Source organism: Bacillus sp. AK25 (assembly GCF_048270685.1).
Taxonomy (GTDB): Bacteria; Bacillota; Bacilli; order Bacillales; family Bacillaceae; genus Bacillus; species Bacillus altitudinis.
In genome coordinates, this window is record NZ_JBLUWC010000001.1 from 371,507 (window position 1) to 486,849 (window position 115,343).

Sequence of the window (115,343 nt, forward strand, 5' to 3'; positions counted from 1 at the left end):
TTCTATCCAGTCTCTTCCGCACAAAAGCGAATGTACGTATTACAGCAGCTGCATCCAGAATCCGTCACCTACCATATGCCAGCCGTTTTCATGATGGAAGGAAACCTTGATCTGAAGCAGCTAGAAGGAGCGATTCAAGCTTTAATTGATAGGCATGAGTCATTGCGGACAGCCTTTGTTGAAATTGACGGCAGTCCCGTCCAAAAAATTTATCGCCGTGTGCCGTTTACGTTACAGATGGTTGAAGTAGAAAGCGATCAGGTACAATCCGTCGTAGACAACTTCATGACACCATTCTCATTACATCAAGCACCTCTAATGAGAGCGAAAGTGGCAAAGCTGTCTGATGACAAATATGTGTTTATGATGGATATGCACCATATCATCGCAGACGGAGTGACACGCAGTCTACTTATTCAAGAATTAGCGGAGTTGTATGAGCATAAGACGTTACCGCCAGTTCAGTTGCACTACAAGGATTATGCGGTATGGCAGCAAGAGGAAGAGCAGCAAGCAGCACTTGAAAAACAGCGGCAGTATTGGCTGGAGCAATATGCACAGCCGCCAGAAGACTTAGCACTTCCGCTTGATTTCCCGCGGCCTAGCGTGCAGTCATTTGCAGGAGACCGGGTGGATAGATGGCTGTCTGCTGAAAAGGCGCAGCATGTCAAAGCGCTCATGGCTGAAAAAAATGTGAGCTTGAACATGGTGATGCAAACGGCCTTTGCCATTCTCCTTCATAAATTGACTGGGCAGCATGACATCGTCATAGGTGCTGTAACGGCTGGCCGTACACATGCGTCAATCGAACGGATTCCGGGCATGTTTGTGAATACACTGGCCCTTCGACATGACGTTCAGTTAGAAGAAACTGCAGAGCATCTGCTAGAAAAAATAAAAGATCACAATCTATCAGCTTATGAACATCAAGGATTCCCGTTTGAGGATTTGGTCGCGCAGTTAGACCTTCCGAAAGACACGAGCCGCAACCCGTTGTTTAGTGTCATGATGACAACGGATGACCGTGATCTGACGTTACCGAATTTGAATGGACTTACGCTTTCACACAAACAGCAAGAAGCCGTTCAGGCAAAGTTTGATTTAACGCTCGGCATCTTTGAGGAACAAGATCAAGTGGGCTTGCGCTTTGAATATGCAGCGGCACTATTTAAAAAGAGTACCATTCAGCGATGGAGTCAATATGTTGAGCGAATCATAGACGAAATGATCGCGAAATTGAATCAGCCGATCTCAACCATCTCAATCTTAACAAAAGAAGAAGAGCGACATCTGCTTGATGATTGGTCAGGAACTGTCCTAAATGTCCCGACAGATCAAACGGTTCATGCATTGATTGAGGCGAAGTCACAGGAAGTACCTGATCAAAAAGCCGCAACTTTCTGCGGCACAAGCTGGACGTATGAAGAATTGAACAACCGGGCGAATACAGTCGCCGCAAGACTCATTTCCAGCGGCACAAAACCGGGAGACCGCATCGGCATTCTCACGCGTCCATCGCTCGAGGTGACAGCCGCTGTTCTCGGGGTTCTCAAGGCAGGTGCGGCATTTGTGCCGATTGATGCCGATTATCCAGCGCAGCGCATTGCCTACATGCTGGAAGATGGCGGGGCAGAGGTCCTTCTGATTCAGAAAGGGCTCACTGCACCACCATCTTTCACAGGTCATACCCTCTCAATAGAAGAGGCGGTAGAAGGAGAAGCACACGAGATTCAGGTTCCTATCAAGCCAACGGATCTCGCCTATATGATTTACACATCTGGAACGACTGGACAGCCGAAGGGTGTCATGGTCGAGCACCAGTCCCTTGTCAATCTCGCCTACTGGCACAATGATGCTTTCCAGGTGACGAAACAAGACCGAACCGCCAAATATGCCGGCTTTGGCTTTGATGCCTCCATTTGGGAGATGTTCCCGACGTGGATCGCCGGCGCAGAGCTCCATATCATCGACGAAGCGATTCGCCTCGATATGATCAAGCTCAATTCGTATTTTAATCACGAAGGCATCACCATTGCATTCCTGCCAACACAGCTATGTGAGCAGTTTATGTCGATGGACAATCATTCTCTCCGTTACTTACTGACAGGCGGGGACAAGCTGAAACAGGTGAAGCCCGTTCCATACAAACTCGTCAATAACTACGGCCCAACAGAAAATACGGTCGTGGCGACAAGCGGGATCATTGATCCAGATCAAGGCACGCTTCCTATCGGAACAGCGATTGCCAATACTCGTTTTTACATTATGGGTTCGTTATATGACCTCTCGCCGCAAGGCGTACCGGGTGAGCTCGTGATTGCAGGGAAAGGACTGGCAAGAGGCTACTGGAATCTACCAGAGGAAACGGACAAACGGTTTGTCCCAGATCCATTTTATCCAGGAGAGCGCATGTACCGTACAGGTGACTTGGTGAAGTGGACAGAGAATGGCGAACTGATCTATCTCGGCAGAAAAGACCATCAAGTGAGCATCCGCGGATTCCGTATTGAGCTGTCAGAAATTGAAGCGCAGCTCCTTGCGCTGGATTTAGTCCAAGAAGCCGTCGTGACAACGGTCAAAGACGCAAGTGATCAAGACGCTCTTGTCGCTTACGTCATCACAGATAAAGAAACGGATACGTTGAAAGAAAACTTAAAGCGCATCTTGCCAGAATATATGGTGCCATCATGGATCATCAAGCTAGACCAACTGCCGATGACGGTAAATGGCAAAGTGGATCTCAAAGCACTGCCAGCACCTGATATGGAAGCGAATCAAACAGCATACGAAGCGCCAAGAGATGAAGTGGAAGCACTGCTTTGCGGCATTTGGGAAGATGTGCTTGGCGTCAGCCAAGTTGGTATTCACGACCAATTCTTCTTCCTTGGCGGAGATTCGATTAAAGGCATCCAAATGGCCAGCAGACTCACGCAAGAGGGCTGGAAGCTCGATATGAAACTGCTTTTCCAATATCCAACGATTGCGGAGCTCCGCCCATATATCGAAGAAGCGGACCTTCTCACAGCTGATCAGTCAGTTGTGGAAGGAGAGGTCATTTTAACACCGATTCAGCGCTGGTTCTTTGAACGGAACTTTGATCACCAGCACCACTGGAATCTCTCAATGATGCTTCATGCACCAAAAGGGTTTGACTTGGCTGTCACAGAACAAGTTCTGCAAAAACTGCTCTCACATCATGATGCACTGCGCATGGTGTTCAGACAGGAGCATGATGACATGCTGCAATACAATCAGCGGGAGTTGACAGAACCATTTTCAATTATTTCTTGTGATGTTTCAAAAGCGCAAGATGTGAAACAGGCGATTTCCACATACGCCAATGAGTATCAGCGTCAACTGAATCTTGAAAAGGGTCCATTGATGAAAGTGATTTGTTTCCATACAGAAAACGGTGATCACTTACTCATCATCACACATCATCTTGTGATTGACGGCGTTTCTTGCCGGATTTTACTAGAAGACTTTATGTCTCTTTATCATCAGGCAGAAAAAGGAGAAACGATGGTTCTGCCGCCAAAAACGCACTCTTTCAAAGAATGGGCAGAAGCGATTGAACGATATGCGCAGTCACAGCTGCTAAAAAACCAGAAGGAGTATTGGGCAGCGATTGAAAATAGACCGTTTACGACTTTACCTGTTGACCATGAAGTAAAAGAAAGAAAAGTTGCGGATACGAAAGCTGTCAAAATGCAGCTGACAGAAGCAGAAACTGAGCATCTGTTAACGAATATCCATCTTCCGTACACAACAGAAATGAATGACATTCTTCTATGTGCGCTCGGGCTGGCCATTCGGGAATGGACAGGTCAATCTCATGTACATGTACAGCTTGAAGGTCATGGAAGAGAGGATATTTTATCAGGATTAGATATATCTCGCACAGTTGGCTGGTTTACGAGCATGTATCCAGTCGTTCTTGAAGCGAAACCGAATCAGACCATTGCAGACGCTATCAAAGGAACGAAAGAGATGCTACGGCGTGTACCGAATAAAGGGATTGGTTACGGTATTTTAAGATACATGACACCATCCGAACCGTCAGTCAAACACGTGCAGCCTGAAATCAGCTTGAACTATCTCGGGCAGATTGATCAGGAAGTGACGACAGAACTCTTTGGGCCCTCAACCTATGATATGGGCCGTCAAGCAAGCCTTGAATCCGAAGCTGTTTATAAGCTGAACCTCAGCGGTCTTGTTCAGCACAATCAATTCATTCTGTCGTGCTCATATTGTGCAAGTGAATATGAAGAACAAACGATACAGCAGTTCATCGCATTGTTGAAGGAGAAAATCAGATCCATCATCACCCATTGCTTAGCGCATCAAGAGCGAGAATTTACGCCAAGTGACTTCTCGGCTGCAGACCTTGAAATGGATGAAATGGACGATATCTTTGACATGCTTGAGGAGAAATTGACCTAACACCACTAGATCAGTCATGAAAAAGGGGAAGGAGGAATGAAATAGATGAGTCAATTTAAAAGGGATCAAGTTCAAGATATGTACTATCTGTCACCGATGCAAGAAGGAATGCTGTTTCATACCCTCCATCATCAAGAAAAAGGTTTTTATGTAGAACAAATGGATATGAACGTGAAAGGCACACTTCGGTCTGATCTGCTTGAGAAAAGCATGAATATCATTGTGGAACGGTACGATATTTTTCGTACCGTGTTCCTCCACGAAAAAGTGAAGCGTCCTGTCCAAGTTGTATTAAAGAATCGACCTTTCCAGCTTGATGTTGTGGACATACAGGATCTTTCTGAAAGTGAACAGCTTGAACGTATTGATCGTTTTAAACAAAAGGATCAGCTGAGAGGATTTGATCTCTCAAAGGATCTGCTCATGCGGGCCTCCGTTTTTCAAACGGGTCCTTCAAGCTATCGCTGGATATGGAGCTATCACCATATCCTTCTAGATGGCTGGTGTTTTGGCCTAGTTGTACAGGAATTGTTTGCGATTTATCATGCACTTTTGCATGACATCCCTTACAGGCTGGAGCCAGTCAAGCCGTATAAAGAATATATTCAATGGCTGGAAAAACAAGATAAACAAGCCTCACTTGAATATTGGACGCAATCTTTGGCTGGCTTTGAGGGGCAGTCGACTTTTAAAGAACAGCGAAAGCAAACAAATGAGCATGAATTAGGCGAAATCGAATGGGCCATGAGTAAAGAAGAAACAGCTGCTTTATCAGAGTTAGCCTTGCAGCAGAATGCCACGTTAAGCAGTGCGCTTCAATCGGCTTGGTCCATTTTACTAAGCAGGTATCAGCGGTCAAACGATGTGTTGTTTGGAACGGTTGTGTCAGGACGTCCGGCAGATTTAGCTGGTGTGGACCGGATGGTGGGGTTGTTCATCAATGTCATTCCAAGACGAATCCAGCTGACAGACCAAATGACGTTCCGTTCTCTATTATCAGAAACGCAGCAGCAGTCTTTAGCGGCTGAACCGCACCAATATATCCCGATTTATGATATTCAGGCTAAGGCAGGTCAGCAGCAGCTCATTGATCATATTGTGGTGTTTGAGAATGTCCCTGCTGCAAAGAAAGACGAGCAGGAGTCACTGCTTGGCTTTACAGTAGAAGACATGAATGTCTATGAAAAATCGAACTATGATCTCAATTTACTGGCGTCGCCCGGGGAACAATTGCAGCTGAAGCTGGCCTTTAATCAGCGTGCATTTGACCCTGCATTTGTCCGTAAATTAAAGGATCAGCTGACCCTTTTGATCAAAGGGGCCATCAAACATCCAGATCAGTCAGTTCATACACTGACACTTGTGACAAAGCAGGAAAAACAGCGAATGTTAGAGGAATGGAATGCTCCTGAGCTGGAGCATGATCAGCTATATTTGACAAAGTGGTTTGAGCATAATGTCCGAAAACAGCCGAATGCAGTGGCATTATCAGTAGGTGATCACACGATGACATATGCGGAGCTGAACGAACAAGCCAATCGACTGGCAAGGCATTTGCAAAAAAATGGGGTGGGTCATCAAACGGTGACCGCCATTTTAGCAGAGCGGACACCTGAACTCATTGTCAGCTTACTCGCTGTCTTAAAAGCAGGTGCCACCTATGTGCCGATTGATCCAGATTATCCAGAAAGCCGTATCCAATATATGCTGAAAGACAGCGGAGCGACGCATCTACTGACTCATTCATCCTTTATCAGTCAGACGAGGTCACTCGCATTTGATGGCACGTATCTTTTTGCAGATGATCAAGAAATTTTACTGATGAGCTCAGAGAATCTGTCACTTGAAGCTGGTTTAGATGATACGGCATACATCATGTATACATCTGGAACAACCGGACAGCCAAAAGGCATCATGACGACCCATTCCAATATTGCCCGGGTGGTCAAAAATACGAATTACTTAACCATTTTAGAAACAGATACATTGCTGTCGTTATCAAATAGCGTATTTGATGGCTTTACATTTGATGTATATGGTGCGCTTTTAAACGGAGCAAAGCTTGTCCTGCCGCAAAAAGAAACCATTTTAGATATGGGGAAGCTCACTGAGCTGATAAAAGGAGAGCATATTTCTGTCATGTTTGTCCCAACCGCTTTATTCCATCTTCTCGTTGATGAAGGAACAGACTGGATGCGCGGTGTGCGTAAGGTGCTGTTTGGGGGAGAGAGGGCATCAGTTCAGCATGTGAGAAAAGCCTTTGATGTGATGGGAAAAGGCAGATTGTTGAATGTATACGGACCAACCGAATCAACGGTTTTTGCCACGTATTATCCAATAGATGAAGCAATCCCTTTAGAGGCACATTCTATTCCAATTGGGAAGCCGCTCAACCAGACGGGCGCTTATATATTGAGTGAGCACAGGCAGCTTCAGCCGATTGGAATGGTTGGAGAGCTTTGTCTGAGCGGCAAAGGACTGGCAAAAGGATATTTGAATCGTCCTGATCTGACAAAACAAGTGTTTATTCCTCATCCTTTCGCTTCGGGTGAGCGCCTGTATCGCACAGGGGATTTAGCCTATTTTCGAGAAGACGGTCTGATTGAGTATGCAGGCAGAGTCGATGATCAGGTGAAAATTCGCGGGCACCGAATTGAATTGACAGAAATTGAAGCCAACCTTCTCATGCATCAAGGTGTAAAACAAGCTGTACTCCTAGCGGATCATGATGAAACAAATCATACAAGAATGCTTGCCTACATCACGTGTGATGATGCATGGAAAGGCAAACTCGATGACATCAAATCAAGGCTGAAAGAGCGTCTTCCAGCTTATATGCTGCCTCATGAGCTGATTGAACTGGAGAACCTCCCACTTACGCCAAACGGGAAGGTTGATAAACGCCAGCTACCAAAACCAGAGGCACCGCAAGGAAACCGCCGTGTGAAACTGCCCGCAAATGAAGTGGAACAAAAGCTGCTTGTGATGTGGCGGGAAGTACTTGAACGAGAGGATATTAGCACAGATGACCATTTCTTTGAGCTTGGCGGACATTCTTTAAAAGCGATGTCTCTTTTGTCCAAAGTATCAAAAGAGTTTGAGGTTCAGGTGCCGATCCATTTGTTGTTTGAGACCCCGACGATTGAAGCGCTTAGTCATTATATTCAGCATCAGGACGGGGAAACCGCTGGCTATCTTGTATTCAATGAATCTCAAACATCAACAGTCTTTGCTCTTCCGCCATTACCAGGCTACGGCTTTATCTATCAGGAAGCAGCAAAAACGCTTGATGATGTTCGGTTGATTGCCTTTGATTTTATTGAAACGAATAACCGAATGGCGCAGTACGTTCAGCATATTCAGCACCTTCAACCAAAAGGGCCGCTGACGTTGATGGGGTACTCAGGCGGATGTTACCTCGCCTTTGAGCTTGTTCAAGCGCTTGAACAAGTAGGACGGACAGTCGAGAAGGTCATCATGATCGATTCCTATAAGAAAATTGGAGAAAGTGATTTAGAAGGACGATCCATTGATGATGATATTGAAGCGATTGTTCATCAAACGAAACAAAGCGAGCTTGCTCAAGGGGAGATCGTTCAAGAAGCGCTTGCCCAAAAGACGCGCGCCTACTATGAAACGTTTGTTAAGGGGGTGAATCAAGGCAAAATACAGGCAGATATTACGTTCATCCAATCTGAAGAACAAATAGCGATCCCGGACTGGATGGAAGAGTGGACACAGGCAACGGCCGGATCTTTTACCCAATACCAAGGCTATGGCCGGCATGCTGATATGTTCAAACAGAAAGAATGTGCAGCTCAAAATGCAAAGCTGATCAAACATATTGTCAATCAAACAAATAGAGAACGAGTCTTGTAAACTTTAGATTAGGCAGGATGCAGCCTTGCAGTCCTGCCTAACAAAAAAGGAAAGGAACTCATATGAAACCATCAACCATTAACCAAACGAGTAGACATGAATCAATGGATGCGATTTTACAAGATGTAAAGACAACCATTTTACAAACCAATGAAATCGAACGCTTCGCTGTTTTTTCACGTGAAAAAACCATTCGACCGCGGCCGTATCACCTCTCTCATTTATTTCTCGACAAGCACATTGAGCAGGAGGCCGCAGTGGAAGCGATACAGACGCAAACGGCTGTACCTGCTTTGGCCGATATGCCGCCCGCTCTTTCCTATGGAGGGGATCTCGACGTCACACAAGGCGCACAGACCTTACAGGAAGTCTTAACAGAGGCTGCAAAAACGACAAATGGGCTTACGTATATCGTGAATAGCAAGAACGAACTCACACAATCTTATGCGCAGTTACAAGGAGACGCCGAGAGGGTTCTGACTGCTTTAAGGGCACTGGGGCTTAAGGCAGGCGATCCTGTTTTCTTTCAATTCTCATCGAATCATGCCATGGTCACTGCCTTTTGGGCATGTGTATTAGGCGGATTTGTTCCAACGCTTGTGTCGGCTGCCCCAACCTATCGGGAGATGAATGCTGCAGTGAAGAAGCTTCATCATGCTTGGAAGCTGCTCGAGCATCCGCTCATCCTAACAGATGACTCACTGATCGAGGAGGTGCAAGGGTTAGCCTTACTGTGGCATACAGATCAATTACGTGTCGCAGCAGTTGAGCCGATGCTGACATTAGAAAGAGATACAGCCGCTCACCCTGTCGCGCCGGATGATTCCGTCTTCTTTATCTTAACGTCTGGAAGTACAGGGATGCCAAAGTGTGTAGAGCATTCCCATAGAAGTGTGCTGGCGAACGTCAAAGGAACAGTGGCAGCAAATCAATTTACACAAGAGGATGTCTCGTTAGACTGGATGCCTTTAGATCATATTGGTGGCATCGTGATGTTCCACCTTGTCAATGTGTACACAGGCTGCGAGCAGATTCGGGCAAGAACAGATGACTTTATCGCTCAGCCGCTGCGGTGGCTTGACTGGATGGACCGCTACCGTGCAACGAAGACGTGGGCACCTAACTTTGCATTTGCGATGATCAATGATTATGAGAAAGAGATTTCATCAGGATCTTGGGATCTGTCGGCGATGACCTGCATGATCAATGGGGCAGAGGCGGTCGTGCCAAAAACCATCCACCGATTTCTACACCTGCTTGCTCCGCACGGCTTAAAGGGAGATGTGATCAGACCGGCTTTCGGCATGTCTGAAATCTCATCAGCGGTTGTGTTTTCCTTTGCGATTGAGCGTGGAGATGAAAACAGCGGGGTTCTGACCTTTGAGGAAACGTCGCTGACAGAGCAGCTAAGACCAGCAGAAGCACGTGAGACAGGAACCGTCAGCTTTACAGAGTTGGGCAAACCGATTCCAGGTATCACGATACGCATCGTCAATCATCAGCATGAGCTTCTTCCAGAAGATCATATTGGCCGTGTGCAAATAAAAGGTCCAACCACCATGAAGGGCTATTACCGGAATGACGAAGCGAATCAAGAAGTATTTCAAGCGGATGGCTGGTTTCACACGGGTGATTTAGGTTTCCTGCACGAAGGAAGGCTGACACTAACCGGTAGAGAAAAAGATATGATTATCATCAACGGGAAAAACTATCACAACTATGAAATTGAAGCCATAGCAGAGGAAGTACCGGGAGTAGAAACGAGCTTTGTGGCTGCTTGTTCTGTCCGAATGGAGGCTTCTGCATCCGATGAACTGATTCTCTTTTTTACACCGAAGCTGTATGAGCCGGCTTATATTATGAGGGCAAGTCAGCACATTAAATCCCATATTGCAACAAAAATGGGCTTGTCTGCATCTCGCATCATTCCTGTCCAGAAGCATGCATTTCCCAAAACAAGCTCTGGAAAAATAGAAAGGGCACAGCTCAAGACAAGATGGCAAGAAGGCGAATTTGATGAAATGATCATGGAAATGGACATGAGACTTGAAAATGAACATACCTTGCCTGATTGGAGTTATCAAAAGAAGTGGATACCTGCTCCACTTGATGCAGCTGACAAGCAGATCATAGGGGACGTTGTGATCTTTGCAGATCCATTAGGACTGGCAGATCAATTGAAATCTTTTGCAAACAGTGAACAAACATACATTACGGTTGAACCGGGTCAAGCGTTCAAACAACTCACACACACTCACTTCATCATCCACCCGAATCGGCCGTCTGACTACGAACAACTCTTTGAGACGCTCCGTTCGTATGGCGTTTCGGTGAAACACATCATTCACCTTTGGAACTATACAAACCAAGAAGACAAGCTTTATGTGGCCAAGGCGAAACAAGCGCAGAAAACGGGCAGCATGAGTGCATTATTTTTAACAAAAGCCATTTCCGTCTATGAGGAGCAGGTGGCTATCACTTTTGTCTCAGCCCATGCGATGAATATGCCGGAGGATCACATCCACGATGTAGAAAAAGCAACGACAGCCGGACTGATGACAGCAGTTCAGCATGAATGGCCGTTTATCAAGGTGCAATGTCTTGATTTTTCTCTAGCAGAATCGGTATCTAGTCATTCTCATGCAATGGCGATTATGGCAGAACTCACACATGACCAAGACCGTCATGTTGCTGCTTATCGTCAAGGTGTTCGTTATATTCCCTTTTTAGCACCTCTTCATTTGGAAAAGGAACAGAAAAGGAAAGAGCCGCCATTTGAATCATCTGGACTTTATGTCATAACAGGCGGGCTAGGCGGAATTGGCCGTTTAGTCAGTGAACACCTACTGACATCTTATCAAGCACATCTCGTGTTGCTTGGAAGGAAAGAGAGAGAGGCACTTTCTAGTGACCAGCAAGAGACATTGGCTTTCCTAGAGAAGCAGGCAAAAGTGCATGGCGGCACGGTTCTTTATGAGAAAGCGGATATCACAGCTGAAAAAGAGGTGGAAGCGATCATCTCTAGACATGAGGTCGCTGGAAATCGAAGGCTGGATGGGATCATTCATTTCGCAGGTATCATTCAAGAAGAACTGCTTGCTGATATGACATCTGTGTCTCTGAATGACATGTACGAAGCGAAGGTATATGGAACGATTGCGCTTCATGAAGCTGCCTCCAAACGCAGGAATGTTTTATTTCTTTCCAGCTCGTCAGCCCGAACGCTAAAGGGCGGTATGACTGTCGGCGCCTATTGTGCTGCCAATGAGTTCGTGGAACAATTTGCTCATTATCAGAAGCTGACATCTACAGTGAAGCCATATTGCTTTAGTTTCAGCATGTGGGACGAGATTGGCATGAGTGAAGGCTCCATGATAAAAGGCATTTTAAAAGAAAGAGGTTATCTTCCAATTTCAAAGCAGGCAGGCTTCCAAACGATGCTCGCATGTCTGATGACAGATGCTCCGCTCATTTATGCGGGATTGGATCGATCGAAGAAAGAGATTCACGAGATGGTCCATGCGGATGCGAAGATGCAAACAGAGCAGACCTTTTACGTCTTTTTCAAAACTGATCAAACAAAGGCGGTGGAAGAGCGGCTGTATCAATCGATTCATACGTGTTTACAGTCCCGTCTATCTGGTGAATATGCCGTACATTTGTTTCCTGAGGAATATTGGAAAGAAACAGAAGATGGAACGCCAGACGAGGCATATTTTCATGAATTAATAGAGGGAAGCGGAATGGATTCAGACAACAGAGCACCTCACACAGAAACGGAGAAACTGCTCGCACACATTTGGTCAGAGTTGCTCGATGTCTCGGATGTCAGCTGCGGCGATCATTTCTTTTTACTAGGAGGCCATTCGCTGAAGGCGACGCAAATGCTGTCTGCGGTTAGACAAAAAACAGGGTTTGACGTGCCGCTTGCTGTGTTGTTTGAACATACGAGACTCGGAGAATTAGCAGACTGGATCGATTCAAATGCCAAAGCAGATGAAGTGATTCCGATGAGAAAAATGGAGAAGGGTCAGGAGATTCCGATGTCTTATGCCCAGCAAAGACAGTGGTTCCTCTATCAATTAGAGCCGGATTTGCCATTATACAATAATACGATTTCGTTTCGGATGAATGGGCCTTTAGATATCAAGGTGCTTCAGGAAAGTCTGCATCATATGGTGGAAAGACATGAATCGCTCAGAACGTCCTTTACGATGAGCGGGGATGAACCGGTACAGGTCATTCATGAACAGATGGCCCCTCCAGAGCTTGAGGTGATGGACCTTTCAGGCATAGCGTCACAGGAAGAGAAAGAACAAAAAGCGTCTGAATGGGCGAAAGAAGAGGCATCCACACCTTTTCAATTAGAACACGAAGCGCTCTTTCGAGTGAAGCTGATTCGACTTTCATCCGCAGAGCATATCTTGCTGATGTCCATTCACCACATCGTGTCAGATGGCTGGTCGATTGGCATTGTTGCAAGAGAATTATCTGAGTGGTATACAGCGGCGATCGAAGGGCGGGAGCCTCACTTGCCGGCACTGCCAATTCAATATGCGGATTACGCACTGTGGCAGAAGGAGTATTTGACAGGAGAGCCACTAGATAAGCAGCTTACCTATTGGAAGGAGCAATTTGCGGCACCTGTTGAAGATTTGGTATTGCCGTATGATCATCCGCGGCCGGCCGTTCAATCCTACAAAGGGAAGACGAAAACATATCAGCTGTCGAAGTCACTGTCTGAAAAGATTGATGAGCTATCTAAGAAAACAGACAGCACACTTTATATGACCTTGCTGTCGGCTTTCTCTACTCTATTACATCGATTGTCTTCACAGGATGAGTTTGTCATTGGCTCGGTCATTGCTGGGAGAAATCGAACGGAAATGGAGCATTTAATCGGCTTTTTCGTGAATACATTGGCGCTTCGGATCGACCATAGCGGGAATCCAGCCTTTACGGAATTATTAGAGCGAGTGAAGGAGACAACCGTCGGTGCTTATGCACATCAGGATGTGCCGTTTGAGATGGTGGTCGATGAATTGAATATTGTCCGTGATGCCAGTAAGCAGCCGCTGTTTCAGGTCATGTTTGTTCTGCAAAACCTACCGCTTGAAGCTTCTCCAATGGGAGAGGCGACGTCGGTTTTAGCCATTGAAGATAATGATACAGCGAAATTTGATCTCTCTCTGTTTGTGTTTGAAGGAGCTGAAGGTCTTCAGTTAAAACTTGAGTATCATGCGGATTTATTTTCTGATGACACGATGGAGCGATTCCTCGCATACTACGAGCACCTGCTTGAAGGAATTTGTGAAAATTCAGCGCAGCCGATCAGACAAGTGAATTTCCTGCCAGAGAAAGAAAAGCATCAATTGCTCTATGAATGGAGCGGAAAGACTGATCAACCAAAAGGTCCGCTACTCATGACGGAACGATTTGAAGCGCAAGTGAAAAAGACACCTCATGCAGTGGCGCTTGAGTTTCAAGGAGATGAGTGGACGTACCAGGAGTTACACGAGAAAGTCGATCGTCTAGCAGCCTATTTGCAGCAGCGAGGCGTGACGCCGCATGAACCAGTTGGACTGCTCATCGACAGATCGCCTGAAATGATTCTTGGGGTGCTGGCCATTGTGAAAGCAGGAGGGGCTTATGTGCCAATTGATCCTGAATATCCAGATGCCCGCATTGACTATATGCTGAGAGATACAGGGATTCAGCTTTTACTGACAAAAAATGAATGGCTGAAAAAAGTATCCATCCATCAAACGGAACTTATTTGTCTTGATCAAGGGTATGAAGAATTTTTACCAGAAGCAGAGGTCATGCCCGCTGCACTAAGACCTGATGGACTTGCTTATATCAATTACACATCGGGGTCAACTGGACAGCCAAAAGGAGTACTGATCCCGCATCAAGCGGTCGTCCGGCTTGTGTGTGAAACAGACTATGTCACCCTTAATGAACAAACGCGCATTTTACAAATCGCTAGCTTCTCTTTTGATGCATTTACGTATGAAATATGGGGTGCCCTTTTAAACGGGGGAAGGCTCATACTGACGGATCGAAATACCATTTTATCAATGGATACATTAGCGGAAGCACTAAAAACTTATCAGATTACTACAGGGTTCCTGACTGTGCCGCTGTTCAACCGTTTAACAGAAGAGCATCCAGAAGCTTTATCTGGACTTCATGCATTATTGATCGGCGGAGATGCCTTATCAGCCGCTCATATCCGAAAAGCACTACCATATTTGCCTGAAGGGCTTTTAAATGGTTATGGACCAACAGAGAATACAACATTCTCCTGTGTGCATCACATTCGGGCACTGGAAGAAGATCAGGCGACGGTCCCGATTGGACAGCCTATTGCTTATTCACAAGCTTATGTATTAGATGACCAAATGCAGCCAGTTCCGCAAGGCGTCATCGGCGAAATTTACGTTGGCGGCACAGGGCTAGCACTTGGTTACCTTGGAGATGAAGACAAAACAGCATCATCATTTATCCCGCATCCTTTCCAAGAAGGAGCGCGTTTATATAAAACAGGCGATATGGGCCGCTGGCTGTCAAATGGCATCATTGACTGTCTTGGAAGAATCGATCATCAAGTGAAAATTCGTGGACACCGCGTGGAATGTGGAGAAATTGAAGCCGCTATGCTGACATTTGATGACATCACAGAATGTGCCGTTATCCCGCATCAGCATGAGAGTGGTCATAAGCGATTGATCGGTTATTTTGTCCAAAAAGGCGGCATGACCACGCAAGACATTCGCCATAACTTAAAAGACATTCTGCCAGATTATATGGTACCAAGCCTATTAATAGAGCTGGATGAATTACCGCTCACGCCAAATGGCAAGGTAGACCAAAAGCGTCTTCCACCGCCAGAGTGGAGACAAGAAGAAGTAGAAACAGCCATTGACAAAGCAGCTACTGAGGAAGAACGTGTGTTAGAAAAAGTGTGGTCTCAGCTGCTAGGCGTTCCTTCTATTGGCGTCCATGATAACTACTTTGAGCTTGGCGGAGATTCCATTATTGTCATACAAATGGTGGCACGCTTAGCACAGGAAGGCTACGTCATCCAGCCGAGAGATGTATTTGAAAAACAGACCATCTCACAACTCGCACAAGTGATGAGAAAGTCAGAGGTCTCTACGGTCTATGATCAATCACCTGTGACAGGAGAGGTTCGTCTTCTCCCGATTCAATCTTGGTTCTTTGAGCAATCGATGACCAATCAAGATTATTGGAATCTCTCGGCGCATATTGAAATGAAGCGATCTGTTCCACATGAACAGTTAACACAGGTTCTTTCAAAACTGGTCGATCATCACGATATGCTGAGAGCTATATATACAAAAGAGGCAGATGGCACATGGATTCAAACCATTCGTGAGCCTGGTGTCACACCTTGTGTCACATTCTTTGATGTGACAGATGTGTCTCAAGAGGAAGCACGGGAACAAATCCGCTTGGAGACAAATGCCTGTCAAGGAACATTGTCATTAGAGCGCGGAGAAGTGATCAAAGCGATTCTTTTTCATACAGGTGAAGACACGTCTGAGCTCTTTATTGCTGCACACCATCTCGTCATGGATGGCATATCATGGCGCATGATACAAGAAGATGTACTAAATGGATTGAAACAGCTTGCTACGGGGCAGGACATCCTATTTGCGAAAAAAACCGCCTCCTATAAGCAGTGGGCAGATGCCTTATACGAATATGCACAAACAGATCAATTACAAGCGCAGGCCTCTTTTTGGCAAAAAATCAAGGATCAAGAGGAAGAAGGTTCTCCTTTCCAACTGCCTGCGCTTTCTAATATAGAAGAACATGCAGAGATCCTGTCGGTTCAGCTCACAAAGGAACAAACAGATATGTTACTTAGACAGGCCTCACAAGCATACCGAACAGAGATTAACGATTTACTGTTAGCAGGACTCACGCAAGCCATTGGAAAGCCAATGCTCATCACGTTAGAAGGGCATGGACGCGAGGATTTATTTGAACAGATGGATTTGTCACGGACAGTCGGCTGGTTTACAAGCTCTTATCCTATTTTTATTCCTTTTATACAAACCGATGTTGCAAGACAAATCAAAGACGTCAAAGAAACCTTACGAGCTGTGCCGCAAAAGGGAATCGGCTACGGTTTGCTTCAATATATGACAGAACCTCGTTTACTCAAAACGGTAACGCCGCAGATGAGCTTTAATTACCTCGGTCAGTTAGATCAGGCAGATGGCGAAGCCAAGCTTTATATAGCAGACGAACGAAATGGACATGTTCACGATCCGAAAGCAGAAAGACAGCATTTGATCGATGTGTATGGATATGTGACAGATGGTCAGTTGCAGATGAACTTTATGATCAATCGTGAACTGCTGCAAGATCAAGAGGTGCGGTTGTTACCTGAACGTTTTAAAGAAAAAATGGAGATCATCTTGACGCATTGTGTTGAAACGAGCGGCGGCTTTACACCATCTGATTTTCCGATGGTTCAGCTCACGCAAAAGCAAATAGATGAACTTCCAGACAATGTAGTCGATGTGTATCCGCTGTCTCCAATGCAGCAAGGAATGCTGTTTCATGCACTGCTAGATCAAGCCTCACAAGCTTATTTTGGTCAGGTGCATATGACGCTCCAAGGCTTAACAAATGGCAATGCCTATGAACAAGCTTGGAACCTTCTTGTAGAACGTCATTCGATTTTGAGAACAAAATTCGCTTGGGAAGGGCTGAAGGAGCCTGTTCAGTTCATTCAATCAGAAGGAAGCATCCATCTCACTCAGCACGATGTGCGCCACCTGAGTGACGAGGAGCAAGAAGAGACAATCGAACACTTTTTAGTATCTGATCGTTCAAAGGATTTCCATTTAGACCATATAGATGAACCGCTGATTCGGATTGCTTTATTCCGTTGTGATGAGGAAAGATGCACGTTTGTCTTTAGTTTTCATCACATTTTAATCGATGGCTGGAGTTTGTTCAGTTTTATTCAGGAATCCTTTGCGCTGTATCGCTCTCTTGTGGACGACCGAGAGATCAGTCTTTCTACAGTCCGTCCATATAAAGATTTTATCGAATGGCTACAAAAGCAGGATCAAGAGAAGGCGCAAGAGTTCTGGCAGCGTTATATGTCAGGCGTAGGGGAAGCGACACCGCTTCCAGGAGACGGCGAAGAACATGTTTTAGACCAAGAAGCAAGCATGGCGCAGTCCAGCGTCAAATTGACGCCAGAGATGCAGCAGAAGCTGGAGAAGATGACTGGCAAGCAGAAGGTCACGATGAGCACACTGATTCAATCAGCGTGGGGACTGCTCTTGCACCTTCATTCGGGCGCAGAGGATGTCATATTTGGGGTGACCGTATCTGGCCGGCCAGCCGACTTACCAGAAGTGGAAAGCATGACAGGGCTCTTTATTAACACATTGCCGCTTCGTCTACCGATCCATTCGGACTGGACGATAGCGCGATTGCTCGCTTATACACAGGAAACCGTTTTTCAGATGAGAGAATACGAGTATACCGTATTGCCAGATATTCAGCAGATGACGGAAATTCCAAATGGTGAGGCATTGTTTCACAGCATTGTCGTGTTTGAAAACTATCCGATTGAATCCATTGAGCCGTATGGCGTACGCATTTTAGACATTGCCAGTCATGAAGAAACAAATTATGACTTAACCCTTGTCGCAGTGCCGGGAGATACGCTGGAGCTTCGGATCACATACAACTTGAATCAATATTCAGAAAAGCAAATACAAACGCTGATGCAGCAGCTGATTCACACACTTGAAGCCATGACAGAACAAGTGGATACGCCGCTATCTTCCTTCACCATTGTGACAAGTGAGGAAAAAGAGCGGATGATCAGTGATTGGGCGAAAAACGCACATGTCAGCGTGCTATACCCAGACCAAGAAGAAGTTTATGCAGGCGTACATGATCCTGCCTATGAAACGGAAATATATGTCCTGAATGAAGAACATCAGCTCATGCCGATTGGATTTCCTGGAGATATTTTTATCGGCGCCAAAGAGATCAAAGCACTTTTTGGAGAGCTAGCCGATTGGATGGAGGCGCATAAAATTCCGCATCCATTCAAACATCAAACAGGCGAATACCTTTATCCGACAGGGGATGTCGGCGTTTGGACGGAAGAAAGCAAGATTCAGATTTTGGATTGGATGTAGGAGGAGAAGAAGAATGCTAGTTAGTAGACGAAAAGGAAATGCAGCAAATCATATTGTCAGGATCAATGGAAAACGAATCGATCTCAAAGCATTAGAGAAAGTCTTCATGCTTCACTTTCCACTAAAGGAATGTGCGCTCATCCCGAAGAAAAATCAAGAAGGAGGCCTATCGCTTGTGCTGTTTGCACAGGCGAAGGACCCTTCGCTGACAAGAGAGGATTTGATGAAAGGACCACTTCATCCTGATGAAGTGCCAGCCGCACTCGTCCTCGTCCCTTCCTTGCCGCGAAAAGAAAATGGAGCGGTCGATACCGAGGCGCTGCTTGCCATTGACGTACTAGATGAAGAGGAACGGAGAAAGATAGAAGAGCGCACGAAAGCCATAGATGGAGTAGAGGAAGCAGCCGTTTTGATAGAGAGTCAGACAGAAAAACAAACACCCTATCATTTAGATGACCTCTTCCCAGATAGACAGCGTACAAATGGAAACGAATCGTTTTCAAAAGATGAAGTCAGCCAAACCATACAATCCTCCGCACAAGAAAAACCACCAGCCCTTGTTTATGGCGGTGATGTGATCAGAAAACCAGGTACACCAGTCACATTGACAGAGGTACTGATCCGAGCCGCCTTTATGTCACCAAATCGCGGAGTCACGTATCTCAAAGAAGGCGGTCATGAGGTGATCCAGACTTACCCGGAATTGCTCACAGGAGCGGAACGTGTCCTATCTGGATTAAGGGCAGCCGGACTTTCAAACGGCGATCAAGTGCTGCTTCAATTGAAAGACCATCAAGATTTTATCACAGTATTCTGGGGCTGTATTCTCGGTGGAATCATTCCAACCCCAGTTTCTGTACCGCCTGTGTATGATGAAATGAATCAAGGCGTGAACAAGCTCAAGGGCGTGTTTCAGCTGCAAAATGAGCCATTCATTATTACAAACGAAGCGAGTGCTGAGGACATTGCAGGGCTGCGTGAAACATTTGAATCAAAAGCGATTCCGATTTTAACAATCGAAACATTACTTGCCTGTGACCCAGATGAACAGCATTATGAGCCAGAGCCGGATGAGCCTGTGCTTCAGCTGCTGTCCTCAGGAAGTACGGGTGTGCCAAAGTGTATCCGGCACAACCATCAAAGCATTTTATCTAGAATCATTTCCTTTGAGCAGGCAAATGGTTTCACGCATGAGGATGTATCAATGAACTGGATGCCGCTTGATCATGTAGGGGGCATTGTCATGTTTCATGTCCATGATGTGTACCTCGGCTGCCAGCAAATTAGTCCATCCATTGATCAATTTATCGAACGGCCGATGGTGTGGCTGGATTGGGTAGAAAGATACGGTGTCACAAGAACGTGGGCACCAAACTTTGCCTTTGCGATGATGAATGAATATGAAGACGACATTCGCAAAGGGAGCTGGGATCTCTCCACCTTGACCTATATCATGAACGCCGCCGAAGCAGTTGTTCCTAAAGTGACGCAGCGTTTCATGCACATCATGGGTGAGCACGGATTAAGCCGCCATGCGATGGTGCCGGCTTATGGCATGTCAGAAACATCATCAGCCATTGTCCAGTCAAAAGAATTCATGCGTCATGATGATCAGGGTGGACAATTGACCATTGATCAGACCTCATTAACAAGTGAGATTCAATATGTGACGCACGATCATCCGCACAAGATGACTTTTACAGAAGTCGGTGCACCAATCCCTTCTGTATGGATTCGGATTGTAGACGAGCATCACCAAGTGCTGCCAGAAGATCAAGTCGGCCGCTTGCAGGTGAAGAGTCCAACGATTATGATGGGCTACTATCAAAATGAGGAAGCGAATGAAGAAGTATTTGCAGAAAACGGCTGGTTTCATACAGGAGATTTAGGATTTATTCATGAAGGGCGCCTAGTCCTCACAGGGCGGGAAAAGGACATCATCGTCATCAACGGAGCGAACTATTTGAATTACGAAATTGAAGCCGTTGTGGAAGAGGTTGAGGGGGTTGAAGTCACCTTTGCCGCTGCGTATGGCATTTACAATCCCGAATCAAGTAATGACACACTCGCCGTCTTTTTTGTCACGCAGAAGGATTCGATAGAGGATCAAATCACAATGATTCAGCAGATTAGAGAGAGCATCATTCGCAAAATGGGAATCGAACCTGACCATATCATTCCGGTGAAAAAAGACCAATTTCCGAAAACAGAAAGCGGAAAAATCCAACGTGCTCAACTAGGTGCGGCACTGAAAGATGGGGTGTTTCATGACATTGAACGTGCACTTGATCTTGCTTCGGAAAATGAACAAACCCTCCCAGATTGGTTCTTTAAACGTATTTGGGTAAAAGAGAATATCGGTCCATCTCAGCCGGTATCCACTGATCATGTACTCGTATTTGAGGATGAAAAAGGGCTTTATCCATCGCTTTATGCCCAATTTGAACAAATGAACCTGCCTTATGTTTCTGTGAAAAAGGGTTATGAATTTTTACGCCTGTCAAAAGGGATGTATCAGATGAACCCTCGAATCAAAGGGGATTACGTCAGGCTTGTGGCGGCGCTTGAAGCCGATGAATTAAAAATTGACCGTATGCTCCACTTGTGGAATGTGTCAGACAAGGAGATGATTGCGAGCCCTGCGCAGTTCAAAGAACTGAATGCAAGCACCAGCCAATCCATTTTATATTTGTATCAAGCATTGAGACAAGAAAATAAAGAGCCGATGCGTCTCGTTGTTGTCACAAAAGGTGGTCAATTGGTCAAACCGCAAGATGAGCTTCATGTGGAGAAAACGTCTCTTGCCGGATTATTAAAAACCATCCCGCAAGAATGGGAAGGGGCAGAAGTGTCTCACCTTGATATTGAAGCGGAGAATGTGGAACAGGATGCCAAGCATATTGCGGACGAACTAGGTGCGATTCATTTGAAAGCAGAAGTGTCTTACCGGCATGGCCAGCGCCTCGTACCAAAGCTGGAAAAAGTGAATATGATGACGGCACCTCAGACAGAAGGGTTTTTAGAATATGAAGGCTTGTACTTGCTGACTGGCGGGCTTGGCGGTATTGGATTTGAACTGTCTAAGCAAATGCTCCAATTTGGCTTGAAGCTCGTGTTAATTGGACGGACATCCCTTGAAGAAGACAGAGAAAAAGAGGCGTCATTCTCACAACTTAAAGATCTGGGAGACGTCCTTTATGTACAAGCCGATGTGACGAATTTATGTGACGTCGAGCAGGCGATTTATGAAGCAGAAAAGCATTTCGGACAGTCGATCCGAGGAGCGCTTCATTTAGCCGGTGCTGGCAATGTATCTGAGCACTTTCAGCATGTGGATACGTACACATTGGCTCATACAACAGAAGAAGATTTCGTCAAAGAACTTTCAGGGAAGGCAGATGGCGCTTGGGTGCTGCAAGAAGCCTTCAAGCATGACCCGTCAGTTCCACTCGTCTTTTTTGGATCAGTGAATGGCTATTTTGGCGGCACAACATTTGGTGCATATTCTGCGGCAAACAGCTTTTTAGATGGACTCGCACATGCCCTTACCTATCATGAGGGAAGAAGAGCGATTTCCTTGAATTTCAGCATGTGGGATAATCTTGGTTTGTCTAAGGGGCATACTGGGGCCGCGCTAACCGTTCGCAAGGGCTTTCAATTGATTGGAAAAAAACAAGGACTCCATTCATTATGTCTAGGTGTTCGGCTGAATGAAGCGCATCTATTTATCGGCCTAGATGGGGCGAATCAAGAAATCGCTGAACATCTTCAACCAGCACCAATACCATTTTTTGAAAAGAAACTGTACTATACGGTGCAATCAGGCAAAGAAGTGGATGCTGACAAGATCACAGACATCATAGAGGGGAACTGGGACATCAGGCAAGTGGAAGATATACCGAAAAAACAAGATGGCTCTATTGATCACGAAGCCCTCAAACAGTTCCATCACAAACACGCACAGCCGTTTGAAAAGCAATTGCCAGAAACGAAGACAGAGCAGGTGCTTGCGGCCATATGGGAGGATATTTTAGAAGTCGATCGTGTGTACAAAGAGGATCAATTCTTTGACCTTGGTGGACATTCATTAAAGGCCACTCAAACGATTTCTCGTATTAATCATGAGTTTTCAATAAAGGCACCGCTAAAAATCTTATTTGAAAGCAAGAATCTGGCACACTTGGCACAAATGGTCGATGACATCAATGGAGCACCAGCCATTCAGGAAGCCAGCATTCCAAAGCTGGAAAAACGAACAAGCTATGAGCTGTCACATGCTCAAAAGCGAATTTGGTTCTTATCTACATTAGAAAAGAGCCATCATTACAATATATTAGGTGCTTGGAAACTGATGGGCCAAGTACACATCCAAACGTTAACAAAGGCGATCGGTCTCTTAACAAAACGTCATGAAGCACTTCGCGCAACATTTCAAACCATTGGCGGCAAGCCGGTTCAAGTCATCCGTGAAGATCTTCCGCCATCAGTAACCGTTGCGAATTTCTCATTATTTAATGAAAAAACAAGAGCGAGAAGATTGGAACAGCTGATTCAGCAAGAGGCGAACCGCATCTATGACTTAGAACGGGGACCGCTTGCGCAGTGGACAATTGTTGATATGGGGAAAGAGGAATATTACTTGCTTTGTGCGCAACATCATATCATTTCCGATGCATGGTCGCTCAGCCTGCTTATTCAAGAATTAGAAGTCGTGTATGGTGCGCTATTATCAGAGAAAACGCCTGAGTTACCTGCACTTGAGATTGAATGGACCGATTATGTTCATTGGGAGAATGAGCAATTAAAGAACCACCATGAGGCTCAGAGCTATTGGCTAGAAACGTTACAAGGAGAGTTGCCGGTATTAGAGCTCCCGTTTGACCGTCCTCGTCCGCCGGTTCAAACATTTAATGGAGCTACAGAGCAAATCGTGATAGATGAACCGCTTGTTCGGCGTTTACATGCCTTGTCGAGGCAGCAGGGGACAACACTATTTATGACGATGTTGTCAGCCTATTATGTCCTGCTTCACAAGTTGTCTGGACAAACAGATGTCATTGTTGGATCGCCAATCGCTGGTCGTGATGTCGAACAATCAGAGAAGCTCGTCGGCATGTTTGTCAATACATTGGCGCTGAGACAGGACGTTTCAAAAGCCGATACCTTTGTCGATTTACTGGCAAAGGTGAAAGAAATGACGTTAAAAGCCTTTGAGCATCAGCATTATCCATTCGACAAGCTTGTGGATGACCTTTCAATGGATAGAGACCTAAGTCGTTCACCAATCTTCCAAGTCGCCATGGGGTATGTCACTGATTCGCTGGATATCAACCTAAAAGGACTGACATCGGAACAAGTGATGGTCCATCATACCGTCTCTAAATTTGATCTCACCTTGCATGTATTTGAGCAGGAGGACAAGCTGTCTATCCATGTGGAATATAATACGGATTTATTTGAGCAAGAAACGATCCACCGTATGATGAATTATTATCTCAACCTGTTAGATGGCATGACGGCTCAGCCTGAACGGACATTTGCTGACTTTTGCGTCATGGACAAAACAGAACAGAATGCCATGATCATAGGAAAAAATCAAACCGACACGCCGTATCCAAAGCGTACGCTGCAAGAATTATTTGAAGAACAAGTGCAGCGTGACCCGCACCGGATTGCTGTATCTTATATGGAAGAGCATATGACGTATCAAGATTTAGATGAGAAGGCGACAAAACTGGCTGCCTATTTACAGTCAAAAGGCGTTGGACCAGGTTCACTTGTCCCGATGCTGTTTGATCGTTCGTTTGATATGATGGTCTCAGTTCTAGGGATCGTCAAGTCGGGTGCTGCTTATGTACCGATGTCACCTGAGTATCCAGATGCCCGCATCGGTCTGATCGTTCGCGATACACAAAGCGATATCATCTTAACCCAGTCGCATCTGATCAATCGTTTAGACGATCTGAGCGGCACAAAGATTGAAATGGACAAGCCGTTACCAGAAACAGGCGCAGTGTATCAAAGGGAAAAATCGATTGTAGGAGAAGACCAGCTTGCCTATGTGAACTACACTTCAGGCTCAACAGGCACACCAAAAGGCGTGATGCTTCCTCATGCAGGTGTGGTCCGCTTAGTGAAAGAAACAAACTATATTGAGCTTGGTTCAGAAGATAAAATGCTTCAGCTGTCTAACTATGCATTTGATGCCTTTACCTTTGAATTATGGGGAATGCTGCTAAGTGGCGGTCAGCTGGTTCTGATCCCGAAATATGCTGCTCTGAATATGGACGAATTAACTCGGTTAATCAAAACGCATCAAGTCACAGCCAACTGTTTGCCAACTGCATTATTCAACCGGCTGATTGAGCACGATCCAAAAAGTGTGGCTGGATATCGTACATTACTTGTTGGCGGAGAAGCCATGTCTAGTGAGCATGCACGAAAGGCATTGCCACATATGAAGGGTGTGCTGATCAATGCTTACGGTCCAACAGAAAACACAACATTAGCGACCACTTATCAAGTCACACACGTACCGGAGGATGCAAGATCAGTGCCAATCGGTGTGCCAGTCGCCAACTCAACGGTTGTCATACTAGATGATCATCTCAATCCAGTACCAACAGGCGTCAAAGGAGAAATTTATATCGGCGGAACAGGGCTGGCGAAAGGATATTTGCATGACCCAGAGCGCACGGAGGAGCGGTTTATTGACAATCCATTCCCGGCATTAAAAGGGGACAAACTGTATCGTTCCGGTGACCTAGGGAAATGGCGGTCTGATGGCAGTATTGAATACCTTGGCCGAAAAGACAACTTGGTCAAAATTAGAGGCTACCGAATTGAATGTGGAGAAATTGAGACAGCCCTGCTCAAACATCCACAAGTAAAAGAATGTACCGTCATTGCTAAAACGTACGGCAGCTCAAAACGGCTGGCAGCCTACCTTGTCACAGATGGGGGAGAGCCTGTTCCCGGATGGAAAGCATTTTTACAGGAAAGCCTGCCAGGCTATATGATTCCAAGTTACTTTATCGTACTTGAAGCAATTCCCGTCACAACGAATGGGAAGGTCGATCAAAAAGCTTTGCCGGAGCCGACAGACGCAGTCTCATCCTCACATGAAGACGATCAACCGGCAACAGAAACACAGCAGCTGATTGAGACAGCTTTCAGTGAAGTGCTTGGTGTCAAACGAGTAGGAATTCATGATTCATTCTTTGATTTAGGTGGAGATTCCATTATGAGTATTCAAGCCGTTGCCAAATTAAAAGAAAAAGGTGTCCGTGTTGATCCGAAATGGATTTTTATGCACCCAGCGCCAGCACAGTTAGCGGCATATTTGGACACAGTGCCAGAAACAGGCGAGCCTGTCGAAAGAGCGCCGAAAGACTATGTAATCGAGTTGAAAAAAGGGGATCCGGCTGAACCGAGAATTTTCTTTGCACCGCCTGCTGGTGGAACGGTGATGGGGTATATCGATGTGGCCAAGCTCATGACACATGAAGGAGCTGTTTACGCCTTGCAGTCTCCAGGCTTATATGAGGATGAAGAACCACAATTCCTTCATTATACAGAGCTTGTCACCATTTTTATTGAAGCCATTGAGACATTCTATCGACCAGGCATTGATTATTTGGCAGGGCATTCTATGGGCGGACATCTTGCTTACGGAATGAATCAGAGACTCTGTCATGCAGGAAAAGCGCCAAAAGGATTGATCATTTTAGATACGGTTCCGGTATTAAGAGATGAGGCAGATCAAGCGCTTCATGCCGATATGAACGAAGAAGAAGTGAAAATGCTCGCCCTCGTCCTAGGTATGGGGAACCTCGTCGGCATCAAACCAGAAGCATTACAAGGGCTCAGCTTCCAAGAAGTGAAGCAGAAAATCCTCAAAGAAGCAGAAAAGGATGGAGTCGTTCATCAATTTATGAATGATCACTATTTAGATAAATACTTGCAAATGCAGACTCATAATACCATCATGTCACAAGCCATTGAATTAGAAAAAGACCCATTCTCTGTGCCGTTTTATATTATACAAAGCAGCGATCACGCCACAGATTTCCAGAAGAAATTTGCCGATTGGGAAGCTTACACGAGAGAAACGTGCTCGTATTATCAAATAAAAGGCGACCATGTGACCATGATGAAAAGACCGCAGGCAGATCAACTTGCGCAGATTCTTGAAACGATCGTAAAGGGGTAAGGACGTATGAACCAATTATTTAAAACCTTTGAAAAAAAATCAGATCTCATTCAGCTTATTTGTTTTCCTTTTGCAGGCGGATATTCCGCCTCTTACCGTCCGCTCTTTGAACAGCTGAAGGACATGGCCGAAGTGACAGCAGCAGAGCCTCCGGGTCATGGAACGAACCTCATGCCGCTTGAAACAAGCATTGACCGGCTGGCTGAATTGTATAAAGAAGGACTGACAGGCAAATTAAACCGTCCATTTATTTTGTTCGGACATTCCATGGGCGGACTTGTGGTGTACAGGCTGACTCAGTTGCTAGAAAGGGAAGGCATCGATCCGGCAGCGGTTGTCATTTCTGCCATTCAGCCACCGCAAACAAAAAGACAAATATTGACCCATTTATCGAATGAAGCATTTGTTCAGCATATCGCTGAAATGGGCGGGATTCCAAAAGAATTGTTAGAGAACAAGCCAATGATGGATTACTTTACACCATCCTTACGTGCCGACTATCAAGCATTAGAATCCTTCCAGCACACAGACAAAACAATCATTAAATCACCCGTTTATTTATTGAACGGAAAGCAAGATAAGAAATGCATGGAAGACGCAGACGGCTGGCTAACATGGGCAAACGCCATCGAACGTACTGATTTCGAAGGAGGGCACATGTATATCAACACACACCTCGAGCAGTTCGCAGAACATATGAGGCATGTCATTGAGCAGACAATAGAAGATCGAGTGATAAAGATTTAAAAAAAGGCCCAATATGGGCCTTTTTTTATTGTGGAATGAAACTGGCAAACGCTGATATAGCTAGAGAAAATAAGAATAATAATACAAACGGTATGTAAAATTTATAATTTCTGTTTTCTGTGTCCTTTACGTAGGAGTAGCACCATAAGCTAAAAGAGACTAGAACAAAAATATTTAAATTCCACAAAATTGGAAGTGTGATCATTTGCTCGGCATTAGATACATTCAATAGGTATAAAATAATAACAATAATATTACCCATTAAAATGCAGTAATAAGTGAGTATCCCTCTTTTAAATATGTTCTTATATGGTTGATTTATTCCGAGTGTAACAAAACCTAGAAACAATACTAATGAAAAAAGTAATACTTCTATTATTGGTTTAAATGTTTCTCCAATAACTGCAAGTGATATGCCTATCCATTTACTCACTTCAATTATATCTTGATTACCATCAAGTTGAAGATCTAGTAAATTTTTATTAATTTCATCCATTTTTAATATAGAAAGGATAAAGGCTATAATACCAGAGAGTAGACTTACTAATATAATGTGTTTTTTCATATTAACATCCTTTTCAATATCAAATTTTTATAAAATAAAATTCAATAATCGAAGCAATAAACAACAAAAACAACCCTGTTAAAAGCTGTTTTAAATATGTTTTTCCTTTTGTTTTAAAAGGAATTCTATCTTTGGCAAGTATGTACTGTAAAATATGTTTTGATATATCGAACGATACAAAATAAAAAAGAAACAAACCAACAATTTCTAGAGGTGAATGGAAAATAATATAATATAAGGCTATATCAATTCCATATATATAAGTATATGATATAAAAAAAGCCCCAAGGAAAAATCCATTTAAAAATATGATAATGCTAGACAGCAAACCTAAACTAACTATTCCGGATATTAAAATGATGAGGGATACAGATAGATTATTAATGAAAATTTCTTGATAGCTGTCAATCTGTACGTTGTTTTTAAAATCTATACTATTTATAAACTTTGAAGCAAAAACACTTAGACTAAAACCTCCTAGAAATAGGATTAAAAAAATAGAGAAATTTTTAAGATAATATTTCAAAAAACTTCTTTTCGATTTGATCTTCATGAAACGTCACTCCTGAAGATTTTTTTTCTGAGTGTACGATACTCCCATTGTCAATAAAAAGAATTTCATCGCATAAGTCTGCTGCAAACTGAATGATATGTGTGGAGAGCAGAATGATTTTGTTGTCGTCTCTGAAATCTCTTAAATGTTTTTTCATGTCGGCCATGTTTGTAGGATCAAGGCCTGTAAAAGGCTCATCTAATAGAATGATGTTTGGATTATGAAGTATGGTTAAAATAAAAGATATTCTTTGTCTCATTCCTCGTGAAAGAGCAGATGAACGACGATGAGCTTGTTCTTCTAAACCATATTCACGCAACAGACTATTGATTTGATGAATTTCTAAGGGTTGTTCTATAAGCATGGATTGGTATTTTATCAATTCAAAACAAGTTAAGTTTTCAAATAAAATTGGATCGTCCTCCATGTATCCGATCGAAGAGAAGTTTTGCTTACTATCATTTATTAATATTAGACCTTTATCAGGGTTTATTAATCCAGCTATCATTTCTAAAATAGTAGTTTTTCCAGCACCGTTTTTCCCTAGTAGTCCAATAATGGAACCTTCTTTGAAATGCATTTCAGGAATCACTACTTTAAAGTTAGATTCTTTGTATTCTTTGGTTAGATCATGAATTGATAACATACTATCCCTCACTCAGATAATGTTTTAAATGACTTATAGTTTTTATTTATAGTTCTATGCCAATAAGTGAATATTAAAGATATAATTATAATTGAACTAGCAGCCATAATTGCATTTGTCACAATGAAATATATTGTGCTATATGAGGAGATAACTGCTAAACCTAAAATGAAACTATAGCAAATATTCAAGGTCAATTTACTGAGGGAACTTGGAATTTGATATACATATTCCCATTTGAAATAAGGAAATAAAACAGTAGAACTGACAGTACATATAGCTATTAAAATGCTACAGTTGATTAAAGAAATGATCACGAACATAGGTTTATCTAAATATATTGTAAAACTAGAGAAAAGAGCATATATAATACAAAAAAACAAATGTATTATGATAGATAATACCATCTTGGTTTTAATTTTATTTTTTGTGAAATTAGGTAATTTTTGTTTCAAAGGGAGAATTGGACCATCAATATCAAACGAGACATAACTTTGAATTGCGTTTGATAAAATAATCATAGGAAAAATAACACAAAAAATAAATAAAAAATCATTATCTATATTGAGTGTTTCAAGTTGCCTTGTATTAACACCGTAAAGTATTAAACCTAATAAACCTCCAGATAATGTTAAGATAAATAGTGAAACAGACCATTGGATAGGGGGATTTCTCATTAAAAGTGTAAGCTCATAAAACAAGAGATGATTAAAATTTCTAGATGTTTCTTTTTGCTTAGCTTTAGTTTTTTTCTGAAAATGAAAAATAGGTATATTATGAATATTCTTTCTCCAATTAATCACTAACAGTAAACTAATAAATGAGAAGATGAAAATAATATATATTGAATAACTGGATAAAGAAGTTGTTAATAAATTAAATTTGAATACAGTAAATACCCAAAGTAAAATGAGTCCTGTAGTTATATATCCAATAGATGATGAAATTGTAAAAAATCTAGGATTAGAAAGTAAAAATAATAAATGTAGTCTAAGTAGGTATCCTAAAACAAACGAAGTAATTCCCAAAGCTGCTAATGTAAAAGGTTGGTTGTACACATTTATACTTAAATTTGTTAAGTAAGAGCCTAAAAAAAAGAATAGTAAACCAACAATAATACTAAAAAACTTGCTCATATCTTTGCCGAAAATGTACTGATCTAGATGTATTTTTAAAATAGCCATCTGTTTTTTATCAGAAGAGAAAAGAATTCGCATCAAACTTTTATCAATATTTACTGTTAACATTAAAATTAAAAAAGATAAGTAGATGGTTGGTAAACCTTTAATGAAATAAGTAGCTAGTACACCTAGAAATAGAGGGGATATTATGTATAAAAAAGAAAACAATACAAAAATGAGAGCATTATTACGTTGATGTCTTCTAAAATCATTGATTAACAAGATTTTTGTGTATGTTAAATATTTATGCATTTACAACACTTCCATTTTAAATTTGTTATAGAGAAGGTATTAACACCTTCTCTATTAAAAAATTAGAAAGAAATAGCGTATTTTATTCCATATTTTTTAGCGTAATTAACCACTAGAGAAGCAATAACACCAAGTCCGAAAGTACCTAGTACAGCAGCGATAGCACCAACTGTTCCAGCTGCATTTAGAATTGCACTAATAGAAGTTATTGCCCAACCAGGTATTTGAGGATAGTTTGCTACTAGATTTGCAAAAGGCGTAACTGGTTCAAGAGTCAATAAAATCATAGTTGTTAAAGTTAGAGTGAAAATAAGACTCAAGCCTGAAATAGCAAATAATCTATTTTTTACTCCTAATTCCATATTTGACACCCCATCCCTTGATTATATACCCATATTATACATTATAAGGAATTACAATAAATGGTTTTTTATACTGTATTTAATTTAATTAGGGGATGTAATTTAGATTTGTTTTGATAATGGATTGTTATAATTAATTAGGAAATTATTCTGAAATTCGTACATGATTAACTGTCGTAACACAAGGTATGTAGAAGATGAACAATTAAAACGTGCGTTAAATTAATTAGAGATATCGCTTTAGTAAATGACTATTGAATGAAGGGACAGCTCCTCTTAACTGGTTATTTCCCACTGTATATTCAACCAATAGGATTTTTTATACATTACAGTATGATAGATAGAATCAAGTAAGTAATATTAGGTAACATAAGGCTCAATGATTAAGTAATGTTATAGTAATCTGTCCATGTATATCAACACACACCTCGAGCAGTTCGGAGAACATATGAGGCATGTCATTGAGCAGGCAACAAAAAGGCAATTCATCAGCCAATAAAAGAAAACAACGGCCCCGTCAAACGAGGGCCGTTTTCTTTATGAATTCCCCTTCCTCACCACATTCCCGCCAATCACTCCGCCAATGACGAGGACAGCCCCGATGAGGTGAACCATATCAATCGTTTCATGTAAAATAAGCACGCCAGCGGAAATGGTAATGAAAGCAGAAAGATTGTTAAAGATACTCACCTTTGCTGCTTCAAGGTGGGAAAGAGCATAGTTTGATAAATACGCTGTGAGCAGTGATGAGAGAATGCCTAAAAAGAGCATAGACCATACAAAGGATGGCTGCGTAAACGGACTGAAAAACTGCGGTAGTGTAGCATGTACCGAGTGCCGAATGAGAGCAGCAGCATTAAAGAAAACAAATCCAAAGAAGGTCATCACGAAAGTCAGTTCAATGGCATGGAACCGCCGTGTCATCACCCTGGCAAATACGCTATAGGCACTGGATGATAAGGCTGAAAGTAAGATCAGCACATAACCAATGAGATGAGAATGTTTCACATCAATTCCCTTCACCACAAAGAGGAGCATCACCCCGGACACAGAAAGAATGGTAAACAGCACCTGGATCGAGGTAGGACGTTCCTTTAAACACCATGCTGCAAGCACCATTGTCAAAATAGGGATGGTCGCCTGAATAATGCCGGCCTCTGATGAAGAGGTAAACATCAGCCCCCACACTTGAAATGCAAAAAACAACACAGGATAAAGCAAGGAAAATGGCACAATGTAAATGAGATCACGCCATTGAATGGAAAAACGATACTTTTTTCGCAAAAATGGAAATAACAAAAGAGCCGCTGCGAAAGAAACAGTAAATCGGTGTCCCAATACATCAATTGGATTCGCTGATGCTAAGGCTACTTTGACAAACAAGAATGAAAAACCAATAATACAGGCGTATGCGATCGAGGCAGCATACGCTTTTTGTTTTGACATATCCATCAGAATTCTCCTTACACGAGCATGCATGCTTCAGTTGAATTGACCGGTTCTGTCTTTTTATCGTAAACGGATTAAGTAAAGTGTACAATAAGAGTTATTGATATCTGTACCGGTACAAGGAGGCTAGTGCTGTGAGGAAATATGATCAGCTTGTGTTGAATATAAAAAACAAAATCGAGAGCGGTGAATACAATGCTGGAATGAAAATTCCATCCATTCGTCACTTAGCGGCTCAATATGCTGTGAGCAAAAGCACTGTCATAAAAGCACTAGACACGTTAGAGCGTGAACACTTGCTGTACTCTGTAGAAAGAAGTGGCTATTTTGTCGTGAAAACCAATCAGTCAGCCGTTAAGAAGGGCAGCACATGGATTGATTTTGCTTCCTCTGCGCCTGATCCCATTGTGTTTCCGTATGTCGATTTTCAGCACTGCATCAATCAAGCGATTGATCTGTATCAAAATGATTTATTTATCTATGGCACCACCAATGGATTACCATCTTTACTGCCAATCATTTCAAAGCGTTTAACGGATTATCAAGTGTTTGCCTCTTCAGAACAGATCGTCATGACTTCTGGTATTCAGCTGGCCTTATCGATTTTAAGCACCATCCCGTTTCCAAATGGAAAACAGACCATATTGGTCGAACAGCCAGGCTATCACCTATTCCTCCAATACTTAGAGAAAAACCAGCTGCCTGTCCGGGGGATTCAGCGGACGGAAAAAGGACTCGACCTTCAGGAATTGGAGCGTATCTTCCGAGAGGAGGATATTCGCTTTTTCTATACGATGCCAAGATTTCAAAACCCGCTTGGAACGAGTCTGTCGAAACAAGAAAAAATAGCGATTGCAGCCCTTGCCAAAGCATATGATGTCTACATCGTTGAAGACGATTATTTGGCTGATTTAGAATTCGATACAAAAAGAGACCCGATCTATTCATATGATCAGGCGGGGAAGGTCATTTATTTAAAAAGCTTCTCAAAAATCATTTTTCCGGGGCTTAGAACAGGTGCTGTCGTCTTACCAAACGAGCTGATTGTCCCCTTTAGTGAACATAAACGGCTGATTGATATCGACAGCTCGATGCTCTCGCAGGCTGCTTTAGAAATTTATTTGAAAAGCGGGATGTTTGAGCGTCATAGAGAAAGGATGCAGGCGACCTATAGAGCTCGATCCAAACAACTTGTGGCCTGTTTGAAAAATGATCAAGGCGCTTATGAGCTGGGAGAAGAGGAGCCAGCTACCCATACCCACGTTCGTGTCGACCGGTCCATTCCGATGAATCAGCTCATTCAGCACCTAAAAAAGGCTTCTGTGATGGTTCAGCCAATCGACCGCCATTTCATTTCTACTTATCATAAGGAGCCTATACTTCAACTGAACATTTGGCATGTAAAAGAAGAGGATATCGCACGAGGCGTCGATTTGCTAAAGTCATCACTTCAACAAATCACACGTTATTAAGGCGAGACAGCATGTTCTCACAAGTGAGTATCTCGACGTGCTCAGCCGCAGCGGGTTTTCTTGTACAAACCGCCATTTGGTAGGCAGGATCAAGTGAATATGTTTGGACAACGCAAGGGGCTTCGTGATCAGGTAATCTCAAAGTAGCCTGTCCATCCTCTGACAAGCGAGCGGTAAAGGATGAAAGACCATAGGATATTCCCTTCCCTGTCAGCTTGATAAAAGCCTCCTTCATGGACCATAAATGAAAGAAATAGGCTTCCTGCCGTTCTGCCGGCTGTGAGAGTAAATCTTGATATTCGTCAGCTGAAAAAAATCGTTTGGCAATGGCTAAATCAATCGGTTTAATCTCTTCAATATCAATGCCAACAGGCGCATCATCTACTGCGCCCACGACCCAATCACCAGAGTGAGAAAGATTAAAATGAAAAGAAGGAATTTGCCGGACAACAGGCTTTCCATTCCCTTCTGTTTCAAAAATGATCTGTTCCATAGGCAGTGCGTACATCTCATGAATGATGTAACGAATCAGTACCTCACCTAAAAGCGTTCTTCTTGCATCGATCAAAAAACGAAAGCGCTCAGCGGCGGCGCGTTTTTCAAGTGACACAAAAGGCTTCAGCTGTTCTATTTGTTTTCGTGCATTTTTATCATCTAAAGGTTGTAATTGAATAGCGAAAATCTTCATAACGGACCTCAATTTTTTACATTTATTGTACCATTGGATGAACACATGCAAAAGAGAAACAGACATCCTGTTCAATGAAAGCACAAAATGACAGGAAGGTGCGGGCGGTTCTCGATATAGTGGAAAAGGAAGGAGAGGGAAAAATGATTCACTTGATCATGGATAGTATCAATTATATGGAAGAGAGGCTGGATCAGCCTTTGCAGATCGAAGAAGTGGCAGAGGCCGCCTGTATGTCTAAATTTCATTATCAGCGGCTATTCCATATGCTGACGGGAATTGCAGTAGCAGAATATATTCGCAAAAGACGATTAACCCTTGCGGCAGAAGAATTCATGACCAAGCAAGTGAAAGTCATTGATGCGGCGGTGAAGTATGGCTATGAAACCCCAGAGTCGTTTGCGAAAGCCTTCAAGCGGCATCATGGATATACACCGGCAGCAGTGAAAACAGGCGAGTATACAGTGAAAGCCTACCCCCGTCTCTCCTTCGAACTTCAAATAAAAGGAGTCGAACCGATGCATTATCGAATTGTGGAAAAGGATTCATTTTCAATCATGGGCAGAAGACTAAAGACAACAACAAAGAATAGCCAAAACAAACAGGATATCCCCGCCTTTTGGAAGCGTGTCAATCAAGAAGGATGGACGGATTCACTGGCTCATGCAGCTGGAGAACTCGGATATATCGGTGTATGTGCGCATTTTGATGAAACGCTTGAAACATTTGACTATATCATTGGGATTGAGCAAGGTGAGGAACAACCAGATTCGACCATGACAGTCGAGCAGATTCCGGCCAGTACGTGGGCTGTATTTCAGGCAAAGGGGCCTGTCGAAACCGCTGTGCATTCAACATGGACACGTATTTTCACAGAATGGTTTCCTGCCTCAGGATATGAGCATGCTGGGGGAATGGAGATGGAAACGTATCCTTTAGATGGAGAGATAAATTCTCCAGATCATGTGACATTGATTTGGATTCCAATCCGTAAACAATCATAAAAAAGGCAGCGTATCTCGCTGCTTTTTATCCTTGTGTGAGGACGTGAACACCGTTTGGATCGGTCGTATTCATCCCATGAGAATCTATCATCTTCACTTCAAGTAAAGAGAGACGTTCTCCCTTTTTCCAATGAATAGGTTGTGTCAAACCGTCCAGCAACTGATCGACCGTAGGTGTATGAGTCAAATCAGGTACTGCGATCGTCATCTCGGCAATTGCTTCTTCACCAGTTTCAATCACATCTGTCCGCCGCTGCAATTCAAGCCTTAAGCGCATCGGTGTAGAAAGAAACGTTCTTCGCTCCCCAGTCTGGATTGCCCAGTTTCTCTTTTGCGCTTGTACCAGCAGCTGATCATATTCATCATCAGTCACTAGAAAGCCGATGTGATCAAAAAGGACTTTTTTACTATAACCAAATGTGATATTGATCTGTCCCTTTCTCATCTCAATGATTCGGAAAGAGGGCTTCTTCTCTCTAAAATCATCCCATGTAAGCGGAGGGGGAAAGGAACCTTCCTTTGCGAAACGCCCCTTTACTTCAAAGCCTAATGAGGTGTACGCCTTCTCCATCTCCTCAACAAATGGTGTCCAGTAATGATAATGGAAAAGCTGCATCAGAGGATCATCTCCTGTTTTTAGAATATTTCGTCTATTTAGTTTAGCACAAAATAAGCCATTCTTTTAGTAGAATGGCTTGTTCTTATCGGGTAAGGGTTTGAACAGGTTTCTCCGCTGTTTTTGTAATGAGCAGCTGCAAGAGCCGTGTCGATTGTGGCAATGAAAAGCGAAGGACGAGACCAGTAAAGATGGCCGTCAGAATCGTTCCAATGCCAATCGGGCCGCCGAGCATCCATGCAAATAGAAGCACGGTTAACTCAATACCATTTCGAACCCACTGCACGTTCAGCCCCGTTTTTGCTGAGATGAGCAGCATTAATGAATCTCTTGGCCCAGCGCCAAGATTAGCTGAGACATAAATGCCAACGCCATACCCAGACACAATCACGCCCGTAATAAACACATATAAAGCAGGTAAATACCCATGTGGTGCAGGTAATACTGCATTAAAGAAATCAATAAACACGCCGATCAGCACCATATTGAGCAGGGCGCCGATCTTTGGAAAAGATTTCGTGAAAACAGATGTCAGTGTCACAATCAGTGCACCAATAATGATCGACCATTGTCCAATGGTTAAACCAAAATGCTGAAACAGTCCATAATGAAAAGCGTCCCACGGACCAATGCCAAGGATCTTTCCCTTCACTGTCAGCGATAGTCCAAAAGCAAGTACAATCAATCCAACAAAATAAAAAAACCAACGTAAAAGATGTTCCCGCTTCAAAAGCTTTCCCTTCTTTCTTAAACACTCGATTTTAATCGTAACATACTCGAACGCCCCTTTAAATGGCTTTGCTCAATTGTAATCGCTTACTCGATAAAAAGAATTTTTTCCATAAAAAGAGCAGAAAACATCAAATTTTGGAGCAAGACTTTTGAATTGTTTTTTTTAACAAAGTGAACCAATAATTAACAATTTTTATGAAAATAAGAAAAAAATTCAATATAAAATGACAAAAAAACAACCTTTATCCAATTAAAGAATATTCAAGATAAAATAGAATAGATTGTATGTAAATTGCGTCGTTAGGCCTGTTTTTATTGGTAGATAAAATATTTAATACACGATAAAAAAACTTGTTTTATTGGAAAAAACATAGATGGATCAGATGTCGGAAGCTGTATATGACCAAAGGGCTATTTTTGTCGAAAATAGTCTTTTAGTCATGTTGAGGGTTCTGAAATGTTACTGATATTCTTTACCAAAGTGTGGGAGGTGAACTGGTACATACCATTATGATGTAAAGCAGGGAAAAGGGGATGTCAAAAAATGAACATATTAAAAAGAACGAGTCAATTATTTCTTATATTGGTGCTGATCGCTGGAAATTTATTAACGGTCTCACCACCTGTTACAAAAGCTGCTGGAACAGTGGTCGTGAACAATACGGATTCCTATATGATTGGGACTAGGCCACTAGTTCTTCAGCAACTCGATGGAAATGATCCAACAAATGTTAAAGCTAGTGTAGAGGTGAAAGGAATCGATATAGGCGCAGTGAATGGTGTTGCTGTTAGCGATCGAGAAAATGTAGTGTATGCAACTGCAAATGGCACTAGCCTTACTCTATATAAAATAAATGCGACATCAGGGCAAGCACAAGTCGTAACGAAACTACCTGAAGGCGCTACTAATGCCGTTGTGCATCAAGATAAATATATTTATTCTTATTTTTCTAATGGTGATTCTTTCCTTGGAACGTACGATTTAGTTACGGGTCAAAAAACGTCCAAAAAAATCGTCGGTTATGACGCTGGCTCTGGCATTGGTGGTGACATTGGCGGAGATCTTGTAGTCGATAAGGATGGCTATCTTTGGTTTGCATCTAATAACAGTGGAGCCGTTGCGCAAATGAATCCTGAAACAGCTGAAGTCATTCGTGTCATTCCGATTACAAATGCGGATGGTAAAACGATTGACGGAGGCGTGCGGGGAATTAGCTTCTTGCCAAATGGGCAGATGCTATTACAGTCAGGATTAAATGAATCCATTGGTCATTCCACTCTTTTTACACTTGATGCGAAAACATTAAGTACAACATATATGGGCACTGCAGGTGATTCATTATCTTACGACTTAGCTTCAAGGGTGAAGCCTGAATTCGATCCATATCCACCTAACCTTGAATCAGAAAAATCGGTTGCTTTACAGAAAAAAGCAGAAGGCAACACAGATGAAAAGCATCCAGAAGTAGGCGACACTTTGCTTTATACAATTAGAGCAAAAAATACGGTGCAATTCGGCATTCTTAAAAATCTGATCATATCAGATAACCTTCCGAGCAGCTTAACCTATGTTTCTGGTTCTCTTAAGGTAGATGGCACAAGCGTAACAGATGCAAAGGATCAAGACAAAGGTGACTTTACAAACGGTACTGTGACAGGTCAAATAGGTGATGTGAAAGACACCGATTGGCACACCGTGACATTTGAAGCGAAAGTAGCAAAAGGGCAAGCGGGTAAAGATATTCAAAATACAGCGAATGTCAAAGGGGAAAATACACCGCCAGACAATCCAACAACAAACATAGAAATTTATCCTCGTGATCCGAAGCTTGAATCAGAAAAATCAGCGGTCTTACAGAAAAAAGCAGATGGGAATACAGATGAGAAGCACCCAGAAGTAGGGGACACATTGCTGTATACCATTCAAGCCCGTAACGCTGTTGAAGATAGTGTAATAGAAGACCTTGTGATTTCTGACAAGTTACCTCAAGGATTATCTTATGTACCAAATTCTCTACAGGTAGATGGAAATCCAGTCACAGATGTAAAAGATGACGACAACGGTGATATGACAGATGGAACTGTCACTGGAACGTTCGGTGAAGTGAAAGATACGAAATGGCATACCGTGACGTTTGAAGTCAAAGTTGAAAAAGGCCAGGCAGGCAAAGATATTCAAAATACAGCGAGTGTCACAACCGGCAACACACCGCCAGACGAGCCGACAACGAATGTAGAGATCTATCCTCGTGACCCAAAGCTGACTTCTGAAAAATCAGCGGTCTTGCAGAAAAAAGCAGATGGGAATACAGATGAGAAGCATCCAGAGGTAGGTGATACACTTCTTTATACGATTAAAACAAAGAATACGATAGAAGACAGTCTCGTTGAAAATTTAGTGATCTCAGACGAACTGCCGGAAGGATTAGCGTATGTGCCGGATTCACTTCAAGTGGATGGCGAGGCAGTCACTGACGCAAAGGATGACGATAACGGAGACTTCACAGATGGTACCATTTCAGGACAATTTGGTGACGTTCAAGATACAGATTGGCATACCGTGACATTTGAAGTGACGGTTGAAAAAGGTCAATCTGGCAAAGACATTCAAAATACAGCGAGTGTCACAGGTGAAAACACACCACCAGACGATCCGACAACAAAAACAGAAATCTATCCTCGTGATCCAAAGCTGGAATCAGAAAAATCAGCGGTCTTGCAGAAAAAAGCTGAAGGTAACAAAGATGAGAAGCATCCAGAAGTAGGAGATACCCTGCTTTATACAATTAAAACAAAGAACACGATAGAAGACAGCCTTGTGGAAAATCTAGTGATCTCAGATCAATTACCAAAAGGGCTGAAGTATGTCGCTGGGTCTCTTGAAATTGATGGAGAATCTGTCACAGATGTGAAAGACGACGATAGCGGAGACTACACAGATGGAAAGGTCACAGGTTATTTTGGTGATGTGAAGGACACGGACTGGCATACCGTGACGTTTGAAGTGACAGTTGAAAAGGGACAGGCTGGTCAAGACATTCAAAACACTGCCGAAGTAACAGGTGAAAACACACCGCCAGATGATCCAACAACGAATACAGAAATTTATCCTCGTGAACCAAAACTATCATCAGAAAAGACAGCGAGCATTCAGAAAAAAGCAGAAGGGAACACAGATGAAAAAACACCACAGGTAGGCGATACCCTTCTGTATACGATCAAAACAAAGAACCTTGAAGAGGACAGCATCGTCGAAAATCTCGTGATTTCAGATCAACTGCCAGAAGGTCTTGAATATGTCGAAGGGTCATTAAAAGTAGATGACCAAGCCGTCACAGATGCAAAAGATGACGACAACGGAGATTACACTAAAGGCACAGTCACCGGTCAATTTGGTGATATCAAAGACACGGACTGGCATACTGTGACGTTTGAGGCGAAAGTAGCCAAAGGACAAGCAGGTAAAACCATTCAAAACACAGCAAAAGTAACAGGCGAAAACACGCCGCCAGATGAGCCGACAACCGAAACAAACATTGATCCAAGAGATCCAAAGCTTGAATCAGAAAAAACATCTGAGATCTCTCAAAAAGCAGAAGGCAATACAAATGAAAAACAAGTTCAGGTAGGCGACACTCTCCTTTACACGATCAAAACAAAAAATAGTGTAGAAGACAGTGTCATCAAAGATCTAGTCATCACAGATCAATTACCAGAAGGTCTTGAATACGTCGAAGGATCATTAAAAGTAGATGACCAAGCTGTCACAGATGCAAAAGATGATGACAATGGAGACTACACAAAAGGCACAGTCACCGGTCAATTTGGTGATATCAAAGACACAGACTGGCATACGGTGACGTTTGAAGCGAAGGTCGCTAAAGGCCAAGCGGATAAAACCATTCAAAACACAGCAAAAGTAACAGGCGAAAACACGCCGCCAGATGAGCCGACAACCGAAACAAACATTGATCCAAGAGATCCAAAGCTTGAATCAGAAAAAACATCTGAGATTGCTCAAAAAGCAGAAGGCAATACAAATGAAAAACAAGTCCAAGTAGGCGACACCCTTCTTTACACGATCAAAACAAAAAATAGTGTAGAAGACAGTGTCATCAAAGACTTAGTGATCGCAGATCAACTGCCAGAAGGTCTTCAATATGTTGAAGGTTCACTAAAAGTAGATGGACAAGCTGTCACAGATGCAAAAGATGACGACAACGGAGACTACACAAAAGGCACAGTCACCGGTCAATTTGGAGATATCAAAGACACGGACTGGCATACGGTGACTTTTGAAGCGAAGGTCGCGAAAGGATCTGAAGGTAAAACCATTCAAAATATCGCAGTTGTGAAGGGTAATAATGTTGACGAACCAGACAAACCTGAAAACTCAACAACGGTAGTACCGCCGCATGTGCCAGAGGTGCCAGCAAATCCAGAGCAGCCTTCTCATTCAGAACCGGATACACCTGGTCATCATCTTCCGAACACTGCAACAGAGATGTACAACCTTTTACTAGCAGGATCTGCACTTGTACTAATAGGTGCATCCCTTATTGTATGGAAAAGAAGAAAAAGAAACGGATAATCGTCCATGTTTCAAAAAATCATCTCAGCTCTATTGATTACAGCAGGTGTTTGTCTTGTGATTGTAGGATATATGAAAATCGTTGATGGACAAAGACAAGTAGATCAATCATTCCAGTCTGCACAAGTAGCCATCCAGCAAAAGGGGAAAGCGGATTCCCCTTTTGTGCCGGAGGCTGGTGAAACCATTGGGCTCTTGCACATTCCAAAGTTAAACGCTGAGTTACCAATTGTAGAAGGAACAGCGGCGGAGGATTTGGCAAAGGGAGTGGGTCATTATCACGAGAGCTATTTTCCTAACGAACAGGGACAAATCGTTTTATCTGGTCATCGTGATACCGTGTTTAGACGAACAGGAGAACTTGTGAAAGGGGATCAACTTGTCATAGAGCTTTCATACGGTCGGTTTACCTATGAAATTGAGAAAACAAAGATTGTGAAAAAAGATGATCAAAGTATTATTACACTACAACAGGAAAAGGAAGAACTTATCCTCACCACATGTTATCCTTTTTCTTTCATTGGTCCTGCACCAAACAGATATATCATATATGGGAAGCGTGTTTAGCCATTGGATCAGCCTGCAGCTCCTTCTTTCATTAACCGATTAGAGCGCTTAATCCCTGGATAAACAGGGAATCGTCTATATCATATCTAGAGATGCAGGGGGGGTCAATTTGTTAAATAAAGAAGATGTAAAGTATATAGATAACGTTGGAAGAATTGTCCTGCCGACAGATATAAGAAAACGATTAAAAATTCGACCGCAAGACTTTATAGAAATCTATCAAGAAGAAAGTCACATTGTGATAAAACCTTATTGGCAGGATAAGCCTTGTATCGTTACAGGGCAAGTCACCTGTTCCAATAAGGCCCTGTCAGGCGGTGTAGTTGTCAGCCCAGAGGGAGCGAGACTGCTCCTGCAAGATTTACTAGCGCTGCGGCTGCAAAAAGAGATATAAAAAAAGGCTGTTCTCACATGATGAGAACAGCCTTTTTGATCATACTGGATTCAAAATCCGATTTAAGAATTGTTTTGTTCGTTCTTCCTTTGGTCGTTTGAAGATTTCTTCAGGAGGACCTTGTTCGACGATGACGCCACCATCAATAAAAATCACTTCGTCCGCCACTTCTTGGGCAAACTTGATTTCATGTGTGACAACCGCCATCGTCCAGCCTTCTTTCGCTAAATCCTTCATGACCTTTAAGACTTCTCCGACAAGTTCAGGGTCAAGCGCAGAGGTTGGTTCATCAAAAAGCATAAGCTCTGGCTGAATGGCAAGTGCACGGGCAATGCCGACACGCTGCTTTTGACCGCCTGACAGCTGGAAGGGATACAAATCTTTTTTATCCTCAAGTCCTACCTTTTGCAGGAGCTGAATCGCTTCTTTTCGCACCGCTTCTTTCGGACGGCGTTGGACTTGGACTGGACCTTCCATCACGTTCTCAAGAACAGTACGATGCGGGAACAGATGATAATCTTGAAACACCATGCCTGACTTCCGGCGAAGCTTGAGCAAATCAGCTTGTTTATTTTTTTTAGAAAAATCAATCGAGAAATCATCGAAGGTAAAGGAGCCTGCATTTGGAATTTCAAGTGCATTTAAACAGCGAAGCATCGTTGTTTTTCCTGAACCTGATGGACCAAGAATCGCCACAACCTGCCCTTTGTTGATCGTAAAATCAATCGACTTTAAAATCTCATTTTCACCAAAGGATTTGTTTAAGCCTTTGACTGTTAGCATGTCGTTCCCTCCTTACCTTGCGACATATCGATCAAGTCGTTTTTCAATTTGGTGTTGAACGAGCGATAGAATGAAGCAGAATACCCAATAGATCAGGGCTGCTTCCATATAAATAAATAAAATTTGATCCAAGTTCGCCGCAGCTATTTCCTGTGATTTACGGAACATCTCAGCCACAAGGATTTGGGAGGCAAGTGATGTATCTTTCACCAAACTAATGAATGAATTAGACAGCGGCGGAATCGATACACGCACTGCCTGCGGTAAAATCACGCGGACGAGCGTTTTGCGATGGGTCATCCCAATCGAATACCCCGCTTCCCATTGTCCTTTTGGAACAGATAGGACGGATGCACGGATAATTTCCGAAGCATACGCACCTACGTTTAAAGAAAAAGCGATGATAGCACTTGGATATGGATCCAGTGTGATATTAAATGTCGGAAAGAAATAGAAAATAATAAACAATTGCACAAAAAGCGGCGTTCCGCGAACGGCCGACACATAGATGGAGAAAATCCATCTGAGGGCTTTAATTTTAGACATTCTAGCAAGAGCTGTCACAAGCGCGATAAAAAGACCAATAATGAAGGCAATGATGGCAAGGGGGATTGTATAATAAATCCCCTGCATCACCATTGGCCAAAAAGATTGCTGAAGAAGATCCCACGGAATGACGACTCCTAGGGTATTACTTTGTAACATCTTCACCAAACCATTTCTTAGAAATCTTAGCAAGTGTACCGTCTTTTTTCATTTCTTTTAATGCGCCATTCACTTTGTCAACGACTTCGCCGCTGCCTTTTCTGAAGGCAAAATACGTTTCTTGTGGATCTCCTGTTTCAAATGCAACTTTTAGGTTTTTGTTACCGCTTGTTTTCAAGTAATTCAAGACAGCTAATTTGTCATTGAACGTCAAATCAGCACGCCCTTGCTGAATCAATTGAATGGATTGTGCAAGACCTTCAACCCCTTCAATTTTAGCGCCAGCATCTGTAGCTAATTTGTTATAGTTACTTGTTAATGATTGTGCTGCTTTTTTGCCTTTCACATCAGAAAGTTTCTTGATGTCATTGTTATCTGATTTTGTCACAACAATGGCTTGAGACGTTGTGTATTTATCAGAGAAATCATATTGATTTTCACGTCCAGTTTTACCAACTTGGTTCGCTACCACATCAAAACGTTTTGAATTCAGACCAGCAAACATGCTGTCCCATTGTGTTTCTTTGAATTCTGGTTTTAAGTCAAGACGTTTTGCGACTTCTGTGATGACCTCGACATCATAGCCAGTTAATTTATCTGTCTTTTTGTCATGGAAGGTGAAAGGAGCATATGTACCTTCTGTACCGATGGTTAATACGCCTTTATCCTGAATGGACTTCCAAAGGTCACCTGATTCCTTAGACCCAGATTGTTTATTTGCGCTGTCGTTTGCAGCTGATCCACATGCTGTGATCAATGCAACACAAGCGCCTAAAATAATGGCAAAGAACATTTTTTTCATTTTATTCCCCACTTTTCTTGTTGGTATTTACAACATATGATCTTACAGAGAAGCAACCTAAAAGTAAAGCATTTGAAACTAGCTTGAGCGAATCTCACCAACTTTATGCCTTGAACTGGTTGAACGGATAAACGATAGAACTATACCCAAAACAAAAGGTGGATAAAACCAAACGCATTCTCAAACGATGATGAAGAGAGTTCGATTGATGAGAATGTGAGATAGACTACTTAATGGTAAAATATGCTATGATTTTCACATCGAAAGAAGTTTATGTGGGTGTTGATCAGTCGACTTAAATGACTTTTTAAAGTACACGATCCTCCAGCGAACAAACGAAATAAAAGGGAAGTGTGATCATTTGCATACATCGAAACAAAAACCTGTCATGATTTTAGTACACGAAATATACGGAATAAATGATCATATGAAGAGTATGATCGATCATTTTGACAAAGCCGGTTTTGAGGTTTATTGTCCTCATTTATTAGGACAGGCTAAACACTTCCCTTATGCCAGTGAGAATGAGGCATATGACTACTTTATGAATAAAGTTGGTTTTGATGAATCGGTAAAGATCGTATTGAATGTGGCAAAAGAGTTAAAAACGAAAAATGCAGAGAGAGACATATGTCTGATAGGTTTTAGTGTGGGGGCAACAATTGCTTGGCAATGCAGCCAATATGATCAGTTGTTTACCGGAGTCATTGGATTTTATGGTTCAAGGATAAGAGATTTTCTCGATATGAAGCCTGCCTGCAATACGTTGTTATTTTTCTCGGAAGTTGAAGCATCTTTTAACCCACGGGAGGTTGCGAATGTTTTGGAGAAAAAGGAAAAGCTTTGCGTGAAAATAGTAAAGGGGCAGCATGGGTTCGCCAATCCAGATTCTACGACTTTTCACGCTGAATCTAAAAATCGCTGCTTTCAAGAAATCGATGGTTTTATCAAAGAGTGTCTACAAAAGAAAAATGACTCATGACTGTTTGAAATGAGACTCGAATAGAGGGAAATGAAACCAGTGTGTCATGTAAGTTTGCATGCTGGTTTTTTCGTGCAATTCTTTTGGATATAAGGCATCCTATCAAATGATCAGAATCACCGTATAGTTGTGCGAACATTACTAAAATAAAGACTTTGTAACAGTGACGATAGAAGGAAGCATATTTATTATAAAAGATGTATAATTAGTAGGTTGTTTTGAAAATGGAATAATCACATGGAGACATGTTTTGATAACAGAACATCTTAGAAGAAGGAGGGCATCATTGTGGATGTTGGACAAAATCAGCCCGAACAATTGAAAAGGGCGATGACCTCCCGCCATTTATTTATGATTTCTCTTGGCGGTGTCATTGGGACAGGCTTTTTCCTTGGAACAGGCTATACGATTGGACAAGCAGGGCCAGTTGGAGCTGTTCTTTCCTATATTGTGGGCGGATTGATTATGTATTTAACCATGCTGTGTCTTGGAGAGCTGTCAGTCGCGCTTCCTGTGTCGGGGTCGTTTCATACGTATGCGACGAAATTTGTGAGTCCTGCAGCAGGATTTGCTGTTGGCTGGATTTATTGGCTTGGCTGGGCAGCCACCGTGGCGCTGGAATTTTTATCAGCAGGGCAGCTGATGAGACGCTGGCTTCCACAAGTGGATGTGTGGATTTGGTGTCTCATATTTGGGCTGTGTTTGTTCTTATTAAATGCCAGGTCAGCGAAAGCGTTCGGGGAGTCGGAGTTTTTCTTTTCAACCATTAAGATTGTTGCCATCTTACTATTTATTGGCGTAGGCGGAGCGGCGATGTTTGGTTTTATTCAAACGACGAGCGGGGAACCGGCTCCTTACTTTAGTCATTTTGTGAGTGACGGTCTGTTTCCGAATGGCTTGCTCGCAGTAGTCGTCACGATGATCACGGTGAATTTTTCGTTTCAAGGGACGGAGCTGATCGGGATTGCGGCAGGAGAAAGTGAAAATCCAGAGAAAACCGTGCCTCGTTCGATTCATCAGACGGTTTGGCGCACCCTTGTCTTTTTCGTTTTATCTATTTTTGTCTTAGCGGGTATGGTGCCTTGGAAAGAAGCGAGTGTGCTGCAAAGCCCATTTGTCACTGTGTTTGAGAGAACGGGCATTCCTTATGCGGCAGATATCATGAACTTTGTCATTATCATTGCTTTATTATCTGTGGCGAACTCGGGCCTATACGCCTCTACGAGAATGCTGTACTCTTTGTCGAAGGAAGGAATGGCAGGGAAGGCGTTTAGACGAGTCAATCAGCGGGGCATCCCGATGAATGCCTTACTGCTCACTTTCCTGTTTACAGGTATTTCGTTATTATCAGGATTCTTTGCAGAGAAAACCGTTTTTGCTTGGATCGTGTCTATTGCGGGCATGAGTGCCCAAACCGGCTGGATTACGATTACATTATCACAGCTGCTTTTCCGCAGAAGATATTTGAAAGCAGGCGGAAAGCTGGAAAACCTAAAATTTAAAACCCCTCTTTATCCGGTACTGCCGATCATTGCGATCACGCTGAACTCGATTGTGCTAATCAGTCTTGCCTTTGATGCCGAGCAGCGGATTGGGCTGTATGTCGGCGTACCGCTCATGATCATTGGATATGTTGTCTATCACCGCTATGTGAAAAAACATCAGGTGAAAAGTGAACCGCTCCAGTTGCAAATTCACGGAGATGATGAGATTCGGTTTTAATTCAAAAAAAGAAGCCTTCCCATTGAGGAGGCTTCTTTTTCAATTTAATGCACGCCTTTCATCGCTTTCTTAATCACCGGTGTAAGCAGAAGCATAGCGCCACATAAAACAATAGCGAGCATGCCGATGATCCCGAAATAGACGGTTTCTGGTACTTTATCAAACAGTTTGACCACTTGTGCATTGATCGCCTGTGCCATTGCATTTGAAAGGAACCAAAGGCTCATCGTTTGCGCTGAGAAGGCAGCAGGTGCCAGTTTTGTTGTCGCTGACAGCCCAACTGGTGATAAGCAAAGTTCTCCGATGACGACAAGGAAGAAGCTGAGAACGAGCCATAATGGACTAACAAGTGTATTCGGTCCAGACATGTAAGCAGGAATGATCATGATGATAAAGGATAATCCTGCGAACAGAAGCCCAAGTGAAAATTTAATCGGGGTAGACGGCTGTTTCTTACCGAGTCTGACCCATAACCAAGCAAATACTGGTGACAGGAGCACAATAAAGATTGGGTTCAATGATTGGAACCAAGAAGAGGCTAATGTCATGCCAAGGAAATTCAAGTTTGTTCGCTGATCTGCATATGTGGCTAAAATATTTGAGCCTTGTTCTTGAATGGCCCAGAACATCACCGCAGCTAGAAACAATGGAATATAAGCGAGTACCCTCGACTGCTCCACTGCACTCGTTTTTTGACTAAAATACATCACAATAAAATAAACAATTGGAATCAGCACACCAAGGACACTGACAAACCAAGTGAATAGATTAATCGTGAGCGCTCCTGTTTGAATGCCGATGACAGCAAAAACAGCAAGTACAATCACGATCAATGTACCGAAAATTTTGAAGTTCTTGCGTTCAGTAGCTGATAGTGGATTTGTGACATAAGTGCCGGCAAGTCCAAGATTCGGCTTTTTCGTGATGACAAACGTAATCAGTCCAACAAGCATACCAACGGCAGCGAGTGAGAAACCAAGGTGGAAATTCACTTTTTGACCGAGTGTTCCGACAATTAATGGGGCAATAAAACCACCCATATTGATCCCCATATAGAAAATACTGAATCCAGAATCCCTGCGAGGGTCTGTTTTTGTATACAGGTCACCGACTATGTTTGATACGTTCGGCTTTAGGAGACCTGTCCCAATAATAATCAGCCCCATACTAATAAAGAGCGCTGTTGCACCGCTAGGTAGTGCCAAAATGACATGACCAAGCATAATGAATACCCCGCCATAAAAGACCGTACTGGACGAACCAAATACTCGGTCGGCAAGCCATCCGCCAATAATGCCTGACATATAGACAAGCGCACCATAGACAGACATGATCGAATTAGCGGTTGTCTGGTCGAAGCCAAGACCGCCTTTTGTCACCTCTGTGTACATATAATAAATAAGCAGTGCACGCATGCCATAATAAGAAAAACGCTCCCAAAATTCAGTGAAAAACAGTGTGTAAAGTCCTTTAGGATGTCCAAAAAACCCTTTTTGAGGAACACTTTTAACAATTTTATCGTGGTCAATTGTAGACATGGCATAGATCCTTTCTTAAAAAAAGAGATATGAGAAAAATGATATTCTTGTATAGTTCTTGTGTCAATATAAAACTATTCTAAAACAGGAAAATGTTAGTTCAATAGGCGTAAAGACTCAAAAAAATGAAAAATTCGCTCAAGTGAAAATCATCGGAAAGTTATTCCAGAAGAATTTATATAAAATTTGAAATATCGTACAAGCAAACCTTTTCCACATGCATAGGATGACAAGAGGACATGTGTAAAAAGGAGGGGTTTTCATTGGGGGATGTAAATAAATCTGATCTGAAGAAACCCGTTGTCAATGTAATAGACTTTGGCGTGATTGCTGACGGGAAAACGGACTGTACAGCGAAACTGAACGAATGCCTGGAATGGACAAAAGCACAGGGCTACTCCCACGTCTGGTTGCCGAGTGGAACGTATCTAATAGATGCGGTGTACAGGGGGGATCAATTTTTTCCTTTTCGTCATGCCGGCATACGAGTGCCAAGTCATATTTGTATTGAGATGGCATCAGATGCCGTTATCAAAGTGAAACCAAATGATTCGTGGGGATATGCAGCCTTCTATATTGGAGAGGTAGAGCATGTGACCATTCGGGGCGGGCGGATTGAAGGCGACCGTGATGAGCATGTGTACAAGGCACTCCCGCCAGAAAGAAAAACACATGAATGGGGCTTCGGGGTGTGTATTGAAGGTGCTTCCCATGTGAATATCGATCGTGTTCAAATCAACAATTGTACGGGAGACGGCATCATTGTCAGTCCGCACGGTTTATTGACCCATATCGAATCGTACTCGCCAGCTTCGTCTATTCATATTTCTGGTTGCACCATCACTGACTCAAGGCGAAACAATATTTCTATTACAGGCTGTGATGGTGTCATTGTGGAAGACTGTTTGCTTGAAAGGGCAGGGGTAAACGGGGTCGAGCCAAAAATGGGCATTGATATTGAAGGATACGGAGAAAATGCGACCAACTTGGAGGAACCGCTGAATATTCAAATTCGAAACAACATAGTCAGAGGCGGCGCAGCCAGCTCTATCTATAATTTCAACGGCTATGGTGTGATCATTGAAGGCAATCAAACGGACAGCAGTATCTCCTATGGCTTCGCCACTGAAATGATCATTGCGAATAATTTGATTCGTGCAGTGGGAGGGGGCGTGACAAAAGCAGGGATTACGAGCTTAGGCGTGCCGCTTGATCAATCGGAAAACAATGTGATCATTATTGGCAATATGATTGAAGGGTTTGAAAAGGGGATTGATGTGAGGGGAGACAGCGTGCACATCACAGGTAATAAAATTAGTCTTTTTGAAGATGCGGCTGTGTCTGTCTATATGGCCAATCGTATTTTAATAGAAGGAAATCATATTGAGTCAGGGACAAACACACGGCTTAGAAGTACATCGCTGCGTATTTATCAATCAGACAGCATTGTCTTTTCAAACAATACCGTCTACTCTGTCATCGATGCGGCGATGGTCAGAGGAACGAATATCTTAATTCAGCATAATCAATTCAAGGAATTCAGCCGAGGGATATGGGTGCAGGAGGGAGAAGCGGGGATCAACGGCAATCACTTTATTCAAGAAGGACATTCACAGCTCGCATCTTCATATACGATCAGCGTGACAGGAAATGCAAAGGCTTTCATATGGCAGAATCGTTTTAAGCACTATCAAAACTATGCCGTCTACAGCAATACGACCGCTCCTTTAGAGATTAAAGACAATTCCTTTGAAGAAACGTCCTTATATGTGGTGATGTATATTAAAAATGGCTCACCCCAAATTGGAGATAACCGCTTTTATTTAAATCGTTCGATCGGACAGCCGACAGCCGTTTTTCTTGATGAGGTTGTCTCAGCACGTGTGCTACGGAATAACATCATTAATCTCTCTCCTCAAAAAGCGATTGCCGTCCGCACCGTATCTTCCACTCATTCGGTGATTGCCCATAACGTACTAGAGCGCAGTCAATTGATGACGCACTCCACGGACCGGCTCATCGGAAATATTGAAATTGATCCGCCGTAAACGCCTGTAAATCCCTTTTTTTGGAGGTTCAGAAGGCGGTTGACAATCATGTAAAAAGGGCATATAGTAATAATTATTTTTCATTTTTCACAACATTTGCCCTTTTTTTATGGATAAAACCGATTAATTCAATCAGAAAAATGTATCTTGTAAAATAATCACTTGATACAAGGAAGATATAGAAAGGATGAAGAACAAGTGTCACAGCCGAAACGGAAGCTCAAGCTAGGCGTATTCATCGCAGGAACTGGACATCATGTCGCCTCTTGGAGACATCCGAAAGCAGTACCAGACGCAGCCATGAATCTTGATTACTTTAAACAATTAGCGAAAAAGGCCGAGGAAGGGAAGCTGGATTTGCTCTTTTTAGCCGACAGCTTATCAATTAATCATACATCTCATCCAAATGTATTAACGAGATTTGAACCGCTCACCCTGCTTTCTTCGATTGCAGAGTCTACCTCAACAATTGGTTTAGCAGCAACAGCATCAACTACATACAGTGAGCCGTTCCATATTGCGAGACAGTTTGCCTCACTCGATCATTTATCAGGCGGACGAGCAGCATGGAATGTGGTCACATCTTCTATTGAAGAAACAGCGAAAAATTTTAGCGGAGAAGAGCATTTAGCGCACCACAAACGATACGAGCGAGCTGAAGAATTCGTCGATGTCGTCAAAGGTCTGTGGGATTCTTGGGAAGAGGACGCACTTATCAGAAACCAAGAAACAGGAGAATTCTTTGAGTCTAGTAAGCTTCATGAGCTGCAGCACAAAGGTGAATTTTTCTCCGTACGGGGTCCGCTTAACGTATCACGCACCCCTCAAGGACAGCCGGTGATCATTCAAGCAGGGTCTTCTGAAGATGGTCAAAAGCTTGCGGCTAAAACGGCTGAGCTCATTTTCACGGCACAAAACGATCTCGACAAAGCGAAGGAATTTTACCAAAGCTTGAAGGGGAAAGTAGAGGCTGCTGGACGAGCGAGAGAAGATGTCAGCATCATGCCGGGCATCTTCCCAATCATTGCCGATACAGTAGAAGAGGCAAAAGCGAAGTATGAAGAATTACAAGAGCTGATTGTTCCAGAGATCGGCCTTAGCATTTTACAAAACTACTTAGGGGGTATTGATCTTTCGCAGTATCCACTAGACGGACCGCTTCCAGAGATTGATCCAAGCGCGTCAAATGCCGTGAAAAGCCGCTTTGACCTTGTGATGAATATGGCGAGAAAGGACAACCTGACCATTCGCCAGCTTTACCAATCTGTTGCAGGGTCCCGTGGGCACCATATCTTCATTGGAACACCAGAGCAGCTAGCAGATGTGATGGAGACATGGCTCGTTGAGGAAGCAGCCGACGGTTTTAACGTGATGCCGCCATTATTGCCAGAAGGACTTGATGCCTTCGTAGATCGCGTCGTTCCGATCCTTCAGGAAAGAGGCCTGTTCAAAACAGAATACACAGGACAAACTTTACGAGAAAATCTCGGATTAAAACAGCCAAAAAATCGCTACACGACATAAAGGTGAGGTGACTAACGTTGGGATATACGTTTCGTCTGGCAACTGAGGATGATATAGAAGCGCTGCTTGAACTGACAACAAGAGCCTATGAGCCGATTCGTGAGCTCGGCATCCAGTTCCAAGCAGCACATGCAGATATCGCCCTCGTTCAGAAAAATGTACAAAAGAACCTTTGCTATGTAATGGAAGAAAACGGAGAGCTTCTCTCCACCTTATCACTCCGTATGCCTTGGGGAGAACAGCCAGGACCATTCGGCGTTCCGCATATATGGTGGTTTGCTTCAGAACCAGCGGCAAAAAAAGGCACAGGCTCAGCCTTGCTTGAGTGGGTTGAAACGGAAGTGCTAAGGGACACACTAAAGGTACCATATGTCTCTCTCGGTACAGCTGATAAGCATCCGTGGCTCATGGACATGTATGAGCGTAAAGGCTATGTCAGAGCAGGTGAAAAGGATCTAGGCAAAGGCCATATCACCATTTATTTTAAAAAACAATTACGATCAGATATTACACAACCATAAGAGGAAAGAAGGGTGTACGAACATGAAAAACAAAAAGTGGCTAGTTGTTTTATTTGCGGCAATGCTTGCGGTGTTAGCGGCATGCGGCGGGGGCAATCAGAGTGAAGGAAAAGACGAGAAAGTGCTTAAAGTGGGCGCTACAGGCCAAAGCTATCCATTTGCTTATAAAGAAAACGGCAAACTAGTAGGATTTGATGTCGAGGTCACAGAAGCCATTGCGAAAAAGCTAGGCTACAAACTAGACTGGCAGCTGAGTGAATTCAGCGGACTGATGGGCCAGCTGACATCTGGTAAGCTGGATACCGTATCAAACCAAGTTGCGATTACAGATGAGCGTAAACAAACGTTCAACTTTACAGATACGTATGCATACGCAGGAACACAAATCATTGTCAAGAAGGACAACAAGGACATTAAAGGACTTGACGACTTAAAAGGAAAAACGGTGGCGGCTGTTCTTGGCTCAAACCATGCCAAAAACCTAGAGAGCAAAGACCCAGACAAGAAAATCAACATCAAAACATATGAAACACAAGACGGTGTCTTAAATGAAGTTGCAAATGGCCGTGTAGATGCTTACGTCAACGGACGCAGTGTCTTGTTAGCTCAAATTGAAAAAACAGGACTTCCACTCAAAATCGTCGGCAACCCAATCGTATATGAAGAAGTCGGCTACCCATTTGCCAAAGATGAAAAGCACGACAAGCTAAGAGAAGAATTCAATAAAGCGATCAAAGAATTAAGAGAAGACGGAACACTGAAGAAATTGTCTGAGAAATATTTCAAAGACGATGTCACAGTGCCGATTAAAAAATAACAACAGCGGCGGTGAAAAGCAGACATGAATCACATTGATTGGCAGTATATGGTGACGGTTTTTCCAACCTTGATTCAATACTTGCCGATAACGATCTTCATGGCGATTGTCTCCATGGTATTTGCCATTATCATTGGTGTGGTATTCGCGCTTATAACGAAAAACCGGATACCTGTCTTATACCAATTTGCCAAGCTGTATATTTCTTTTTTCAGAGCGGTTCCAACTTTGGTTCAGCTCTTTCTCATTTATTTTGGTCTTCCGCAGCTATTCCCTGCGATGACCTCAATGGATGCCTTAACAGCGGTCATTATCGGTTTAAGTATTAAAAACTCAGCGTACTTAGCAGAAATTTTTAGAGCGGCTCTTAATTCAGTGGATGAAGGGCAGCTTGAGGCCTGTTTATCTGTCGGCATGACAAGATGGCAGTCTTACGTCAGAATTATTTTCCCACAGGCCGTCAGAAATGCCATTCCAGCGACGGGGAATACCTTTATTGGTCTTTTAAAAGAAACATCGCTTGCTTTTACCATTGGGGTGGCAGAAATGTTTGCGCAAGGGAAAATGATTGCATCGGCCAACTATAAGTACTTTGAAACGTATTTAGCGGTTGGCATTGTGTATTGGGTGCTCACTATCATTTATAGTTTCCTGCAAGACCTATTTGAACGAAAAATCAGCAAACCTTACCGGAATTAAGGAGGTGTGGACATGATCAAGCTCACCAATTTGAAAAAATCATTCGGCGACCTTGTCGTCTTAGACGGAATTAATCTTGACGTGCAAAAAGGGCAGGTTGTGGCCATTATCGGACCTTCTGGCTCCGGTAAATCAACATTGCTGCGCTGTCTAAATCTATTAGAAACGCCAGATGAAGGTACGATTGAAATTGGCGATGCGAAGCTGAATGCGTCTAAATATACACGTAAAGAAGCCCATCACCTGCGTCAGCAAACGGCCATGGTGTTTCAAAACTATAATTTATTCAAAAACAAAACAGCCTTGCAAAACATTACAGAGTCACTGCTTGTGACGAAAAAAATGACAAAACAGCAAGCAAATGAAATTGGTATGAAGCTATTGAAACAAGTAGGGCTAGAACAAAAAGCTGACAGCTACCCGGTTACACTATCCGGCGGTCAGCAGCAGCGAATCGGGATTGCCCGAGCCTTAGCAGTTGATCCACATGCGATTCTGCTGGATGAACCAACGTCAGCACTAGATCCAGAGCTTGTTTCAGGTGTGCTTCAAGTGATTAAATCTATTGCCATCCAAGAAACAACGATGATCATCGTGACACATGAAATGGCGTTTGCAAGAGAAGTAGCAGATCATGTCATTTTTATGGCAGATGGTCATATCATTGAGCAGGGAACGCCAACCGAACTATTTGACGAAACGCAGAATGAACGAACAAAACGATTTATCCAAAAAGAAGCAGCGGCTGAAGAAGCATAAGCTGCTTTTTACTCTTTAGAGGGGTGAGTATCAGTGAAATCATTAGGAAATCAAGCTTTAAACAAACGTTTAATTAACATACGCCGAGCGCTTCATGAGCATCCAGAGCTGGCATTTGAAGAATATGAAACGACAAAAAAACTACGAGGCTGGTTAGAAGAGGAAGGGATCACTGTACTCGATTTTCCAGATCTTCAAACAGGGGTCGTTTGTGAAATCAAAGGAGAACAAGAGGGACCAACGATTGCTCTGAGAGCCGATATTGACGCACTTCCAATTGAAGAAGCATCTGGCGAACCATTTTCTTCAAAGATACAAGGAAAAATGCATGCATGCGGTCATGATTTCCATACCGCTTCGATTTTTGGTGCGGCCGTCCTATTAAACGAACGGAAACATGAGCTCAAGGGAACAGTGCGCATTTTGTTCCAGCCGGCTGAGGAAGTGGCGCAAGGAGCGAAACACGTCATAGAGGCAGGCGTCTTAAATGGAATGGATGCGATATTTGGTATGCACAATAAACCTAACCTGCCAGTTGGCACCATCGGGATAAGAGAAAAAGCATTAATGGCGAGCGTCGATCGCTTTGAAATTGACATTCAAGGAACGGGTGGTCATGCTGGAATTCCAAATCACACAATTGATCCGATTGCCATCAGCGGTCAGATCACAAGCGCCCTACAGCAAATTGTCAGCCGCCGCATTAGTTCTTTGCATCATGCGGTTGTCAGCATCACACGTATTCAAGGCGGCACATCATGGAATGTGATACCTGATCGCGTCGAGATGGAAGGGACCGTTCGGACGTTTGAACCTGAAGTGAGAGCGATGATTCCAGATCTCATGAAACAAATCGTGAGCGGTATCGCAGAAGGGTTTGGCGCAAAGGCAGATGTGAAATGGCATCCGTATTTGCCTTCTGTGATGAATGACGAGCGTTTGACAAAGGTTGTGGAAGAAACGGCAGGAGCGCTTGATCTCGCAGTAGTAGAGGCAGAGCAGTCACCAGGCGGAGAAGACTTTGCCCTTTACCAAGAACGCATTCCAGGCTTTTTCGTCTGGATGGGGACAAGCGGTACCGAGGAATGGCATCACCCTGCCTTTACGTTAAATGAAGACGCACTTCCAGTCGCTGCTGCCTTCTTTGCAGAGCTTGCGGTTCGGGCATTGGAGTCACGATCATGGAACTAACGAAACAGCTCGCAGAGGCAGTGCTCTCTGCTGATCCGCTGCAAGATCAACGAGCCGTTCAAATGGCTCGAAACGGTCTATTAGATGCTGCGGCGGCAGCGCTTGCCGCGAAAGAGGATGAAGGAATTCAAAAGCTCATAGCACTTGTGGAACAAGAAGGCGGAGCAGCTCAAATTCCCGTCATTGGACAAGGGAAGAAGGTCAGCCGCCAAGCAGCAGCCATGCTAAATGGCTACTTGATTCACGCCCTTGATTATGATGATGTGCATTCAGATGTGAGAGGACATCCAAGTGCGGTGATCATTCCGGCCTTGCTTTCCCAGCTGACAGACGGTGAGGCAAATGGTGATCGATTTTTAGCAGCCTACATTACTGGCGTCGAAGTGATGGCAAGGCTAGGTGAATCCATCGGTAAGTCGCATTATGAGCGGGGCTGGCATAATACCGGAACGCTCGGAGCCATTGCAGCGGTCTGTGCGATTGGTTATTTGAAACAAGTTTCACAGAAAGAGCTGGCGAAAGCGATCGGCTTTGCTGGTGCGCAATCAGCTGGAATGCGAAAGCAGTTTGGGACTGATATGAAACCATTACAAGCTGGACTCGCCGCTCAAACCGCCGTATGGTCCATGGGTTTAGCTTGCTCAGGTTTTGGCGGGAGTGAATCGCTTCTAGATGGGGAGCTGGGCTTCTTTTCTCTCTATGGGGATCAGAAACTGGCGGAAAGACGTCTGCTAGAGGACTATGGCACTGCGTGGCGTATCGTGTCGCCAGGTCTATGGTTTAAAGTGTATCCGTTCTGTTCAGCGGCGCATCATGCAGCCGATGCGATCGAGTCATTAGTACAAGAACACTCTTCCTTACAGGAGAAGATCGTACAGGTCGACGTCATGTTTCCGCCTGGCGGAGATGCCGCACTTACGGAGCGGACACCTTTGACGGGAGAAGAGGGACGATTTAGTGTCGAGTATGTCATCGCACTAGCAGTGTTTGGACAACCTTTATCACTGGATGCTTTTACGAAAAAAACCATTTCACCAGAGCTGCGGGTATGGATGAAGCGGGTAAATAGAGTGTATGTTCAAACGATAGAGCCCCATCCAGACGCAGTGCCAAAAGGACGATTTACGATTGTAAAGCTCACCTTATCTGACGGCACCACCATCAGCAAACGAGTCGATATTCCTCGGGGAGCACCAGGCTGTGCGTTATCGACAGAAGACATCATACAAAAGTTAAGCAGCGTCACCAGCACATCACAGGCAAAGCAGCTTTTACAGGCGGTTGAAGAGGGGAATGACACTGCCTATCTGAAGTTGCTCGTGTGATATGAAAAAAGCTCATCTTTGGAGATGAGCTTTTTAAATGTCCTTATTTTTATAAGAGTGAATATACTCTATGACGTCAAAGAAGATATTCCTTCGTCAGGTGAACAATTGATCTTGATCTACAACAATCACATTTAAAAATGACCCTATTCTATGACAGAGGCAAAACGAGTTTTATCTTTTAGGTTTATTTTTAAAGGTATCAAATCGCAAATCGACGAATTTAGTAGTACGTTCAAAGATTTAAATCATTGAAATGAAGGGAGTATGAAATGTTAACTATTCGTCGTATCTATCAAAAAAATTATCCTAAAGGAAAACAAGTATATTATCAATATACATCTGAAAAATACTATGAAATTCATATGGAAACCAGTCACAATGGTTGGAACATCTCCCTTACAGAAGAAGTATTTGAAGCGCCAGTTAAAAAAAATCTAAAAGAGGAGATTTTCGATCCATATAAAGAGGGTTCAGAGGTTTACGTGTCAGAGATGAATTGTGAAGAAACTGGAATTATAGTCATTCAACACATGAAATGGAATAATACATTACTCATTCATGATTTATATGTGGATAAACAATTTAAAAGAAAAGGTATTGGCAGCACTTTCATTAAAATGGCACAAAAACGAGCTCGTGAATTGGGAGTTAGAATGATTGTATTAGAAACCCAATCATCCAATTTTCCAGCTATCCAGTTTTATTTGAAAAATGGCTTTCAACTGATTGGATTAAATGTCAACTCTTATTCAAATGAAGATATAAAGAAAAAGGAAATTCGCATCGAAATGGGGTGCCTTATAGAAAATCACAATTAGCTTCGTTAGGGCACACCGCCCTCGATATGCATGTCCAGTTCCAAACTGTTTTATATAGACCATTTATAACGATCAGGAAGCGTGTCATTTCATTCTTTTACTACAGGGGAGACTTCTTCATCTGAAAGAACGTAAATGACACTGTCCTCATCTAGACTATCCTCTGCAATTCCTTCATTTTTCCATTCTACTATATTAAAAAGAACAATGTGTTTCTCCAAAATTTCAGCTCCATCAAAAAGTATGAATAAAAGATGACCAAAGCATGATAAGTTCATGAAATCGTATCAATCCAATTGAGATTTGAGAAGGAACATGTAAAATAAAGCTACATAAAGAAAAACAAAGGCAACAGCGGAGGCTGATGATGAAAATATTAATGATTGAAGATAACCAGAGTGTTTGTACAATGACGGATATGTTTTTTCAACGAGAAGGATTTCAAGCGGAATTCGTCCATGATGGATTAGAAGGATTGAATCGATTTAAGCAAGAAGAGGATTGGGATCTGCTCATCTTAGATGTCATGCTTCCTTCAATGGATGGTCTGACTATTTGTCAAAAAGTCCGCCAGATTAGTGATGTTCCGATTATTATGCTGACAGCAAAGGAAACGGAATCTGATCAGGTGCTGGGCTTCGATCTTGGGGCTGATGATTATGTGACAAAACCCTTTAGTCCGCTCACCTTAATGGCAAGAATCAAAGCAGTGAAACGACGTTTTGCTCAAACAACATCTACTCAAGAAGGAGCGAAAGAGGGTGAACGGCTAGAGACCGAACATTTTCAGTTAGATAAAAAAACGAGAGAAGTGTTTCTAGAGGGGAAACGGATCGAAAATTTAACACCAAAGGAATACGATTTGCTGTGCTTTTTTATACAGCATCCTCGGCAAGTATTTTCACGAGAACAATTGCTTGAGCAAATTTGGGGATATCAATTTTATGGTGATGAACGAACAGTTGATGTTCATATTAAACGATTGCGTCAAAAAATTGGAGACGGACCTAAGCCCTTTCTGTATACGGTATGGGGCGTAGGGTATAAGTTCGATGAAGATTAAATATTTTTACCAGTTGCTGATTAGTCACCTTGGGTTATTGCTCATTGCCATCATTATTATCAGCACCTTGATGTCTCATTTTGTGAAAGATATTGCTTATCAAAATAGGGTAGACGAAATGAGTTCGTATGGGAATGAAATTTTGGAGAATTTTAAACAATTGTCGAAAGCCGAGATGAACTTCCGTTTGCGTCCATTTGAAGACATTCTTTCGACGAGACAAATCCGTTTTTTCGTCTTTGATGAAAAAGGGACTGTGCTATCTCAGCAGCAAGAGATGCCGCCGCATGAAGCGTTACTCACAAAAGATTTGTGGGCCAAGCTCGCAAAAGGAGAAGAAATTATTGTCAAGCGGAGTGATTCACGCCGGCTTGATCAAGAAGCATCACTTGTGGCACTCCCTGTCATGGAAGACGGAAAGCTGAAGGGCGGGGTGGTGCTCATTGCTCCTATTCAAGGAGCAGAAGAGCTGATTGCTCAAATGAATCGGTATTTATATATCATCGTGTTTGTGGCATTGACGATTACCTTTATTCTCAGTCTGTTTCTGTCGAAGTTCCATGTGAATCGTATCAAAAAACTGAGAGAGGCAACTGAGAAAATTGCGCATGGTGACTACAACATTCATCTTGAAAACAAACACCTTGATGAAATTGGCACACTAGGTGAGGATTTTAATATGATGGCCAATCGTCTTCAACGATCAAGAGAGGAAATTGACCGGCTTGAAAAACGGAGACGCCAATTCATCGCAGATGTGTCTCACGAATTGAAAACACCGCTGACGACCATTCGAGGATTGGTCGAATGGCTGAATACTGCGGATGTGCCGGCAGAAGAGAAAGAGAAATGCTATGCGCTCATCACTGATGAGACAAAACGAATGCTTCGTCTCGTCAATGAAAATATGGATTATGAGAAAATCAGGTCGAATCAAATCACCCTTCAAAAATTTCACTATCCACTCATTGATACGTTTGAAGTGATTAAGGAGCAGCTGAGCCGAATGGCTGAAGAGAAAAACAATCAGCTCATGGTAGAGGTTCACCCTGAACAAAAGGTATACGCAGATTATGACCGGCTCATTCAAATTCTCGTCAACATCACAAAGAACGCCATTCAATTTACAGAAGGCGGCCGTATTTCTTTGAGAGGGAAAGAAGAGAATGGGGAAACGATCATTGAAGTAGAAGACACGGGAATCGGCATTGCACCTGAAGAAGTCAAACACATTTGGGAACGTTTTTATAAAGCGGATATTTCGAGAACGAATACACCATATGGAGAATACGGACTTGGATTGTCGATTGTCAAGCAGCTTGTGGACTTGCATGACGGACAGATTGATTTAAAAAGCGAAAAACATAAGGGAACAACATTTATCATTCGTTTACCGCTACCACAAGAAAAGGGCTAAACTCCGTTTAGCCTCAGCGTGTAGACAAACCCTCGCATTCGGTGTCAGTCCTGCGTGCCGGTGCTCACGAATGTGAAATTCGCTCCGCGCCGGTACTCGTCTTTCCTAGGGCTGCAAAGGTTTTCTATCACGCTGAAAAGAAGAAAAGGGCTAAACTCGGTTTAGCCCTTTTTGGTGTATCATCACTTATTCTGTTTTGGAGAACGTTAGGCCGATATGAGCAAGTGCCTGCGGTAAATCCTTACGAATGGTGATGTCTTTAAATGAAATATTCGATTGAATCGCATTTAGCGCAAGGTCTTGCTTTATTCCTGTTAAAACAGCTGAAATGCCTAAAAGTCTTAACGTTTGCGCATAGCTGACCAAGTATTGAATGCTTTGTTCATTGAGTCGTTTTGTCCCTGAAACATCAATGACCAAATGAGAGAGCGACAGCCTGTAGCTTTCCTGTAAAATGGTTTCTAAAATATGCTGCGCACGTGTCTCTTCGATATCACCAAGAAGAGGGAGCACGGCGACACCGTCAACAACAGGTACGATCGGTACAGATAATTGCTGAATCTGCCGATTGGCCTGGTCGAGTTCTAAGACGTAACTCAACAAAGATGCCATCGTTTCAAACATATGAACATGCTCTTCTGTAAATTGCTGCGGCCTTAGATCAAGTCCACAAATGGTTCCATAGTTCGTACCATCAGTAAAATCGATGGGAACCCCAATAAATGATCCGCCTTGCAGCTGTTTCGTGACGTCTAAGTTTTTTGAACGCTCGTCCAAGCGGATATCAGGGATCAACAGCGTATCGCGATGATCGACCGCCAGCTTGCAAAATGTCTTCTCGTAAGGATTTTCTTCCCCTTCTTCAAGAAGCTGCTCGTCTTGATTTAGCACTTTCACAATCTGATTGGTGTTTTGATCATTTTTAGCAATAAACAGTGTATTCACATGAATGAATTGACTCATCATGTTTAAAATACTTGTAGAAGCATCATGAAAATTGCGAAACTGTTTTAATAGTTGTTGACGAGGCATGGATTAGGACTCCTTGTAGCTCCGATCAATGGCCGGAACAATAGTTGATTTGTCTCTATCATACAAAATCAAACGAGAAATAGATATACTTTAATGCGCAAATCGTGCGAGATCAAAAAGACTGCCGATCCGGAGATCTGACAGTCTGCTGATTAAATGGAGACAGGCACCGTGGACATAGAGAAAAATTCCTCATATAAGGCTTGAACGGCTTCTTTTTCTTGAGCCGCTTTGACGCCAAACATCATGCTCACCTCTGAAGAGCCTTGGTTGATCATTTCAATATTCACTTTGGCTTTTGACAGCGCTTTTGCCGCTCTTGCTGTTGTACCAACATTATGACGCATCGCTTCTCCTACGACCATAATAAGCGAGAGGTTCCGCTCTAAAACCACTTCATCTGCATCAAGTACAAGCTTTAATCGGTCTAAAAGCTCTTGTTCAATCTGCTGCTCCTCCAGCTGATCCTGCCTTAAAATAATGGTCATATCATCAATGCCAGAAGGCACGTGTTCATACGTAAGTCCATATTCCTCTAACGTTTGCAGCACCTTACGTCCAAAGCCCACTTCTCGGTTCATCAAATACTTACTGATATAAATACTGCTAAATCCATTGTCTGATGCGATTCCCACAACAGGGCCATTCGTATGATCCCGTTGATTCACAATTTTCGTGCCTTTGGCCGCTGGATTATTGGTGTTCTTAATCTGAACAGGAATGCCTGCCCGAAAGGCTGGAATAAGTGCCTCATCATGAAATACAGAAAAACCCGCATAGGACAATTCACGCATTTCACGATATGTCAGCTCTGTGATTTCCTTTGGTTCATGAACGATCGTTGGATTGACGGCGTACACTGCATCCACATCCGTAAAGTTTTCATACACATCTGCCTTCAGTCCATTTGCCAAAATGGAACCGGTAATGTCTGATCCACTGCGGGAAAAAGTGACGATATCACCCGCTAGACTAAAACCGAAAAAGCCAGGGAACACAATGATGCCAGAGCGTTCTCTTAATTTGTACAAATGATCATACGATTCTGGAAGGACTTGCGCTTGACCAGGCTCGTCGCTGACAAATAGACCGGCTTCTTTTGGATTCACATAGTGCGCTTCGACGCCTTGATGCTGAAAGTAGGCTGCAATCAGCTTTGCGTTATTATCTTCACCGCTTGCTTTAATCGCATCAAGATAACGCTCAGGATGAGAAGAATCAGCCTGTAATAACGTGTTTACATCTTGCCGGATGGTGTCAATAATGTCATGACCTAACCCCAGCTCATCCGCAATCGATGCATATCGCTCGATGACAGCTTCTTGTAAATCGTGTGCTTCACCTAAACGTAAATATTGTTCACCGCAGCTAATTAATAGATCGGTGACCTTCGTATCCGTTGAATGCCGTTTTCCTGGTGCGGAAACAACGACTGCTTTTCGAGCTGGATCTGCTGTGACAATGTCAAATACCTTTTGCAGCTGCTTGCCAGAAGCAAGAGAACTGCCACCAAATTTAACGACCTTCAATGCATACATCTCCTATAGTAAAAATTTTCTCACAAATTGAATAGTTTCTATTATCAACTCTTTTCTTCAAATTATCAAGGTTTTTCTTCTCTGAATGAACAAATGTATTTTTGGAGAGGACGTTATGTATGAATAGATGAAAAAAGAGCCGGCGATATGCCGAGCTCTTTGTCTTTATGAAGAAGAGGACGAAGAAGATAGCTCCTGCTTCATCACTTTGTTTTCACGTTTTTCTTTTAAGAAGAACGAGAGAACGAGTCCAATGACCGCAATAGCACCAGACACGATAAATGACGTATTCATGCCATGAACGGCTGACTTCATTGGATCGGATAATGCTGCATTGGCAGCAGAGCTGCTCATAATGGAGACAAGCACAGCCGTCCCGATAGAGCCGCCCATTTGTCTCATCGTATTATTCATTGCTGTCCCGTGCGGAATCAAATGCGGTGGTAACGAGTTAATACCGGCTGTTGTCAGCGGCATCATGATCATCCCAACCCCGATTAAGCGAAGCGTGTAGGCCACTGTAATGAGGGCAATCGATGAATCAAGGTTCAGCATCATAAATGGCAGGGAAGTGACAGCTAATATCGTAAACCCGCCTAGAGCCAGCCCTTTACCGCCTACTTTGTCAAAAATTCGTCCGATAATCGGTGATAGGAATCCCATAAAGAGAGCCCCTGGCAATAAGATCAGCCCTGTATCAAGGGCAGATAACCCTCTGACATTCTGCGTATAGAGCGGCAGAATCGTCTCTGTTCCAATCAGTAAAGCAAAGACGAGCATACCGAGGAAGGTCGTTAAGCTAAAGATCGCAAACTTAAAGACGCCAAACTCAAGCATCGGTCTTTTCAAATTCGACTGACGCAGGATAAAGAAGAACAAGCTCACAGCGCCGACAATGAGTGAAATCAGAACGGTCGCACTCGTCCAACCATACGTTCCGACACTTGAAAATCCGTACAGCAGTCCGCCAAATCCGAAGGAAGACAGGATCACCGATAAGACATCGATACGAGTGTCTCTTTGCTGTGTGACATTTTTCATTAAGAAGAAAGCAAGAATGAGATCAATAATACCGATTGGAAGAACAATATAGAATAAGAACTTCCAGCTAAAGGAATCGACAATCCAGCCGCCAAGTGTTGGTCCAAGCGCCGGTGCGAATGAAATCACTAGTCCGACCATACCCATGGCTTGCCCGCGTTTTTCTTTTGGGAAAATGGTTAAAAAGATCGTTTGCATGAGCGGCATTAAAATCCCTGCGCCAGCTGCCTGCACGATACGTGCTGCAAGTAGCACCGGAAAATTCGTGGCGAACGAAGCAAGAATGGTACCTGCTGTAAAAATGCTAAGAGCCGTTAAGACTAAGGAACGGCTTGAAAATTTCTCAATTAAAAAGGCCGTAATTGGGATGAGAATCCCGTTTGTCAGCATAAAGGCTGTGGTCAGCCATTGACCTTTACTGACATCAATATTGAACTCTTCCATGATATGCGGGATCGCTGGAATGAGAAGCGTTTGGTTTAAGATCGCAACGAACGCCCCAACGAGGAAAATCCCAACAATCACAGACCGGTTATACGATGTTGTTGATTGGTTCATATTATCCCTTCTTTATCTATAAAATAATGCTTTTCAGCTGTGACACGTTTTGAGATAAAACGCTGTGTTTGCCTAAATAATCAAGCAATGAGCTAATTAAAAAGGTTCTCGGTTGGTCCTTTGACAGTTCTTGACTCAGCAGTTCAAACGCAGAGAGGAGATCGTCCTTTTCTTCTCCGTTTGATAGTGTGTGAAGCTCTTGTTTCATCTTTGTTAAGTACGAGATGACAAGCTTTTCTTCATCATATTCTTCCTGTGTGGAAAGCAAATAAGAGTCCATCAGCTGATCTGTTAGCACAGGCTCAATGGAGCAAGGCTTTATTGATACACGGTCCATCACACCGATGATCATTTCGGCGGCATTTTCTAATTGGATGTTCTTGTGCTCAATCGCCAACATCAAGATGAATTCTCTCATTAATCCGTTGAGGACAATCACAAGATCCCACACATAAGGCGCAACAGATTCACCATATGTGCTTAAAATGATGTCTCTGTGTCGCTGCATGATAATGGAGCGTGTCTCACGTAAATGCTTAATGACGATGGGCGAATGCTGTGAAAAAGCTTCAAAGGACAGCATATTCAAAAATTTATGATTCTCTTTAAACTCTTCAAGCTCAAGCTTAATTTTTTTTGTGAATTTTTCCTTTTTGGACAGCGTCGTTTCGGAATGAATGATCTGAGAAATCTCTCTCATTTTGCGCTGATTGTATTTAATCAGTTCCAATAGAAGAGCTTCCTTTGAATCAAACAGTTTATAAATAGACGCTTTTGATATTTTACAGGCATCAGCAATTGACTGCATGGAGACACTCATATAGCCTTTTTGAGAAAATAATTTCTTCGATACCCGCAAAATCTCTTCTTGCTTTTCGTTCATCTTCATAAGTCCTTTCCGAATCGGCAAAACCATATGGTCACAATGGAAACCGAGTGGTCACTTTTGCTATGATAACAAAACCAATGGCACATGACAAGAAAATGAACTTAAAAAAATACATGTCTCAATGACATGTATCCGATTGTTGACAAAGGGCTAAAATGAACTTGATTTTAGCCCTTTGTCTTTTTTGTCATAGGCGAGTAACGAGATTGTATGTTAGAACAAAATACGATACATTTATCGTATGAATAATCCAAATCATCCAACCCAAGAAAACATGAGACTCATTTCTGTGCTGCAAGCATTGGCTGATCCTGTTCGGCTGGAGATTGTCCGCTGCTTAGCAGAAGCGGGTGAGAGAACATGCGGTACGTATGATATGAACATTGCCAAGTCCACACTGTCGCATCACTTTAAAGTACTAAGAGAAGCAGGCATCGTGAAAGTGAGAATTGACGGGAAGCACCGTTACTACTCTCTCAGAAAGGACGACATTGATACCGCTTTTCCAGGCCTCTTGTCATCCGTATTAGCTGTAGACAAGGAGCGGTGGTAAGAGAATTTTGCATCAATAAATGACAAATCCCCAAGGCATTGTAACCTTGGGGATTTGTGATGCGTCTCGTGTAAAACGGAATTAGGCCATTGAATGATCCATAGACAGATGGATAATCTCATAAGTGTGAATTTGCTTCTCTATATTCACTGGCAATGAGTCTAGAAAAGAATATTTGACGCATTTCCATTTATCGGGGTTATATACGATGACTTCACCCTTATTATTGTTAAAATGGGAAAAGAGATGGGCGATATCTAGATTTTCCAGGCAATCAGTAGGATGAATCGTCACATACTCTTCAAGAACGAATGTGCTACGATGAAAATCATCTGTTAAATGAACGGAATATGTGATGCCAATATTGATTTGTTTCCAGCCAAAAGAACGTAAAATATGATCAAATGACCCCTTAAACACAAAATCCGTCATCCCCTCAGATTGTTTCCAAATATACAATGGGCAATAGCCATTGTGTAAACTTCTATGTTTGTCTTTTTCAGTGATCAAATAAGCTTTAAATAATAAATCCTGATATCCATCTGTTTTCCATCCATTGTTTCGTACTCTTTTTCTAATGATATTCATATCATAATCCGCAGGCAGATCCACATGATATTGCATGGCATGCATTGAAACACTCCCTTTCAATAGCCATCATAATCGACTTCAAACCAGTTGAATAATACATATTTGTGTTATTGTTATCACAAAAAGTGATAGGTGATCATGTTGAATATAAATGATTTGATTATTTTTATAGAGGTGTATCAAAAAGAATCGATTAATCAAGCGGCTAAAGCTTTAGGGTATGCGCAATCCAATATTTCTCAAAGAATCAAAGCGCTTGAAACTTTATATGATGCAACATTTTTTATCCGGCATCATCATGGAATCAGTTCAACAGGACAGGGGGATTTATTTTATCAATACGCTCAAAAAATCGTAAAAGAAACGAAGGACATTCAACAAAAATTGACTTCACAGAAAAAGACCGTTTTATGCTCTGAACTTCTATTTAACGTTTTGTACGAGCAGCATGTTTTAGAGGATATTCAAGCCACTGATTTTATCATTGCTTCATCAAGTACGATCAACAAAAAGTTAACAGAGGATGTGTATGATCAAATTATTTCTTTTAATCAAATGGAAAAAGCGGAATATCAATTAAAAGAGGTAAAGAGCTTGGCATTGAACGTATATGGAAAATCCAAAGAGATATACGATGATGATATTTCATTGGTCGTGAATCGTGATCAGCTTTGCCCATTAAGACATGAGGCCACGCGTATGCTGGGTGATCGAACCCTATTTGAGTTAGATTCGTTTGAAGGAATGATCAAAATCGTTGAACAGGGAGATGGTATTGCGTTACTGCCAACCAACTTAAAAAGCCTTCAAACACTCGTGAAATTGCTAGAAAAAAATATTCACATCAACTATTACGTTTATGAAAGAATGTAATCGTAACACTCCTCTATGGGTTTAGTCCCGTCAAAGGAGCGCCACGATTCATCTACATGAGCTGTTTTATTTCCCATAAATCGAGTCATACAGGCGTTTCACCGCTGGCTTAATATCCTCTGGCCGCATATGAGAGAAACCGAGGACAAGCGGGACAAAGCCTTCTTTGTGACCAGGCACATGCTCATCAAGGGTAAAACGGTCCATCCCGTACATTTTCAGCTTTCGGTCTTTGGCACGCTGTAAAATCTCATGCTGCGTACGATCTGAGCGAAATTCTGCGATAAAATGCAGCCCTGCATTTTCCCCGATAATCCGTACATTGTCACGAAAGACAGTGTCGAGCTCCCCAATGAGCTGTTTTCGTTTTTCCTCATATAGCCCATTCATTCTTTTAATATGCCGCTGATAGGCGCCATCTTTTATAAAATAAAGAAGGGTGTATTGTGTAAAAAGATTGGCCGTTTGAATAAAAAAGTGCTGTTCTTCTTTATAGCGTCTTAATAAATGCTGCGGCAGCACCATGTAGCTGATCCTCAAGCCGGGCAGCAAAGATTTCGAAAAGGTCCCCATATAAATGACTTTGTCATAGCGATCAAGGCTTTGTAGCGCCGGTATGCTGTCTGTGCCGTACTTAAATTCACTGTCATAATCGTCCTCAATGATATAGCGGTCTGGCTGATCAGCTGCCCAGTTTAATAGCTGTATCCGCCTAGAAATCGGCATGATCACCCCTGTTGGGAACTGATGAGAAGGCGTAATGATCAAGACATTTGGCTCTTTCTTCTGAATATCGCTCATCCGCACCCCTTTTTGATCAATGCCAATCGTTTCAATCCGGTGATGATTGTTTTTCAGCATTTGATACAGTCTGCGATAGCCGGGGTTTTCTAATCCATATATTTGATCAGCTGGAAGGATGCTAGATAACGAATGAATGAGCGACTGTGTACCTGCACTTAAAATGAGCTGTTCAGGGTAGCATTTGACCCCTCGTGCAAGTCCAATCAGCCGGGCAATTGTTTCCCGTAGCTCATAGACGCCTTGTGGGTGCGGCAGCTCACCAAAGGCTTCTTGGTGGAGATGAATCGCTTTTTGCTCACTTTTCAGCCAGCTTTTAAAAGGAAAATTGGCTGTATCAACAGAAATATGAGAAAAGGAATACCAGTCATCTCGCTCAATCGGATTTTCCTTTAAATCAGCTGGAAGGGAAGAGGGTTTCAGTTGACCTGATTCATGAAATGTTTCCAGTGATTCCACAAAAAAGCCTTTCCGTTCAACTGAATATAAATATCCCTCGGCAAGCAGCTGCTGATAGGCGCCATTCACTGAGTTGACGCTGACGTTTAAAGTATCTGCTAACTCTCGTTTAGACGGTAATTGATCGTGTGGCTGCAGGTTGCGGTTTAAAATTTCCTCTTTAATTTTTGTATAAATTTGATGATAAATAAATCCGTTTTCCCCTGTTTGATCTAGTTGAATTGTCAGCATCTCGTCATTCCATCCTCTCTGGTACCATGAAAAAAATGATATTGGTACTTTCTATCATACCAAAAAATATTCAGAATAATAAAAAAGACATAAAGGGGATGGATGACAATGAGTCAAACGACAACAAACCGTTTTTCAACAGAGGAATGGCAGGGGAAAAGAGATCAATACGTCGCAAGAGGCGTAAGTAATGGCAACCGTCATCTTGCAGCGAAAGGGAAGGGAGCCGAGCTTTTCGATATTGATGGCAATCGTTTTATCGATTTTGCAGGCGCCATCGGTACATTAAATGTAGGACACTCCCATCCAAAGGTTGTGGAAGCAGTCAAAGCGCAGGCAGACAGCCTGATTCACCCAGGATTTAATGTCATGATGTACGAATCCTATATCGAATTGGCAGAAAAGCTATGCCACCTCACACCAGGCGACCACGACAAAAAAGCCATTTTCTTAAATTCAGGTGCCGAAGCGGTTGAAAACGCAGTGAAAATTGCCCGTAAATATACGAAAAGACAAGCGGTTGTCTCATTTACAAGAGGCTTCCACGGAAGAACGAATATGACGATGAGCATGACAAGCAAGGTCAAGCCTTATAAATTTGGATTCGGACCATTTGCGTCAGAGGTTTATCAAGCGCCGTATCCTTATTACTATCAAAAACCTGAAGGATTAAGCGATGCAGCCTACGACGAATACATCATCGATCAGTTCAATCAATTCTTTGTCGCAACCGTTGCACCAGAAACAGTCGCTTGTGTGGTGATGGAGCCAGTCCAAGGGGAGGGCGGATTCATTGTACCATCGAAGCGTTTTGTCCAGCATGTCGCTTCATTCTGTCAGCAACATGGAATCGTATTCGTGGCAGATGAGATCCAAACAGGATTCGCAAGAACAGGGAAATACTTTGCGATTGAACACTACGATGTGGTGCCAGACTTAATCACTGTGTCAAAATCACTTGCAGCTGGCCTGCCGCTGAGCGGTGTTGTTGGCAGAAAAGAATTACTTGATGCAGCGGACCCAGGGGAGCTAGGAGGAACGTATGCTGGCAGTCCATTAGGCTGTGTGGCAGCTTTGGCTGTACTTGATATTATTGAAACAGAACAACTGAATGAACGATCTGAACACATTGGACAAGTCATTGAGGACAAAGCGAATGAGTGGAGAAGTAAGTACTCATTCATCGGGGAAGTCCGGCGATTAGGGGCAATGGCGGCCATTGAAATTGTGGAAGATCAAACAACGCGTACACCAGATAAGAAGACAGCCGCAGCGATTGCAGCCTATGCAAACAAGCACGGACTACTCTTATTAACGGCAGGGATCAATGGGAATATTATTCGCTTTTTAACACCACTTGTCATCACAGATGAGCTGCTGCAAGAAGGACTAGGGATTATCGAAGACGCCTTCACAGCACGCTAAACAACAAAGGGGGATGGTTGTATGCAAAAACAACAAATGGCTAAAACCATGTCGCAGTCAGACGTACTGTTTTTATCCATTGGTGCAATGCTTGGCTGGGGCTGGGTTGTACTTTCGGGAGATTGGATTTTAACAGCTGGATTTTTAGGAAGTGTGATTGCCTTTGTCATAGGGGGCATTCTCGTCATCTTTATTGGACTAACGTATGCAGAGCTTTCCTCTGCAATTCCAGAAACAGGCGGAGGACTCGTCTTTGTCCAGCGGGCATTTGGGATCAAATCAGCGTTTGTCTCCGCATGGGGCGTATTGTTCGGTTATGTGTCCGTGATTACGTTTGAAGCGGTCGCACTTCCGACAGTCATTGACTATGTTATTCCAACACAGCATGTTGGTTTCCTATGGAATATAGGAGGATGGGATGTTTACTTTACATGGGTATTGATTGGATCTGGCGGTGCGCTGTTTTTAACAGCTCTCAACTACATTGGCGCAAAGCCTGCTGCTATTTTTCAATCGGTGTTCACAGTGGCCATTATCCTGACAGGTTTTCTTCTATTAGGCGGAGCTACATTTAATGGAGATTTTGCAAACCTTGAGCCGATGTTTCAAGGCGGGGTTGGCGGTCTGATGGCTGTGTTAGTGATGATTCCCTTTTTATTCGTTGGGTTTGATGTCATCCCGCAGGTAGCGGCGGAGATTAACGCACCGAAGAAGATCATCGGGAGAATTTTGATTATCTCCATTGTGAGTGCGGTTGTATTTTATCTACTCATTGTCTTTGGAGTAGCGGCAGGATTGTCAAAAGGTCAACTTGAGGCTTCATCACTAGCAACAGCAGATGCTATGGTACAGCTTCTTGGTCATCAGGCGTTTGGGACTGTGCTTGTCATTGGTGGTGTAGCAGGCATTGTGACGAGCTGGAATGCATTTATCATTGGTGCAAGCCGTATCCTCTACGCAATGGCGGAAAGAGGCATGATTTCCAAATGGTTTGCGTATATTCATCCGAAGTATAAAACTCCGACAAATGCCATTTTGTTCTTAGGTGCATTGGCCTTTTTTGCACCATTACTAGGCCGACCTGCCCTCGTGTGGATTGTCAATGCAGGCGGTGTGGGCATCATCGTTGGGTATTTGATTGTGTCCATTGCCTTTATGAGACTTCGCAAGACAGAACCTGAGCTTGAGCGTCCATACCGCATTAAATATTGGCGGACGACCGGCGTTTTTGCCATTGGACTCAGTCTCCTTTTTCTTTCATTTTATTTTCCAGGGATGCCGGCTTCCTTGTCATGGCCAGCTGAATGGATTTTGCTTTTAGGTTGGGCACTCATTGGGTATATACTATATGTAATGAATCCAAGAACGAAGGAGAAGATAGAGCATGACGAACGAACTCAAAGTGTATAATCCTGCAACCGGAGAAGAAATTGCCTCAGTTGCTCAGCATACAAAAGAACAGATTGAAGATGCGATCACTCGCTCACACAAAGCATTCAAAACATGGGCAAAAACGTCAGCCCATGAACGTGCAAATATCATTCGCAAATGGTTTGATCTCATGATCGAGCATAAAGAAAGACTTGCAAAAATCATCACAGAAGAAAACGGGAAGCCGTATCAAGAAGCATTAGGGGAAATCGTCTATGCCGCTGGATATATTGAATGGTACGCAGAGGAAGCAAAGCGGATTTACGGCAGAACGATCCCGTCTCATACGACAAACAAACGTCTATTTGTCACAAAACAGCCAGTCGGTCCTGTTGCCGCCATTACACCATGGAATTTCCCTGCGGCGATGATTACAAGGAAGGCGGCACCAGCGCTTGCGGCGGGCTGTACGTTTATCGTGAAACCTGCTGAAGACACGCCGCTTACGGCCATTGAGCTTGTCAAATTAGGCCATGAAGCCGGAATTCCAGAGGATGCCTTGCAATGGGTGATTGGAGATGGAAAAGAAGTGGGGGAAATCTTCACAGATAGTCCATTGATCCGCAAGATCACGTTTACTGGCTCAACACCAGTTGGAAAACATCTCATCAAAAACAGTGCGAGCACAGTGAAACACGTTTCTATGGAACTTGGCGGTCATGCCCCGCTGATCGTCGATAAGGACGCCAACCTTGAATTGGCTGTGAAACAAGCAGTGGCATCTAAATTCCGTAATGCAGGCCAGACGTGTGTTTGTGCCAATCGCTTAATCGTCCATGAAGAAATTCATGAAGCATTTGCGCAAAGCTTCAGCAAAGAAGTAGAAAAGCTGAAAGTAGGAAATGGGTTTGAGGAAGGAACGTCCATCGGACCGATTATCAATAAGCGAGGCTTCGATAAAATTGTCGACCAAATTCAAGATGCCGTGGATAAAGGGGCGAAAGTTCTTGTCGGCGGCGATACACATTTTGACGATGAGAAGTCGTATTATTTTGTTCAGCCGACGGTGCTAACTCATGTCGACCCTTCAATGAACATTATGCATGAAGAGACGTTTGGTCCAGTTGCACCCATTACGACATTTAGCACATTAGATGAAGCCATTGAATTAGCAAATGATACACCTTTTGGACTTGCGGCTTATTTCTTTACAGAGAATTACCGCAATGGTCTCTATATATCTGAGAATCTAGATTACGGGATTATTGGCTGGAATGACGGGGGACCATCCGCTGTGCAGGCACCTTTCGGCGGTATGAAAGAGAGCGGTATTGGCCGTGAAGGCGGCATCGAAGGCATCGAGCCTTATTTAGAAACAAAATATGTGTCAATTGGTTTAGACGAATAACATGTGAAAAAGACTGTCCGAGAAGTCTCGGCAGTCTCAGCGTGTAGACAAACCCTCGCATTCTTTGTCAGTCCTGCGTGCTGGTGCTCACGAATGCCAAATTCGCTCCGCGCCAGTACTCGTCCTTCCTAGACTGCAAAGGTTTTCTATTACGCTGAAAAGGAAGACAAAGGGCTAAAATCAAGTTCATTTTAGCCCTTTATCAACAATCTGTGACTGTCCGAGAAGACTCGGCAGTCTTTTTTATGTTAAACAGCCGGTGGGAAAAGTTGATCCACCGTTTCTTTTGTTTCTTTGAGAATCTCGTGGATGTCGTCTGCAGATGCTTGTTCCATGCTGCTGAATAAGAGCCGTTCGACTGGCTGAACGCCGATCAGATCGAAGGCGGCTGTATCTGTCGTCATGTGATGGCTGGGGGTGATGATCATATTTGAATCAAGAAAGGTCCTCGGTGCATCATGCGTATTAATAATGACCCCTTTTTTGTCTCGAAGCAGATTTTTCACCACTCCGTTTTCATTGATCTCATACGCAAACCCCTCTGAAAAAACGCGCTCCACATAACCCTTTAGCATCGCCGGCAAGCCTGTCCACCATATTGGAAAGATAAACGTGAGGACATCAGCTTGTTGAATCAGCTTCTGCTCTCTTTGAACCGGTACCGGCACATGTCCGTTTCTCATGGCAACCTTTTCTGCTGTTGTCAGCTCTGGCGGAAAGCCAATGCTATACACATCACGAACCGTCACATCATGACCATTGTTCAAAAGAGTGCTTACAACAAGATCTAATAGGGTTTGATTTAAGCTTTGCTGGGGATGAGCAAATATGATTAGATGGTTCATCTCATAGCCTCCTAGGTGGTCATGTGTCTCATTATGGCATGCACGAGTATCCTATTCAATCCTATATTGGAAATGATAGGTTGGGAAAATAAAAAGCGACCGCTTGAAAAAACGATCGCTCATGTAAGGTTTATTTCTTTCTAAAAGCAAGTCCAAGTGCAATCAATGCCACAACTAAGGCTGCAATGGACAGACCAAGAACAAGTGGTGAAGAAGAAGAAGAGGCTGTTTCAGATGCCTTTTCTTCTTTTGGTTTTTCTTGACCATGTGAATCCGTTACGGTATTAGACGCAACAATGTTTGTGATCGAATGAGGCTTATCAGCGTCCTTGTCGCCAGTCCATTCAACTACTGTTCCATCCTTATAATATTGATACGCATCCCATGCCGCTTCGCCAGCTTTTTCAGGGTTTTTTGCGACAAACACGAATTGCTGGAACTGTCCAGCAAGGACACCATCGCCAGTTGCTTCCCAAGTGACTCTTGTGACTTTTCCGTTTTTCTCTTCAGTTGTTGTTTTCCAGCCAGGCACTGGCTCGTATTGCTGGAATTCTACGCCTTTAGGCATCGTGATGACAACCTTTGTTGTCGGACTGTCGCTTTCAGAAGGTACTTTTAACGTATAGGTTTCCCAAGCATTCGTTGCAGATGTATCAGGTTTGACTGTCACGTGTGCACTCACAGGAATCGCCAGTAAAAATGAAGCGAGAAGCATTGGTAATAAAGCTTTAACGTATTTTTTCATATGATATGAACTCCTTTTAGTTTCTTCTAATGAATGTCGTATCGATGTTGTCAAAAGAACCAGTTAATGCATGAATCTCAATTTTCCAAGTGCCTTTTTCATTTAGTAAGAGGTTTTCAGCCGAGAAGTGACCATTCTTTAATCGTTTCAGCTGAAACTCGTTTGGCGTTTCATCACCGAACAAGGAGACTTTGTGGATCTTAGCTGTCACAGATTGAATGTCTGTGATCGTTTGTCCATCCTTCTTCGTAAATGCCACCTCGAACGTGTTTTTACCAGGAGCATTCGGGGTAATGCTCAAAGACACAAGGTCACGATGCTCCACCTGATTGGCTCCAAAGAATGGCTCTGGTGCAGGCGGCGGAGGACTTGGGATATTGGTGAATACGGCTGTTAATAGTAAAATAGCGATTCCAATGATCCACTCTGCTCGTAAAGATACGTTTCGTTTCTGCTTCTTTTCCCATCTCAGCATCAAATAATGGACGAGCCCAAGAAGACCCATGATGATAAATAAACCAAGTTTGATTAAGAAGGTGCGTCCATAAGCTGATTGGAAAAGGGCATCAAATGATTGCAGAATAAAAATCGCATTCACAAACCCAGAAAACACAATCAGTCCAACTGAGAGCAGTGCCCACGGATGAAAAGCTGTCAGGGTGCTGCGTATGAGCGGCTGATCTTCATTCGGCAGTTTCTTCATCAAAAGAAGGACAATGGCTGTTAAGCCGCCGACCCAAATGGATGCAGAAACGAGATGAATGAAGTCAAGTGACGTTGTCAGTATTTTATTATCTGTAGCGGCTGGATGACCGATTTGTGCTTTCAGCCAAAGGAGCACGATGAAAATGAGCAGTGGAAACAGCCATACCCGGAAGGAAGTGAAGTTTCCTTTTTTCATCGCCACAATCGTCCAGATCGTCAGTAGAACAAATGACGCCATTAGCATCATCCACAGACTCCCGCCCGAAGTCGACGCAATGGTTTCTTGTAAAAGCGATGGTTGAAATGCCCCTAAAAAGGACACGTCTGCCGCTGATTTAGTTTGAATCGGCAGCTGGAACAAGAGTGCTCCGCCCATCATGATCAGTGAAACAGTTAAGAGTCGCTTCATTCGCCGGGCTAAAACGTCGGTTATGGCCGCTTTAAACCATAGAAGCCCAAATAAAATGGTTCCAAGAAATAAGCTGAATGACGTATACAGAAAGGCTTTGTCAATGGTTGAAGCCATGTCGATGGATTCACTTGATTGTCCTTGATCTAATTGATCAAATCCTCCATCCGCTTTTCCGATACTAAACGGAATCATGCCAGACACAGAGTGCCCATCGGCTGATACCGCATTCCACTGAATGGTGTAAATGCCTTTAGGTAAATTCTTTTTTAAAGCTGCTTCCATGATCTTTTGCTCTTTGATGACCGTATCTCCTTGATCGACACGATCCCCTTTTGCATTGAACACCTTAATGGCATGAAATCCACTTTCGATTCCTTCACTAAAGGTGATCGAGACTGCAGGAGGCTGCTGATCCAGCTCTTCATTTGCTACTGGATTTGAGCTCACCACATATGCATGAGCAAATGCCTCTTTTGGCATGAAAAAGGAGAACATGAAGATGAGCAGCAGAAGCCACTTACGATATTTCAACAATGTGAATAACCGCCTTTCTACCTATGAAAATGTCTCATGTATCAGAAAGAAAGCGGCAGTAAACTGTGAGTCACAGAAAAAACCGCTCTTTCTATTGTACCGCCCACTCTAAAAGGTAAACGAAACAAATAGTAAGATGGTTCACTTTTTCTGTGTCATGTCTTGTCTGCGCAGACGTTTCTTGAATGTTTGATCAATATAAGCCTATTCGATTTAAGTAGAGGAAACAAGAAGTGACGATTTGAAAGTTGTGAAATTCCAATGAATTTTGCGCCAAAACAACAGTAGATTCAACTTTTACCCCGCTATCATCTATGGTATGCCGAGAGGTGTCACATTATTTTTCAATTTTGTCACACACTAAGTGACAAAGTGACATTTAGTTTCAATTGAAGGGAAAGTGAAAGCGTTTTACGATAGGTATAAGGGCTTCACTGACTCTTGTTCTTATATCTTTTGACCTATAAAGCCCGAAATAAAGGGAGAGAAGAAAGGGGTTTTCACAGATGCAGGAAAAAAGCGGATTCCGCGTGAAAGTACAGCGCTTTGGAAGCTATTTAAGCGGCATGATTATGCCGAATATTGGTGCATTTATTGCATGGGGACTCATTACAGCTTTGTTCATTCCAAGTGGTTATCTTCCGAATGAGCAATTAGCTACACTCGTTGGACCGATGATTAACTACTTACTGCCGCTCTTAATTGGTTACACAGGCGGTAAACTCGTCTATGACCATCGAGGCGGAGTGCTCGGTGCTACGGCTACGATTGGGGTCATTGTTGGCTCAGACATTCCAATGTTTTTAGGTGCCATGATCATGGGGCCGCTGGGCGGTTATCTTATTAAGAAAATCGACCAGCTGTTCAAAGACCGAATCAAATCTGGCTTTGAAATGCTTGTGAATAACTTTACGGCAGGTATCCTCGGTGCCATTCTTGTTGCCATTGCATTCTATGCTATCGGCCCAGTGGTACTAGGACTGAATAAAGCCCTTGCGGCAGGGGTAGATATCATTGTCAATGCTCATTTACTACCGCTGGCAAGTATCTTCATTGAACCTGCAAAAGTATTATTCTTAAACAACGCAATTAACCAAGGTATTTTAGGGCCGTTAGGGGTCGAGCAAGCAGCGAAGACAGGGCAGTCTGTTCTGTTCTTGCTTGAAACAAACCCAGGGCCAGGTTTAGGTGTTCTTCTTGCGTATATGTTCTTTGGAAGAGGAAATGCGAAACAGTCTGCACCAGGTGCCATTGTCATTCAGTTCTTAGGAGGAATCCATGAAATTTACTTCCCGTACATCTTAATGAAACCAAAACTCATTTTGGCTGTCATTGCAGGGGGAGCAAGTGGTGTCCTGACGTTCACATTATTAAATGCAGGATTAAAAGCTGTGCCGTCACCAGGAAGTATTATTGCGCTTATGCTGATGTCTCCAAAAGGCGGTCACCTTGCCGTTTTAGCAGGTGTTGTCGTAGCAGCTATCGTATCGTTCCTTGTCGCATCGGTCATTTTGAAAGCATCTAAAGAAGTTGACGAAGATTTAACAGCAGCAACAGAAAAGATGCAGGACATGAAAGGCAAGAAAAGTGCAGCCGCCGCTGCTCTTACAGCACAAAATGAAGACGCTGAAGCTAATGAGCAAGCAGCATCTCCAAGTGACGTCAATCCAGATGACGTGAACAAAATCATCTTTGCCTGCGATGCAGGGATGGGTTCAAGTGCAATGGGTGCGTCCATTCTGAAAAACAAAGTGAAAAAGGCAGAGCTTGATATCGATGTGACAAACACATCGATCAGCAACATCCCAGACGATGCGGATGTGGTCTTTACTCATAAAGATTTAACAGACAGAGCAAAGGCAAAGCTGCCAGGCGCTGTGCATATCTCAGTGGATAATTTCTTAAACAGCCCGAAATATGATGAGCTGATTGAGAAATTGAAAAAATAACATGACGAAACGGGTTGAGTCCAATTTTTCCTAATTGAACTCCCCGTTTTGGTTGTTTTCCTGATTTTTATTCTAAAAAAGGTGTGTGATCATGTATGAAACAAGTACTTTCTAAAGACAATATTTTTCTAAACGAACAAGCAGGTTCTAAAGAAGAAGCCATCAAAAAAGCAGGCGAAGTCCTTGTAGCAAACGGCTACGTCACAAGTGATTATGTCGACAAAATGTTTGAAAGAGAAGAAATTTCTTCTACATTTATGGGGAACGGCATTGCAATCCCTCATGGAACAGAGGATGCGAAAGCGGCAGTCCTTCATTCAGGGATTTCGATTATCCAAATTCCAGATGGTGTTGAATATGGGGAAGGAAATGTGGCGAAAGTCGTCTTTGGGATCGCTGGGAAAAACAACGAGCATCTTGATATTCTGTCTCAAATTGCGATTGTCTGTTCAGAAGAAGAAAATGTAGAACGGATCATTCATGCAAAGGATCAGGATGAACTGATCGCCATCTTTAATGAGGTGAACTAACATGAAGGCACTTCATTTTGGAGCAGGGAATATTGGCAGAGGGTTTATCGGTTCTTTGTTAAAGGCATCAGGCTTTGAGCTTGTCTTTACCGATGTGAATGAAGCGGTCATCAATGAGCTGAATGAAAGAGGAGAATACACGGTTGAACTCGCAGCACCAGGGCAGAAGCAAGAAGTAGTCGGGCCCGTATCAGCGATCAATTCCTCGCAAAACCCAGCGGCATTAACAGAGGCCGTTGCCACAGCCAATTTGATTACAACAGCTGTTGGACCAGCCGTATTGAAGATCATTGCCTCATCTATTGCTGAAGGTTTAAAACAAAAAAAGCCTGACCATATCATCAACATCGTGGCATGTGAAAATATGATTGGGGGAAGTGCTCATTTAAAAGAAGCGGTGTTCTCTCATTTAACAGCAGATGAGCAAGCAGTGATATCACAAACCGTTGGCTTTCCAAACGCTGCGGTTGACCGCATTGTTCCGATTCAGCACCATGAGGACATTCTCAAAGTGTCGGTTGAACCATTTTTCGAGTGGGTCATTGATGAGACGGGCTTTATTGGAGATGTTCCGCAAATTGACGGAGCGACCTTTGTCCAAGATTTGACGCCGTATATTGAACGGAAGCTTTTCACCGTCAATACAGGACATGCACTAGCGGCTTATGTCGGGTATCAGCAAGGCGTAAAAACCATTAAAGAAGCTGTTGATACACCAGGCATTCGTCAAGTTGTCGAAGGTGCCCTTCATGAAACAGGCAGTTATTTAATTGACGCGTATGGCTTCCGAAAAGAAGAACATGATGCGTACATTCAAAAAATCATCAAACGATTTGAAAATGCGTTTATTTCCGATGAAGTGACTCGTGTCGCACGCTCTCCTCTTAGAAAGCTGGGAGCAGATGACCGTTTAATCGGTCCAGCGAAAAAGATCAAGCAGCCAGTGTACTTAATCAAAGGGATTGCTGCTGCTTTGGCTTACGACTTTGCAGAAGACGAAGAAGCGGTCCGCTTGCAGGCATTAAGGAAAGAAAAAGGCATTGAAGGTGTGCTTCAAGAGGTATGTGGACTCAAACCTGAAGACGATCTCTATCAAGACATCCTCAAAGAAACCGAGCGATAATCAAAAAATCCCTTTCTAACGTGAAAAGAAGACAAAGGGCTAAAATCAATTTTAGCCCTTTGTCAACAATCTGAGATCCCTTTCTCTAACGTGAAAGGGATTTTTCTATGACTTTTTTAATACTTTCCCCTGCATGACGATATATGTAGTAAGGGGGAATTAGAACATGAAAAAGAAAGCGTTTGCTTCAAGGAGTGTCTTTTTTCAATTGATGTCAGCCATTATCGTTATTACAATTTTAACAGGCGGACTTGTAGGAACAACGGGGTATTTTTTAGCGAAAAATGTCTTAATTGATGCAGGGAAAGCAGATTTAAAACACATCGTAAATGGAGCGATGGCCACTCTTGAACAATTGAACGACCGTGTGGAGAAAAAAGAACTGACGCTTGAACAGGCGCAGGAACAAGCCCGTATATACTTGAGCGGGCCGAAGAATGACAACGGGAAAGGGTATCAATTTCAAAAATCAGATTTCATCTATAAAAATAAAGGCTACCTTGTCGCATATGGAGCCGATTATTCATCACAGGTTCATCCAGTTAACGACATCGGCGTCATCCCAGATAACACGACAAATCGTCAAAAAATGGTCGCTGGCGCCACAGCAAAAGGCGAGGATGCACACTATATCACCTATATGGATAAAGACGATGCCACGGGGGAAGAAAAGCAAAAACTCGCTTATATGAACCAGTTTACACCGTGGAATTGGAGTATAGGAATCGCTGTATTTCAGGATGAATTTTATAAAGAACTAGAGCAGATGAAGCTCTATATTATTCTCATTACAGCAGGTGTCGCTCTTTTAAGTATGGGTGTCTTTTATTTGGCAGCCCGAGGAAAAGTGAGATTGCTTAAGCAAGTCACGGCTGCTTCAAAAGAAATTGCGGCAGGCAATCTTGAACGCACCAGCTTAAAAGAAACCTCGGATGAAATTGGGCAGTTGGCAAAAGGTTTTAATCATATGTCAGGAGAGCTTAGAGCACTTGTGAGCGGTTTGCAGGAAACGAGCAGCCAGCTCGTCGAATCTGCGACAGATCTATCCGCCATCTCTGAAGAAACATCCGCTAGCAGTGAAGAAATTGGCAGAGCGATTGGAGACATCTCAACAGGGACTCTTCATCAGGCATCAGACCTTGAGGTAGCCAATCAACAAATGACTCAGTTCAATCAATCCATTGAAAACGTCAAAGAAAAAAGCGACCAGATCAAACGAATTTCAGACCAGTCGAACCAATCTTCCCAGCAGGGTCAGCAAATTGTCCAGCAATTAAAACAATCAAATGAGCAATCCATTCAGGCATCTCAAGGCATTCGATCAGGGATTGAGCAGTTAAGTACAAAAGTACAAGATATTTCTCAAATCACAGATACCATTGAAAGCATTTCAAACGAAACGAACTTACTGGCACTGAATGCGAGCATTGAAGCAGCTCGTGCAGGAGAGCATGGCAAAGGATTCTCGGTTGTGGCGAGTGAAGTGCGGAATTTAGCTGAACAGACAAAGCAATCAGCTGTTCAAATACAGCAGATGATTCAAGGCATTAAAGAAGAAACGACGGCTACAGCTGGCATGATGTCCAAAACAATGGATCGTTTTGCCGAGCTTGATGAAGCGGTTCATGCAACAGAACAAGAATTCAATTCCATCTCTACATCGATTTCACAAACCATCGTTGAAACGAATGCGATGGCAAAAGAGCTGAATACATTACTGGAACAAAACGACCTCATCACAAAAGCGATGCATGGTGCAGCGCATATTTCTCAAGAAAATGCCGCAGCGATTGAAGAAATCACTGCATCTACAGACGAACAAGTCACCGCCATCTCCAATGTGGCGAAGGCAGCAGAAAGGCTCAATGAGCTAAGCATGCGATTGAATCAAGATATTGCACGTTATCGTTTATAAGGTATGGTCAAACGGACGTCGAAAAGTCGATGTCCGTTTTTTTATTTAGACGACTTTCGTCCTTTTTGCCCGTCGCTTTTGATTTGTTTGGTACGTTCGATAGGCTTTCCAAGCATTGGCACATAAAAGCCCTGTGAGTAAGTAGGATAAGCTGTTAAATAAATAGAAGTCCACACATGAAACGACAGCACAGAGGATACCAAAGATGATTTGATCACGATTCTTTGCTGGTGAAGTAGGTGGATCAGTCAACATAAAGAATGCAAGGAACAAGACGGCATTTAAGTAGGGCGTCATAAAAGCAGATGAAGCATCCGTTAAGCCAATGAATCCCAATATGAGGTGAATGAGTCCGTATGCGGCTAGAAAGGCGAAAACTTGCGGGAACTTTTGTACGCGGCTTGTCACCAAATAACCGCCGACCACCACAAGGAATAGGGTCCACCAAGGTAGAAGAGACATACCGCCCCACCAGCTTTGATTGGAAGAAAATAAAATGACTGAGAGCCATAAACCAAACGCAGCTGGATTCAAAATCGGCTTCTTTTGATAAGTGATGACATGCTTAGATAAAATGGCTACTGCGGCTGTGAAAGTAGATACAGCAAAAGAAGTGGCTGGACTGAGAACAATGCCAATAATCAGCCCTGTGAGCAGAGCTCCATCAGGGAATGTGTGTTTATTGTTTTTCCAAACCACTCTTGAGATAAAAGAGTCAAGAATTAGTGCTGTCCCGATGCTGGTGGCAACTGTAGTGAGACCACTAAGAAATCCAGTGTGCAGACTGCCGGCGGCTAGAAGAACCAAAAGAATGGCAATGACATGCCGTTTCGGCGTCCGAATGTAGGTTTTTAGTGAAGGCGATGATTTCAAAAATGTTTGGTCTGTGGTTGGTGCTGGCTGTAATTCCATGATGGAACCTCCTTCATCTCCGGTGTTAGGGTCATATCAGCATCTTGATCCACCATCACGGCAGGTATTTCATGTTCGGCTAAAAAAGAATAACCTCCTTCTCTACCTAATAAAAAAGCAGCTGTAGAGAGACTATCTGCGAGCATACCGAGTGGTGCAATGACGGTACAGCTTAACAAACTTTGTTCAGACTGTTTCGTTTGAGGGAGAATCAAATGGTGCGTATGAGGATCATTACGGCTGATCCGTTCATAGCTTCCAGATGTACAAATCGCACAATTAGTCGTTTGAATGACCGAGATGTTGGTCTGTTTGTGAATGGGATGCCGAATCCCAATTGTCCACTCTTCTTGTTGTTCGTTAAATCCAGATACCAACACATCCCCACCAGCATTCATCATAAAGCCTTCCCATGCTTCAAGCTCTTTTGCGGCAAGATCGCACGCAAATCCCTTTGCAATAGAACCGAAATCCAAAATAAGCGGTTTGTTCAAATAAATCGTCCGATTCGTCTCGTTTAACTGGACGTCACGGTAATGAACAGCTGTATGTGGTACGTCATGTGATGAAAAAGTTTGTCCTGTTGTATATAAACGATCGAATCCTTTTTGTTCCATGACTTTCCCGATGGTTGGATCATACTTTCCATTTGTTAATTCAGCTAACTCTAACGCATAGGCTGTTAAATCGAAAAGCATTTCACTGACTAATACCTCTTGCTTTGAACGATTGGCTAACTTCATGACTTCCGAATCAGAGCGAAAACGGCTAAACCGATGTTCGATATCGTAAAAAATGGAAAAAGCGCGATTGATGTCTTCTAAAACAGCTCGTCGATCTTCTTCATAGGCAACCACTTGAATATTGATAACAGTTCCCATAGCCAGCATGGATTTTTGATAAGTCATCAGTTTTTGTTGTCCTAACCATTTCATCATAGTGTCTCCTCTCTATGCCTTTGCCTGCTCTAAAGCCTGAGCAACGGCTGTTTCAAAATCCTGAGTACTTAATGTTGCACCGCTCACCGTATCTACATCAGCACTTTGTCTGATGACCACTTCATTGGGTAATGATGAAATGGAGCTTTGTCCGTATCTAGTGTTATCACTCGTAATCTCGACAGAAGTGATATTTCCTTGTTTGATGGTAACAGATACACTGATAGAGCCAATCTCATTTGATCCAGTACCAGAAAAAGTACCATCCTTGAGTTCAGTTTCTGAAGTGGTATCTTCTGTTTGAGTGGCGGTAGTATCTGATGTGAGAGATGTATTGTTTGAAGAAGCGTCTACTTGTGTATTTGATTGTGCTGTCTGAACGGCTTGAGCGTGATGGGTAGTTGCATAACCAGTGATGTATAAGCTGCTGATAGCTGCGGTGCAAAGACTAATCATTTTCTTATTTATTTTTGCCATGATGTATCCTACCTCCTAATACGATCTACTATATAGAAGAAATTTGAACAAACCATGAACAAGAAAAGAACGATTTTAGATAATGGGTATGAAGAATCAAAATATTGCACGTTATCGTTTATCATTTATTTTTGACTGTGGTTCATTTATCAGGTAGGATGAAATAAATCTAAACCTTGCTCACGCAATCAAAAAGGAGTGTTTCGGCCATGAAAAAGAAAATATTGATGTTCTTACCTTGTGGCTACGGATACTCCACTGCTGTTTTCTTTTAGGATAGACAAAAATTGGTGAAGTCTGTCTACAGGAGGAAAAACACGCAGAAAAATCATAGTGAGTGAGGGATTTACATGGAAAAAATTACGAGAAAAAACCCAGAAAGTATGCCGAAACCCGTTGGCAACTACAGTCATATCACAAGGGTGCCAAAGGGTGCGGGGTTATTTGTGACATCAGGTCAAGTAGGGACAGGAGCGGATGGACAGATCCCATCAAGCTTAAACGACCAAGTCACCAATACGTTTGAAAATATAAAGAGAATCCTTGCATCAGAAGGGTTAAATGAAGAACACGTCATCAAAGTCAATATTTGGGCAACAGAAGAAATTGATTGGGATCATCTATATCCACAGTGGGATGCAATCTTCAAAACGGCATATCCATCAATGACCGTTGCCTATGTGACTGCATTAGGGTGGCCAGAGCTGAAAATCGAAATAGAGCTATGGTGTGCGGATATTTAATCAAAAAAAGAACAGTGCAAACTGTTCTTTCAGCGTGTAGCCAAACCCTCGCATTCTTTGTCAGTCCTGCGTGCTGGTGCTCACGAATGTCAAATTCGCTCCGCTCCAGTACTCGTCCTTCCTAGACTGCAAAGGTTTTCTATCACGCTGAAAAGAAGACAAAGGGCTAAAATAAAGAATCATTTTAGCCCTTTGTCAACAATCTGAAAGAACAGTGCAAACTGTTCTTTTTTTGATGAGTATTTATGAAACAGCTTTGAATCGCTTTGTAATGAATGCACCGAGAAATGCACAGACTGTGTAGACGATGACCCAAATGAGAAAAGATTCATTTCCACCAATAAAGGTGAACATCAGAATCACACTCGCTACCAGCACAATCAAGGTGGGAAACCAAATGTTCTTTAAAAACAATGTACCGAAAATACCAATCAGCACAGAGATCATAGGTAAACCAAATACAACGAATAAGACAAAAACAGCCATGTTAATTACTCCTTTGAACCAAATCAACTATTTACATAAAAACATATAACAGTGCTGCACCCATATGCGGAAGGGCAAAGATGATGAAAAGAAACGCCGTATCAAGACGAAACATCCGGTGTTCTTTTGTTTCAGAGTGATAGGCCGCTCGTGCCTCTTCCCCGTTGGTCCATGCACCCATAAGAAATCCAGATGCAACGAACGCAATAATAGAGATTCCACCACTGACGAATCCAATCCATTCATGGTGCTGTAATAAGAGCGCCGCACTGCAAATCAACAGCATGGAGCAAACACCAGCAAAAAAAGCATGTTTCTTTCTCATTACGCTTCACTCCTTCGGACAGCTATTAGGAGACCGCATCACATATTTCAATGAAATGTCCATCAGGATCAGACACATAACTGACCGTTTGTCCCCACGGCTTCTTGGCAGGTTCCTTGATGACAGGTACTCCTTTTTCCTTCAAGGACGCAATGGTTTCATTCACATCATCCACAACAAAGCCAATCTCAAACGTTTGTGACGAGCTAACTGCCTCTGGAACAGGCAGACCAAGTGCCTCTTTCACATCTTGGCGTGAATTAATCGATAAGGTCACTTCTCCTGTATCAAACTCAACATAGGATTCAACCCTCAATTTAATCGGGAAACCGAGAATATGATGGTAGAACTGAATACTTGCTTCAACATCGTTTACATATAGAATGGTATATTTCATTTTCATATGGAAAGCTCCTCTCTTCATATACGTGTCAAAACCGGAAAGGTTTCCCACTCATTTTAACATATAGGTCATAAGAATTATTAAATTCCAAAAAAACCAATATTTTCACCTCAATCGTCTTGAAAAACAAAATGTGGTGACATATGATAAAAATGTAAAATGAGAAAAAATAGGGGGGAACTTACATGTTGAAAAAAATCATGGTGGCTGTCATATCATTCGGTCTTTTACTTAGCTTTACACAAGTTGACACTCACACAGCGGATGCAAAGACAGTCAAGTACAAAAACTGCAAAGCACTCAACAAAGTGTATAAAGGCGGCGTGGCAAAAAGCAAAAATACGAAAAATAAAGGTGGAAAAACGAAGTACAAGCCTTATGCATCAAAAGCACTTTACTTAAAAAATAAACACCTTGACCGTGATAAAGACGGCATTGCGTGTGAACGTTAAGAAGAAGAAAAAAGACCTGTCACAAGGTCTTTTTTCTATGGGATCAAACTCGTCCCTTTGTGCCATCTTCATCTTTATATTAAAATAAAGATAGATTCAAAAAATGATACAAAGTGGGGTACTCAATTTGTCAACACAAGCTGATAAGAAAGACATCCGATTGATTGCCATTGATATGGATGGCACGCTGTTAAACAGTGAGCACGTCATTCCTGAGGAAAATAAACAAGCCATTAAAGAAGCAGAAGCCAAAGGGGTCCATGTGGTGATTAGCACAGGACGTACGCTGATGACATGCCGAGAGCTGGTCGAGCCGCTGAAACTCTCTTCCTATCTTGTCACAGCGAACGGAAGTGAAATTTGGGATTCAAACTTCCAGTTGATCGAACGGGAACTGCTGCATCCCGATCACGTTCAGATGATGTGGGATCTAAAAAACAGATACGAAACCGATTACTGGGCATCTACTGTGGATAAGGTGTGGAGAGGAGAATTTCCTGAACGCATTCATGACCACGAATGGTTGAAATTTGGTTTTGATATTTATGACGATGCTGTTCGTGAGGAAGTCCTCCATACATTGAAAACAAATGGACAGCTAGAAATCACGAATTCCAGTCCAACCAATATCGAAGTCAATGCAGCAGGCATTAACAAAGCGGCAGCTCTTGCAAAAGTAGCAGAACGCATTGGCTGCACAATGGACAATGTCATGTCACTTGGCGACAGCCTGAATGATATGGCGATGATTCAAGAAGCCGGATTAGGCATCGCAATGGGCAATGCACAAGAAGTTGTGAAAGAAGCGGCTGATTGGATTACGGCTCCTAATACAGAGCACGGGGTAGCAAAAGCCATCCAGCATTGGGTGCTGTCTAAATAAACGAGTAGAAAAATAGATTGTTGACAATGGGCTAGAATGAACTTGATTTTAGCCCTTTGCCTTCTTTGCGTAGGACGTACAAAGAATGCGAGAGTTTGTTTACACGCGGAAAGTGAGAGGACATGCCCTCTCACTTTTATTATTTTCTCCTAATTCTATTGTTATACGAGCTTGAAATACATTGGTATAAAGGGGTTTTAGATGTCGGTCATAATGTATCTTTCAGCAAATGCGCCGCACTTTATGGGATAGCGAAAGGCTCGGTTCAAAAACATATAGAGAGAGCAAGGAAAAAGATCGTTCAAAAGGTAGAGGAATTAAGAGCGGGAGAAAGGGGACTTGCTGATGTTGGGTGAACCGCCTGCAATTGATAAAAAGGAAACGAGAAAAAGAGTTGAAAGGATTCTCGACAACTACCGCTTATATCTTTCTTCAAGTCCCGGCCGATATGCTGCCGAAGATAACAGGAGGATTCAGCATAGTGCCTCTCGCCACAACCAACGCTTTCCGCTCATCTACTGAAAGCACAGCAATTAAACCGATTGAATGGGAACAGAAACGAAATGCCTTTCTTGAGAAGGTACAAAGAGCAGTCAATCGTCTTCCATATAACGAGAGGCAGATCATTATAAAACGTTACATGCAGCAAGAACCTGTTTTCTATTACCAGGTATACAATGAAATCGGCATGAGTGAAATATCATATACACGCTTGAAAGGAAAGGCATTCCTAGACTTGGCGTATGCGCTCAATGAAGTTGTATATAAAGCACCCGTTTAGAGTTGTTTTTTTCGTTCGACAAATTTTGCGTTCCCCTAAACATTGTAAATCTTATCCGATAATAAAATTAAGGAGTGAGAAAAATTGAGTGAAAAAAAGAATGTAGAAACTAATACTGAAACAAAGAATGAAAAATTATTGGAATTAGAGAATGTGATCTACACATATCCAGAAAAAGAATTGCTACCATATTTTTTTGAAGAATTTAAACATGGTAAAAATAAGGATCATTATAAGGATAGTATAGAGAATCTTCATGATTTGGATATTGAATGCATTGAATTTGCAATATCTAGGTTTTCTTATATTGATAATAATAAAGATCCAAATAGAAGATATTTACCTATCATTGTTCCTTTATTTATTGCATACCTATCTTTTCAATATAAACTTATTCCAAATAAATTAATTTGGTCTCTTTTTGTAGCTGTCTCAATTTTATGGTTAATGAGAGAATTGAATAAAGACAGAAAGGACAGAAGCATTGCAAGTTCAATGTTAAAAACATTTGAACAAGTCCATACTAGGAAACAGAAAGATAACAAATGAATTTCGTAATTAGTTCCTTCTGTATTTAAACTTCAAGAGCATCCTTCGGGGTGCTTTTTTATTTTGGCTTATTATTGGCGTAAAACTGGCGTATTTTTGGCGCAGCATGACGGGAAAACGGTTGTAATATTGTATTATGCGATAGATTGAGAACGGGCTTCCAAACCGTAAGTCACTTTTTTGTTCGACAAATTTCGTAAATAGTTCCATATGCTTACTTTCTGCCAATATTTAGGTGTGGATGTCTTCATGGCAACTATGCTAAACGAAGTACTTGTAGATGATAATAAGATATTTAGTTTGTTGAAATTCTCTAAGAAGGAATATCTTGAAGATTTAAGGGAAGGGAAATTATACCTTAATAATTTTCAATACTTTAGAGACGTTGATAAAGAAGAGAAAAGAAAAGGACAAGGAGATGCGTATGATCTTAGTTTGGGGATGGATAATTTTGTCAATTTCGTCATAACCAGGTGACGTTTTCCTCTCAAATGAACTATAATTAATAAAATTTCATTTGAGAGGGTGATTATGGTGAGAAATGAATGGTATAAATTTTTTAAACATCATGGCTTAGATACACTTGAAGATTATGCGGATCATGTAGAAAGTACTCTAGATAATGAACTTACGAAAATAGATAAATATATTGAAACATTTGAGACAGAAGAAGAAAAGGAATTTCATGTCGATCGAATTTATGATGAAATAGCAGCTTATAGAGATGAATTTCCAGCAATCATGAGAGCTTCATTGCTGATTAGTATCTACTCTTACTTAGAACATGAATTAAATAAGTTATGTCGATTTCATAATGCCGAAGGGTTTTTGATATTTAAAACCAAAGCCACTGGCATAGCACGATCAAAAGAGTTTATGAAAAAAGAACTTAAGATGGATTTTCCTGACCAAACAAAGGAGTGGAATTTCATTTGTTATGTAAAGAAAATAAGAAATTGTTTTGCTAATGCACAGGGTCATATAGATATGATGAGTCAAGGTTTACAAGATAAGGTTAGGCAAGCAATTAAATCATTAGGAAAAGATTTAATTTCCGAAAAGGAGTCTACAAAAGAAATACAGTTACACGAAAAGTTTAATGAGGAATTTATAAAAAATGCAAAAAAATTTCTTGACTATATTTATGAAGAGATAAAGTCCCCCCCGACATTGAACGGTGTGGGCTTTTTGCTTCCTGGAAATCGGCGTCCCCTCAACTTTAAAAAAAGTGTTGAAATGGAGTTTTGATTTTTCCCGTTTTTTACGGTTTTTCACTCATTCATAAAAATGGCTTGATCCTTTACAGGTCTTGAGATAGAGCGGAATTACTCATTTGTTTGATTGCCTAAAATTAATAGGTGCTGAAAGGTGGTGGTTTTTATTGGCGAGACGAAAAAAAATGACGGACAGATTAAAAGGGCAAATATCAAACGAAGAACGAGAGCAGCGGCAGCAGCATGAAGAAAAATTGAAAGGCATTTCGCCATTGAAAGAGAACCCGCCTTATTGGCTGTCAACAATGGCAAAAAACGAATGGATTAGAATTTACCCTCATATTATCGAGCTGCCTAACCAGGCGCTAATCATGTTTGGCAAACCTGTTTGCCGATCAGTGAGGACCAGGTAAACACATTAACAGAAACTTTATACCTTGCCTTCTCAATGGTCTTTACGTTAGTAACAACTCTTGTCGCATGGTTCAAAAATAACTATGTGACCGATAAAGGAAAATTACAGAAAGAAGTCCTGAAACAAAAAGGACTAACGAAGTAAAGAGCTGCCACGTGGTGGCTCTTTTTATATTAAATTGATCAAAGGAGACGATGAACGTGGTAAAAATCATTAAAGATTTTATTTCAACAAACTACAAGAACCGTCCTGGCAATTACATGAAGCCTTTATATATTACGGTCCACAATACTGCTAATACTAAAGAAGGAGCAGATGCAGCAAATCATGCAGCGTTTGTAAAGCGATCTAGCACAGCGGTGAGCTGGCACTTTACAGTTGATGATAAAGTCATTTATCAACATCTGCCGTTAAATGAAAACGGATGGCATGTAGGAGATGGCCGGGGAACAGGTAACATGAAGTCAATTGGTATTGAAATTTGTGAAAATGCTGATGGTAACTTTGAGAAGGCAGTTGAGAACGCTCAATGGCTAATTCGTCAGCTGATGCATGATCAAGGTATTCCATTGGCCAACGTTGTGCCACATAAGAGATGGAGCGGTAAACAATGTCCCCGCAAGCTGCTTAATCGTTGGGACAGCTTCCAAGCCGGGATCGCCGTTGCTCACACAAATAAAAAGCCGACTGTTAAACCAACAACAGCAGCACCATTCAAAACAGCAGCTTCCAAGCCTGCTAAAAAGTCATACAACCCGCCTACTGGCATTTTAAAAGTTACAAGGCCCTTACAGAGAGATCAGCAGTGAAAGCCGTACAAGAAGCCATAGCGGCGGTTTACTACTACCCGGATAAAAAGGCAAAAAACAACGGGATTGACGGTTATTATGGACCGAAAACAGCGGATGCGGTCAAGCGATTCCAATTGATGCACGGTCTTGCCGTCGACGGCATCATGGTCCGAAGACTAAAGCAGCTTTAGAAAAAGCATTGAAATAAAGAAAAACCCCTCTTTTAGAGGGGTTCATGCTGTCGGGAGAATCGACAGTCTTTTTTCTTTTTCATCGGTCAGCTTGACCTTTTTTTTTATATTTTTTTATTGCAAACATTGCAATTCCTATTAAAATTAAAGCTGGTATACCATAAGCAAATGCTTGGTATACAATATCTCCTACTGCCATTCGATAACCCCCAAGTAATCTTAGTAGTAAGTGTTGCCCTGTGCTTTAGCTTTATCTTTACCTACGATGAGGGAAACACTTCGTGTTATACTGCCTATTCCTCCACCGATAACCAATGTAGCTGAAAGCCTAGCTTCTGCTTTTTTGAAATCAGTTTCTTTCTTCCTGATGATTCTCATCTTCGGATTGCTGTAACTACCTGTTACTGTCCAAATGTTCCACTTTCCAGCACTAGAGATTGAATCAAACCCACCCTGGACATGAGTGTAGCTGGCTTTAAAACTTAATGAAAACGTACCACTATTGTTGTAATAAACTTTCCTGCCAGAGCAGTTAGTGTAACCTGAACCGCCTTGGCACTTTCCATCTGTAATGCCTACTTTTAGAACAGAGAAACCGGGTTCATCAACAGCCGATTGAGTATAGGAACCATCAGCAAAAATGTAAGTTATTTCATAACCATTATCTGTTTCTTTTTTAATAGTGTCAACAGCTTTTTCTTCCGGCAAAATAAAAGAATCCAAAGCTTCTCCATTAGCAAGCTTCTTCAATAGTTTATCTTGAGTTTCAAAAGATACTACTCCTTCATTCTCCATGTTTTGCTTCACTTTCTCTAGTTGATCCTTAGTAAAACCACTCTGATCTTTAGGACTATTGCTTTGAGTTTCTTGGGCAGATACTTGTTGTGGTAAAGATAATCCAATTGTCGCAAAAGTAATCACAAATAAAAAGACTAATTTCTTCATTTTTCCCTCTCCCTTAACAAATTTTTCACCAATTATATCTACATCAAAACCAATTCTCTAATCAAAATGCAATAGACTATAAGCAACCCTCCCTATGACAAACACTAACATACGATATATACATAAATAAACATATTTAACATTAAATAGGTAAATACAACCGTGTATTTTAGATACAATTGATCATAAAGACCCTCTTAGTGGTTTTTCGATTTGTGAAAGATAAGATAGATTTTTATTTATACAGAAATCATCACTCAATCTATATTTTCCCGCAGAACCAGGTTGAAAAAATTCGTATATTTTAATGATCTACTTCTTTATAAAACCACTATTACTCACATGTCTCCTTTATAGGAGCTCTTTTTTGCGGTTTCTTTTCGGTGTGGAATTATTCGGAAAATGATAATATATGTCATTATAGGGAATAGCAAGGAAGGGGTAGGGTCTTATGGAGATAGTTCTATCTTCTCATGTCGGTATGAAAATCAATGAATGGTATTATCATATTCAAAGATTTAACGTACCGGACGCCGAAGCATATAAAGAAGAAATAAAATCTTTGCTCGATGATATGGAAGAAAATCAAGATTTATTATTGTATTTCTCACTCATGGAGTTCCGACATAAATTAATGTTGGATTATTTGAACCCATTGGAAAATGGGAAAGAGCGCGCCAACTTTAGAGAGTTAGCAATGAAAATAAAAAAGGATCAAGAGAAATTAACAGGCTTGCTAGATTATTATTTTAACTTTTTCTACGGCATGTACGAATTTGAAAACTATGAATACCTCAACGCTATTACCTTCTACAAACGAGCAGAAAAAAAGCTATCTCTTGTAAGTGATGATATTGAACGTGCCGAGTTTAATTTCAAGATAGCGGAAATCTATTACCACATGAAACAAAACCACATGTCTATGCACCATATAGCCCAAGCAATAGATTGTTACAAAGAAAAAAACACTTATACTGTTAGGCAGATACAGTGTTCTTTTGTTATTGGATTAAATTATATTGATATGGGTTGCCCTGAAAAAGCAATGCCTCATTTTGAATACGCACTAAAAAAAGCTTCTGACAACTCAACAAAAAGATTAAAAGGATCGGCGCTTTATAATATAGGATTAAGTTATTTCCACAATGATGAACTACTAATGGCTATCAAATACTTTAACGAATCAATCCATTCATTTAAAGAACAAGGATACGAACATTTAAATAAAATTCTTGATCCGATGGTTATGTTGACAAAGTCATATTTTAAAACAGATCAAAATGATTTAGGGTTATACGCCTTAAACGAGGGAATAGAATTGGCTGGAAAATTGAAAGATGACATATTTCTAAATACATTCACTCTATTGAGATCATTGTATTTAGAAAACAATGTTAGTCGTTTAAAAGAAGCAATGGCTTATTTGGAGTCAAAATTTCTTTATGCGAATCTTGAAGATTTATCGAAAGATGCGGCGAAGCATTATAATAAGGCAGGAGATAAAGAGCGTGCAAACGAATTTTATGAGAAGATTCTTTATTTCCAACTCCAAATTAAGAGAGGGGATTGTCTTTATGAAATTTAAATCAGTAGCAGCCGTATTAATTATTGTCAGTGTGTTAGGTGCTTTTAGTTATGTTTCATCTAACGATATCCATAATGAAGCCCAACGGGGACATACAACAAGTATCGGTTATTTTGCTTAATTAAAAAAGCCCTTTTCGGGGCTTCTTTTTTATTTGAATCTCCATTCCTGCTTCTCCTTATCCCACGCCAGTTCATTTCTAGACATAAGGTTTCTAACGGTTTTTCTAATGGACTGTTCGTCTTTTCCTGATCATATTATATATGATCCTGTATAGCTTCCTCTCAAGATCATTCATAAAATCACCACCCTGGACTATCTTATTTGAATATCTTTTTCATTAGCTTGCCGGTTGTTTTACCCGCAGCACGTCGCATGATACGTTTTCCGATAGTACCCTTTTGAACGGCGTTGACGTCACTCAGGTATTTTGATGTTTTATAAAGGAATGATCTTATTTTGTTTACGTTCCTTTTACGTCTGTCCATTATTAAAAAACTCCTCCGATACTACCCCAAATGAATGCTTTTGTCTGCATTTGTTTTCAAACGTTTGCTCTTGTGTAATGTTTAAAAAGGTTGATAGAATAACCTTTTTGAGAATGAGACCGAAAGTTTGCAAGAGACACATTCTCCTAGTTCTATTGTTATATTTTCTGACAATTTCATGTGCAGTCTATCCAAAGTTGGTATAATCAATATAAATTCGAATATTCGGACTTTCTATTCCGTAATTCGGAACGACAAGGAGGGGTCCTATGTATCAAGTGGATATTAACTGTGATTTGGGAGAAAGTTTTGGTCAATACACCATCGGTTCAGATGAACAAATTCTTGAATATGTTACCTCAGCCAATATTGCATGCGGTTTTCATGCGGGAGATCCAACTGTGATGAGAAAGACGGTTAAAATGGCACTGGATAAAGGGGTTCAAATTGGTGCACATCCAGGTCTGCAAGATTTAGTCGGTTTTGGCAGACGTCCAATCGCTATCTCAGCAGAGGAAGCCTATGATCTTGTGATCTATCAAATTGGTGCACTATCAGCCTTTCTGAAAGTAGAAGGCGGTACGATGCAGCACGTCAAACCACATGGCGCCCTTTACAACATGGCGGCTAAAAATACTGAATTATCTGAATCGATTGCGAAGGCTGTGTATGATATTGATCCTAACCTTGTGTTATTTGCGCTGTCAGGCAGTGAACTTGCGTCAGCAGGGGAAAGAATCGGTCTTCAAGTGGCACATGAAGTTTTTTCTGATCGCACGTATCAACCAGACGGGACACTGACATCCCGCCGTGAACCTCATGCACTTATTGAAGAGGATGAAAGGGCAGTTCAGCAGGTCATCCGTATGGTAAGAGAGGGGAAAGTGCGGACAGTGCAAGGGGAAGATGTTCAGCTCAAAGCAGATACGGTGTGCATCCACGGGGATGGCAGTCACGCGCTTCAATTTGCAAAAACCATTACAGCGAAGCTAAAGGAAGCCACTATTCAACTCAAGGCCTTTCGATAAATCGTCATCAAAGGGGGAAACAGCATGAAAAGAGAGAAAGCCAAACAGATGAAAGCTCCAAAAGGGAACCGTTCTATGCTGATGGGCGCAGCCTTTTTAATGGCAACGTCCGCCATTGGACCGGGATTTTTAACACAAACAACAGTGTTCACACAGCAGCTCGCAGCTAGCTTTGGGTTTGTCATTTTGATTTCCATTTTGCTAGACATTTTTGCGCAAACAAATGTATGGCGTATCATTGCCGTCTCGGAAAAAAGAGGACAGGACATTGCCAATATGGTTCTGCCGGGTCTTGGATATGTGTTAGCCTGTTTGATTGTCATTGGGGGGCTTGCCTTTAATATTGGAAATATCGCCGGTGCGGGTCTCGGTTTTCAGGTCATATTCGGCGTCGATCCCCGCATAGGGGCTGGGGTCAGTGCAGTCATTGCCATTCTCATTTTTGTCATCAAAGAGGCAGGAAAAGCGATGGACCGATTCACACAAATCGCTGGTTTTGTCATGATTGGTCTGATGCTGTATGTGGCTATTTCCACAGCACCGCCAGTTGGAGAAGCTGTCATGAGAACTTTCGTGCCAGAGAAAATTGACATGTTATCGATTGTGACACTTGTCGGCGGGACAGTTGGTGGCTATATCGTTTTTGCTGGTGGTCATCGTCTGCTGGATGCTGGCATTAAGGGGAAGGAAGCATTGCCCCAAGTGACGAAAAGTTCCATTTTCGGTATTTTGATCACATCCGTAATGCGTGTGGCTTTATTTTTAGCCGTTCTAGGAGTTGTCTCAAAAGGATTACAGATTGATCCGTCGAACCCGCCTGCGTCTGTTTTTCAATTAGCATCTGGAAATGTTGGATATAAAATGTTCGGGATTATTATGTGGGCTGCCGCCATTACCTCAGTCATTGGAGCAGCATACACCTCCGTTTCTTTCTTTAAAACCTTCTCACCAAAAATCGAGAAAAATCAACGAGGCATTATCGTTGGATTCATTGCGCTCTCGACCATTTGTTTTATCACGATTGGAAGACCTGTGAACATATTGATTTTGGTTGGGGCCATCAATGCATTGATCTTGCCGCTTGCACTCGGGACATTGCTGATTGCTGCCTATAAAAAAGAAATTGTCGGTGATTATCGCCATCCATTCTTTTTGACAGCAACAGGTGCGTTTGTTGTTGTCATCATGGCAATCATGGGCGGATATACCATCATGAATGAAATTCCAAAACTATGGAGCTGATCACATGAAAGCATATCAAACCTATGAGCCGTCACAAATCAGGGAATTGATTCGTAAGCAGAAGATCACAGGCCCAACGGCTGGCTTTGCTGAGGGATTTGCGCAAGCCAACTTAATGATCGTCAAAAAAGAGCTAGCCTTCGATTTTCTTTTATTTTGTCAGCGGAATCCGGCTTCGTGCCCTTTGCTTGATGTGCTCGACCCAGGTGATCCAGTGCCAAGGCGTTCAGCACCTGATGCGGATATTCGAACGGATTTCCCTAAATATCGTGTTTACAAAAAAGGGGTTCTTCAAGAAGAGGTAACAGATATTTCTTCCTATTGGGAGGATGATATGGTGGGCTTTCTCATCGGATGCAGCTTTACGTTTGAGCATGCACTGATGCTGAATGACATTCCTGTCCGCCATATTGAAGACGGTCATAATGTACCAATGTATCAAACGAACATTCCATGTGAAAGGGCAGGTGTATTCCATGGTCCGATGGTTGTCAGTATGAGGCCGATCCCAGCGCATCAAGTCACAAGAAGTGTTCAGGTGACATCTAGATTCCCATCGGTACATGGCGGTCCTATCCATATAGGCGATCCAGCTGTGATTGGCATTGAACATGTAGATCAACCAGACTTTGGAGAACCATCTGTGATCAAAGAAGGGGAAGTCCCGGTGTTTTGGGCATGTGGTGTGACGCCGCAAGCCATTGTCATGCACACTAAGCCAGACATTGCGATCACCCATGCACCCGGTCATATGTTTATCACAGATGTAAGAGATCAAAAGCTCGGTGTCCTGTAGAAAGAGAGGTGTCATAAGAGTGGCATTTTCAACGATAAAAGATACGATCAAGTTCCACCCGCTAGGAGACGCAGCCATTGTCATTCAAGCCGGGACTGACATAAGTGAAGACATTCATGAGCGTGTGAAGCAGCTGTTTTTATGTATTGAACAGCATCCATTTGACGGATATGTGGAAGCTGTTCAAGCCTTTACAAACGTGACCGTCTTTTATGAGCCCTATAAGGTGTATCAATCTGCTCAGCTTAAGCAACGTGCGATCTCTCCGTATGAATGGGTCAAAGACTATATTGAAAACCTCCTTGAAGACAACTGGCAGGAGGGGAATCAGGCAAAGCGCCGGATCGTCGACATTCCTGTATGTTATGGAGGAGAGCTCGGTCCTGACTTAGAAGAAGTCGCCCGTATCAATGGTTTGACGCCTGAAGAAGTTGTACGTATTCACACATCCGGGACGTATCTTGTCTATATGATTGGGTTTGCTCCTGGGTTCCCGTTTTTAGGCGGACTTTCTGAAAAAATTGCAGCTCCGCGTAGAGAAACACCAAGAATGTCGATTCCGAAAGGGTCTGTGGGTATTGCGGGGAAGCAGACAGGGGTTTATCCGATATCTACACCGGGAGGCTGGCAGCTCATTGGACAAACCCCTTTGTCCTTATTTCGGCCGAATGCTGAGAGACCTAGTCTTCTAAAGGCAGGGGACGAGGTTCGATTTGTTCAACTGTCTGAAAAGGAATTTTTCAGCATGAAGGAGGAAGATCGTTGAGTATGCATGTCATCAAGCCAGGAATGTTCACCACCATTCAAGATAAAGGGAGAATAGGCTATCAGAAGTACGGTGTGTTAACGAGCGGCGGCATGGACCCGCTCTCGCTCCGAATCGCCAACATCCTCACCGGGAATCAAGAAAACGAAGCGGTGCTGGAAATCACTTTAATGGGACCCGGCCCAGTGTTGACATGTCAGAAGGATCAGCTGATCGCCGTGACCGGTGCTGATGTGGAGATTGAGATTGACGGGGAAAAAGCGCCTCTATGGAAACCACTCTTCATTCGAGCAGGAAGCACGATCACCTTTGGCCCTTGTAAGAGGGGATGCCGCTCCTACCTCGCTGTAGCCGGTGGATTTGATGTTGAGCCGGTGATGAAAAGTAAAAGTACGTACGTCAGAGCGAAGATAGGCGGGATAGAAGGGCGTCCGCTAGAAAAAGGAGACGTCCTGCCAATTGGAGAACCGTCACCACTGGCGGAGCGCCTCGTTCACATGTTAAAAAGCAAAGGGGAACGTGCGCCAGACTGGACAGTCAATCATGCGCATTTTTTGCCTCTCGGGAAATCACCAGTCATTCGAGTGCTGGCAGGCAGACATCTATCTCATTTTCAGGAAGAATCGCAACAAGCTTTTTTCGAACGGTCTTATCAGGTCACTCCCCAATCTGATCGTATGGGATGCAGATTGAAAGGGGAACCGATTCGTTTAAAGCAAAAACTCGAATTGATTTCAGAAGCGGTTGCTTTTGGCTCTATTCAAATTCCTCCTGACGGCCAGCCGATTATTTTGCTCGCTGATCGCCAGACGACAGGTGGATATCCCCGAATTGGTGAGGTGGCAACAGTCGATTTGCCACTCATTGCGCAGGCGATGCCTGGTGCGAATCTCACGTTTCAACAAATTGACCAACAAGAAGCAGAGCAAGCCTTATTCACACAAGAAGCAGAAATGAAGGACCTGACGGCAAGATTAAAACTCGAAGCATTTTCGTTTTAGAAAAGGTGAGAAACATGCAGAACACAAATAAAACCGTTGTGAAATCAATGGAGATATTACGGCTTTTTATCACACACGAACAATTAACGTTAAATGACATGATTGAGCTCTCGAGCATGCCCAAAACATCTGTACACCGAATGGCCAACTCGTTAGCCGATATGGGATTATTAGAAAAGCATCCTTCAGGTGTTTACCGATTAGGATTGATGTTCCTTGAATACGGTCAGCTTGTCGCCGATCGCCTCGATATCCGTAGAATTGCAAGGCCCTTTATGGAAAACTTGCGTGATGAGGTAGGTGAGGCTGTTCAGCTCATTATTCGTGAAGGAGATGAAGCCATTTATGTGGAGAAAATGGAAGGAACGCAGCCTGTCCGGCTCTATACCGCTGTCGGAAGAAGATCCCCATTATATGCGGGAGCTTGTGCGAGAAGTATTCTTTCCTTTTTGCCAGAGGAAGAGAGACTTGCCTATATTGATTCGGTAGAGCTCGGGAAAATCGGGATCGGAACCATTACCGATAAAGATGTCCTGCGAAACATGATCGAAGAATCAAACAGGCGCGGATATACGTTAAGCTATTCAGAGCTTGAAAACTATACTGCGGCTATTGGAGCGCCCATTTTCAATCATCACGGAGAAGTGGCAGCAGGCATTAGTATTGCGGGGTTTGAGGCAGGCTATCAAAAGGAACGGCTTCCTTATTTAATTGAGCAGGTCAAAAAAGCGGCCAGCGGCATTTCAAAAGAATTAGGTTTTGCATCTGAACAAATAAAAAGCCAATGACCGTTAAGATCATTGGCTTTTTGCGTGTTCATGATTAGAAAGTTTTACCTAAAGCTTTTGCACGTTCGATCGCATCTGCTTTAATTTGTTCTGCTTTTGCAGGCTCAGCATTGTGACCTTCAACAATAAGACCTTCGAAAGAAGGAATACCGAAGAAGTTTGCAATTGTTCCAAGGTAACGGTGACCTGCTTCTAGTTCAGCAGCAGGACCTTCAGTGTAATATCCGCCACGTGCTTGGATGTGTAGCGCTTTTTTGTCTGTTAGTAATCCAACAGGACCTTGCTCAGTGTATTTGAATGTTTTACCAGCTACAGCAACAGAGTCGATGTATGCTTTAAGAACTGGTGGGAATGAGAAGTTCCAAAGTGGTGAAACAAATACGTATTTGTCAGCAGAAACGAATTGATCGCTTAATTCGTTTAGGCGAGCAACTTTCGCTTGCTCTTCAGCTGAAAGTGTATCGAAGCCAGCACCAGATTGAAGCTTGCCCCATCCAGCGAATACATCTGCATCAATGTGAGGAATGTTTTCTTTGTACAAATCGATATGTACAACCTCGTCACTTGGATTTGCTTCCTTATAAGATTCGATAAATGCTTTAGCAGTAGCCATACTGTAAGAAACTGTTTCATCATGCGGATGTGCAGTGATGTATAAAACTTTTGCCATGTTTATTCAATCCTTCCTGTTTCAATGATTTTTTTAGCGTATCCCAAAGATACACTGAATATGTGGCATCTTTAATCATATTGGAATGCTATGAAAAAGATGTAACAAGCACAGTTACATAAAAACTGATATTTTCATTGTAATCACTATATAGTTTGAAGTCAAGGTATAAAGTCTTGAAATCAAGATAAAAAGTTTGTAAATTTTTCTGAAACGCTTCAAGTCCGCGATTTAAGCAAAAAAACCTACTCCCATTGAACAAAAAATGGATCGATATCGCAAGTAAAGTGTTTGTAAATGCGCCCATCCTGCGTTTTTGAAAAAAAGGTGGATGACTTTAGGCCATCTGCTACAAGCATTTCTTCTTTTTTTTCGTATATATAAGAGAAGGCAGGAGAGAGTGAGGGATAAGAGTGGGACGATCCTATGTTGCGATTGGAGATTCCTTAACGGTTGGGGTGGGGGCACGTTTATTTGGCGGCGGTTTTACGGAGCGATATGCGGCGAAGCTTGAAAAGAAGCTGCATATACCGGTGAAACTGTCCGTATTTGCGAAATCAGGGTTAACAACGGAAGAGATCTTGCAGCTTTTTCAGCGGTCTGATGTAAGACGGGCAATTGCTCATGCTGACATCATCACCATCACAGGCTGCGGGAATGACCTTGTTCAAGCTGTTCTGCAGTATGAAAAAGGTGAAGATGAAAAGACACTGCTGCAAGCGTCTATGCATTGTCAGGCGAATTTTAGCAAAATGGTTCAAGAAATCGCTCTGATAAAAAGAGGTCAGCATCAACCATCCTGCGTATATTTATTGAATTTATATAATCCTTTTCCTGAGATTCCGATCGCCGAGAGATGGCTGAAGCAATACAACCATCACCTTCGCCAGCTTGCTGCGAATCCACATGTAGAAGTGGTGGATATTTACGGTGTATTTGAAGGTCATCAAAGCGCATACTTATCGATTGATCAATTTCATCCGAACCACAAAGGATATGAAGCAATGGCAGAAGCGCTGTTTCAACAATCCGCTAAGCAACTGTGATCCCGCGGGATTACAGTTTTTTTCATTCTTTTAAATGAAGGGCTGTTTCGATATGATAAAAGAAACAAAGACAAAAGAGGTGGATGCATGCAGGAGATGAGTGCGTATTTTCATGAATTGAAAGGAACAGCTTATGAGGTAGGAAAGCAGCAGGCTATTTGGCTGAAGGAACGCCCTTTGCTTAAAAAACAATACATTCAATCAGAACCGTTATCAAAAGAGGCTGTGAAGGAAACGAAGCAGCTGATTCGACCGTTTCTTCCTCAGTTAGAGGAAGAACTCACGGGATTTTGTGATGAAATGCAAATAGATGAAAGCGATTTGACCTTTTTCTATTCTTCGCATCTTCAGCCAGGCTGTTCCCATTGTGTGATGCAGGGGAATGAGGCTGCCAATCAACAGACGGTGATGCTGCGCAACTATGATTTTTCTCCGCTGTTTGATGATATGCGTCTTGTATCTACGCATGTGAAGGGCTCAGCAGTCCATACAGGCTCATCATTAATCTTATTTGGTCGATCGGATGGGATGAATGAGCATGGTCTATCGGTAACATTTTCTGCATGCGGTCCGCCTGTTGGCAACGAACCAGGCTTAAAGCCGCCGGCTGTTGCTGGCTTGCAAGTATATCATGTCATTCGTGCTGTGCTAGAGTCCTGTAAAACGGTGGAGGATGCCGTCCGTTTGGTACAGGAAATGCCCGTCGCATCTAATGTTCACCTAATGCTTGCTGACCGGAAGGGAGAGGCGGCTGTGATTGAAATGATTGATGGGCAAAAAAAGGTGAGAAGGCCGGAGCGTGGATTTATTGCGGCTACGAACCATCCGCTCGCTGATCACACGGCAAAAGGGTTGACGAAACATCATTCTGTTGTCAGGTACGACATGTTAATTCAAGCTTTAGAAGAACAGCCGTCAAGCGAGTCTCTTACGGAACTATTTCAGGCAGAATACCCTGCTGGTCTGACTGTGCACAATTATGAAGAGCTGTTTGGGACGATGCGAACCGTCATGTTTCGGCCGGAGGAAGGGACGATGGAGTATTGCTTTGGCTCTCCCGTCTATAATCCTACCTATTCATTAAAGGTCGGGGGCACACTGCCATTTCATGAACAAACGATTCAATTTCATCAAAAGGATTATGGACCTTCCTTTTGGAGAAACGTGTGAGTCTTTCATTTTGTCACAGCCAGTGTGCCAAATTTAGATCAACTTCAGGTTGCATCGATCAGTGAAAGCGTTTTATATTAAAGTGTGACAATAGACCTATTTAAGCAGAAGGAGGCATTTCATGTACATAACGGCACGAGAACAGAAAGTGATCAAATATATGATTCAGCAAAATCGTTATGTCACCATTCGTGAGATCGCCGATTCTGTTCAGGTAAGTACAAGAACCATTCATAGAGAACTTAAATCCATTAAACCTATTTTGAAGAATTACAACCTATCACTTGATAAACAGCCTGGGAAGGGCTTGAAGGCGGTCGGTGAACAGGAAGACAAACAGCGGCTTCTGTCTCATATTTCAAATGAAGATCAAATTGAATATAGTTCTGATGAACGGAAGCTCTTAATCCTGTGTGCCCTGCTTGAAGCAAAAGAACCGGTGAAATTATATACACTTGCAGCCGACTTGCAGGTTACAAATGCGACCATCAGCTACGACTTAGATGAACTGACGGACTGGATCGCTCCTTACGGTTTACTGCTTATCCGCAAGCGTGGGTACGGCATTGAATTAAAAGGGCCTGAGGAAGCCAAACGAAAAATTGTCGGGAACCTGATCGTTGACCGTCTCGACATTCAATTATTTCTCGAAACGATTGAGATGAATATTAAACATCGAACGAAAGCGACTGAAAAGGTGTTTGGGGTAGTCAGTCGAGGACAGTTGCTCAAGGTAGAAAGGCTGCTCTTTCATTTGAAAAACAGACTCTCTCTCTCGTTGTCAGATAGTGCCTATATTGCACTTGTCGTTCACTTAACCTATGCCATTGAACGCATTCAAATCGGTGAAACCATTCGGATGGAAGAGGAAGAATTGCTTGAATTAAAGCGGACGAAGGAATTTGAATCTTCACTCAGAATCGCACGAGCATTAGAACGCATGTTTAATGTAGAGATTCCTGAAGCTGAAGTTGGATACATGACCATCCATTTGCGCAGTGCAAATCGAAGCTTTACGGCAGAATACCGCATTGATGAGATTGAGTTAGATATCGCGCTGAGAACGAAGAAACTCATTGACTTTATTTCTCATAAAACAGGCTATCATTTAAATGAAAACGATTCATTGTATGAGGGACTCGTGTCTCATCTTGAACCAGCTATGAACCGTTTGAAAGAAAAGATGCGGATTTATAATCCGCTCACACAACAAATAAAAAAAGACTACTTCTTGCTGTTCATGGCGATTGAAGAAGGTGTGGAGCGCTTCTTTCCTGAGATCGAATTTCCAGAGGATGAAATTGCCTTTATCGTGCTTCATTTTGGTTCGGTGCTTGAAATTAAAAAAGAAGAAACCAAGATTCATGCATTGGTCGTTTGCTCAAGCGGTATCGGTTCGTCAAAAATGCTCGCATCACGATTAAAAAAAGAATTGCCTGAGATCGCCAAATTCGATCTATCTTCCTTAATGGAGCTAAAGGAAATCGACGCTGCGAGCTATGACATGATCGTATCAACCGTGCCGATCCCCTATGAGCATATTGATTACATTATGGTCAGCCCGCTCTTAAACGAGGATGACGCAGTGCGGGTCAAGTCTCATATTAAACGAAAAATTCCTTATCTGATTGAGAAAAAAAGAGCGCAGGAATCTGCAAAAGAATCGGTGGAGGAAACGGTTGATATGATAGGGATGGCAGAGCAAATCACGAATTATATGTCAGTGATTCGCAACATCTTGTCCCATTTTACAATCGAAAAAAAGAAGACGACGGAGCAGCATGAGTCAACAATGAGAGAGCTGATGCGTCAGGTTGAAAGTCAAGGCTATTTAGAACGTGCAGACGAAGTGACAGTCGGTTTACTTGAGCGTGAGCAGCAAGGTGGTTTAGGCATTCCGGGAACTGAGTTTGCTCTTTTTCACTTAAAGCATAATCTCATTAAGAAACCGGTCTTTCATATCTATGATCTTGATGAGGCATATGAGATCAAAAGCATGGATGGCGGGCAACAGCTCATGTCCAGAATGCTCCTCATGCTGGCGCCGCTAGAGCTTGGCAAAGAAGGGTCTGAAATGTTTAGCCTGATCAGTTCATCCATCATTGAAAGCGAAGAAAGCATGGCGCTTTATGGACAAGGAACAAAGGAAGAGATTGAACAGAAATTACATCAACTTTTTTATCAATTTGTCAAAGAGGCAAAATGGTAAGAAAAAAGCCGAGAGCTTATTCGCTTCTCGGCTTTTTTGCTGTGACACAGACAGCAAGTGTGGGACGAATCTCTTCATATTCAACAGAAAACTGATCAAAACCAGCAAATTCTAAGTCATTGAGGATGCTTTCGCCCATTTCTTTTGTCCGATTGGCGTCCGCTCCTTTTTCTCTTGGCTGCATCACAATGACGAGTGTTCCGCCAGGTTTCAAGGTGTGATAAAGGTTGAGTGCGCCAGCCTTTGGGTCATCCCAAATCGTATAATTGTTAACAGAAAGTACTTTGTCATACTGATCCGCCGGCAGGCGTGTTTTTTCAATTTTTCCGACATACAGCCGGACCTGCTTCTCTTTGGATCGTTTCTTTATACGCGAATGCGCCTGTTCCTTCATAGTTGAAGAAGCATCTAGTCCATCAATGTGAAGATCGTCATAATGCTTGAGCATATGTTTGATGCTATAGCCGGGGCCATAGCCTATTTCCAATATGTTTTCACCATCTGATAAATCTAAATGCTGGATCGCCCATTGATTCAGTGCCTTATTTTCATTTGCCATAATAAAACCTGCGATGCTTCCGAGCCAGCCTTTTGGTCTGCTAAAGGTTTTAGAAATGGTTGACAGCATGTGAGAACGCTCCTTTTTTATGTTTATGTAACCGATTTTTCCCATCCTGAAACCTGTCAGTTTTCAAAACGCATCGATGACGCATAGGGATGTTTGAGTGAAAAAATGAAGTGGTAATGAAAGGATACATCAACAAATCAAGGAGGAGCTTACACATGGATTTACGTGAATACTTAACAAATGGCATTCCGCGCCAAACGCAGGATCAGCAGCCGGGCAGTGAAAGAGAAATGAATCCTGCGCCGATCTATGAGGATGAATCGTATAAAGGGTCTGGTAAGCTAAAAGGAAAAGTAGCGCTGATTACAGGTGGAGACAGCGGAATTGGACGTGCCGTTTCTGTTGCGTATGCCAAAGAAGGAGCTCATGTCGCGATCGTATACTTAAATGAACATGAGGATGCAGAAGATACGCAAAAACGTGTAGAACAGGAAGGCGTTAAATGTTTAACGATTGCAGGGGATGTCGGGGACGAAGCCTTTTGCGAGAAAGCGGTAGAAAAGACAGTTGAAGCCTTTGGGAAGCTGGACATCTTAGTCAATAATGCGGCCGAACAGCATCCGAAAGAACGTATTCAAGATATTTCTAGTGAACAGCTTCACCAAACCTTTAGAACCAATTTCTATTCTTATTTTTATTTTACGAAGAAGGCACTCGATTACTTAAAACCGGGAAGTTCCATTATTAATACAACATCTATTAACCCGTATCGAGGCAACAAAGTGCTCATTGATTATACGGCGACAAAAGGGGCCATCAACGGCTTTACTCGTTCTATGGCACAGTCGCTTGTGAAAGATGGAATTCGGGTCAACGGTGTAGCACCCGGTCCAATTTGGACGCCGCTCATTCCATCTACATTTGATGAAGACAGTGTCGAAAACTTCGGGGCCGAGACACCAATGGGAAGACCAGGACAGCCTGTGGAGCATGTAGGCTGCTATGTACTTCTTGCTTCAGACGAATCGTCTTATATGACGGGACAGACACTTCATGTCAACGGCGGTTCGTTTATGAATACATGATCAATAGCACGCCGCCCAGATTTAATTGGGCGGTGTGTTTAGTATTTCTTCCGATTCTTCTGTACAGATGAGACAGACCATATGATAATGCCCACAACAACCGCTGCAATAACAAGTGAACTCAAATGGAACATCGTTTCATGATGCATATTCAACTACTTCCCCTTTCAATGTATCCGTTTTTTATAGCATCAGCTAGAAGATGTCTTTTTATGAAAAACACATTTCTTTGTTTAATGAATGGATTGTCGTGGAAACCTAAGAGTACGGATGACATTTTGAAGGAGTGAAGATACATGTCACAAGAAGAGTTAAAACAAAAGGTAATGAACTTATTAGACGAACAAAAAGTGGGAACATTGGCGACTGTTGAACAAGATAAGCCGCATACCCGCTATATGACTTTTTTTCATGATGGGCTGACATTATATACACCAACAAGCAAAGAAACACATAAAGCGGATGAGATTGAAAAAAATCCGAATGTTCATATTCTCATTGGTTATTCAGGTGAAGGATTTGGGGACACATATGCAGAAATCGCAGGTAAAGCCACATTAACGGATGATCCAGAATTGATCGACCGCCTTTGGTCTGATGAGATGGAGAAATGGTTTAAAGGAAAAGATGATCCAAACCTAGTGATCCTTAAGATTGACCCAACCTCCATTCGTTATATGAACGAAGGAAACCGGACACCAGCAGAATTATCACTTTAACACTTGCGTAAGTTGGGGGAACGTGTTATAGTTTTATATTAAGTGTTGAAATAGCAAATAAATAAAGAAAGTAAACTTTCTTTTTTCTATGACATAATGAGAAGCAATAGAGCTTCTACTTGATAAGAACGAGACGCTGTCAAAGCGAACAAACTTATTCTTTTCCTTCTGCAACCGCCCCCTATAAAAGCGGAAGAATGGAAAAAAGACGTTTTGATTTACAATTCACACTGGCACGGCTTCGGAGCCGTAAGGACGAATGAGAGGTAGGGCTTTCGTTGTCTTGTTATCCAGAACTTCCATGGCGTTTACTTTCAAACGTAGGTTCACTCGGAACACATATGACACACTGATATGATCGAATCTTAATTCATACACTCCGTGACGGAGATTAAACATTGATTATTTATTTGCATGAAAAGAGTAAGAAACGGGCTGCCATCTATTTGGCAGCCTTTTTACGTTTTAAACAATAAAATAGGAAAAAGGAAGATAAAAGCGGATACCATCCGCATGACATCCCCTTCAAAAAGATTCGCCGCTAACAATAGAACAACGAACACTCATCGACAGAAAGAGGAAATGCTTCATCATCACTCACTTCGCCCTTTCTTCTGATACCTCCAAATCCGGCCAATAAAAAAGAACATCACCGTAAACAAAATAGAGAAGATCAACATGTCCAGCAGTGTCACGTCTCTATCTGGATGCACAACCCCAAACCAAACCCATTGAAGAACAAAAGAGATAGCAAAATAAAAGATGGATTCTTTCATGAAATTCTCCTTTTTACTTGTTTTTTTGACTGTTTAGCCACACCATCCAGATGAAAAAGGAACAAATGGCGCATGCGAGCAAAGTGACAGGCGGCAAGGTGTACCAGCCAGTCAGCCCCTTTACAAAGCACATATAAAAAAAGAAAATGGTCATAGATACGAGCACCCCTTGCTTGAACCAACGGGGAACACGCAGCCAAGCCGCTAGAATGATCGATGATAGCTTATCCATTGAGATAACATCCTTTTTTTGAATCTAATTGGATTTTATCGTAAACAATCAAATATGTAAAATATGGATTTAGAAAGTTGGAATGGTATTCTTCTAGCATGAAACATTCTCGCTGCACTGACGTATAAGAAAAAGGAACTCCATGAAAGGAAGCGATCAAGTGAAAAGAATACCAGTGATTTTCCTCAGGTATATTGTCTTCTTTATTCCAGCAATCATTCTTAGTGTCTTGGTGTGGAACCATTACCAAGATGATTTGTCAGCAGGGAAAGCGACGCAAGATGACGTCAAACAAATATTTACATTCGATGAAGGAAAACGAGTAGTGAGTGCTGTATCAAAAAACCAGCAGCTCCATTTTGCAATGTATGATCCCCAATCAGGAAAAAGAATCAGTGAATGGACCACGGAAAGCGATACGTTTAATGAAATGCTGCCATCCATTCAAGGGAACCATCTCTTACTTGCTTTAAAAAATAAAGACGAGCAGCTGTTGATCGAAAAACTGTCTCCAAGCGGAGCAAAGAAAGAACTCGTCAAGCAAAACTTACAGATTCCCTCATTTTTAAAAACGAATACATATCAATGGAATGGACGTCTCGTGTTTACAGGAGAAATGGAAGGCGCTGCTGCGGTCCTCGGTGAGCTAAAGAATGGTCAGTTTCATGTCCACAATCTCAACGAGCTGAAGCTGCCAGCAAGACCTGTTTCCATCGATGTCGTCATGAATTCTTTTAGAGGGCAGACCCCATTCCCTATGTTTGAATTGACTTTGAAAAATGACCAGAAGGCGTATGTCAGCGGAATCTCAAACGAGAAGCATCAGCTTGGGGTCTATGTCTCCAAAAGTGCCGAACCGTTTAGCCTCATTGAAGATAAAGTCGTGCAGCAACTGAAAAAAACGATCGGATCATCACAAAACGTTGCTGTCGCTGTCGAATCCAACTATCCAAAAAGACCAAGGAAAGTGGATGCAGAGGGAAGGCTTGGGGAAGTCGTCCCAACACCAAAACCGATGTACCAAACTTTTATCTACCAGCTGAATGAAGAAGAAGTTCTTCTTTTAGGCTCTACAGCAAAGGACGAAGCAAAAGGCAAGCTAACTGGTTATATTTATAATCATCGCACGAATAAGGCGACGTCTGCCAGCAAGCTGTCTCAGTCGTTGTCATATGAATCTTTACAAAAAGAAGATCTCTCTTTTCATAAAAATGTGAAGAGCGATTGGCTCTATTATTCACTTGGCAACCAATTAACGGGGGCCTTTGAGACGAAAAGCAAACAGCTAAAGGAATTCCCTTTGCAAAAGGTCATCTCAATCGAAAATGCCAGTCCAGCCCACCAAACGTCTGTTGACACCTTTATACAATATGTCATGAAGGGCGGACCACTCATTCTCAACTGGGCGATATGGCTCTTTATCCCACTGCTGTTATTTGTGCTAGCGATCTTTCTGCCACCGATTTTGAGACTGATGAGAAAGAACAAGATAAAGGACAGTGTCACATTAGAAGCCAATATTGTATCTGTCAAAGAAACGGGTACTTACATCAATGAACAGCCGCTCGTCAACATGCAGCTTCAATTTCAATATGATGGGGAAAATATCGAGAAGGCGGTTAAAACGGTTGTATCCTATACTCAGATACCGCAACCGGGTCAGCGTATCGCCATTCTCTACAATCCGAAAAAGAAAAAAGCGATGCTCTTAAAAGAGGGCGACTTCTCGCAGCCAAGCGAGCCAAAGTTCATCAAAGGCGCTATTTTAAGAAACATAGAATCATATGGAACCGTAGGACGAGGCACCGTCTTATCACTTACATTTGAAGCAGATCAGAAAAGGTATACCATTCCGATGGTTCAAGCAGCTGGTTTTGAATTTAAAATAGGAGAAAAAGCCGATCTCGTTGACATCAGCGGTCAGTTGAAAATGGCAGCCTATAGCCATGAAGTGCGGAATCGATCGGGGAAAGACGTGACATTGACAGGAACGATCCAACGGGTGAAGCAATATCCAGTCACAATTCATGATCAGAAGCCTATTATGCTGGATGTGACGGTTTCTAGCGGAGATCAATCCATCACAAAAACGGTCAGTCAATTCATACCTGACCATATGGAGGTCGCGCCAGGAACTCAAATCACGATGCAGACAAAACAAGAAGAGCTGGATAAAGAAATCAGTCTTATGCAAGAGAAACAAGGAAGTGCAAAAGTGACCCATGTCACATTTTCCGGTGTCATCGGCAACCAGCCGTTAGCGATCATTCAGATTGAGAGAGAAGGCGTGATGTATGAAGTGAAACAGCCAATCGATCCGATCACTAGCGTACTGCCAGGTGATGAATTATGGGTGGCATATCACGAAATGACACGTCAAGCAGCCATTGTGAAATATGCATCGATTTAAAAAATACGTCAGCGTGTAGAAAAAGGGCTAAAACGAATGTCGTTTTAGCCCTTTTGATTAAGCTTTTGTATCATACTGGCGAAGCACCTTGTCATAGGCGAAGTTGCCGAAAGGAATGAATGCCGCAAAGAATCCGGCGATGGACCATTTCAAATGCCAGCGAACTTTAAATGTCACATATGCCAAAATGAGCATATAGATCACAAACAATGCGCCATGAAGAGAGCCCACAATGGTGACCGCCATCGGAATATCCGCAAAATATTTTAGAGGCATGGCAATTAAAAGAAGGGTTAAAAGAGACATACCCTCAATAAAACCCGCCTGTCTCAGACGGCTAATACTTGTATGCATATACAAATCCTCCTGTATAAAAGCTAGTTTCTCATCTTCTAATATAAACGAAAGATCGCCTGAACATGCGATAATCTACGAAAAATTCAAAATATGTTCAACGAATGCTTAAAAAATGGGAAATGACACGCGTTACTTTTCGGTTGTTTCAGAGAGTACTTGCTTTAAATGCGCCACATCATGTATGAGGTGGTCTGTCATCGCCTGAACGGCTGCCGCAGCCCGGCGTTCTTTTATTAGAGTGAAAATGGCCGTATGCTCTTTTTGAATCGTCTCAGCTCGAGGCCCGCTGCTAAAATGAAAGATGCGGCAATAATGAATGAGCGCATTCACGTGATTTAATTGTTTAGATAAACGGTGATTGTGACTGGCTTGAATGATTGTTTGATGAAACGCTTCGTGTAACTGAACGATATCCTGAGATGGCAGCTGCTGTTTGATTGCTTCGTCTGCCTTCGTGAGCACCTGTTCAATGTCATCTATCTCTCTATCTGTGGCTTCTTTGCAGGCAAGCTTAACGGCAAGCGTTTCTAAAGCCATTCGGACTTGATAGAGTTCCTCGACATCCCGCTCTGTTAACGTATAGACAGAGTAGCCTGATTTAGGATCAGCAATTAAAAGTTCGTCCTTTTCTAAAAGCCGCATGGCTTCTCTCACTGGTGAGCGGCTTACGCCAAATTGTTTGGCAAGCTGCGTTTCATTGATGCGCTCTCCTGGCTGAAACTGGCCATCAAAAATCATTTGCTTCAGCTGTTCATAAAATTGCATGTGATACGGTGCTGGTCTTTCCATCTCGAATGAATTCATCCCATCATTCCCTCTTTTGTACATCATCTTTTGTCTCATGTTATCCAAGTTCTTCCCTCTAGGCAAGCCTGCATCGAAAAGTCAATATCGTACAATCCAAGAGAAAAAGGGTGTGCTACACTAATGATCAGCTCAGTGAAAAGAGGGGATCGACATGAGAATACTAGAGGAACGAACAGTCCATTTTGACCAGGACTTGCAAATAGAGGCGTATCGCTTTCATGCCATCATCAAAAAGTTCCCAAAACATTTTCATCCATACTATGTGATTGGATTTATTGAAGGCGGTCAAAGACGTATGTTCTGCCAAAATCAAGAATACATCATTGAAAAAGGAGATATACTTCTTTTCAATCCGTACGATAACCACGCATGTGAACAATTTGATCACATGCCGCTAGATTATCGCAGCTTAAATATTGAACCAGAGGTGCTGGAGAAGGTCTTTCAGCACAAGCCGCATTTTAAAGCCCCTGTGGTTTCACAAAGTGAACTAGCAAAGCAATTATATGATCTTCATCAAATGATCACAGAAGAAGCTCCTGCTTTGAATAAACAGGAAGCCTTTTACTTTTTGATGAAGCAGTTGATCGAAACCTATTCTGATACACCAGAGGAAAAAGCATCAGCAGCCAATGCCAATGAACAAAAAGTCCAAAACGTACAGCAATATATTGAAACACATCTCACGGAAAATATATCGTTAGATGACTTAGGTGAGCTTGTGTCCATGAACAAATATTCATTGCTGCGTGCTTTTACAAAGTTCAGAGGAATTACGCCGTATCGTTATTTACAGACAATCAGGGTGAACTATGCGAAGGAACTTCTCGCCCAAGGAATGAAGCCAATAGATGTAGCTGCTGCCGCTGGATTTTCTAATCAAAGTCATTTGACTCATTTCTTTTCCGAATTTATTGGGCTTACGCCAGGGCAGTATCAGCAAATTTTTGCAAAGCAGGTAATAGCAAAATGAAAAATAAACAGCTTCTTGGTCTTCTAGCAGCCATGCTCACCATTTTTTTATGGGGATCTACTTTTATATCAACCAAAATATTATTAACGGCTTTTTCTCCAACAGAGATTTTATTTTTTCGTTTTTTCCTTGGGTACCTTGCCCTGATGATCATTTATCCAGTCACCATGAAGGTGCAGCATAGAAAGCATGAAGGGATGTTTGCGCTCGCAGGGTTATGCGGTGTGGTCTTATACTATTTTTTAGAAAATGTTGCACTTACCTATACGTTCGCTTCGAATGCAGGTGTTATCAGCTCCGTTGTCCCATTTTTCTCTTTTCTATTGTCTTATTTTTTATTAAAAGATGAGCCGCTACATAGCCGGTTTTTTATCGGTTTTTTCATTGCGATGACGGGAATTGTGCTGATTAGCTTGAACGGGATGACGACATTCCAATTGAATCCACTCGGCGATGCTTTAGCATTTATGGCTACCATTGTCTGGGCATTTTATTCCATTTTATCGAAAATGATCAATCAATATGGCTACCATATTATTCAGGTGACAAGACGTGTCTTCTTTTACGGGCTTTTATGGATGATTCCACTGATCTGGCATTTTAAGATTCGTTTAGACTGGGAGCGGTTGACGAATCCATCGTTTGCCTTCCACTTGCTGTTTTTAGGCGTCTTTGCATCTGCTATTTGTTTTCTGACATGGAGCTTTTCCGTGAAGACGATCGGTGTGGTGAAATCGAGTATCTACATTTATGGCGTTCCAATCATCACGATGGTCATTTCAATGATCGTTCTCCATGAGAGATTGACCTTCATGTCACTGCTCGGAACAGCTCTGACTTTGGGAGGATTGCTTCTTTCAGATAAAAAAGGAGCAGGTAGAAAAAAACAGTCAGTCCCATTACAGTTGCAGAACAAAAAGGCGCTTTGATCAAAAAGCGTCTTTTTGTTTATTGAAAGAACATAAACTCTTTAGTAAACTCAACTTAATCGGTCGACGGTCGACCATTCATAAGGGGGAGAATACAATGAAACACTTTTCGATTGCGACGATACCTGGTGATGGGGTAGGAAAAGAAGTTGTACCAGAAGCAGTACGTGTTTTGAAAGCGATATCAGAGGTGCATGGCGGTCTGACTTTTTCTTTTCAGGATTTTCCGTGGAGCTGCGAATACTATTTAGAGCATGGCGAGATGATGCCAAAGGATGGATTGGAACAATTGAAAGCCTTTGACAGTATTTTCTTAGGGGCTGTCGGTGATGCCAACTTAGTGCCTGATCATATCTCGCTTTGGGGACTGCTCATAAAAATTAGACGGGA

Annotated in this window: 92 protein-coding genes and 2 pseudogenes (2 of these 94 running past the window's edge); 58 read left to right on the top strand and 36 right to left on the bottom strand. The window is 42.5% G+C overall.

The features are described from left to right. From ACNO7B_RS01910 to ACNO7B_RS01930, 5 genes are all read left to right on the top strand, one after another. Nucleotides 1–4,443: the end of an amino acid adenylation domain-containing protein gene (locus tag ACNO7B_RS01910; protein ID WP_417901082.1), read on the top strand. The gene continues 6,255 nt to the left of window position 1, outside the view; the window shows 4,443 of its 10,698 coding nt (coding positions 6,256–10,698); its start codon lies off the left edge, out of view; it ends in the stop codon at nucleotides 4,441–4,443. A gap of 45 nt (nucleotides 4,444–4,488) precedes the next feature. Next, entirely contained in the window at nucleotides 4,489–8,322 is a 3,834-nt protein-coding gene (locus ACNO7B_RS01915; RefSeq protein ID WP_417901083.1) for a non-ribosomal peptide synthetase, read from the top strand. A gap of 62 nt (nucleotides 8,323–8,384) precedes the next feature. After that, complete coding sequence (locus ACNO7B_RS01920) at nucleotides 8,385–18,527, top strand: amino acid adenylation domain-containing protein (RefSeq protein WP_417901084.1); 10,143 nt, start codon at nucleotides 8,385–8,387, stop codon at nucleotides 18,525–18,527. Nucleotides 18,528–18,540: 13 nt separating this feature from the next. Beyond that, complete coding sequence (locus ACNO7B_RS01925) at nucleotides 18,541–26,739, top strand: amino acid adenylation domain-containing protein (RefSeq protein WP_417901085.1); 8,199 nt, start codon at nucleotides 18,541–18,543, stop codon at nucleotides 26,737–26,739. A gap of 6 nt (nucleotides 26,740–26,745) precedes the next feature. Next, complete coding sequence (locus ACNO7B_RS01930; protein WP_417901086.1) at nucleotides 26,746–27,486, top strand: thioesterase II family protein; 741 nt, start codon at nucleotides 26,746–26,748, stop codon at nucleotides 27,484–27,486. 25 nt (nucleotides 27,487–27,511) lie between these two features. Here ACNO7B_RS01930 and ACNO7B_RS01935 read toward each other — a convergent pair whose 3' ends face one another. The 6 genes from ACNO7B_RS01935 to ACNO7B_RS01960 all read right to left on the bottom strand — a co-directional run bounded on the left by ACNO7B_RS01935 (nucleotide 27,512) and on the right by ACNO7B_RS01960 (nucleotide 32,497). Then, nucleotides 27,512–28,051, bottom strand: coding sequence for a hypothetical protein (locus ACNO7B_RS01935; RefSeq protein WP_254506081.1), 540 nt, complete (start codon nucleotides 28,049–28,051; stop codon nucleotides 27,512–27,514). A 19-nt stretch (nucleotides 28,052–28,070) separates the two neighbouring features. Next, complete coding sequence (locus tag ACNO7B_RS01940) at nucleotides 28,071–28,604, bottom strand: stage II sporulation protein M (protein WP_046342624.1); 534 nt, start codon at nucleotides 28,602–28,604, stop codon at nucleotides 28,071–28,073. After that, the gene (locus ACNO7B_RS01945; protein ID WP_046342626.1) at nucleotides 28,561–29,250 is read right to left on the bottom strand and encodes an ABC transporter ATP-binding protein; all 690 of its coding nucleotides are present in this window, start codon (nucleotides 29,248–29,250) and stop codon (nucleotides 28,561–28,563) included. The genes ACNO7B_RS01940 and ACNO7B_RS01945 overlap by 44 nt, the downstream gene beginning before the upstream one ends. Nucleotides 29,251–29,258: 8 nt before the next feature. Then, nucleotides 29,259–30,683: a hypothetical protein gene (locus ACNO7B_RS01950; RefSeq protein ID WP_417901087.1), complete on the bottom strand. Its 1,425-nt coding sequence runs from the start codon at nucleotides 30,681–30,683 to the stop codon at nucleotides 29,259–29,261. Nucleotides 30,684–30,745: 62 nt separating this feature from the next. Further along, on the bottom strand, nucleotides 30,746–31,045 hold the full coding sequence (locus tag ACNO7B_RS01955) for a hypothetical protein (protein ID WP_046342630.1): 300 nt from the start codon (nucleotides 31,043–31,045) through the stop codon (nucleotides 30,746–30,748). A 537-nt stretch (nucleotides 31,046–31,582) separates the two neighbouring features. Beyond that, complete coding sequence (locus ACNO7B_RS01960) at nucleotides 31,583–32,497, bottom strand: DMT family transporter (RefSeq protein ID WP_213406409.1); 915 nt, start codon at nucleotides 32,495–32,497, stop codon at nucleotides 31,583–31,585. 131 nt (nucleotides 32,498–32,628) lie between these two features. Here ACNO7B_RS01960 and ACNO7B_RS01965 point away from each other — a divergent pair, with 131 nt between their 5' ends. Continuing rightward, a complete protein-coding gene (locus ACNO7B_RS01965) occupies nucleotides 32,629–33,966 on the top strand; it encodes a PLP-dependent aminotransferase family protein (protein ID WP_417901088.1) in 1,338 nt (445 codons plus the stop codon). Here the strand turns inward: ACNO7B_RS01965 and ACNO7B_RS01970 are convergent. Next, on the bottom strand, nucleotides 33,953–34,654 hold the full coding sequence (locus ACNO7B_RS01970; protein ID WP_417901089.1) for a 4'-phosphopantetheinyl transferase family protein: 702 nt from the start codon (nucleotides 34,652–34,654) through the stop codon (nucleotides 33,953–33,955). The two genes, ACNO7B_RS01965 and ACNO7B_RS01970, sit on opposite strands and share 14 nt — an antisense overlap. 143 nt (nucleotides 34,655–34,797) lie before the next feature. On the opposite strand from ACNO7B_RS01970, the gene ACNO7B_RS01975 reads away from it, so the two are divergent. Next, the gene (locus ACNO7B_RS01975; protein ID WP_017366603.1) at nucleotides 34,798–35,658 is read left to right on the top strand and encodes an effector binding domain-containing protein; all 861 of its coding nucleotides are present in this window, start codon (nucleotides 34,798–34,800) and stop codon (nucleotides 35,656–35,658) included. Nucleotides 35,659–35,683: 25 nt separating this feature from the next. Here the strand turns inward: ACNO7B_RS01975 and ACNO7B_RS01980 are convergent, their stop codons facing one another. Next, nucleotides 35,684–36,274: a hypothetical protein gene (locus ACNO7B_RS01980; protein ID WP_035704402.1), complete on the bottom strand. Its 591-nt coding sequence runs from the start codon at nucleotides 36,272–36,274 to the stop codon at nucleotides 35,684–35,686. Between the two features lie 85 nt (nucleotides 36,275–36,359). Next, the gene (locus tag ACNO7B_RS01985) at nucleotides 36,360–37,004 is read right to left on the bottom strand and encodes a YczE/YyaS/YitT family protein (RefSeq protein ID WP_007498187.1); all 645 of its coding nucleotides are present in this window, start codon (nucleotides 37,002–37,004) and stop codon (nucleotides 36,360–36,362) included. A gap of 546 nt (nucleotides 37,005–37,550) precedes the next feature. On the opposite strand from ACNO7B_RS01985, the gene ACNO7B_RS01990 reads away from it, so the two are divergent. The 3 genes from ACNO7B_RS01990 (at nucleotide 37,551) to ACNO7B_RS02000 (ending at nucleotide 42,558) form a co-directional block, all read left to right on the top strand. Further along, nucleotides 37,551–41,597 carry an isopeptide-forming domain-containing fimbrial protein gene (locus tag ACNO7B_RS01990; protein WP_417901090.1) on the top strand — a complete coding sequence of 1,349 codons (4,047 nt, stop codon included), beginning with the start codon at nucleotides 37,551–37,553 and terminating at the stop codon, nucleotides 41,595–41,597. A gap of 6 nt (nucleotides 41,598–41,603) precedes the next feature. Next, nucleotides 41,604–42,164: a class D sortase gene (locus ACNO7B_RS01995; protein ID WP_417901091.1), complete on the top strand. Its 561-nt coding sequence runs from the start codon at nucleotides 41,604–41,606 to the stop codon at nucleotides 42,162–42,164. A gap of 109 nt (nucleotides 42,165–42,273) precedes the next feature. Then, entirely contained in the window at nucleotides 42,274–42,558 is a 285-nt protein-coding gene (locus ACNO7B_RS02000; RefSeq protein WP_417901092.1) for an AbrB/MazE/SpoVT family DNA-binding domain-containing protein, read from the top strand. Nucleotides 42,559–42,597: 39 nt separating this feature from the next. Here ACNO7B_RS02000 and ACNO7B_RS02005 read toward each other — a convergent pair whose 3' ends face one another. Genes ACNO7B_RS02005 through tcyA form a run of 3 tightly spaced genes read right to left on the bottom strand, consistent with a single transcriptional unit; the run spans nucleotide 42,598 to nucleotide 44,848 of the window. After that, on the bottom strand, nucleotides 42,598–43,341 hold the full coding sequence (locus ACNO7B_RS02005) for an amino acid ABC transporter ATP-binding protein (RefSeq protein WP_007498183.1): 744 nt from the start codon (nucleotides 43,339–43,341) through the stop codon (nucleotides 42,598–42,600). Nucleotides 43,342–43,353: 12 nt separating this feature from the next. Continuing rightward, on the bottom strand, nucleotides 43,354–44,046 hold the full coding sequence (locus tag ACNO7B_RS02010; RefSeq protein WP_017366604.1) for an amino acid ABC transporter permease: 693 nt from the start codon (nucleotides 44,044–44,046) through the stop codon (nucleotides 43,354–43,356). Further along, nucleotides 44,033–44,848, bottom strand: coding sequence for a cystine ABC transporter substrate-binding lipoprotein TcyA (tcyA, locus tag ACNO7B_RS02015; protein ID WP_007498178.1), 816 nt, complete (start codon nucleotides 44,846–44,848; stop codon nucleotides 44,033–44,035). Before tcyA ends, ACNO7B_RS02010 begins: the two co-directional genes overlap by 14 nt. Nucleotides 44,849–45,209: 361 nt before the next feature. Between tcyA and ACNO7B_RS02020 the strand changes: the two genes are divergently transcribed. Together ACNO7B_RS02020 and ACNO7B_RS02025 are read left to right on the top strand one after the other, a co-directional pair. Next, on the top strand, nucleotides 45,210–45,830 hold the full coding sequence (locus ACNO7B_RS02020) for a dienelactone hydrolase family protein (protein WP_046342642.1): 621 nt from the start codon (nucleotides 45,210–45,212) through the stop codon (nucleotides 45,828–45,830). 288 nt (nucleotides 45,831–46,118) lie between these two features. Further along, nucleotides 46,119–47,552 carry an amino acid permease gene (locus ACNO7B_RS02025; RefSeq protein ID WP_008347282.1) on the top strand — a complete coding sequence of 478 codons (1,434 nt, stop codon included), beginning with the start codon at nucleotides 46,119–46,121 and terminating at the stop codon, nucleotides 47,550–47,552. A 44-nt stretch (nucleotides 47,553–47,596) separates the two neighbouring features. Here ACNO7B_RS02025 and ACNO7B_RS02030 read toward each other — a convergent pair whose 3' ends face one another. Then, complete coding sequence (locus ACNO7B_RS02030) at nucleotides 47,597–49,090, bottom strand: peptide MFS transporter (RefSeq protein ID WP_156060968.1); 1,494 nt, start codon at nucleotides 49,088–49,090, stop codon at nucleotides 47,597–47,599. 263 nt (nucleotides 49,091–49,353) lie between these two features. Here ACNO7B_RS02030 and ACNO7B_RS02035 point away from each other — a divergent pair, with 263 nt between their 5' ends. The 9 genes from ACNO7B_RS02035 to ACNO7B_RS02075 all read left to right on the top strand — a co-directional run bounded on the left by ACNO7B_RS02035 (nucleotide 49,354) and on the right by ACNO7B_RS02075 (nucleotide 58,795). Then, the gene (locus ACNO7B_RS02035) at nucleotides 49,354–51,138 is read left to right on the top strand and encodes a right-handed parallel beta-helix repeat-containing protein (RefSeq protein WP_060780762.1); all 1,785 of its coding nucleotides are present in this window, start codon (nucleotides 49,354–49,356) and stop codon (nucleotides 51,136–51,138) included. A 198-nt stretch (nucleotides 51,139–51,336) separates the two neighbouring features. Next, on the top strand, nucleotides 51,337–52,662 hold the full coding sequence (locus ACNO7B_RS02040; protein WP_017358528.1) for an LLM class flavin-dependent oxidoreductase: 1,326 nt from the start codon (nucleotides 51,337–51,339) through the stop codon (nucleotides 52,660–52,662). A 17-nt stretch (nucleotides 52,663–52,679) separates the two neighbouring features. After that, nucleotides 52,680–53,183 carry a GNAT family N-acetyltransferase gene (locus ACNO7B_RS02045; protein ID WP_007498165.1) on the top strand — a complete coding sequence of 168 codons (504 nt, stop codon included), beginning with the start codon at nucleotides 52,680–52,682 and terminating at the stop codon, nucleotides 53,181–53,183. 22 nt (nucleotides 53,184–53,205) lie between these two features. Further along, a complete protein-coding gene (locus tag ACNO7B_RS02050; protein WP_008347268.1) occupies nucleotides 53,206–54,000 on the top strand; it encodes an amino acid ABC transporter substrate-binding protein in 795 nt (264 codons plus the stop codon). A 24-nt stretch (nucleotides 54,001–54,024) separates the two neighbouring features. Beyond that, nucleotides 54,025–54,699: an amino acid ABC transporter permease gene (locus ACNO7B_RS02055; protein WP_007498163.1), complete on the top strand. Its 675-nt coding sequence runs from the start codon at nucleotides 54,025–54,027 to the stop codon at nucleotides 54,697–54,699. 12 nt (nucleotides 54,700–54,711) lie between these two features. Continuing rightward, nucleotides 54,712–55,458 carry an amino acid ABC transporter ATP-binding protein gene (locus ACNO7B_RS02060; RefSeq protein ID WP_024720189.1) on the top strand — a complete coding sequence of 249 codons (747 nt, stop codon included), beginning with the start codon at nucleotides 54,712–54,714 and terminating at the stop codon, nucleotides 55,456–55,458. Between the two features lie 33 nt (nucleotides 55,459–55,491). Next, entirely contained in the window at nucleotides 55,492–56,649 is a 1,158-nt protein-coding gene (locus ACNO7B_RS02065) for an amidohydrolase (protein ID WP_417901093.1), read from the top strand. After that, nucleotides 56,640–57,974, top strand: a complete 1,335-nt coding sequence (locus ACNO7B_RS02070; protein WP_417901094.1) for an MmgE/PrpD family protein — start codon at nucleotides 56,640–56,642, stop codon at nucleotides 57,972–57,974. The genes ACNO7B_RS02065 and ACNO7B_RS02070 overlap by 10 nt, the downstream gene beginning before the upstream one ends. 272 nt (nucleotides 57,975–58,246) lie before the next feature. Then, nucleotides 58,247–58,795: a GNAT family N-acetyltransferase gene (locus tag ACNO7B_RS02075; RefSeq protein ID WP_017358525.1), complete on the top strand. Its 549-nt coding sequence runs from the start codon at nucleotides 58,247–58,249 to the stop codon at nucleotides 58,793–58,795. Nucleotides 58,796–58,884: 89 nt separating this feature from the next. Here the strand turns inward: ACNO7B_RS02075 and ACNO7B_RS02080 are convergent, their stop codons facing one another. Continuing rightward, complete coding sequence (locus tag ACNO7B_RS02080) at nucleotides 58,885–59,016, bottom strand: hypothetical protein (protein WP_366968717.1); 132 nt, start codon at nucleotides 59,014–59,016, stop codon at nucleotides 58,885–58,887. Between the two features lie 146 nt (nucleotides 59,017–59,162). On the opposite strand from ACNO7B_RS02080, the gene ACNO7B_RS02085 reads away from it, so the two are divergent. Then, on the top strand, nucleotides 59,163–59,858 hold the full coding sequence (locus ACNO7B_RS02085; protein WP_017358523.1) for a response regulator transcription factor: 696 nt from the start codon (nucleotides 59,163–59,165) through the stop codon (nucleotides 59,856–59,858). After that, complete coding sequence (locus tag ACNO7B_RS02090; RefSeq protein WP_007498154.1) at nucleotides 59,848–61,275, top strand: sensor histidine kinase; 1,428 nt, start codon at nucleotides 59,848–59,850, stop codon at nucleotides 61,273–61,275. The genes ACNO7B_RS02085 and ACNO7B_RS02090 overlap by 11 nt, the downstream gene beginning before the upstream one ends. A gap of 186 nt (nucleotides 61,276–61,461) precedes the next feature. Here the strand turns inward: ACNO7B_RS02090 and ACNO7B_RS02095 are convergent, their stop codons facing one another. From ACNO7B_RS02095 to ACNO7B_RS02110, 4 genes are all read right to left on the bottom strand, one after another. Further along, complete coding sequence (locus ACNO7B_RS02095; protein ID WP_025206746.1) at nucleotides 61,462–62,307, bottom strand: GAF domain-containing protein; 846 nt, start codon at nucleotides 62,305–62,307, stop codon at nucleotides 61,462–61,464. 152 nt (nucleotides 62,308–62,459) lie between these two features. Continuing rightward, the gene (locus ACNO7B_RS02100) at nucleotides 62,460–63,836 is read right to left on the bottom strand and encodes an aspartate kinase (RefSeq protein ID WP_417901095.1); all 1,377 of its coding nucleotides are present in this window, start codon (nucleotides 63,834–63,836) and stop codon (nucleotides 62,460–62,462) included. A 174-nt stretch (nucleotides 63,837–64,010) separates the two neighbouring features. Further along, nucleotides 64,011–65,444 carry an MDR family MFS transporter gene (locus ACNO7B_RS02105; protein WP_017366611.1) on the bottom strand — a complete coding sequence of 478 codons (1,434 nt, stop codon included), beginning with the start codon at nucleotides 65,442–65,444 and terminating at the stop codon, nucleotides 64,011–64,013. Between the two features lie 16 nt (nucleotides 65,445–65,460). After that, nucleotides 65,461–66,327: a TetR/AcrR family transcriptional regulator gene (locus ACNO7B_RS02110; RefSeq protein WP_224559208.1), complete on the bottom strand. Its 867-nt coding sequence runs from the start codon at nucleotides 66,325–66,327 to the stop codon at nucleotides 65,461–65,463. Nucleotides 66,328–66,574: 247 nt separating this feature from the next. Between ACNO7B_RS02110 and ACNO7B_RS02115 the strand changes: the two genes are divergently transcribed. After that, entirely contained in the window at nucleotides 66,575–66,886 is a 312-nt protein-coding gene (locus ACNO7B_RS02115) for an ArsR/SmtB family transcription factor (protein WP_041508257.1), read from the top strand. Between the two features lie 81 nt (nucleotides 66,887–66,967). Here the strand turns inward: ACNO7B_RS02115 and ACNO7B_RS02120 are convergent, their stop codons facing one another. Next, nucleotides 66,968–67,519 carry a DUF4865 family protein gene (locus ACNO7B_RS02120; RefSeq protein WP_417901096.1) on the bottom strand — a complete coding sequence of 184 codons (552 nt, stop codon included), beginning with the start codon at nucleotides 67,517–67,519 and terminating at the stop codon, nucleotides 66,968–66,970. Nucleotides 67,520–67,615: 96 nt separating this feature from the next. Here ACNO7B_RS02120 and ACNO7B_RS02125 point away from each other — a divergent pair, with 96 nt between their 5' ends. Then, on the top strand, nucleotides 67,616–68,350 hold the full coding sequence (locus ACNO7B_RS02125) for a LysR family transcriptional regulator (RefSeq protein ID WP_254506056.1): 735 nt from the start codon (nucleotides 67,616–67,618) through the stop codon (nucleotides 68,348–68,350). A 66-nt stretch (nucleotides 68,351–68,416) separates the two neighbouring features. Here the strand turns inward: ACNO7B_RS02125 and ACNO7B_RS02130 are convergent, their stop codons facing one another. Then, complete coding sequence (locus ACNO7B_RS02130) at nucleotides 68,417–69,841, bottom strand: PLP-dependent aminotransferase family protein (RefSeq protein WP_060780767.1); 1,425 nt, start codon at nucleotides 69,839–69,841, stop codon at nucleotides 68,417–68,419. A gap of 108 nt (nucleotides 69,842–69,949) precedes the next feature. On the opposite strand from ACNO7B_RS02130, the gene gabT reads away from it, so the two are divergent. Genes gabT through ACNO7B_RS02145 form a run of 3 tightly spaced genes read left to right on the top strand, consistent with a single transcriptional unit; the run spans nucleotide 69,950 to nucleotide 74,045 of the window. Then, entirely contained in the window at nucleotides 69,950–71,266 is a 1,317-nt protein-coding gene (gene gabT / locus ACNO7B_RS02135; protein WP_076822676.1) for a 4-aminobutyrate--2-oxoglutarate transaminase, read from the top strand. A 21-nt stretch (nucleotides 71,267–71,287) separates the two neighbouring features. Beyond that, a complete protein-coding gene (locus ACNO7B_RS02140; RefSeq protein ID WP_417901097.1) occupies nucleotides 71,288–72,676 on the top strand; it encodes an APC family permease in 1,389 nt (462 codons plus the stop codon). After that, a complete protein-coding gene (locus tag ACNO7B_RS02145) occupies nucleotides 72,651–74,045 on the top strand; it encodes an NAD-dependent succinate-semialdehyde dehydrogenase (protein WP_007498133.1) in 1,395 nt (464 codons plus the stop codon). Before ACNO7B_RS02140 ends, ACNO7B_RS02145 begins: the two co-directional genes overlap by 26 nt. 248 nt (nucleotides 74,046–74,293) lie before the next feature. Here the strand turns inward: ACNO7B_RS02145 and ACNO7B_RS02150 are convergent, their stop codons facing one another. The 3 genes from ACNO7B_RS02150 to ACNO7B_RS02160 all read right to left on the bottom strand — a co-directional run bounded on the left by ACNO7B_RS02150 (nucleotide 74,294) and on the right by ACNO7B_RS02160 (nucleotide 77,286). Then, nucleotides 74,294–74,890, bottom strand: coding sequence for an NAD(P)H-dependent oxidoreductase (locus ACNO7B_RS02150; RefSeq protein ID WP_007498130.1), 597 nt, complete (start codon nucleotides 74,888–74,890; stop codon nucleotides 74,294–74,296). A 130-nt stretch (nucleotides 74,891–75,020) separates the two neighbouring features. Further along, nucleotides 75,021–75,635: a YcnI family protein gene (locus ACNO7B_RS02155; RefSeq protein ID WP_017358509.1), complete on the bottom strand. Its 615-nt coding sequence runs from the start codon at nucleotides 75,633–75,635 to the stop codon at nucleotides 75,021–75,023. Nucleotides 75,636–75,651: 16 nt separating this feature from the next. Further along, nucleotides 75,652–77,286 (bottom strand): copper resistance protein CopC, encoded by a 1,635-nt coding sequence (locus ACNO7B_RS02160; RefSeq protein ID WP_241511736.1) that lies wholly within the window; start codon nucleotides 77,284–77,286, stop codon nucleotides 75,652–75,654. Nucleotides 77,287–77,792: 506 nt separating this feature from the next. On the opposite strand from ACNO7B_RS02160, the gene ACNO7B_RS02165 reads away from it, so the two are divergent. From ACNO7B_RS02165 to ACNO7B_RS02180, 4 genes are all read left to right on the top strand, one after another. Beyond that, complete coding sequence (locus ACNO7B_RS02165; RefSeq protein ID WP_367638071.1) at nucleotides 77,793–79,235, top strand: PTS mannitol transporter subunit IICB; 1,443 nt, start codon at nucleotides 77,793–77,795, stop codon at nucleotides 79,233–79,235. Nucleotides 79,236–79,330: 95 nt separating this feature from the next. Further along, complete coding sequence (locus ACNO7B_RS02170; protein ID WP_019743148.1) at nucleotides 79,331–79,765, top strand: PTS sugar transporter subunit IIA; 435 nt, start codon at nucleotides 79,331–79,333, stop codon at nucleotides 79,763–79,765. Nucleotide 79,766: 1 nt separating this feature from the next. After that, entirely contained in the window at nucleotides 79,767–80,888 is a 1,122-nt protein-coding gene (locus tag ACNO7B_RS02175; RefSeq protein ID WP_417901098.1) for a mannitol-1-phosphate 5-dehydrogenase, read from the top strand. 166 nt (nucleotides 80,889–81,054) lie between these two features. Then, nucleotides 81,055–82,803 (top strand): methyl-accepting chemotaxis protein, encoded by a 1,749-nt coding sequence (locus tag ACNO7B_RS02180; RefSeq protein ID WP_417901099.1) that lies wholly within the window; start codon nucleotides 81,055–81,057, stop codon nucleotides 82,801–82,803. A gap of 45 nt (nucleotides 82,804–82,848) precedes the next feature. On the opposite strand, the gene ACNO7B_RS02185 is transcribed toward ACNO7B_RS02180, so the two are convergent. The 3 genes from ACNO7B_RS02185 to ACNO7B_RS02195 are packed head-to-tail and all read right to left on the bottom strand — an operon-like array spanning nucleotide 82,849 to nucleotide 85,130. Next, nucleotides 82,849–83,715, bottom strand: coding sequence for an RnfABCDGE type electron transport complex subunit D (locus ACNO7B_RS02185; RefSeq protein ID WP_417901100.1), 867 nt, complete (start codon nucleotides 83,713–83,715; stop codon nucleotides 82,849–82,851). Next, nucleotides 83,673–84,650 carry an FAD:protein FMN transferase gene (locus tag ACNO7B_RS02190; RefSeq protein WP_417901101.1) on the bottom strand — a complete coding sequence of 326 codons (978 nt, stop codon included), beginning with the start codon at nucleotides 84,648–84,650 and terminating at the stop codon, nucleotides 83,673–83,675. The genes ACNO7B_RS02185 and ACNO7B_RS02190 overlap by 43 nt, the downstream gene beginning before the upstream one ends. 15 nt (nucleotides 84,651–84,665) lie before the next feature. Continuing rightward, nucleotides 84,666–85,130: an FMN-binding protein gene (locus tag ACNO7B_RS02195; protein WP_336750127.1), complete on the bottom strand. Its 465-nt coding sequence runs from the start codon at nucleotides 85,128–85,130 to the stop codon at nucleotides 84,666–84,668. 350 nt (nucleotides 85,131–85,480) lie between these two features. Here ACNO7B_RS02195 and ACNO7B_RS02200 point away from each other — a divergent pair, with 350 nt between their 5' ends. Continuing rightward, nucleotides 85,481–85,873 carry a RidA family protein gene (locus tag ACNO7B_RS02200; protein ID WP_007498112.1) on the top strand — a complete coding sequence of 131 codons (393 nt, stop codon included), beginning with the start codon at nucleotides 85,481–85,483 and terminating at the stop codon, nucleotides 85,871–85,873. Between the two features lie 243 nt (nucleotides 85,874–86,116). Here the strand turns inward: ACNO7B_RS02200 and ACNO7B_RS02205 are convergent, their stop codons facing one another. From ACNO7B_RS02205 to ACNO7B_RS02215, 3 genes are read right to left on the bottom strand one after another with little or no spacing between them, the layout of a single operon-like run. Next, the gene (locus ACNO7B_RS02205; RefSeq protein WP_417901102.1) at nucleotides 86,117–86,359 is read right to left on the bottom strand and encodes a DUF2651 family protein; all 243 of its coding nucleotides are present in this window, start codon (nucleotides 86,357–86,359) and stop codon (nucleotides 86,117–86,119) included. Nucleotides 86,360–86,390: 31 nt separating this feature from the next. Further along, nucleotides 86,391–86,684, bottom strand: coding sequence for a DUF5316 family protein (locus ACNO7B_RS02210; protein ID WP_065459860.1), 294 nt, complete (start codon nucleotides 86,682–86,684; stop codon nucleotides 86,391–86,393). Nucleotides 86,685–86,709: 25 nt separating this feature from the next. Beyond that, nucleotides 86,710–87,087: a VOC family protein gene (locus ACNO7B_RS02215; protein WP_008347199.1), complete on the bottom strand. Its 378-nt coding sequence runs from the start codon at nucleotides 87,085–87,087 to the stop codon at nucleotides 86,710–86,712. A 200-nt stretch (nucleotides 87,088–87,287) separates the two neighbouring features. On the opposite strand from ACNO7B_RS02215, the gene ACNO7B_RS02220 reads away from it, so the two are divergent. The 8 genes and pseudogenes from ACNO7B_RS02220 to ACNO7B_RS02255 all read left to right on the top strand — a co-directional run bounded on the left by ACNO7B_RS02220 (nucleotide 87,288) and on the right by ACNO7B_RS02255 (nucleotide 92,380). Continuing rightward, nucleotides 87,288–87,539 (top strand): excalibur calcium-binding domain-containing protein, encoded by a 252-nt coding sequence (locus tag ACNO7B_RS02220; RefSeq protein ID WP_396484135.1) that lies wholly within the window; start codon nucleotides 87,288–87,290, stop codon nucleotides 87,537–87,539. A 103-nt stretch (nucleotides 87,540–87,642) separates the two neighbouring features. Then, a complete protein-coding gene (locus ACNO7B_RS02225; RefSeq protein ID WP_417901103.1) occupies nucleotides 87,643–88,422 on the top strand; it encodes a Cof-type HAD-IIB family hydrolase in 780 nt (259 codons plus the stop codon). 481 nt (nucleotides 88,423–88,903) lie between these two features. Next, entirely contained in the window at nucleotides 88,904–89,203 is a 300-nt protein-coding gene (locus ACNO7B_RS02230; protein ID WP_417901104.1) for an ArpU family phage packaging/lysis transcriptional regulator, read from the top strand. Between the two features lie 84 nt (nucleotides 89,204–89,287). Further along, the gene (locus ACNO7B_RS02235; protein ID WP_417901105.1) at nucleotides 89,288–89,752 is read left to right on the top strand and encodes a hypothetical protein; all 465 of its coding nucleotides are present in this window, start codon (nucleotides 89,288–89,290) and stop codon (nucleotides 89,750–89,752) included. Nucleotides 89,753–90,001: 249 nt separating this feature from the next. After that, a complete protein-coding gene (locus tag ACNO7B_RS02240) occupies nucleotides 90,002–90,229 on the top strand; it encodes a hypothetical protein (RefSeq protein ID WP_417901106.1) in 228 nt (75 codons plus the stop codon). Nucleotides 90,230–90,286: 57 nt separating this feature from the next. Next, the gene (locus ACNO7B_RS02245; RefSeq protein ID WP_417901107.1) at nucleotides 90,287–91,000 is read left to right on the top strand and encodes a hypothetical protein; all 714 of its coding nucleotides are present in this window, start codon (nucleotides 90,287–90,289) and stop codon (nucleotides 90,998–91,000) included. 271 nt (nucleotides 91,001–91,271) lie between these two features. Further along, nucleotides 91,272–91,525 (top strand): annotated as a pseudogene (locus ACNO7B_RS02250) (phage holin). A gap of 56 nt (nucleotides 91,526–91,581) precedes the next feature. Further along, a pseudogene (locus tag ACNO7B_RS02255) lies at nucleotides 91,582–92,380 on the top strand (N-acetylmuramoyl-L-alanine amidase). Nucleotides 92,381–92,582: 202 nt separating this feature from the next. On the opposite strand, the gene ACNO7B_RS02260 reads toward ACNO7B_RS02255, so the two are convergent. Continuing rightward, complete coding sequence (locus ACNO7B_RS02260; protein WP_417901108.1) at nucleotides 92,583–93,308, bottom strand: hypothetical protein; 726 nt, start codon at nucleotides 93,306–93,308, stop codon at nucleotides 92,583–92,585. 451 nt (nucleotides 93,309–93,759) lie between these two features. Here ACNO7B_RS02260 and ACNO7B_RS02265 point away from each other — a divergent pair, with 451 nt between their 5' ends. From ACNO7B_RS02265 to ACNO7B_RS02300, 8 genes are all read left to right on the top strand, one after another. After that, complete coding sequence (locus ACNO7B_RS02265; RefSeq protein WP_041508275.1) at nucleotides 93,760–94,893, top strand: RapH N-terminal domain-containing protein; 1,134 nt, start codon at nucleotides 93,760–93,762, stop codon at nucleotides 94,891–94,893. Continuing rightward, nucleotides 94,883–95,014, top strand: coding sequence for a hypothetical protein (locus ACNO7B_RS02270; protein WP_255816864.1), 132 nt, complete (start codon nucleotides 94,883–94,885; stop codon nucleotides 95,012–95,014). The genes ACNO7B_RS02265 and ACNO7B_RS02270 overlap by 11 nt, the downstream gene beginning before the upstream one ends. A gap of 636 nt (nucleotides 95,015–95,650) precedes the next feature. After that, a complete protein-coding gene (locus ACNO7B_RS02275; protein WP_417901109.1) occupies nucleotides 95,651–96,409 on the top strand; it encodes a LamB/YcsF family protein in 759 nt (252 codons plus the stop codon). Between the two features lie 24 nt (nucleotides 96,410–96,433). Continuing rightward, nucleotides 96,434–97,651 (top strand): NRAMP family divalent metal transporter, encoded by a 1,218-nt coding sequence (locus ACNO7B_RS02280; protein WP_007498097.1) that lies wholly within the window; start codon nucleotides 96,434–96,436, stop codon nucleotides 97,649–97,651. 4 nt (nucleotides 97,652–97,655) lie between these two features. After that, nucleotides 97,656–98,447, top strand: a complete 792-nt coding sequence (locus tag ACNO7B_RS02285) for a putative hydro-lyase (protein WP_008347189.1) — start codon at nucleotides 97,656–97,658, stop codon at nucleotides 98,445–98,447. Between the two features lie 19 nt (nucleotides 98,448–98,466). Beyond that, a complete protein-coding gene (gene pxpB / locus ACNO7B_RS02290) occupies nucleotides 98,467–99,213 on the top strand; it encodes a 5-oxoprolinase subunit PxpB (protein WP_065459866.1) in 747 nt (248 codons plus the stop codon). Further along, the gene (locus ACNO7B_RS02295) at nucleotides 99,210–100,214 is read left to right on the top strand and encodes a biotin-dependent carboxyltransferase family protein (protein ID WP_417901110.1); all 1,005 of its coding nucleotides are present in this window, start codon (nucleotides 99,210–99,212) and stop codon (nucleotides 100,212–100,214) included. The genes pxpB and ACNO7B_RS02295 overlap by 4 nt, the downstream gene beginning before the upstream one ends. A 14-nt stretch (nucleotides 100,215–100,228) precedes the next feature. Beyond that, nucleotides 100,229–101,002, top strand: a complete 774-nt coding sequence (locus tag ACNO7B_RS02300) for an IclR family transcriptional regulator (RefSeq protein ID WP_007498093.1) — start codon at nucleotides 100,229–100,231, stop codon at nucleotides 101,000–101,002. 34 nt (nucleotides 101,003–101,036) lie between these two features. Here ACNO7B_RS02300 and ACNO7B_RS02305 read toward each other — a convergent pair whose 3' ends face one another. Then, on the bottom strand, nucleotides 101,037–101,672 hold the full coding sequence (locus ACNO7B_RS02305) for an FMN-dependent NADH-azoreductase (protein ID WP_024720223.1): 636 nt from the start codon (nucleotides 101,670–101,672) through the stop codon (nucleotides 101,037–101,039). Between the two features lie 413 nt (nucleotides 101,673–102,085). On the opposite strand from ACNO7B_RS02305, the gene ACNO7B_RS02310 reads away from it, so the two are divergent. From ACNO7B_RS02310 to ACNO7B_RS02320, 3 genes are all read left to right on the top strand, one after another. Next, entirely contained in the window at nucleotides 102,086–102,718 is a 633-nt protein-coding gene (locus ACNO7B_RS02310) for a GDSL-type esterase/lipase family protein (protein ID WP_417901111.1), read from the top strand. Between the two features lie 87 nt (nucleotides 102,719–102,805). Beyond that, nucleotides 102,806–103,888 (top strand): C45 family autoproteolytic acyltransferase/hydolase, encoded by a 1,083-nt coding sequence (locus ACNO7B_RS02315; protein ID WP_417901112.1) that lies wholly within the window; start codon nucleotides 102,806–102,808, stop codon nucleotides 103,886–103,888. 121 nt (nucleotides 103,889–104,009) lie between these two features. Next, a complete protein-coding gene (locus ACNO7B_RS02320; RefSeq protein ID WP_410685545.1) occupies nucleotides 104,010–106,097 on the top strand; it encodes a BglG family transcription antiterminator in 2,088 nt (695 codons plus the stop codon). A 16-nt stretch (nucleotides 106,098–106,113) separates the two neighbouring features. On the opposite strand, the gene ACNO7B_RS02325 is transcribed toward ACNO7B_RS02320, so the two are convergent. Then, nucleotides 106,114–106,725, bottom strand: a complete 612-nt coding sequence (locus ACNO7B_RS02325; RefSeq protein ID WP_041091156.1) for a class I SAM-dependent methyltransferase — start codon at nucleotides 106,723–106,725, stop codon at nucleotides 106,114–106,116. A 155-nt stretch (nucleotides 106,726–106,880) separates the two neighbouring features. Between ACNO7B_RS02325 and ACNO7B_RS02330 the strand changes: the two genes are divergently transcribed. Both ACNO7B_RS02330 and ACNO7B_RS02335 read left to right on the top strand, forming a co-directional pair. Then, on the top strand, nucleotides 106,881–107,750 hold the full coding sequence (locus ACNO7B_RS02330; protein ID WP_008347170.1) for an SDR family oxidoreductase: 870 nt from the start codon (nucleotides 106,881–106,883) through the stop codon (nucleotides 107,748–107,750). Nucleotides 107,751–108,046: 296 nt separating this feature from the next. Beyond that, a complete protein-coding gene (locus ACNO7B_RS02335) occupies nucleotides 108,047–108,469 on the top strand; it encodes a pyridoxamine 5'-phosphate oxidase family protein (RefSeq protein WP_410685544.1) in 423 nt (140 codons plus the stop codon). Between the two features lie 593 nt (nucleotides 108,470–109,062). Here ACNO7B_RS02335 and ACNO7B_RS02340 read toward each other — a convergent pair. Both ACNO7B_RS02340 and ACNO7B_RS02345 read right to left on the bottom strand, forming a co-directional pair. Further along, complete coding sequence (locus tag ACNO7B_RS02340; protein WP_410685543.1) at nucleotides 109,063–109,245, bottom strand: hypothetical protein; 183 nt, start codon at nucleotides 109,243–109,245, stop codon at nucleotides 109,063–109,065. Between the two features lie 13 nt (nucleotides 109,246–109,258). Next, nucleotides 109,259–109,477, bottom strand: coding sequence for a hypothetical protein (locus tag ACNO7B_RS02345; RefSeq protein ID WP_039963137.1), 219 nt, complete (start codon nucleotides 109,475–109,477; stop codon nucleotides 109,259–109,261). Between the two features lie 160 nt (nucleotides 109,478–109,637). Between ACNO7B_RS02345 and ACNO7B_RS02350 the strand changes: the two genes are divergently transcribed. Further along, the gene (locus tag ACNO7B_RS02350) at nucleotides 109,638–111,887 is read left to right on the top strand and encodes a hypothetical protein (protein ID WP_417901113.1); all 2,250 of its coding nucleotides are present in this window, start codon (nucleotides 109,638–109,640) and stop codon (nucleotides 111,885–111,887) included. Between the two features lie 57 nt (nucleotides 111,888–111,944). Here ACNO7B_RS02350 and ACNO7B_RS02355 read toward each other — a convergent pair whose 3' ends face one another. Continuing rightward, nucleotides 111,945–112,241, bottom strand: coding sequence for a DUF3817 domain-containing protein (locus tag ACNO7B_RS02355; RefSeq protein WP_008347156.1), 297 nt, complete (start codon nucleotides 112,239–112,241; stop codon nucleotides 111,945–111,947). A gap of 132 nt (nucleotides 112,242–112,373) precedes the next feature. Further along, complete coding sequence (locus tag ACNO7B_RS02360; RefSeq protein ID WP_417901114.1) at nucleotides 112,374–113,048, bottom strand: GntR family transcriptional regulator; 675 nt, start codon at nucleotides 113,046–113,048, stop codon at nucleotides 112,374–112,376. 154 nt (nucleotides 113,049–113,202) lie between these two features. Here ACNO7B_RS02360 and ACNO7B_RS02365 point away from each other — a divergent pair, with 154 nt between their 5' ends. From ACNO7B_RS02365 to ACNO7B_RS02375, 3 genes are all read left to right on the top strand, one after another. Continuing rightward, a complete protein-coding gene (locus ACNO7B_RS02365) occupies nucleotides 113,203–114,024 on the top strand; it encodes an AraC family ligand binding domain-containing protein (RefSeq protein WP_417901115.1) in 822 nt (273 codons plus the stop codon). After that, nucleotides 114,021–114,953, top strand: coding sequence for a DMT family transporter (locus ACNO7B_RS02370; RefSeq protein ID WP_417901116.1), 933 nt, complete (start codon nucleotides 114,021–114,023; stop codon nucleotides 114,951–114,953). The genes ACNO7B_RS02365 and ACNO7B_RS02370 overlap by 4 nt, the downstream gene beginning before the upstream one ends. A 97-nt stretch (nucleotides 114,954–115,050) precedes the next feature. Further along, nucleotides 115,051–115,343 carry the start of a tartrate dehydrogenase gene (locus tag ACNO7B_RS02375; RefSeq protein WP_148780839.1) on the top strand. It continues 763 nt past the right edge of the window, so the window shows 293 of its 1,056 coding nt (coding positions 1–293); it begins with the start codon at nucleotides 115,051–115,053; the stop codon falls past the right edge of the window.

What these genes read in the sequence shown, in the direction of transcription:
- ACNO7B_RS01915 (WP_417901083.1), top strand. Translation starts at nt 4,489, where the DNA reads ATGAGTCAATTTAAAAGGGATCAAGTTCAAGATATGTACTATCTGTCA.
- ACNO7B_RS01920 (WP_417901084.1), top strand. Translation starts at nt 8,385, where the DNA reads ATGAAACCATCAACCATTAACCAAACGAGTAGACATGAATCAATGGAT.
- ACNO7B_RS01925 (WP_417901085.1), top strand. Translation starts at nt 18,541, where the DNA reads ATGCTAGTTAGTAGACGAAAAGGAAATGCAGCAAATCATATTGTCAGG.
- ACNO7B_RS01930 (WP_417901086.1), top strand. Translation starts at nt 26,746, where the DNA reads ATGAACCAATTATTTAAAACCTTTGAAAAAAAATCAGATCTCATTCAG.
- ACNO7B_RS01935 (WP_254506081.1), bottom strand. Translation starts at nt 28,051, where the DNA reads ATGAAAAAACACATTATATTAGTAAGTCTACTCTCTGGTATTATAGCC.
- ACNO7B_RS01940 (WP_046342624.1), bottom strand. Translation starts at nt 28,604, where the DNA reads ATGAAGATCAAATCGAAAAGAAGTTTTTTGAAATATTATCTTAAAAAT.
- ACNO7B_RS01945 (WP_046342626.1), bottom strand. Translation starts at nt 29,250, where the DNA reads ATGTTATCAATTCATGATCTAACCAAAGAATACAAAGAATCTAACTTT.
- ACNO7B_RS01950 (WP_417901087.1), bottom strand. Translation starts at nt 30,683, where the DNA reads ATGCATAAATATTTAACATACACAAAAATCTTGTTAATCAATGATTTT.
- ACNO7B_RS01955 (WP_046342630.1), bottom strand. Translation starts at nt 31,045, where the DNA reads ATGGAATTAGGAGTAAAAAATAGATTATTTGCTATTTCAGGCTTGAGT.
- ACNO7B_RS01960 (WP_213406409.1), bottom strand. Translation starts at nt 32,497, where the DNA reads ATGGATATGTCAAAACAAAAAGCGTATGCTGCCTCGATCGCATACGCC.
- ACNO7B_RS01970 (WP_417901089.1), bottom strand. Translation starts at nt 34,654, where the DNA reads ATGAAGATTTTCGCTATTCAATTACAACCTTTAGATGATAAAAATGCA.
- ACNO7B_RS01975 (WP_017366603.1), top strand. Translation starts at nt 34,798, where the DNA reads ATGATTCACTTGATCATGGATAGTATCAATTATATGGAAGAGAGGCTG.
- ACNO7B_RS01980 (WP_035704402.1), bottom strand. Translation starts at nt 36,274, where the DNA reads ATGCAGCTTTTCCATTATCATTACTGGACACCATTTGTTGAGGAGATG.
- ACNO7B_RS01990 (WP_417901090.1), top strand. Translation starts at nt 37,551, where the DNA reads ATGAACATATTAAAAAGAACGAGTCAATTATTTCTTATATTGGTGCTG.
- ACNO7B_RS01995 (WP_417901091.1), top strand. Translation starts at nt 41,604, where the DNA reads ATGTTTCAAAAAATCATCTCAGCTCTATTGATTACAGCAGGTGTTTGT.
- ACNO7B_RS02005 (WP_007498183.1), bottom strand. Translation starts at nt 43,341, where the DNA reads ATGCTAACAGTCAAAGGCTTAAACAAATCCTTTGGTGAAAATGAGATT.
- ACNO7B_RS02010 (WP_017366604.1), bottom strand. Translation starts at nt 44,046, where the DNA reads ATGTTACAAAGTAATACCCTAGGAGTCGTCATTCCGTGGGATCTTCTT.
- tcyA (WP_007498178.1), bottom strand. Translation starts at nt 44,848, where the DNA reads ATGAAAAAAATGTTCTTTGCCATTATTTTAGGCGCTTGTGTTGCATTG.
- ACNO7B_RS02030 (WP_156060968.1), bottom strand. Translation starts at nt 49,090, where the DNA reads ATGTCTACAATTGACCACGATAAAATTGTTAAAAGTGTTCCTCAAAAA.
- ACNO7B_RS02050 (WP_008347268.1), top strand. Translation starts at nt 53,206, where the DNA reads ATGAAAAACAAAAAGTGGCTAGTTGTTTTATTTGCGGCAATGCTTGCG.
- ACNO7B_RS02055 (WP_007498163.1), top strand. Translation starts at nt 54,025, where the DNA reads ATGAATCACATTGATTGGCAGTATATGGTGACGGTTTTTCCAACCTTG.
- ACNO7B_RS02060 (WP_024720189.1), top strand. Translation starts at nt 54,712, where the DNA reads ATGATCAAGCTCACCAATTTGAAAAAATCATTCGGCGACCTTGTCGTC.
- ACNO7B_RS02070 (WP_417901094.1), top strand. Translation starts at nt 56,640, where the DNA reads ATGGAACTAACGAAACAGCTCGCAGAGGCAGTGCTCTCTGCTGATCCG.
- ACNO7B_RS02075 (WP_017358525.1), top strand. Translation starts at nt 58,247, where the DNA reads ATGTTAACTATTCGTCGTATCTATCAAAAAAATTATCCTAAAGGAAAA.
- ACNO7B_RS02085 (WP_017358523.1), top strand. Translation starts at nt 59,163, where the DNA reads ATGAAAATATTAATGATTGAAGATAACCAGAGTGTTTGTACAATGACG.
- ACNO7B_RS02090 (WP_007498154.1), top strand. Translation starts at nt 59,848, where the DNA reads ATGAAGATTAAATATTTTTACCAGTTGCTGATTAGTCACCTTGGGTTA.
- ACNO7B_RS02095 (WP_025206746.1), bottom strand. Translation starts at nt 62,307, where the DNA reads ATGCCTCGTCAACAACTATTAAAACAGTTTCGCAATTTTCATGATGCT.
- ACNO7B_RS02105 (WP_017366611.1), bottom strand. Translation starts at nt 65,444, where the DNA reads ATGAACCAATCAACAACATCGTATAACCGGTCTGTGATTGTTGGGATT.
- ACNO7B_RS02110 (WP_224559208.1), bottom strand. Translation starts at nt 66,327, where the DNA reads ATGAACGAAAAGCAAGAAGAGATTTTGCGGGTATCGAAGAAATTATTT.
- ACNO7B_RS02115 (WP_041508257.1), top strand. Translation starts at nt 66,575, where the DNA reads ATGAATAATCCAAATCATCCAACCCAAGAAAACATGAGACTCATTTCT.
- ACNO7B_RS02120 (WP_417901096.1), bottom strand. Translation starts at nt 67,519, where the DNA reads ATGCATGCCATGCAATATCATGTGGATCTGCCTGCGGATTATGATATG.
- ACNO7B_RS02125 (WP_254506056.1), top strand. Translation starts at nt 67,616, where the DNA reads ATGTTGAATATAAATGATTTGATTATTTTTATAGAGGTGTATCAAAAA.
- ACNO7B_RS02130 (WP_060780767.1), bottom strand. Translation starts at nt 69,841, where the DNA reads ATGCTGACAATTCAACTAGATCAAACAGGGGAAAACGGATTTATTTAT.
- gabT (WP_076822676.1), top strand. Translation starts at nt 69,950, where the DNA reads ATGAGTCAAACGACAACAAACCGTTTTTCAACAGAGGAATGGCAGGGG.
- ACNO7B_RS02140 (WP_417901097.1), top strand. Translation starts at nt 71,288, where the DNA reads ATGCAAAAACAACAAATGGCTAAAACCATGTCGCAGTCAGACGTACTG.
- ACNO7B_RS02145 (WP_007498133.1), top strand. Translation starts at nt 72,651, where the DNA reads ATGACGAACGAACTCAAAGTGTATAATCCTGCAACCGGAGAAGAAATT.
- ACNO7B_RS02150 (WP_007498130.1), bottom strand. Translation starts at nt 74,890, where the DNA reads ATGAACCATCTAATCATATTTGCTCATCCCCAGCAAAGCTTAAATCAA.
- ACNO7B_RS02155 (WP_017358509.1), bottom strand. Translation starts at nt 75,635, where the DNA reads ATGAAAAAATACGTTAAAGCTTTATTACCAATGCTTCTCGCTTCATTT.
- ACNO7B_RS02165 (WP_367638071.1), top strand. Translation starts at nt 77,793, where the DNA reads ATGCAGGAAAAAAGCGGATTCCGCGTGAAAGTACAGCGCTTTGGAAGC.
- ACNO7B_RS02170 (WP_019743148.1), top strand. Translation starts at nt 79,331, where the DNA reads ATGAAACAAGTACTTTCTAAAGACAATATTTTTCTAAACGAACAAGCA.
- ACNO7B_RS02175 (WP_417901098.1), top strand. Translation starts at nt 79,767, where the DNA reads ATGAAGGCACTTCATTTTGGAGCAGGGAATATTGGCAGAGGGTTTATC.
- ACNO7B_RS02180 (WP_417901099.1), top strand. Translation starts at nt 81,055, where the DNA reads ATGAAAAAGAAAGCGTTTGCTTCAAGGAGTGTCTTTTTTCAATTGATG.
- ACNO7B_RS02185 (WP_417901100.1), bottom strand. Translation starts at nt 83,715, where the DNA reads ATGGAATTACAGCCAGCACCAACCACAGACCAAACATTTTTGAAATCA.
- ACNO7B_RS02190 (WP_417901101.1), bottom strand. Translation starts at nt 84,650, where the DNA reads ATGAAATGGTTAGGACAACAAAAACTGATGACTTATCAAAAATCCATG.
- ACNO7B_RS02195 (WP_336750127.1), bottom strand. Translation starts at nt 85,130, where the DNA reads ATGGCAAAAATAAATAAGAAAATGATTAGTCTTTGCACCGCAGCTATC.
- ACNO7B_RS02200 (WP_007498112.1), top strand. Translation starts at nt 85,481, where the DNA reads ATGGAAAAAATTACGAGAAAAAACCCAGAAAGTATGCCGAAACCCGTT.
- ACNO7B_RS02205 (WP_417901102.1), bottom strand. Translation starts at nt 86,359, where the DNA reads ATGGCTGTTTTTGTCTTATTCGTTGTATTTGGTTTACCTATGATCTCT.
- ACNO7B_RS02210 (WP_065459860.1), bottom strand. Translation starts at nt 86,684, where the DNA reads ATGAGAAAGAAACATGCTTTTTTTGCTGGTGTTTGCTCCATGCTGTTG.
- ACNO7B_RS02215 (WP_008347199.1), bottom strand. Translation starts at nt 87,087, where the DNA reads ATGAAAATGAAATATACCATTCTATATGTAAACGATGTTGAAGCAAGT.
- ACNO7B_RS02220 (WP_396484135.1), top strand. Translation starts at nt 87,288, where the DNA reads ATGGTGGCTGTCATATCATTCGGTCTTTTACTTAGCTTTACACAAGTT.
- ACNO7B_RS02225 (WP_417901103.1), top strand. Translation starts at nt 87,643, where the DNA reads ATGATACAAAGTGGGGTACTCAATTTGTCAACACAAGCTGATAAGAAA.
- ACNO7B_RS02240 (WP_417901106.1), top strand. Translation starts at nt 90,002, where the DNA reads ATGGCAACTATGCTAAACGAAGTACTTGTAGATGATAATAAGATATTT.
- ACNO7B_RS02260 (WP_417901108.1), bottom strand. Translation starts at nt 93,308, where the DNA reads ATGAAGAAATTAGTCTTTTTATTTGTGATTACTTTTGCGACAATTGGA.
- ACNO7B_RS02265 (WP_041508275.1), top strand. Translation starts at nt 93,760, where the DNA reads ATGGAGATAGTTCTATCTTCTCATGTCGGTATGAAAATCAATGAATGG.
- ACNO7B_RS02270 (WP_255816864.1), top strand. Translation starts at nt 94,883, where the DNA reads ATGAAATTTAAATCAGTAGCAGCCGTATTAATTATTGTCAGTGTGTTA.
- ACNO7B_RS02275 (WP_417901109.1), top strand. Translation starts at nt 95,651, where the DNA reads ATGTATCAAGTGGATATTAACTGTGATTTGGGAGAAAGTTTTGGTCAA.
- ACNO7B_RS02280 (WP_007498097.1), top strand. Translation starts at nt 96,434, where the DNA reads ATGAAAAGAGAGAAAGCCAAACAGATGAAAGCTCCAAAAGGGAACCGT.
- ACNO7B_RS02285 (WP_008347189.1), top strand. Translation starts at nt 97,656, where the DNA reads ATGAAAGCATATCAAACCTATGAGCCGTCACAAATCAGGGAATTGATT.
- ACNO7B_RS02300 (WP_007498093.1), top strand. Translation starts at nt 100,229, where the DNA reads ATGCAGAACACAAATAAAACCGTTGTGAAATCAATGGAGATATTACGG.
- ACNO7B_RS02305 (WP_024720223.1), bottom strand. Translation starts at nt 101,672, where the DNA reads ATGGCAAAAGTTTTATACATCACTGCACATCCGCATGATGAAACAGTT.
- ACNO7B_RS02315 (WP_417901112.1), top strand. Translation starts at nt 102,806, where the DNA reads ATGCAGGAGATGAGTGCGTATTTTCATGAATTGAAAGGAACAGCTTAT.
- ACNO7B_RS02320 (WP_410685545.1), top strand. Translation starts at nt 104,010, where the DNA reads ATGTACATAACGGCACGAGAACAGAAAGTGATCAAATATATGATTCAG.
- ACNO7B_RS02325 (WP_041091156.1), bottom strand. Translation starts at nt 106,725, where the DNA reads ATGCTGTCAACCATTTCTAAAACCTTTAGCAGACCAAAAGGCTGGCTC.
- ACNO7B_RS02330 (WP_008347170.1), top strand. Translation starts at nt 106,881, where the DNA reads ATGGATTTACGTGAATACTTAACAAATGGCATTCCGCGCCAAACGCAG.
- ACNO7B_RS02335 (WP_410685544.1), top strand. Translation starts at nt 108,047, where the DNA reads ATGTCACAAGAAGAGTTAAAACAAAAGGTAATGAACTTATTAGACGAA.
- ACNO7B_RS02340 (WP_410685543.1), bottom strand. Translation starts at nt 109,245, where the DNA reads ATGAAAGAATCCATCTTTTATTTTGCTATCTCTTTTGTTCTTCAATGG.
- ACNO7B_RS02345 (WP_039963137.1), bottom strand. Translation starts at nt 109,477, where the DNA reads ATGGATAAGCTATCATCGATCATTCTAGCGGCTTGGCTGCGTGTTCCC.
- ACNO7B_RS02355 (WP_008347156.1), bottom strand. Translation starts at nt 112,241, where the DNA reads ATGCATACAAGTATTAGCCGTCTGAGACAGGCGGGTTTTATTGAGGGT.
- ACNO7B_RS02360 (WP_417901114.1), bottom strand. Translation starts at nt 113,048, where the DNA reads ATGAATTCATTCGAGATGGAAAGACCAGCACCGTATCACATGCAATTT.
- ACNO7B_RS02365 (WP_417901115.1), top strand. Translation starts at nt 113,203, where the DNA reads ATGAGAATACTAGAGGAACGAACAGTCCATTTTGACCAGGACTTGCAA.
- ACNO7B_RS02370 (WP_417901116.1), top strand. Translation starts at nt 114,021, where the DNA reads ATGAAAAATAAACAGCTTCTTGGTCTTCTAGCAGCCATGCTCACCATT.